Origin of the sequence: Roseimarinus sediminis (assembly GCF_050433125.1) — a bacterium.
Lineage (GTDB): Bacteria > Bacteroidota > Bacteroidia > Bacteroidales > Prolixibacteraceae > Roseimarinus > Roseimarinus sediminis.
The window spans coordinates 173,015-288,357 of the sequence record NZ_JBNPXV010000001.1; the positions used below are offsets into that span (position 1 = coordinate 173,015).

The window sequence follows — 115,343 nt, forward strand, 5'->3', positions numbered from 1 at the left end:
CAAGCTGTACATCAATTGAAGTGCGGCCGTTTACATCGATCTCCTGTGATGTCATGCCCACAAAGGCAAACAACAGGGTCACATCAGACTCCTGCAGTGCAATGGAATAATTACCATCCACGTCGGTAATGGTACCGGTGGTGGTTCCCTTCACTGCGATACTGACTCCCGGTAGCGGGCTACCATCGTCAGCCGATGTTACCGTTCCGGTAACTGTATACTGTTGTGCATAAGCTATGCTGTACAGTACAAAAAACATTAATAAAAGCAGTCCTTTTTTCATCAGTTTTTAAATTTGTTAGATCATTGCCATCGTTTCGAATTGAAAAAATGGCTTTACATTTTAAAATTTGCTAATGCGTTAGAAAAATTCTGAATCAAAAGAAGGGAATCGGCATTACAATGTCAAATTAAGTGCTGCAACAAAAACTCACTCTTTGACATTTATTAACACATCAAAAACACATCACTATTTTTTTACTCTACTGATATAGTGTGCTTTATATTTTGATGAAATAGCTCATGTTAAAATAATGTAATTACTCAAACGAAGTAGTTAAAGCGACCATTGTGTTGTGGCTGCTAAATGGAAAGTATGTAATCGATCAGGTTTTGTGCCCGGTCGAGGTCAAATTTCTTTCTTAAACGGTAACGACTGATTTCCACCCCTCTGGTGGTGATGTTCATCAGTGCCGCAATTTCCTTGCTCGAAATGTTCATGCGAAGATAAGCCGATAATTTGAGTTCTTTGGGGGTAATGTTGGGATGTTTTTCACGCAGGCGCTTCAGGAAGTCTTCGTGAACCTGCTCAAAATTGGTTTCAAAAACCGACCACGATTCATCATTGCTGGTTTCCTTTTCTATTTTCCGTATCATCATTCCAATGCGGCTTTTCACCAACTCCTCCCTGATTTCCGACTGAATTTTTTTCAATTCGGCTTTCATCTTGTTGAGTTGCTTGTTCTTCTGAACCAGGTTCATTGCCGAGTTGGCCAGTTCCTTGTCTTTATGAATCATTTCGGCTCTTAGCTTGTCGTTGCGCAGTCGAATGATTTCCTTTTCGGCTTCGAGGGCATCGCGTTTCAGCTTTTCTTCTCTTTCCTGGTATTTCTTTTTTTGAATGGCCTGTTCTTTCAAGCGACTTTTTTCCACCCTTTTCAGAAAGAGATAAATCCAGAACCAGATAAAAAACAGAAAAAGGATAAAATACCCGATAATGGCGCCGGTTGACTTATACCAGGGCGGAAGAATGGTAAAATGGAAGGCTTCGGCTTCGGAGATCACATCGTACTTATTCCTGCTGCGTACCCTGAAAATGAAATCGCCATCGGGAAGGTTGGTATATTCCTTCAAAGCCGGCGTTTGCCAGTCCGACCAATCCTCATCAAAGCCTTCGAGCTGGTAGGAAAAAAGAGTTTCGCTGTTCCCCTCGTAAAAAAGTGCCGAAAAAGTGAAACGCAGTGAATTTTCGCGATAAGCAATTTGTGGAGTATCATCAACGGGGCCCGTATCCTGCCCGAACAATACGCCGTTATAAAGCACCTCACCGCTTCCCAGCAAGGCCACCGAATGAATGGCTGCATGATAGCCCCGTCGATAATCCATGATCATTTTAGGGTTGTAATGAGCATAGCCTTTTTCAAGTGCAATCAGTACATTGGTATCGTCGATTACGTTAAAATGGAAGAAACTGCCTATAAATCTTCCTTTCAGCTTGTTAAAAGGAAAAGACACATTGGAATAGGTTCCATCTTCGAGCAGCCGTAGTACGCCGCCTTCATTGTTGCGGGTTACGTACCAGATGTTCATGTGCTGGTCTTCCTGAATAAACTGAATGTCCTGTTCCTGAAATAACTTATTGTAGTAGGCCGAACGAAAGAAATTGTCTTTTACCGGGTTGTACTGATAAATTCCGTCGTCGGTGGTGAGCAAGACATCACCACTGGCCATGCGCTTTACCTTGTTCAGATAACTGGCCGGCAGCCCGTCGTCGGCAGTAAATTGTTTCACCAGCACCAGGCTATCGAGCGCTGGCGTTAAACGAAACAGTTTAACCCCGTTAAAAGCATGACTGATCCACACATAACGATCATCGACCACCTCCATTTCCTGGCACGAATAATCGACTCCCGGAACATTGGCCACATGTTTCATCACGCCTTCTTCGAAACGACATAGTTCAACACCATCGTAGGTACCTTCGAGGTACCAGTTGTTGTGTCCTTTTACAGCATGATAAGCCCAACAGCCCGGAATGTCGTTCATTTGGATACCAAAGTCACCATCGATTAGATAACTTCCATTATTGTGCCCGCAAAAAAGCCGGCCTTCGATCACCTGCAGGCTCCAAACCTGCCCCGAGGTATTTTTGACCATCTTAAAATCGGCAGCACTCAGGTTCGGCTTTTTAAAATCGGACAGCTTACAATAAAAAAGCCCCTGGTTGGTACCCAGATAAAGGGTATCGTTAAAAGCGATCGAAGTATAGCCCGTACCAAAATCGTAAAAATCCTGTAACAGCGTAATGGGCGAATTGATTTCAACATAGTCGATACCATTGTCGAGCCCGAGCCATAAATTGCCGTCAATGTCGAGGCACATGCTGAGAATGGTATTGTTTTGCAAGCCTTTTTCCCGGTTAATCATCTGAATCACATCACCCTGCCGGTTACAGATAATCAGTCCATTCTGAATGGTTCCAAAGGCAAAATGTTCGTCATCGATTAGGGAGCTGGAGTAGATCTGGTATTCTTTCAACAGGGGATTAACAGGCGTCTCCCAGGGTTTCAGGCTAAGCCCATCGTACACAAAGAGTCCGTCACGGGCCGTACCAATCAGCAATTCGTCGTTATTAAGCGCTAACATGGTCCACACTTCGAGGTGGATAAAGAAATCGCTTCCGGGAATTTTTCTCAGAAAACCATTTCGATATTCCAGCAGGCCATTTTCACGGTCGTGAACATAAAGTACTCCGTTGACATAATAGGAAAAATGGAAGGTGCTGCGAGGCACTATCACTTCAATTTGCTGTCCATCGTAGATGTACATTCCTTCAAACGACTGAAATACAACACCATGTGCGGTTTCATGAATTTTCCACACATCACCAAACTGGCGATGAATTTCGGGAATCAGCGGTAAGAGTGAGATGTACTCCGGATGTCCAATGGAGTCATTGATATAATAGCCAAACTCGTTGTAAGCACCAACAAACAAGCGTTGTTTCTCTTCGGAAAAAAACACCGAACGGATGTTCGAACCATTGGGAGATGAAAAGCTGTTCCAAAACTGCCCGTCGTAACGGAGCAAGCCACTGTTATTGCCATAATACATCACCCCGTTACTTCCCTGTGCAATTCCCCAATTTTGTGTACCGGCATGATATACCGAACGTTCGAAATTCTGAATTACCGGAACCCCAATTCTTTTAACGGCTGCCTGAAGACTTGAAAAGCCCAGAAACAACAGGATAAAAAATAAAAAACGATGCGATGCGATGCTATTTTTTGCAACAATAACCATAACAAGCTGATTAATTCAATGAATCTCAAAACATGAGGGCATAAGTGTAAAATCCGGGCACTCCGCTTCCTCCTTCATTGTCGGAAAGTGCTTTAAGATAGTTACTTTATTTTCCTCCGAAAAGTTAAACAATTTTTCAGGATAAATTCTAACGCATCGTATTGTCCCTGAAATGTAAAAGTAAAGAAGAAAAACCGAACACAAAAATTGAAATTCAGTGCCGCATTAAAACTGGCTGAGAAAAAGCCCCTTTTAATGCTTCTTATTGATCGCCCACCAGTGCTTTTGTACTTAAGAGGCCACAGGCAGCATAAATGTCCTGACCCCGCGAAGCACGCACCGTGGTGAGAATTCCCTTCTGATTCAGTGCATCTTTGAAATATTGCAGGCGCTGTTCGTCGGTTTTTTGCAAAGGGGTGCCCGGAATGGGGTGAAAGCGAATCAGGTTCACGTGGCTTCTGATGCCATTGAAAAGCCGGGTCATTTCCTTCACGTGTTCGGGTGTATCGTTTAAACCGCCAAACACGATGTACTCGAACGAGAGCTTACGCTGGCGGTCAAAATCGAACGAGCGGATTTCGTCAACAACGTCCTTAATCGGGTAAGCCATTTGCACCGGCATCAGTTGCTGGCGCTCCTGATCAAAAGGCGTGTGAACACTGATGGCCAGATTGCACTTGCTTTCATTCAAAAAACGCCTGAGGGCCGGAACAATACCGATCGACGATACGGTTACCCGGCGCGGACTCATGGCATAAGCCCATTCGGCCGTTAATATTTCGGTACTCTTAAGCACTTCATCGAGGTTATCGAAAGGTTCACCCATGCCCATGTATACAATATTGGTCACCTCGCCAAACTCTTCGATCATCCGAAGCTGATTCACAATTTCGCCAGCTGTGAGCTGACCGTTAAAGCCCTGTTTCCCGGTCATACAAAAAAGGCAACCCATTTTGCAGCCTACCTGCGACGAAACACAAACTGTTTTGCGGTGTTTGTCGGGAATCATGGCTGTTTCGATGTACTTGCCATGGGCTGTCGGGAAAAGATATTTTTTGGTTCCGTCGGAACTCTCCTGCACTTTGATGGGAGCCACCAGGCCCACCTCGTATTTTTCGAGCAACAACTCACGGGCTTTCTTCGAAAGGTTGGTCATTTCTTCAATCGACGAAATCTCCTTTTTATAAAGCCAGTCGGCAATTTGTTTGCCGGTGAATTTAGGCAAGCCGAGTTCCAGAACCAGGGCGGTCAGTTCATCGAGTGTTAAGCCAAAGAGGGCTTGTTTTTTCGATGCTGGTTGCTCGTTGCCCGTTGCTGGTCGGATGCTCGATGCTGGTTGCTCGATGCTGGTTGCTGGTTGCTGGATATCAGACAGACTCCTAATTGAGTTGCTTTGATCTACGCTACTTTGCGACTCTTGTTCATTATTTATTATTTCTTGTTTTGCCATCGTTTTAAAAAAAGATTTCAGAGATGATGTTGCCATACGGAATCCCTTTTGAAATAAGCAAATCCCTGACTTCAACCACCATTAATGCTCTGCCGCAAAGGTAATACTTATTGTTGGTTGGCAATCGATCAACATTTTCGAGAAAGGAAGTTACGCGTCCGAAATAATCGCCCTGCGCATCGGAACCCGTTGAACAGCGGATATAATGTTCGCGAAGTGTCTCTTTGAATTCACGTTCAAAATAGAAATTGCTGAGCGTGCGGGCCCCGTGGAGCAATCGTTCGGGCCGGTAAGCCGAGCGCATCATGGCGTAAAACGGAGCGATGCCCGTGCCCGTTGCAATCCACCACATCGGGTGCTCAGCGTCAGGTAAAAAACTCCCGTAAGGCTTACTTACATACAACGCATCGCCTGCTTTCATTTTTGCCATGAGCGGGGTGAGCCAACCATCCTCTTTCAGGTCGAAAAGAATTTGCAGAAAGGAATCGTTCTCGCCGCTGCATACACTGTAAATCCGCGGGGCATTCGACTCATCGGCAGCAACAGCCACCACCTGGCCGGCCTTCAAATCGAACTGCTTTTCGACACGAAGCAGGAACTTGCCGGGGCACACTTCTTCGATTTCCAGCACTTTATTTTTAAAGAGGTATTGATCACCACGGATGTATTCTGATGGTTTGGGCATTTGTATATGAATAAGATGAAAAAATTTAAACTGAATAAACCTTTTGATTGTGCTTTCTATAAACACATTGTTCGACCAGTGGTTTACTTCTTATCGGTTTTTGTCGTGAAGATTACACAGATAAGGCCATCTGGTGAAAATGGAAAGAATTCAAACTCCACGCTCTTTTATTGAAATTAAACCCTTTATATTTGTCCTGCATTTTTAAAGCATAAACACATGATTCTTTCCGGCAAAGAAATTAAAAAACGTTTGAACAAGGATATTTTCATTGAACCTTACAGCCCTGCTCAACTCAATCCCAACAGCTACAACCTGAAGCTGCACAATCGCCTGATGGTTTACGATAAAAATGAGCTGGACATGAAAAAGGAAAACACAGCTTCCGAACTGTTTATTCCTGAAGAGGGTTTGTTGCTGGAAACCAACAAACTTTACCTGGGCCGCACACTGGAATACACCCGTACCGAAAACCTGGTACCCATGCTCGAAGGGCGTTCGTCCATTGGCCGCCTGGGGATGTTTATTCACGTTACTGCCGGTTTTGGCGATGTAGGTTTTGCAGGCTTCTGGACACTCGAAATCTTTTGTGTTCAACCCATCAGGATTTATGCGGGAGTTGAAATTTGTCAGATCTATTACCACGACCTGCTGGGCGAATACGAAAAATACAAAAGCGGGAAATATCAAAACAACCAGGGCATTCAGCCCAGTTTATTATTTAAAGACTTTGAAAAATAGAAAATTGGAAATAGTCCTTGCTCATTAGCAAAGAGATCAATTTACTAATGACTTAATGGCTAGCGACTTAATGACTAGTGACTTAATAATGGCGTTTTATAAATTCATATTAAAACTAATCAGTTATCCAATTCTTGCATTGGTGTACTTTTATAAATATGCCATATCACCCCTCACTCCCCCCTCATGCAGGCATGTTCCCACCTGTTCAAACTACATGATTGAAGCCATCAAAATCCATGGCCCCTTCAAAGGATTCTGGATGGGACTCCGACGACTGTCGAAATGCCATCCCTGGGGAACACACGGATACGATCCTGTTCCACCACGAAAAATTAAAACGCAAACAGATCAGGCTGAGAAGAAAACTGATCAGGCATGATTGCTTGCAAGACAATCGGCCTGAGAAAGCAAGTTCTTATAAAAACAAAAGAGAAAAATAAAAAACTAAATTTGCAGCACTTTGTTTTTACTTTTTAAAACGTTGATCAATTATGTTTAAACCGATCCTTTTTTTACTTGGAGCCTTGTTGCTTTTGGTGGCCTGTAATAATAAGGCAGCCGACAGTGGCACCAACATTACCGTAAGCATTCCTCCTCAGAAATATTTTATTGAGCAAATAGCCGGCGACTTATTTCAAGTCAATGTGATGCTGGCTCCCGGATCGAGTCCGGCCGATTATGAACCTACTCCACGGCAGGTCGAAGCGTTGAGTCAGGCAAAATATTACTTCTATGTTGGGCATCTGGGCTTCGAAAAATCGTGGATGAAACGCTTCGACAAAGCGGCTCCAGGGGTTGAATTTATTTCGTGCAGCAAAGGCATCGACCTGCTCAGAGGCGATGTGGCCCATCATCATCACGAAGATGATCATGGCCACGATCATGGTGGCACTGATCCACACATCTGGACTTCGCCCGAGAATGTAAAAACCATTTCAAGAAATATAGCCGCTACACTTTCGGCCGACTTTCCCGAACACGCCACAAGCTTTGATGAGAACCTTCGTCTTTTCATTGCCCGCATCGACACCCTCGATAATTACATCCGAAGCTCCATTACCGATACCGTTGCGCATTCCTTCATGATTTTTCATCCTTCGCTGAGTTATTATGCACGCGATTATCACCTGGAGCAACTTTCGATTGAGTTTGAAGGCAAATCACCCAGCACAGCACACATGAAGAAAATGATTGATCAGGCTGAAGAAAAGAACATCAATACCATTTTTGTTCAAACTCAGTTCGAAACGACCAAAGCCAATGCCATTGCCAAAGCCATCGGGGCCAAAGTGGAAACAGTCGATCCGCTTTCGGAAGACTGGCTGAATGAAATGTATGCCATCACACGAAAACTGGAACAATCGTTCAAAGCAGAATGAAGCCATTGATCGAAATAAAAAATTTAACGGTTCAATACGATGATTACGTCGCACTCGAAAATGTCAACATGCGCATCGACGAGAACGACTTCATTGGTGTTATCGGGCCCAATGGCGGGGGAAAAACGACCCTGCTCAAAGCCATTCTGGGACTTGTTGAGCCCAGCAGCGGGTCGCTGCTTTTTTCTGAAGCTTTCAACGACCGGGGCAGTAACATCGGCTACCTTCCACAGGTCAATAAATTTGATCACCGTTTCCCAATTACCGTTTACGAAGTTGTGGTTTCGGGACTTGCACGGCGCAACAACTGGCTAAGAGGCTCGCACAAAGCCGACAAAGCCAGAGCGATGGACATGCTTAACGAAATGGGCATCGAACATCTGGCACACAAGCCCATTGGCGAGCTGTCGGGCGGGCAAATGCAGCGTGTTTTTCTGAGCCGTGCACTGGTCTCATCTCCACGCTTGCTGATTCTCGACGAACCCGACACCTATGTCGACAATAATTTTGAAACCGAATTGTATTCGAAACTGGTAGAAGTCAACCAACGCATGGCCATCGTATTGGTTTCGCACGATGTGGGAACCATCAGTGCGCATGTGAAAAGCATTGCCTGTGTAAATAAGGCGCTGCAATACCACCCGTCGAACATCATATCGCCCGAATTACTGGCATCCTACAATTGTCCGATCCAGATGATCACTCATGGCGAAGTGCCCCACACCGTTTTGGGGCCTCATCAACACTAAGTAAACTGTACCCGATAAAGCATGACAGAACTTTTAAAATACGATTTTTTCACCAATGCACTGCTGGCTTCCTTTTTAACTGCAATTTCATGCGGAATAACAGGAACATACATTGTTTCGCGACGCATGGTCTTTATAGGAGGTGGCATTACCCACGCCTCGTTTGGCGGAATCGGAATTGCTTATTTTCTTGGTTTGAACCCTATTTTAGGAGCGGCTGTTTTTGCCGTTCTTTCTGCTTTTGGGATCAATTATTTCACCCAGCGCGGGAACATCAGACAGGATTCGTCGATTGCCATCTGGTGGTCGCTGGGAATGGCCATTGGTATAATTTTTATTGCCATCACTCCCGGCTATGCACCCAACCTCATGAGTTTTCTTTTCGGAAGCATCCTCACCGTAAATGCCGGTGATTTGATTTTTATGGGGCTGGTATCGCTGATTTTGTTGCTGCTTTTTACTTTCTTTTTCCGACTGATTGTAAGTGTTGCCTTCGATGAAGAATTTGCACAAACCCGCCAGCTTCCGGTTCAGTGGGTCAATTACATTCTGATGGGGATGAGTGCCCTGGCCATTGTTGCCAGTATCCGCATTTCAGGAGTTATTCTTGTGCTTTCGTTGCTAACCTTACCACAGGCGACGATCAACCTCTTCACCAAAAAATTTAAAAATATCATGATTGGTTCTGTAATAACAGGCTTTGTCGGAATGTTCTCCGGGCTGATGCTTTCGTATTACACCAATCTGCCCTCAGGCGCCACCATCATCCTGGTACTCACCTTGTTTTTTGCTCTGGGAAAAACAGGGCTTATTCTGAAACGCCATCGTTCAGCTGCTTTAACTTTGCACTGATCTCCCCAGCAACGATCTTCGACAGTTTTTCTGCTGAAGCTGGATCGAGATGACTGCCGTCGTAAGTCGAAAAGGGCCTTCCCTTTAAATCAATCCAAAAGCCACCGGCCGCAGTAAAGCTGTTGCTAATTAGGGTTTCGTTGTAGCCCCCCAGAGTGTCGGCCAAAGCGGCCATTGAAACCGTCACGGGCGGCCTGAAGCCAAACACCATGATTTCTTTTTGTTTCCATTCTTCAAGCTGAGCAAATAAATCATCCATCAAAACTGAATCAACCTTATACTTCTTATAATCTTTAACATACGAAGGCAATGCTTCGGTAGTGTCGACCGGAAACTTTTCGGAGCGCACATAGCCGTTGGCAAAGTATTCATTTCGATAATAAGAAGCATCGGGGCTTTGATTCTTCATGTCAATAAGCTGTTCGGGAGACGTAGGGGTAAACCAATATTTTACCGGATTCAGGTAAAGCCGCTCAATGATCTCTTCGCGCGGACGGGTCAGTTCCTGCAGGTACTGATCGTTGGCAATGCTGTAGCGCGTAATTGTATTGGCCGAAATACCCATTACGATGATTTTATGCTTTGCCCTGTCGCTGAGTTTTTCTTCAGCAGCCTTAAACATGCGTCGATTTAAACCGCCGTTTGAGTAGCCAAAATTAAGGATGGAAAAACCGGGAAGGACGGTCTGCATGGCGCGCGGTGAAAGACCGCGATAAACCCGTGAATCACCCATCAGTACCACATCGTAGCGCGAAGGGGCAAAGGTTTTTTGCGACCAGAAACGTTCTCCCAGATACTTTTCGGCATCTTTGGGTAACAACAGACCAAGACCCACCGTCAGGATGGCGGCAATGATCACACTTAGTGTTATGTTGGCCTGCTTTTTCATTAAAACTGAAAATAAATAAACTCACTTCCGGGTCCACGGAAAAATATGATAACTACAATTAAAATGGCATAAAATACCATCTCGGCCAATGGAGGTACTTTTCTGAAGTATTTGTCAAGCCTGAGCGCGGCAAACAACTCGCGAACCAGCATCAGCGAAATAAATATACTTCCATTGAGGCCCCAGTTAAAAGCAAAAGTTCCTTGAAACGAGAACATGACTTTCACAATTTCCCAGGCCTGATCGATGGAGTTGGCCCGGAAAAAAACCCAGGCAACCAGCACCTGCACCGTTACGAAAAACCAGCCAAACAAGTTCGTCAGGCGGTTACGACCTATCAGTCGATCCCAGCCTGTGATGCGCTCGAAGCTTGAAAAGAATGCATGAATTCCGCCCCAGGCAACAAAAGTCCAGGCAGCTCCGTGCCATAAGCCCGAAACCAGCATGGTGATCCATAAATTGACATAGCCACGAAACCGGCCTTTTCGGTTTCCGCCCAAAGGAATATAAAGGTAATCGCGAAACCAGGTAGAAAGAGAAATGTGCCAGCGTGACCAGAATTCGCGCATACTCCGCGAAATATAGGGATGATTAAAATTATCGGGGAAATCGTAGCCCATCCATCGGGCCAGGCCACGTGCAATATCGCTGTAACCTGCAAAATCGCAGTAAATCTGTAACGCAAAGGCAATCATCACCCCCCACCAGTACATCGACGACTCATTGATTCCCGGCGCACTAAAGGCACTGACCACCAGCGGGGCCAGGTTGTCGGCAATGACCATCTTTTTAAAATACCCCCTTACAATGAGCTGGAAACCCGCCCAGCGTTCGGCTGCCGACACCTTCGTTTGTTTCAGCATTTGAGGCAGCATAGTACTTGCCCGAACAATGGGGCCGGCAACCAACTGCGGAAACATCGACAGATAAGCGAAAAAATGGATCAGGCTTCGGGTTGGTTTGATTTTTTCACGGTACACGTCAAAGGTGTAACTCATGCTTTGGAAGGTGTAAAAACTAATTCCGACGGGAGTTACCAAAAAGAAATCGGGGGTTGCTCCCAATAAGGAATTTCCACCGCTTAATCCCAGCAGCGAATCGATATTTTGTGCAATGAAGCCCGAATATTTAAAGACTGAAAGTGATCCGATATTGGCAATGATGGAAAGAACAAAAAACAACTTTCTCCTTCGACGATAGTGTTGCATGCCCAATGCCGCCAAAAAATCGATCATTCCACTAAACAGAATAAGGAAAAGAAAACGCCAGTCCCACCATCCATAAAAGAAAAACGAAGCGACAGTTAACCACAAAAGGCGTCCCTTCACGTTTTTGCCTATGACTTTCGAGACCGTGAAAAACAGCAGTGCAAAAAGTACAAATATGAGTGAATTAAAAAGCACACGCTAAAATAGAAATTTATCGTCTACAGCACTTCAATTTACAGGAATAGAACATGCAGGTTCTGAAGAAAAGATTCAGTACATCGGGTGAACTTTGCTATTTTACAAATAACTTTTCTTCTGAAGCCCTCTTCTCTTACCTGCTATTTCTTAAGCTCCCACTCAAAACCATCTTTTGTGTCCTTGATTACGAAGCCAAGTGCTGCCAAATCATCCCTGATTTTATCTGAAAGTGCCCAATTTTTATTGGCTTTCGCTTCTACACGCAGCTGAAGCAACATTTCAACCAGTTCATCAAGCAGGTGCTGCTTGCTGCTTTCAGCAGCTGCTTCGCTTTGTAGCCCGAGTATGTCGAAAACAAAATTGTGAAAAAGCTGCTTCAGTTGCTCCAGGTCTGCTTCATTAATGGTTGCTTTGCCATCGTTGAGGCTATTAATGATGCGCACCCCGTCGAATAGATGTGCGATTACAATTGGTGAATTAAAATCGTCGTTCATGGCTGCATAACAAGCAGCTTGCAAAGGTGCCACATCGACCGATGACTCTTTTCCCGGCTTTATTGAATCGAGCAAACCAACTGCCCTGAGCAGGCGTTGCAAACCTTTTTCGGCTGCCTGCAGGGCCTCATTTGAAAAATCGAGCGTACTGCGGTAATGTGCCTGCAACATGAAAAAGCGAATTACCATGGGCGAGTAAGCCTGCTCAAGCAAGGCATGCTTTCCGTTGAAAAATTCATCCAGAAGAATGAAGTTTCCAAGCGACTTGCCCATTTTCTGCCCGTTAATGGTAATCATATTGTTGTGCATCCAATAGTTAACGCTTTCGTGTCCCAGCGAAGCACAACTCTGCGCCACTTCGGCTTCGTGGTGAGGGAACATTAAATCCATTCCACCTCCGTGAATGTCGAAACGTTCGCCCAGGTATTTGGTACTCATGGCCACACATTCGGTATGCCAGCCCGGGAAACCATCGCTCCACGGTGACGGCCAGCGCATAAGATGTTCCCCGCTTGCTTTCTTCCAAACAGCAAAATCGAGCGATGAATGCTTTTCGTCCTGACCATCGAGCTCACGCGTGTTGGTCAAAAGATCCTCAATTTTCCGTCCCGACAATTTTCCATATTCATAGTCAGCGGCATATTTATTGACATCAAAATAGACCGAACCATTGCTTTCGTAAGCATATCCCTTTTTCAGGAGGGTGCTTACCACTTCAATCTGCTCGATAATGTGCCCGGTTGCTGTTGGCTCGATACTGGGTGGAAGCACATTGAGCTGCAACATGTTCCGCCTGTAACTATTGGTGTAGGTTTGCACTACTTCCATTGGTTCAAGTTGTTCCAACCTGGCTTTCTGCCCGATTTTATCTTCTCCCTCGTCGGCATCGGCCACCAGGTGCCCCACATCAGTTATGTTGCGCACATAGCGTACCTTATATCCCAGGTGAAGAAAATAGCGATGAACCAAATCGAAGGTAATCGCTGGTCGCGAATGTCCCAGGTGGGCATGACCGTATACGGTAGGGCCACAAACATACATTCCCACAAAACCAGGGGTAACGGGTTCGAAGCGTTCTTTTTTACCACTGAGTGTATTGTAAATCAGAATTTGCTGTTCCATAGTGCAAAATATATTGTGTGGCAAAGTTAATAAATCTGAACAATCCATGAGGGCTGCAGCTTTAATCAGACAAAAATATTAAGAAGGAGATCTTTTTTTGAATTATTTAAGTATTTGCTGGTTTAATAACTACATTTTGAAATTTCATCACAACAAAAGCCACATTCATCAAAATAATATTTCAAGTATAACAACAGACCACCTGTCCATCTTCTGATTATCAGTATATTTATTACCAAAAACCAACATCAGCCAACCGTTACAAATGCATGATTTAAAAAGCTATTCTTTTGCTTCTTTTCATAACCCGCTACATGCAAAGAAAACCGGAAAATCCGGCTTCTTTGTAATGCTTGCGATATTGCTGCTATTTGTTGGTCTTCCCAGTTTACATGGCCAGGAAAACAATTTCAGATTAAAATCGATCGACGAAATTCCGCTGACTGAAGTATCGGCCTTAATGGAGCTTTTTTATGCCTGCGATGGAGAACAATGGATCGACAAGCGAAACTGGCTGCAATCTGAAACACCGTCCTCGTGGTATGGCATTACGGTAATGAATGGTCATGTAAGTGCCATCGATCTGTGTTCGAACAACCTGAGTGGCACCCTTCCCGAGTCACTTAATAACCTGACTCATCTAAAAGCCCTTTATTTGTACAATAACAAAATTGAAGGCAGCATTCCTTCATCACTTTTTGAGATCACCACTTTACAAAGAATCAACCTTTCAAACAATAATTTCAGTGCTAACTTACCGCTCAATATGGGTGATGCCATCGCGCTCGAAGAACTTATCATCTGCTTCAATAACATCGAAGGCGAAATTCCTGAATCGATCGGCAATCTGAAACTATTAAGTGGTTTATCGTTATCGCACAACCGCCTTACGGGTAACATTCCGGAGGGTTTATGCCAATTACCCAAACTGACATTGCTATCGCTCTCCAACAACTATCTCGAAGGTAAAATTCCCTGCCAGCTTGAAAATCTGAGCCAACTGCAGCTCATCAACCTGGCGAATAACAACCTTAGCGGAAGCATTCCGGAACAAATAGGAAAGGTAAACTCTCTGGTGATGATCAACCTGAGTCACAACCAGATTGATGGTTCAATCCCTGAATCGATCACGCTGCTCAACAATTTGCGTTATTTGAATCTGGCACACAACAAACTCGACGGAAATTTACCTCACTCAATCAACAACATGAACAGCCTGCGCGCGCTGTTTATCGAAAACAACCGCCTTTCGTATTCCCAATAAAGCTTATTCATATTCATTTTACATTAATCCGCCTTGTTTGAAATCAGCTAAATAGCTGTTACTTTTACCGCCGTTAAACACTTCAAGCGATATAATTATTGAGAAGTGGTTAGAGAACGGGCTCATCGATCCACTGGCAACCTATCGCTGCGATAAGGTGCCAATACCCGGCCGTAAAAACGGAATAATAATTTAGTATGATACAAATCACACGGATACTTTATAGTCTGTTATTGTTGCCAGAGAAATGCTGTTTTAGCATTCAACCCTTGCTGCGCATTACTGTAAAGCAATGGTTAGCAAACATTTTTAGCAGGTAAATTTTCAATTATGAGCGTACAAAAAACATACAGCGAAATCAATCAAAAAATTTTGAATGGCGAAGCGGTAGTACTAACTGCCGAAGAAGTAGCAAAAATGGCACTAACAGCCAGTGCTGAAGAAATTGCCGAAAAGGTGGATGTAGTAACCACTGCCACTTTTGGTGCCATGTGCTCCAGCGGAGCCTTCATCAATTTCGGTCATGCCACGCCACCCATACGCATGGAGAAAATATTGCTGAATGGTGTACCAGCCTACGAAGGGCTTGCTGCTGTTGATACTTATCTGGGAGCAACCGCTGTGAGTGCTGAAAATCCGGCCTATGGCGGCGCCCACGTTATTGAGGATCTCATCAATGGGAAAGACATTGTACTCGAAGCATGGGGCAAGGGTACCGATTGCTATCCGCGCCGACACATCAAAACTTTAATCAACAGGAATACGGTGAATGAAATGTTCTTGTTCAATCCCCGCAATGCTTATCAAAATTACAACGTAGCTGTTAATTCGACCAATAAAACCAAGTTTACCTACATGGGAACTTTGTTGCCCAACCTTCGGAATGCCACCTATTCGACCGCAGGCGAACTAAGTCCCTTGCTCAACGATCCCGAAATGAAAACCATCGGCATTGGAACACGTATCTTTATAGGAGGAACAAGCGGTTTTGTGGCATGGCCCGGAACGCAGTTTCATACAACACGTCCTAAAGATGAAAACGGAGTTCCTGTAACCAATGCCGCCACACTTGCTGTAATTGGCAACCTAAAGGAAATGAGTAGTGAATACCTTCGTGCGGCCTACTACGAAAATTACGGCGTAAGCCTTTTTGTAGGAATTGGCATTCCTATTCCGGTTTTGAATGTCGAGATGGCACGCCGGGTTTCGATCAATAACAGCCAGATCCATACTTCGGTGCTCGACTACGGAATGCCGGGCATGCCCAAAATTGGAGAAGTAAGTTATGAAGAACTGCGCTCGGGACAAATCGAAATCAACGGACAAAGCATAAGAACTGCTCCGGTTGCCAGTCTGGCCAAAGCAAGAAAAATTGCCGACCTGCTTAAGAAAAAGGTTCAAAATGGTGAATTCCTTCTTCAGGAACCTATTCAGCAGTTTCCCGACAATACTACTTTAAAACCGCTCAACGAAGTTGATACCAAGCCAAAAGGAGGTGAATTATGAAAATGGTTAAACGCAGATATGTATTAAAATTCCCGCCCCAAAGCGGTGACAAACCACTGAGTTATGTGCTGGTAAAGGACTACGATATCAGTATCAACATACTAAAGGCGGAAGTGATCCCGGGAAAACGCGGCAACCTCCTGCTCGAACTGGTTGGCAAACGTTCGAACATCGAAAAGGGAATTGCCTACCTTCAATCGCACGATGTTGACTGTTCGCCACTCGACAAAAAAATAACCCTCACACAGGAGCGTTGCATCAATTGTGGAAACTGCACGGCTGTTTGCTTTGCCGGTGCACTTACCATGCATCCCGAAACCTGGGAATTGCAATTCAACAAAGACGAATGCATTGTGTGTGAATTGTGCGTAAAAGCCTGCCCGCTTAATTTATTTGAAATTGACTTTCATAACGGGAACTAGCAACTGAGCTAGCGAAATTTTAAATGATGACAGGAATTGAACCACGCTTCTATCGCAAACAAATGGGAGAAGGCCGTTTTCGTGCTTTCACCGTTGGGTACAAGGATTCCGATCTGTGGATCGGAGTTGATCCCGGCAGCTATAACCCGGCAATGGTAAACGATGCACAACAACACCTGTTTGAATTGCGAAAAACCCTCGAAGCTTACCTGCTCATTCGGCCTGATTTTGCTACGACGTTCATCCCAATCCAACTGAAAGACGATGCCCCGGCTATTGCGCAAAAAATGGCTGAAGCAGCCCGAAAAGCCGGTACAGGGCCAATGGCTGCTGTGGCCGGTGCTTTTGCCGAAGCCATCGCACAGGAGTTAATCAAAAAATTCGAGGTAGAAGAAATTGTCGTTGAAAACGGGGGCGATTTATTTCTGCTTTTAAAAAACAAGCTGATCCTTTCGGTATACGCAGGAAAATCATCGCTTTCGGGCAAGGTTGGAATTGAAGTACCGGCCAGCATTACTCCGGTTGGAATTTGTACTTCGGCCGGAACGGTTGGCCCTTCGGTCAGTTTTGGGAAAGCCGATGCGGTAATGCTTGCTTCCCGAAATTGTGCCCTGGCCGATGCGCTGGCCACAGCCATTGGCAACCAGATAAAAACAGCTGCTGATTTGAACCAGGTATTAGAAAAATATGCCAGTCATCGCGAAATTATCTCTCTTCTGGCAATATGTGAAGGAAGCATGGGCATTAGAGGACAGCTAGCATTGAAAGCCATCCGGTAAAAAATTACAACGAAAGCGCTCCCCACGAGGCGGTCTGACTGTAAAACAATTTTTCGCCCCGGAGCTCCAGTGGTGAAGCCACATTGTTTGAAAAAAGCAAACCGGTACCCAAGCCCTGTGGCAGGCTATTGTTTTTCGTAAAAACCCATTGTGCAATGGCATTCAGTCCAATGTTTGCTTCCAAAGCCGAGGTAGCCCACCAGGCAATGTTTTGATTTTCGGCAAGTTGAATCCATTCATCCGAGGCAACAAATCCGCCCAGCAAACCGGGTTTCAAAATGAGGTACTGCGGTCTGATATGTTCCATCAGTTTTTTCTTTTTGCTGAATGGAAAAACACCGATTAATTCCTCATCCAAAGCAATGGGTAAAGGAGTTTTGGCACAAAGTTCGGCCATTTCGTCCCACAGACCGGCTTGAATGGGTTGCTCAATAGAATGCACCTGTAAGTCGGCCAGTTCTGAAAGCACCCGCCTGGCTTGTGAGGGATGAAAAGCACCATTGGCATCAACCCTGATGGTAAGTTCCCGGGCACTGAACTGCTTACGCATCTGCGAAATCAGGCCCTTTTCCGTCTCCCAGTCAATGGCCCCGATCTTCATCTTAATACATGAAAAACCCAGGTCAAGCTTTTGGGCTATCTGTGTACGCATGTAGCTTTCATCGCCCATCCAAATAAGTCCGTTGGTAACTATTCCTGATTTCCCCGATGTAAACTCCGAAGGATAAAGGATGTGCTTTCCTCCGCCTTGCAAATCGAGCAGGGCAGTTTCAAGTCCAAATTGAATTGCAGGAAAATCATACAATGCTTCCCCAAAATTGAAAGTGCCTGCATTGATTTCGCTACAAAGCTGATGAAGCTTTTCTTCAAAATCAGGGCGGTCGTCAATGCTCAAATCGCGTAATAAGGAGCATTCACCCATCCCGGTGTTTTCTTCATCCGAAAGAAAAATAAACCAGCTTTCTTTGCTTGTGTATACTCCGCGCGAAGTACCGGCAGCCTGAATAAACTGCAACATATGTTTTTTATAGCTTGCCTTTAATTGTTTCATGATGTCTCAAAGCAATAATCCAAGGCCAAATAAAAGTGAAAAGAGAAAGGTAGTTAATGCCAGGTTTTTTAATTCGGCATTGAGTTCTTCTGCAGCCTGGTGATTGTAAACCCTGATGATGTGTCGTACAAAAAGCGGTACGCTTAATGCAAATAACCACTGCCAGGGTGAAAAGTATTCTTTCACGGTATAAACCGTAGTAAAAAGAAACGCAGTAGCAATCAACACCACATGGTAATTTTTGGCAAAAACAGCGCCCTGCTTAACTGCCAGGGTTATCTTGCCTGTAAGCGTGTCGGTCTCGATGTCGCGCAGGTTGTTTACATTCAACACCCCAACACTTAATAGCCCGATTGCAGCAGCCGGATAAAACAAATTAACTTCAAGCCAGTGCGTGTGCAGGTAATAAGTGCCCATCACCCCAACCAGACCGAAGAAAATGAATACAAAAATATCGCCCATGCCTTTGTAGCCATAAGGATTTCGTCCGACAGTATATTTAATCGCAGCAACAATGGCAGCAATGCCCAGTACAAAAAAGAGCAGTATCTCCTTCCACGATAAATTGCTTAAGCCCACCACGATTAACAGACTGCCAGAAACAAACGATAAAAGCACAAAAGCGATGATCATTGACTTAATTTCGCTTTTGCTAACCAGCCCTGATACCGTAACCCTTTGCGGCCCTACCCTTTGGTGATTGTCCTTGCCCGAAACAGCATCGCCATAATCGTTGGCCAGGTTGGACAGGATTTGCAGAAAAGTAATGGTGAAAACAGTAAGCAAAAAAACCGGCCAGCGAAAAAGGCCGTCAGAAAGCGCTAAAAAACTTCCCATAACGGCATTGGCCAGAGCAAGCGGAAGCGTGCGTAAACGAAAAGCCTTGAGCCAGACTTTGATTTTATTTGTTTTCAAGTTATTGTATTTTAAAGTATTCCCTTTTCAGCCAATGTTTGTACATCGGATCCAAAAAAGTAATTTGTTTTTTTTCGATGTCAATTATTTCCTTGTTTATTAGGGATTTACGCGCCTTCAACACATTGGCAGATGTTCCCAGACGATATGCCAGTAGTACGTTTTGCGCGCTTAATTGTTTTTCGCCTTTCAAAATGGCTTCCATCAAATTGATATGTGTTTCGGCCAGTTCATCGGTTTTTGACTGAAAGAGTAAACTTAGTTGGTCGATAATATCTCCGAATGCCTGCTTTACTATTTGATCGTTACACCGCTTTTCGGTCCTCAACCACGATTGCTGGGCCAATTGCTGCACATAATACGGATGACACTCGGCCAGACGGGCAATCTGTGCTGCTTCGTCTTTCAAGATTGTTTTTCCGGTATCGGAAAAACGCCGGATAATAAAGGGAACCCATTCGCTTTCAACAATTTTCTGCAAAAACAGCATGTCGCCAAACTTGTAAAAAGGCATCGACACGTTGGTAAAAACATCCATGAGCATGTGCCTTTTACTTCCATACAAACAATATGAGCTGTGTTGATGCAGTTGCCAATGTGAACGAAGTTTTTGCTGAAAGGCCAGCGGATTTTCAAAATTGCTCATGCTCTGAAACTCATCAATACAAATCACAAATTTCAATTTCATCAGCCTGGCAATTTTCTCTGCAAGATTTAATATTTCATCTGGGCTTTTCTTGACTTCCTTCCAGTCAAAAGCCAATGACAGGCTTTGCTCGTTTGTTGGGTTTATGCTGATTTTTGGAACAAAGTTCCCCATAAATTTCTTCACCAAATCGACCATTGTTTCCAGCCTGCCCGATGCTGCATGTATAACTTTTTCAGCTAATTCCTGATAAAATTGCTCTTCGGAACGAACATTGAAAAGGTCGAGAAAACAAAATCGAAGATTGGGATTTAATGCGCTTGCCTTTTGTGCAGAGTAGGCAACCAACGATGACTTTCCCCAGCGCCGAGGAGAAATTAGTATGGTGTTAATCCCTGTACTGAAGTTGTTCACCAAAAGGTTTACCTCCTTGTTCCTGTCAGTAAAGTTGTTTTCGATTGCAAGCCTTCCATATATAAATGGTGAATCCATCGCTTAAACATTGTTCTACACAAAAGTAGCAATTTATTTAATATTACCAAAAGGTAAGTTACCGGCCAGCAACTTACCTTTTGGTGATATTAATTGGAATAAATGTAGCTCCTATCAAGGAAACTTTGGATACTTCTTAAAATCAGGCTTTCTTTTTTCGAGGAAGGCATGTTTGCCCTCCTGTGCTTCTTCTGTCAGGTAATACAACAAGGTAGCGTTTCCTGCAAATTCCTGTATCCCTATCTGGCCGTCGAGGTCGGCATTCATGCCCAGCTTGAGCATGCGCAGTGCCAGCGGACTGTGTTCCTGCATTTTTTGTGCCCAGGCAACCACCTCGTCTTCGAGATTTTCCAACGGGACCACCTTATTGACCAGTCCCATTTCGAGTGCCTCGGCAGCCGAATATTGGCGACACATGAACCAGATTTCGCGGGCCTTTTTTTGCCCTACAACACTAGCCAGGTACGATGAACCCAGGCCGGCATCGAAACTTCCCACCTTGGGACCTGTTTGACCAAAAATAGCATTTTCGCTGGCTATGCTGATGTCGCACACCACATGCAATACATGGCCACCTCCAATTGCGTAACCATTTACCATGGCAATTACCGGTTTGGGCATGCTGCGAATCTGTTTTTGTACTTCAAGAATATTCAGGCGTGGAATCCCATTTTCATCGATGTAACCGCCTGTTCCTTTCACATTTTGGTCGCCACCCGAACAAAAGGCCTTGTCGCCTGCACCTGTTATTACAACTACATTGATGTTGTTGTCTTCTCTGCAAATGTGAAGTGCATCGCTGATGTTATTTACAGTGGTAGGCCGAAATGCATTTCGTACCTGCTCACGGTTGATGGTGATCTTTCCAATTCCATCGTAATAATCAAAGAAGATGTCTTCGTATTCTTTGATGGTTTCCCAGTTTCTTTTCGCCATAGTGTAATTACTTTCTGATTCTTTGCACCTTCCCAGCCATTCTTGTACTTATAAAAGCCCAAATAATAATGAGGAAGGCCCAAAGATCTCAACGTTAACTATTTGTAAAAGGACATCTCTTAATTCGTCCTTCATAATTTACTTTATCATTTCGATATAACGCTTGTAAACTTCAGCATTCTCAAGTCCCGGCGTCTTAATCTCTAACAACGAAGGACCTGTTTTTGATTGAAAAAAGAACTTCAGTTTCGTGTCAAGTTCGCTTTCATTCCTACAAACAAAGTATTCAACACCAAAAGCACCGACCAGTTTTTCCAAATCAACCGGATGTTTGGTTTCCATGAATTCCTCAAAGGCATCCATTCTTGAAGGTCCGGGAAGCAAACGGAAAATTCCGCCTCCGTCATTGTTAATCACAACAATTTTCAGATTACCTGGCAGTTTCCTGTTCCATAATGCATTGGAATCGTATACAAAGCTCAGATCACCTAAAATTGCAAGATTAAGGGTTGATGTTTGCGAAGCAAAACCAGCTGCTGTCGATAAACAGCCGTCGATACCCGAGACTCCGCGGTTGGAGAACACCTGACTGCTCCCCGATAAATCGAACATTTGTGCGTAGCGCACCGGACTGCTGTTTCCCAGGTGCAGTATTGCACCGGCTGGCAATTGCTGGCTGATGGCATGAAAAACTTTCAGATCGGAATAGGGAAGCTCTTTAAGCACCTGATTGTGTACTTCAGTATTTTGTACATGCAGCGCCCTCCATTTGCTCAGATAATGCTGGTTAACATTACTTTCAGTATTAACAATTGCTGAAAATACCTTTTCGGGATGGCCAATCGACTGCCCCTTTAAGTTCTGATAGGTATCAATGTGGTCAATTTCTTCTGCCATGCGGTAATGTACCAGCGCTTTTTGTTTTTGCAGCCAAATTTTCAGCCGTTTCGAAACCACCGGTCCGCCAAAGCTAATAAGGAGATCAGGGGAAAAATCGGCATCTTCAATCTTTTCTGCCTGAAGCATCAGGCGATCTACTTCATGGATAATATACTTTCCCTTTGTATTTGCGATCGGTTCAGCCAATACTACAGCCTTTTCTGACAGCGCTTGCAAAATGGAATTCAACAACGGTCCCGGGCTGCCTTCACCGCATAGTATCATTGGTTTTTCCGAGCGCTTCCAGGCTGCTATCAGTTCATCAACTTTTTCTTCATTAATTTCGACAGGAGCAGAAGTGGCGATATTTTGACTGGCAACCGGGCTTTCGACATAAAGTGGCTCTGCGATTGGTACATTGATGTGCACAGGTCCCCTGATTCCGCTTAGTGCGGCATTAATTATTTTATTAATTCCATAATGCTGGTTTTGAAGTTCATAAACATCGTGAACCGGCAGGTGCAAATGAATGGAATCCTTTATGTAGTTATGATATACTCCTGCCTGCCTGATGGTTTGATTGTCCTGCTGATCGATGAGATTTTCGGGCCGGTCGGCCGTAATGGCAATCAGTGGAATCCGCTGATAATAGGCTTCAGCCAGTGCCGGAGCATAGTTAAGCACTGCTGTTCCCGAAGTACACAATAAAGCAACTGCCTGCCCGGTAGCCAATGCAATGCCCAGACCGTAAAAGGCAGCTGAGCGCTCATCAACAATACTGTGCAACTGGAAATTCGCCTTATTATAAAACAGGCCGATGAGTGGTGCGTTGCGCGATCCGGGCGAAATCACCACATGGTGAATGCCCTTCAGCTCAAAAATTTTTACCAGATCGGCAATATGTTGTAAGTGATGGATCATTTTAGCGGCAAGATAAATATTATCGATTGAAATTTACAGGAATTAGTCGTTGACCTTCCGTTTAAAAGCTAGCTAAACTTTATGAATAACCGACAATAAGGTATCGGCTTTTATTTCGGTTTCATTCCATTCGTCTTCGGGAACCGAGTCCCAGGTTATTCCTGCGCCAACGTGTAACACCAGCGATTCTTTCAAAACCTGCATGCACCTCAGATTAACAAATAACAGAACCCGCTCGTCGAGGTTGACAGGGCCCAGAAAACCAGAATAGTATCTTCGGTTGTGTTTTTCGATTTCAAGAATAAAATTCATGGCCTCTTTTTTGGGTAAGCCACACACTGCCGATGTAGGATGCAGTTCTTTCAACAGCTGTCCCAACTGACCGTTTACATCGTGATAATTCATTGTAAAATCGGTACGCAAATGCACCAGGTTGCCTGCTTTTTTGGTATAAGGTCCCGACTTGATGTAGTTGTTAATGTCGAACTGTTTCAAGGCCTTTTCGATGTAACGGGTAACCAGTTCCTGTTCCACTTTTTCCTTGGTGCTCCAATTGTGGAGGTTCAGGTTTTCGGCATTGAATTCACGGGTTCCGGCCAGCGACACGGTTTCGAGATCGTTTTTATGAGAACAGAGCAGCGGTTCGGGTGTTGCTCCCATCCACAAATGCCCGTTTACATTGAAAGTGTAAACAAAGGCATTGCTGTACGACGAGATGAGCATCTGAAACAAACTGGCCAGTTTGCATCTGTAGTTTCGCTCTACCACTTTAATGCGCGATATCACCGCCTTTTCGAAGGTGCCTTTTTCAATTTCATCTTTAATGGCCTGCACCTGATTCATGAAAGTATGTTTACCCACAGCCCCATTATCAAAGCGGGTTTCGATCAACCCAAGTGGCGGCAACTTCTGCAGTTCGTCAAAGTGGGTATAATCGGTGCTGATGTAATTCAGATCGGGACGAATAAAAAAGTTGCGGTTTTCCTCATTTTCAATGAAAGGCGCAACTAAAAAGCCTTTCCGGGTAAAGAGTGCTCCGGTGACGGTAGTTTCAGAAACATGGGCATCTTTTTGCACAATCAGTCTTACTGCATCGTTATGCGGTAGTCTGTATGCAGCAAAAACCAGATTGTTATCAATGCAATACTGAAGTGCTTCAATAAAATTCATGCTCCCGTTCCCTGTATTTACTTCTTTACTATTGCATTGGTAACACGCGCCACCGAAATAAGTTTACCATCCTGGTCTCTTATTTCAACATCCCAAACGTGCGAAGTTTTTCCGCGGTGTACAATTGTAGCGGTAGCAATCACTAATCCTTCGCGAATCGAAGCAATGTGATTTCCGCTAATGCTCATCCCGAATGCGATGTACTTTTGGGTGTCGATGCTAAACAACGATCCGGCTGAGCCAACCGTTTCGGCAAGTGCAAGCGAGGCGCCTCCGTGCATAAATCCCAGTGGTTGCATCGTATTAGCATTAACCGGCATGGAGGCCACTACGGTAGTTTCGGTAAACTCCAAAAACTCAATGCCCAGATGGCTGATGAGTGTACCGTTACAAAAGTGATTAATTTCCTGAATATTCATTTTCTTTTTAATCTGAGTCGCATTCAATTGAATGGATATAAATAAATCATTGGGTTTAAGTAAAAGTGTGACTCGCTACTTTTCGCTATAATGAGACCAGGCACTCAACACGTGTACGGTAATTATCTCATTGTGTATTGAGTAAACCATTCGATGCTTCCTATTAATTCTCCGTGAATACAATCCTGCAAGGTCATGTTTTAGCAATTCTGGTTGCCCTGTTCCTGTTTTTGGATGTTCCATCAACTCATTAAGTAGTTTTTCAATTTTCCTTAAAACAGTTTTGTTACCTGATTTTTTATGCTTTTCTATATCGCTTAAAGCAATTTCAGAAAATTCCAAAATATAACTCATAGCCCCAATAAATCACGTATACCTTCGGGCGTTGTAATTCTATTCACTTTTCCTTGTTCAACCTCTTTAATACTTTGCTTAATTTTTTCAATCATTTTTGAATCAAAATAAATATCGTTCTCATTTATAGGAGTTAAGGCATAAGCTCTGTCCTTCCCTCGTTGAACAATTATTTGCTCCCCTTTGTCAGCTTTTTCAAAGTATATCTTTTGATTTTGCCTAAATTCCCTGCTGCTAATTACTAACATATCTTCTAATTTTAGCGTGTACCATTACGGTACAAATGTACTGATTTTTCCAAAATAATAATGACACAAATTTTGACAATGGTCTTTTCGGATTCTATCAATAACTTTCATTTTCAGTTATCCGATCTATTAGCGCATCTGACTTCCTGCTTTTTTAAGTTTACAGCTCCTTAGTATTTTCGGAGGATTGCTTCGTTGCGCTGGCAATGACTGTTAAATCATCGCCTTAATATCTTCAATAATTTTTTGCGCCAAAGCATCCGCCTCCTTACCCGACTTTGCTTCCGAATAAATGCGGATGATGGGCTCGGTATTCGACTTTCGTAAATGCACCCAGCTTGTGGCAAAATCGATTTTTACACCATCGATGTCGTTTACCTTTTCGCTTGCATATTTGTGTTTCATTTTTTCCAAAATGCTATCAACATCGATTTCGGGAGTAAGTTCAATTTTATTTTTCGACATGAAATAGTCGGGATAGGTGGCCCGAAGTTCGGAACACTTCAATTTCTTTTCGGCCAGTAAGCTTAAAAACAACGCAATGCCTACCAGCGAATCGCGTCCATAGTGTGAGGCAGGATAAATAACGCCGCCATTTCCTTCGCCTCCAATGATGGCATTGGTGGCTTTCATTTTCTCCACAACATTGACTTCACCCACTGCTGCAGCCTCATATTTTTGCCCGTATTTTTCGCTTACATCGCGCAAGGCCCTGGTCGATGACAAATTGGAAACAGTATTTCCGGGTGTTTTTGAAAGCACATAATCGGCCACTGCCACCAGCGTATATTCTTCGTTGAACATCGAACCATCTTCGTTGAGAATTACAAGCCGGTCAACATCGGGATCGACCACAAAGCAAAGGTCAACTGTTTCGCTGCGTACCTTTTCGGCCACCTCAACCAGGTTGGGTGCGATGGGCTCGGGGGTGTGTGCAAAATCGCCCGTCGGGCTACAGTTGATTTCAAGAACTTCGGCCACTCCCAGTGCTTTGAGCAATTGTGGAACTACAATGCCGCCCACCGAATTCACCGCATCGACGGCTATTTTGAAGCCGGCTGCTTTAATCTGTTCAACATTCACCAGCTCGAGATCAAGTACCTGCTGAAGGTGTATCTGCGAATAATCTTTCAGTACCACTTTTCCTAAATCGTCGACTCCGGCATAATTAAATTTACCGGTTTCGGCATATTTGAGAATCAGCTCGCCCTCGGCAGCGTTGAGGAATTCGCCTTTTTCGTTGAGCAGCTTCAGGGCATTCCACTGGCGTGGGTTATGACTGGCAGTTAAAATAATGCCCCCATCGGCTAGTTCTTCAGGTACTGCAATTTCGGTGGTGGGTGTCGACGCCAGGCCGATATTCACCACGTCGCAGCCCATGGCCGTTAAGGTGGAAATCACCAGAGATGCCACCATTTCGCCCGAGATTCGGGCATCGCGTCCTACCACAATGAGGGGGCGACTTTTCTTCGACTTCGCGCTGATAAACTGTGCATAGGCCGAACTGAACTTCACCAGGTCGACCGGCGACAAGCCTTCGCCCGGTGCACCACCAATTGTGCCCCTGATTCCTGAAATTGATTTAATGAGTGTCATTGATTCAAATGTTATTGTTTATAGTTGTGGGTATCGATCCCTTTTTTGAATTAGCTCAAAAGTATAATTTTTAAAAATTTTTCTGTGGATAAATATGAACTTACATTCCCTTAACATATCCAAAAAACCGAATAATTACTAATATTGTAGGATTTACAGCGCGATTTTGGAATTTGGCAGCATCAAAGCGAAGATTTATTTTAAATAAGCCGTATTTAATTGCAAAAAATTGCGTCACAAAGCCTTTAGCTTTACATTTGTGGGACAAAAGAAAAAAATATTCAATAGCTTAAATAACAATAAATTAAAAACTTATGAGCAAAGGAAGTTTTTTGAGCGCTTCTATCGGCCGTAAATTCCTGATGAGTATAACCGGATTATTTCTGGTTTCATTCATTGTGATTCACCTTTCGATTAATCTTCTGCTGATTTTCGACGACAGTGGTGAGTTGTTTAATGTTGCGGCCCATTTTATGGCGACAAACGCGTTGATTAAAGTGATGGAACCTGTATTGGCGCTGGGATTTATTATTCACATTATTTGGTCGTTGATGATTTCGGTCCAGAACATGAAAGCAAGACCAATCGGGTACAACAAGAGCTCACAAAGGGCCAACAGCACCTGGGCCTCGCGCAACATGCTGATTTTGGGCGCACTGATTCTGGTCTTCCTGGGCTTGCACATTTACGACTTCTGGTGGAAGATTAAAGTAAGCGGAAGTCCCTTGCTTGAAATGAGCACAGGCCTCGAAGAAGGAGTTCACAACACCTATGCCCTGGTGTCGACCCTGTTTATGGAAAGTACTCTTTACAACCTGATTTACATTGCAGGTGGTATTTTGCTCGGGCTGCACATTACCCACGGATTTTGGTCAGCTTTTCAGACCATTGGCCTTAGTAACGACATCTGGAGAAAGCGACTTTATGTGCTGGCCAACATCATCGGATGGATCTTTGCCATCGGTTTTAGTGTGATTCCAATCTATTTCATGATTAAATTTTAATCGGAGAAAAGCGTATTATGAGTAAAATTGAAAACAAGATACCGGAAGGGCCTTTAGCAGAAAAGTGGTCGAATCACAAGTCTGCAATTAAAGTAGTAAGCCCTGCAAACAAGAGAAAGCTTGATGTGATTGTAGTGGGAACCGGTCTGGCCGGTGCTTCAGCTGCGGCATCACTTTCGGAAATGGGATACAATGTACATGCATTTTGCTATCAGGACAGCCCGCGTCGAGCACACTCCATTGCTGCTCAGGGCGGAATAAATGCAGCAAAAAACTATCAGAATGATAATGACTCGGTTTATCGCCTGTTTTACGATACCATTAAAGGAGGTGACTACCGTGCCCGCGAAGCCAACGTGTACCGTCTGGCCGAAGTTTCACCCAATATCATCGACCAGTGCGTAGCACAAGGTGTGCCTTTTGCGCGCGAGTACGGTGGTACCCTGGCCAACCGCTCATTTGGAGGGGTACTGGTAAGCCGTACTTTTTATGCCCGCGGACAAACCGGCCAGCAATTACTGTTGGGTGCCTACAGTGCACTGAACCGCCAGATTGCCAAGGGGGGTGTTAAAATGTATACCCGTCATGAAATGCTCGACGTAGTGGTTCAGGACGGAAAAGCACGGGGAATCATTGCCCGCGACCTGGTAAGCGGAAAAGTAAAACGCTTTGGCGCTCATGCGGTAGTGGTGGCTACAGGTGGCTATGGAAACGTATTCTTCCTGTCGACCAACGCCATGGGATGTAACGGATCGGCTGCATGGCAGTGCTACAAAAAAGGAGCCTGGTTTGGTAACCCCTGCTTTGTACAAATCCATCCTACCTGTATTCCGGTGCATGGCGACCAGCAGTCGAAACTGACCCTGATGTCGGAATCGCTGCGTAACGATGGTCGTGTGTGGGTTCCAAAGAAAAAAGAAGACGCTGTAAAACTTCAGAAAGGTGAAATTGGTCCCAACGACATCCCCGATGAGGACCGCGATTTCTACCTTGAGCGGCGTTATCCAAGCTACGGAAACCTGGTTCCACGCGACGTGGCATCACGCGCTGCCAAAGAGCGTTGCGATGCAGGATTTGGCGTAAACAATACCGGAAAAGCAGTTTATCTCGACTTCAAATACTCCATCGAGCGCCTGGGTAAGGACGTAATTAAGGCCCGCTATGGCAACCTTTTCCAGATGTACGAGAAAATTACGGCCACCGATCCGTACAACGAACCAATGCAGATTTATCCTGCCATTCACTACTCAATGGGCGGGCTTTGGGTCGATTATAATCTGATGACCAATATTCCCGGTTTGTATGCGATTGGAGAAGCCAACTTCAGCGATCACGGAGCCAACCGCCTGGGTGCTTCAGCACTGATGCAGGGGCTGGCCGACGGTTACTTTGTACTGCCTTATACCATTGGCGATTACCTGGCCAATGAAATTATGACCCCTAAAATCGACACCAATGCACCCGAATTTGAGGAAAGCGAAAAAGAAGTCACCGGACGTCTCGAAAAACTTTTCAACATCAATGGCAGCAAAACCGTCGATCACTTCCACAAACAATTGGGTCATTACATGTGGGACTATGTTGGTATGAGCCGCAATGCCGAAGGACTTAAAAAAGCCATCGAAGGAATTAAAAAGCTGAAGGAGGAATTCTGGAAGGATGTTAAAATCCCCGGTGAAATGAACAACCTGAATCCTGAGCTTGAAAAAGCAGGCCGCGTAGCCGATGCACTCGAAATGGGTATACTGATGGCGCAGGATGCACTCGACCGTAACGAATCGTGTGGAGGACACTTCCGCGAAGAATCGGCCACAGAAGAAGGCGAAGCCAAGCGCGACGACGAAAACTTTACCTATGTTTCCTGCTGGGAGTATAAGGGCGAAGACCAGGATCCGGTACTTAACAAGGAAGATCTGATTTTTGAAAACGTTCAGTTAACGCAACGAAGCTATAAATAAAGGTAGTTAGATAAAAGACAAAGCCTTATCAGTTGTCTTTGGTCTAAAATCTTAAATCAAAAAAAAATGGCAGACAAGATATTAAATAAAATATACCTCAAGGTTTGGAGGCAAAACAGCGCCAAAGAAAAAGGCCGCTTCGAAACTTATGAAATTGAAAATATCTCACAAGGCAGCTCATTTCTTGAAATGCTTGATATTTTGAATGAAAAACTGATCCTCGAAGACAAGGATCCCATTGCTTTCGACCACGACTGCAGGGAAGGTATTTGTGGAATGTGCAGTTTATTCATCAACGGCAGAGCCCATGGCCCCGACCGTGAAATCACCACCTGTCAGTTGCACATGCGTTCGTTCAACGAAGGAGATACCATCACCATCGAACCTTGGCGCGCAGGAGCCTTCCCGGTAATTAAAGACCTCATTGTTGACCGTACTGCTTTTGAAAAAATTCAGCAGGCTGGCGGCTTTGTATCGGTGAACACCGGTGGCATTCCCGACGGAAATGCCATTCCTATTGGTCAGGATGACGCCGAAGAAGCCATGGATGCAGCAGCCTGTATTGGCTGTGGTGCCTGTGTTGCAACCTGTAAAAACTCATCGGCCATGTTATTTGTGGCTGCCAAGGTATCACAACTGGCCAAATTGCCCCAGGGCAAGGTCGAAGCCAAACGTCGTGCCAAAAGCATGGTAGCCAAAATGGATGAGCTGGGTTTTGGAGGTTGTACCAATACCGGTGCCTGTGAGCTCGAATGCCCAAAATCGATCAGCATTGCCCACATTGCCCGCCTCAACCGCGAATACCTGAAAGCCAAGTTGGCAGACTAAACAACAATCAATCTACAATAAAAAACCGCCTTCATTAGTACTGAAGGCGGTTTTCTTTTACCATTACTTCATCTTCCTTCCTGAAGTATATGAATACCAACATTTAATCCAAATAATTATATTGTTTAATAACTTTTTCTACCTTCGCTGTACAAAACCATTCTAAAAAACCAAAATGAAAAATACACAACCCAATCTTCTGGTTGTTGTTTTCGTAATGCTTTTCCATTTGATTGCATGTACCGATGAACCACCAAACTGTACGATTCAGGAACCAGCTGACAACACCGTAATTGAACAGGGCGATACGCTTCTGATTAGCGTCGACGCCAGTGATAGCGATGGCGAAGTAAGCGAAGTTGAAATACGAACCAACAAGCTACAAATCAAAACACTTACAAAAGCACCCTATCAATTCAAATGGTCAACTAAAAATATGCTTCAAGGTGACTATACCATAATAGCAAAAGCAAGCGACGATCATGGTAATACAATGGAAGATGCCGTTCAAATACAAATCATACCTAAAAAAGAAATTCCTATTATAGAGGCGGGTGATATAACTGACTTAAACTCTCAACAAGCGAGATTATCAGGAACAATACAAACAGACAACAACGATGCCATTACAGAACGCGGCTTTTGCTGGTCAACTTCTGAAATCTCTCCCGAAAGCTTTGAAAACTGCATCAGCATTGATAGCGATTCAACCACCTTCAGCACACTTTTGGAGAACCTCACACCCAACACCAGCTATTATTTTGTCGCTTATGCCACCAACAGCATCGGAACAGGCTACAGCCAGGTGCTTCAATTCACCACCCAGCCGCTTCCAAAATCAATCCCCGTGCTTGCCCTACCCGATACAAGCGGGCTAACACCTTACAAGGTCATTGTTCAGGCTGAAATTACGACCAACGGCAACGATTCCATTACAGAATGTGGTTTTTGCTTTTCAACTTCTGAAATCAATCCCGAAAGCTTTGAAAACTGCATCAGCATTGATAGCGATTCAACCACCTTCAGCACACTTCTGGAGAACCTCACACCCAACACCAGCTACTATCTTGTCGCTTACGCTGTCAACAGCATCGGAACAGGCTACAGCCAGGTGCTTCAATTCACCACCCAGCCGCTTCCAAAATCAATCCCCGTGCTTGCCCTACCCGATACAAGCGGGCTAACACCTTACAAGGTCATTGTTCAGGCTGAAATTACGACCAACGGCAACGATTCCATTACAGAACATGGCTTTTGCTGGTCAACTTCTGAAATCAATCCCGAAAGCTTTGAAAGCTGCATCAGCATTGATAGTGATTCAACCACCTTCAGCACACTTCTGGAGAACCTCACACCCAACACCAGCTACTATCTTGTCGCTTACGCTGTCAACAACATCGGAACAGGCTACAGCCAGGTGCTTCAATTCACCACCCAGCCGCTTCCTAAATCCATCCCCGAACTGGCCCTGCGAGATACAAGCGGGCTAACACCTTACAAGGTCATTGTTCAGGCTGAAATTACGACCAACGGCAACGATTCCATTACAGAACGTGGTTTTTGCTTTTCAACTTCTGAAATCTCTCCCGAAAGCTTTGAAAACTGCATCAGCATTGATAGTGATTCAACTACCTTCAGCACGCTTCTGGAGCAACTCACACCCAACACCAGCTATTATGTTGTCGCTTATGCTTCCAACAGTGTCGGAACAGGCTACAGCGAGGTTCAATCATTCTCCACTCCGACAGTTCCCGTTACCTTAGCTCAAATAAAAACACTTCCAGCCACATCAATTACACATAATCAGGCGGTACTTAACGGGGTACTAATTTCTGATGGCAACGCCTCTCCCATTACAGGATTTAGATGGAGCTCTGAACAAACCTTACCTCAAAAACACGAAGACTTTGCAGTCGCAAAGATGGTAAACGACACGATTCGATTCACTGTAAAAGGGTTAGAAAAAAATACAAAATATTATTTTCTCGCCTTTGCATCTAACCTAAAAGGTTCAAATCATGGTGAAATCCTCGAATTCACAACCCCGAGACTCGTAACCGGTGAATTTACCGATAAGCGCGATGGGAAAACCTACAAAACAATCCTCATTGGTGAACAGGAATGGATGTCGGAAAACCTCGCCTGGCTTCCTGAAGTTATGCCCGACAGCATTACCCCTTCGAGTGACGAAGCATACTATCATGTTTACAATTATCATGGGTCTCAGCTTGATGAAGCAAAACAAAACGAAATGTATAAAACACATGGTGTACTATACAACTGGCCGGCGGCACAAAATGCCTGCCCCATTGGCTGGAAACTACCCACTGATGAAGAATGGATGGAACTGGAAATGACAATTGGTATGTCCTCATACGCAGCGAACAGCATTGGATACCGGGGCTATAACCAGGGCACCTTACTTAAAGCCAATCACAGTTGGTTATCGGCTGATAATTATCCTGATACTTATGGTTTTTCAGCATTGGCCAGCGGCCATATCCATAGTATGAGATCAGACCATTTAGGGGTAGATGCCTTCTGGTGGACTGCAACTTTTGAAAAGGGATCAAATTTAATATGGTTTAGAAGGCTTTACAATGACGGCCCAACAATTATAAGGTCTGGAACACATCGCAGCTATGCCTATTCAGTTCGTTGCCTGAAAATAAGATAAGAGCGTTAATGCTTTTTCCGGATTTAATAAGTCAAAAAAACAGCTTTTCTGTTAAGATATGCTAAATCGCATCTTCCCCTCTTTTTAATTCACTACTTTTGTGCCTCTTAAATTTTTTGATTATGAGTACTTACAAAAGCATTATTGGAATAGGAAACGCACTGATGGACGTTGTGGTAAAACTGCCCAACGACGATATACTTCAAAAAAACCGTTTACCCAAAGGCAGCATGACCCTGGTCGATGCCGAAACTTCGAATAACATTAATACACAGACCATTGTTTTCGATCAAATTCTGACACCGGGAGGTTCGGTGGCCAATACGATACATGGCTTAGCCAGCCTGGGTGCTCAAACCGCGTTCATTGGCAAAGTGGGCGACGACCTGCTTGGACAAAAATACCACGATGAGCTGGCCCGTTCCGGAGTTGATCCCCACCTTTTCAAATCGACCAGTTCAACAGGTGTGGCCATGGCCCTGGTTACTCCCGACTCGGAACGTACTTTTGCCACTTACCTGGGGGCAGCCATTGAACTCGAGCCCGAGAATTTCTCCATTGAGCTGTTCAGAGGATACGATATTGCCTACATCGAAGGTTATCTGGTACAAAACCATGCACTGGTTCGTAAATCAGCCGAAATGGCCCGTAAAGCCGGCTTAAGTATTGCACTCGATCTGGCCAGTTATAATGTTGTACAGGAAAATCTCGCTTTTCTAAAGGAAATTATTGAAGAATACGTCGATATTATCTTTGCCAACGAAGAGGAGGCCAAAGCTTATACAGGCCTCGATCCCGATGCTGCACTTGAGTTACTGGCACAAAGCTGTGACATTGCTGTTGTAAAAACAGGAAGTAAAGGTTCGTTAATTAAGCACGGAGATAAAGTAGTACGTGTGGCTGTTGAAGGAACTAACTGCATTGATACCACAGGAGCAGGCGATTTGTATGCAGCGGGCTTTCTTTACGGATTTTCACGCAACCTTTCACTGGAAAAATGCGGAAAACTGGCCTCGTTGCTTGCAGGCAAAGTAATAAGCATATACGGGGCGCGCATGGATGATGAATTATGGACCGAAATCAACACCCGCATAAAAGCAATAATTGCTTAATTCTTTTTGAAAAACAATCGTTCTCTCCTAATAAAACCAAAGTATACAGGACAGAAAAAAGAAAACCCCGCCGGGTTAAGCGGGGTTGGAATAATTAACAAGAGGAACTAAAAAACAGGGTGTTTATTGAATTTGTATTTACTACAACAGATAAACGTCCACTTGGTTTAAAAATTACTTTATTTCTCCAAAAATCTTTCTCCAATCGACAAATAATTGAATCTACCCACAAAGAAAGAAGCCTACCTGACTGTATTTCAATAATTTTATTTCCTGCACAGTTAGTTAAAAACAATTATCTTTGCAGCAAATAAATTTCATCAGAGAAAAGCAAATGACACATCAATCAGGTTTTGTCAACATTATAGGGAATCCCAATGTTGGAAAATCAACCATTATGAATACCCTGGTAGGAGAAAAGATCTCGATCATTACCTCGAAAATGCAAACCACCAGGCACCGGATAAAAGGCATTGTTAGCGGAGAAAATTTCCAAATCGTTTATTCCGACACACCGGGCATCCTAAAACCCAATTACAAACTGCAGGAAAGCATGATGAGATACGTCGACACCGCACTGATCGATGCCGATGTCATTTTGTATGTTACCGATGTGGTTGAAACGCCCGATAAAAACTCAGAATACCTCGACAGGGTGCAAAAATCGGACATCCCTGTCATTCTGCTGATCAACAAAATCGACCTTTCAACGCAGGAAAAGGTAATGCTCCTGGTTGAACAATGGAAGGAATTATTACCCAATGCCCAAATACTTCCTGTATCAGCGACTGAAAAGTTCAACATTGCACCCATCTTTGATTTGATTCTTGAAAAATTGCCCGAAGGTCCGGCTTTTTTCCCAAAAGACGAACTCACCGATCGCAATGAACGCTTTTTTATTCAGGAAATCATAAGAGAAAAAATACTGCTCCACTATCAGAAAGAAATCCCCTATTCGGTGGAAGTGGAAGTAGAAAGTTTTCAGGAAGAAGAAAAACTGCTTCGGGTGGCCAGCGTAATCTACGTGAACCGTGAAACGCAAAAGGGTATTATTATAGGGCACCAGGGAAGAGCATTAAAGCGGGTTGGAACAGAAGCCCGCAAAGACATGGAAGAATTTTTTGACAAGAAAGTATTTCTTGAAGTATTTGTAAAAGTAAGTAAGGGATGGCGCGACGAAGACCGCAAGCTACGTGGTTTTGGATACGACATGCAGTAAAATAGAGAAAAAGAATATGAGCAATATTGTTGCAATTGTAGGCCGGCCCAATGTCGGCAAATCAACGCTGTTTAACCGGATTGTGGAAGCACGCACCGCCATTGTTGATAATGAATCGGGGGTGACCCGCGACCGTATTTATGGTAAAGGCGAATGGAACGGCTTCGAATTCTCACTGATCGACACCGGAGGTTATGTAATGAACTCTGACGATATATTTGAAGAAGAAATAAGACGTCAGGTGCATCTTGCCATCGAAGAAGCCGATGTTATTATTTATGTTGTGGATGTTGAAAGCGGAATTACCGATCTCGACGATTCTATTGCCCTGCTGTTGCGGAAAGTTGAAAAACCGGTTTTCATCGCGGTGAACAAGGTCGATAACCACGCGCGAATAGCCGATTCGTATGAGTTTTACAACCTCGGTCTGGGTGATCTTTTCTGTGTTTCGTCAATCAACGGAAGCGGAACAGGCGATCTGCTTGATAAGGTTGTGGCAGCCTTTCCCAAAGCAACCCGAACACTCGAAGAGGACAATGTTCCTCATTTTTCTATCATCGGCCGGCCCAATGTGGGTAAATCTTCGATGATCAATGCCCTTATTGGAGAAGAAAGACACATTGTAACCGACGTTGCCGGTACTACCCGCGATGCCATTTTTACCCGTTACAACAAGTTTGGACACGATTTCATTCTTACCGATACTGCCGGCTTGCGAAAAAAAGGCAAGGTACACGAGAATCTCGAATTCTATTCGGTAATGCGCTCAATCAGAGCCATCGAATCGTCGGATGTGTGTATGCTGCTGATTGATGCCACCCGCGGAGTTGAAGCCCAGGACATCAATATTTTTAATCTGGTAATTAAAAATAAAAAGGGTGTTGTCATCCTGGTCAATAAATGGGATCTTGTTGAAAAGGATCAAAGCAGCACTAAGGCATTCACCGAAGAAATTAAGCAACGCATCGCTCCTTTTAACGATGTTCCCATTGTTTTTACTTCGGCCCTGACCAAACAGCGCTTGCTGAAAGCCTTTGAAACGGCCATGAAAGTGTACGAAAACCGCACGAAGAAGATCAAAACTTCAGCCTTGAATGAGTACCTGCTCGAGGCCATTGAACAGTTTTCGCCACCTTCGACCAAGGGAAAGTTCATCAAAATAAAATACATTACCCAATTGCCTGCTCCAACACCTGTATTTGCATTTTATGCCAACTTGCCGCAATACATCAAGGATCCGTACAAACGCTACCTTGAAAACAAAATCAGGGAATATTTCGATTTTGAGGGAGTTCCCATTACTCTGGTATTTAGAAAAAAATAAGAAGTAGCGGCTGTTCAAACGATGAACAGCCGCATTTTTTTTAGTAATTATCTCTTACAGTATACGTAGTATGCAACAAGTGATGTGATTTTTCACCCAGCGGCTCTTTCAGATAATCGTGATAAATTTTCATGATCTCCGGATTCTCGTGCGATTTCCTTAGGGGCATGTCGGCATCTTCGGCATAGATGGCCAATGCCCTCTTCTCCCTGATCTCGGGATTGGTAGGAATGGGCTGACCACCACCGCCAAGGCAACCACCGGGGCAGGCCATTACCTCAATAAAATGGTAGTCTGCCTCGTGTTTTTTTACTGCCTCGATCACTTTTTGAGCATTGACCAGTCCATGGGCGACCGCACATTTTAGCTCAACTCCATCGAGAAATTTCCATTCTTCGAGTGGGTTTTCAATTTTGATCGTTGCCTCACGTACACCTTCAAGGCCTCTTACAGGAAAGATTTCGAGGTTCTCAAAAGGAACCTCTCTTCCTGTAACCAACTCATATGCCGTACGAAGCGCTGCTTCCATCACGCCACCTGTTGAACCAAAAATTACACCGGCACCGGTCGATTCACCCATCAGCCGGTCAAACTTTCGCTCTTTTATCTTCGAAAAATCAATACCGGCCTGCTTGATCATGATGGCCAGTTCGCGGGTGGTAAGCACATAATCGACATCACGGTAACCACTGTCGTGCATTTCGGGCCGGTTCGATTCAAATTTCTTGGCAGTGCAAGGCATGATCGAAACCGAAACGATTTTTTCAGGATCGAGTTTGCGAGCTTTGGCATAATAAGTTTTGGCCAGTGCTCCAAACATTTGTTGCGGCGATTTACAGGTCGAAAGGTTGTCGAGGTACTCGGGATATTTGTGTTCAATGTATTTTATCCAGCCTGGTGAGCACGATGTGTACATGGGCAGCCTCACACTTTCGTCATGATCGACCAGCGCACGTTTCAGCCGGGTGAGTAATTCGGTACCTTCTTCCATGATGGTTAAATCGGCCGTAAAATCGGTATCCAGCACCGAGTCGAAACCCAGGTTTTTTAGCGCTGAAACCATTTTACCCGTTACACGGGTTCCGGCTTCAAGTCCCATTTCTTCGCCCAAACCGACCCTTACAGCCGGAGCTGTCTGTACCACCACATGTTTCTCAGGATTTGCAATTGCTTCCCACACTTCCTCAATGTAGTTTTTCTCAATAAGTGCGCCGGTGGGGCAGTGATTGACACACTGACCGCAATTGGTACACACCACATCGTTCATCGACTTTTCGAAAAAGGTCGAAATTTTCATGTGATCACCCTTATAGGCTACCGAAAGCGCGCTCACACCCTGCAGCTCGGCACAGGTACGTACACAACGCTGGCAGCGGATACAACGGCTGTCGTCTTTTATGATTGAGGGCGAGTACATGTCGACGGTATAGTTTTTATACGGACTCAGATCGATCAGATCCTGCGACATGATCTTGTACTCAGCCGCCAGATCCTGAAGCTCACAGTTTCCGTTTTTATAACATTTAGTGCAGTCGGCATTGTGCTCCGATAGCAACATTTCGATAATGTGTTTTCGCGAGTTGCGAACTTTCAGCGTGTTGGTGAGTATTTCCATGTTTTCATGACAGGGCGTTGCACAGGAAGCAGCAAGGCGCTTCTGCCCCACTATCTCGACAACACACACCCTGCAGTTTCCGGCAATGCAAAGGTCCTTGTGATAGCAAAGCGTCGGGATGTTGTATCCTGCTTCACGTGCAGCCTCCAATATGGTTTTACCGGGATCTACTTCGTGTACTACTCCGTTGATGGTTATGTTGATATTTTTACTCATGGTCGTTTAATTAGCTGGTTAATAAATCATTTCTTCCCGAAAATTTTCAACGATCGACGAGAAAGAGTTGGCTACTGACTGACCCAGTCCACACTTGGCGGTATATTGCATGGTTTCGGTTAAGCGCAGCAACTTTTCGAGGTAGCTCGCCGGTTTATCTCCCTGCTTCACGGCTTTAATCCCTATATGAAGCTGTTGACAACCCACCCTGCATGGTGTACATTGACCGCATGATTCTTCGCGGAAAAATTCGAGATAGTTATCGAGCACATTGTACATCGAACGGGTACTGTTAAACAGCATCATCGATCCACCGGTAGGAAGCGATATTCCTACCAATTTGCCCTTATAACCAATGCTGGTTTCAGCAAAACGCTTTCTGGGTACAAGAAAGCCCGAGGCACCACCGACCTGAACTGCTTTGGTATCACCATCACCAAACTCATCGACAAAATCCTGAAGGCTCATACCCAACTCCAGTTCATAAATACCTGGTTTGGGTGTATCGCCTGAAACCGAAAAAAGCTTGGTGCCCCTGGAGAATTGAACGCCCAGATCGTAAAATTTCTTGGCGCCGTGTTTGAAAATGGTAAAGGCATGTGCCAGGGTTTCAACATTGTTGATCACCGTTGGATAGCCCTGATAACCAACATTGGTTGGAAAGGGCGGTTTGTTGCGTGGTTCTCCGCGCTTTCCTTCCATCGATTCCATCAAAGCAGTTTCTTCGCCACAAATGTAAGCCCCGCTTCCCATGAAAATTTTAATCGAAAAATCAAATTTGATCTCCTTGCAGTAGTATTCAAACTCTTCGATGGCCTTTTCAAGCTCGGGTTTCAGGTATTTGTATTCACCCCGAAGATAAATGTAGCCCTGCTTAGCACCGGTAATATAGGCACAGATCCCCATCGCTGTCAGCACCGTAAAAGGTACCTTGGTTAAAATTTCACGGTCCTTAAAGGTACCCGGCTCGCCTTCATCGGCATTGCATATTACATACTTCTTTTCAGCTTTGGCCTCGCTGGTAAGTTTCCATTTTAAGCCGGTAGGGAAACCAGCTCCACCCCGGCCTTTCAGTTCTGAACTTATCAGTTCATTAATTAGATCCTGACGGTCTTTCTCCAGGGTGCGACTAAGAATTTTTTCCCAGTCGTTTTCATTTTTGAAAATAAAATCGGCCCTCTTCAGGTTGTATTGTAGCGTCATAACTATTTCTTTAAATATTCGGATAAAATTTCACGTACCTTTTCAGGAGTTAATTCCGTATAAATCTCATCGTTGATGAGCATCGCAGGTGCCTTGTGGCACCAGCCCAGGCAGTTGGTTTGCAGTAGTGAAAACTTTTTGTCGGCCGTGGTTTCCCCCAATCCGATTTTTAACATGTCTTCAATGGTCAGCAGGATTTGGTTTTTACCTTTCATGGCACAGGTAATTGTTTTGCAAATCCTGATTACAAATCTTCCCATCTTTCTGTATTCCAGAAAGGAATAAAAGGTAGCAGTGCCATAAACCTCAGCAGCAGAAAGCTGAAGTTCGCGGGCAATGTCGACCATAACAGTGTCCGAAAGATAGTTCTCACGGGCAACTACCTCCTGCAAAATTGGAAGCAGATTTTCTCGTTTGCGCCCGTACTTGTCGGCCAGTTCGGTAATCAGTTCTGTAGTTCGATTCATAAAACAAAATGTGAAGAATTAAACAGTTGGTTTTCGCAGTTAATAAAAGAGATACGCCAATATAAGGCAGGAGCAATTACATACAGATACCAATAGTTTTTACTACTACCGGATCGCTTATGATCAATAAGCATGCATGTAATTTAGTTAAGTAAAGCATTAAATACCAGTGGTAAGTGTCAGTTTTAGGAAATAGCCGATTGAAACCAAAACGGACTGTTGTTCAAAAGCAGAATGCTATTAAAATAGTGGGATTTTGTGAAACAGTAAAGACAGTGTATATCATGGTATGAAACTATCTACATTCAAGCATGATTAATGGCAATACCTATGATAAATCATATTCAATTTAGAATGAATTTAAGCTGAATTGAGCTGAATATAAAGCCTTTTAAAGACAAAAGTGGCATGCAAGTAAAGTGATTTTAATAAAAAAACCCCGCCGAAAGCGGGGTTTTAATATATTTTTGATAATGTTTACAGTAATGCGTCAATTTTTTGAGCCAATACGGTTTTTGGTACTGCACCTACCTGTTTGTCGGCTACTTCGCCTCCTTTAAAAAACAGGATGGTTGGAATATTGCGGATTCCAAATTTTGCAGGAATGCCTGGATTGCTGTCAACATCCATTTTCGCTACTACTGCTTTTCCTTCGTACTCACCTGCTAATTCTTCAACCAGGGGACCTACCATCCGGCAGGGACCACACCACTCGGCCCAAAAGTCGACCAAAACAGGCTTGTCCGATTGAAGGACTACCTCTTCAAAATTTGCATCATTTACTTCTATTGCCATAACTATAAAGTTTTTAATATTTTATATCGCTTTCTAAAAGAAATTTACTTTATCACAGTACAACCACTTCGACCTTCAAATTGTTCTCGAAAAAAAGGATCAATAGGAATTTACCCGACTCCTGATAGTATTCCTGGCTTTTTTCCTACCCTGTTCAAAAAAATGAAGTGTACAAAAAGCACAAAAACGAGCCCGCAAATTTAATTGATTTTAAACAAAATTCCCTCTTTACTTCTTAAATAATCTAAAAATTCATCATTGGGCTCTACCCTCACATTTCTGGAAAACAATTGAATACTGGTCTTTGTAAGCGAATCGACAATATTAAATTCAAGTTGTGTGTTGCCTTTATGGTGTTCACACTGGTTGCTCAGTTCAGCCACCAGCTGTTCATCAATCGCGTTCAGATCAACCGATACCGCAATTGATTTGACACGTGTATTGCGCACTTCTGACAACAACTCGATGTGTGAAGCCTTGAATTCGAACGATTCAGGTCCGTTATCCTGCCGGCGAAACCGTGCCTGAACTTTACCCTTCACCATCAAAAACAATCCTTTTTTACAGAATTTTCCAAAGTTGATGTAGTCCGGTCCAAAAAAGAACATTTTGTACGAACCGTCATAATCAGTGATGGTCATCGTCGAAAACATTTTTCCGCTCTTGTTCATTCCTTCATAGGCTTCGGTCACCATTCCGGCCAGGTTCAGATCGCGGCCTTTGAATTGGCTGATATCTTCGTCGAGCATTGAAAAGCTTACATTCCTGGTACAGAAAGCATCAATTTCAAGTCTGAAATCGTCAAGCGGATGAGCAGTAAGGTACATCCCGATCAGGTTTTTTTCGTGCTCCAGCTTTACCACACTGGGCCACTCGTCGCCCATAACCGCTTTGGGTTTTTGAACTGCCACTTCCTGCCCGGCACCAAATAACGACTGCTGAGCCATGTTTCGCTCATTTTGAATAAGATTACCGTATCTGATCAGGTTTTCGATGTAATTCAGTTCGTTTTTATCGGGGATGAAAAATTCAGCACGATTGCAATCGGCAATAGAGTCAAACCCTCCGGAATAGGCCAGTGCTTCCCAGTTTTTCTTGCTCACCGATTGCAGGTTGACCCGCTCGGCGAAATCGTACATATCGCTAAAGAGACCATTTTCATCACGTTCCTTTATGATGTCGTTTACTGCTCCGTCGCCTACACCTTTCACACCCGACATTCCGAAGCGGATTTCACCTTTTTTGTTCACGGTAAACTTGCGGTACGACTCGTTCACATCGGGGCCAAGCACCTTGATGCCGAGGTGATGGCATTCGTCCATAAACAAAGAAATCCGATCGATGTTGGAGAGATTTCGGCTAAGTACAGCGGCCATAAATTCGGCCGGATAATGTGCCTTGAGATAGCCCGTTTGATAAGCAATGTATGCATAGCAAACCGAGTGCGACTTATTGAAGGCATACTGGGCAAAGGCTTCCCAGTCCTTCCATATTTTATCAATCAGTTTTTCAGGCGTTTCCTTTCTTTCTTTGGCCCCCTCCATGAACTGCTCATTATTCAAACAGCCTTCCATAAACTGCACCTTCAGCTTATCCATGAGCTTCCGGTTTTTCTTTCCCATGGCTTTACGCAGGGTATCCGACTGTCCCCGTGTAAATCCACCCAATGCTCTCGACTGAAGCATCACCTGCTCCTGGAATACCGTGATTCCGTAGGTGTCGTTGAGATATTCTTCCATCATAGGATGGTCGTAAGCTATTTCTTCCTTCCCGTGTTTACGGTTAACGTAGTTGGGAATGTATTCCATGGGACCCGGACGATAAAGGGCATTCATGGCTACAAGATCCTCAAAACGGTTGGGCTGTAGCAAACGAAGCCACTTTTTCATTCCGGGTGATTCGAACTGAAAGATGGCCGTTGTATCGCCCCGCGAAAAAAGCTGATATGTTTCCTCATCGTCAATGGGAATTTCATCGATGTTGATATCAATTCCTTTTGAAAGTTTGATGTTATCGAGGCATTCCTTAATGATTGAAAGTGTTTTCAGCCCAAGAAAGTCCATTTTCAGCAAACCAATTTCCTCAACAAAGCGGCCGTCGTATTGCGTAGTATACAGGTTTTCTTCCTTGGTAGGCATTATTGGAATATGCTCAGGCAGCGGATCACGACCAATCAGAATTCCACAGGCATGTACCCCGGTTTGTCTTACCGATCCTTCGAGGGTTTCAGCAAAGCGAATGGTATCAGAAACCAGCCTGTTGGGCGACTGTTTTTCAGATTCGAGCTGAGGATTTTCCTTGTAGGCCTTTTTCAACGTCATTTTAGGCGCTTCGGGAATCATTTTAGCCAGGCGGTCGGCCTCTGGAAGCGGAAGTTGTAAAACCCTGGCCACATCCCGAATCGCCAGTTTGGCGGCCATGGTTCCAAAGGTACAAATATGTGCCACCTTGTCCTGTCCATATTTCTCTGTCACCCAGTCGAGAACAAGCTGTCTGCCATCGTCATCGAAGTCGATATCGATATCGGGCATTGAAATACGATCGGGATTAAGAAAACGCTCGAACAGCAAATCAAATTTTATCGGATCGACATTGGTAATTTTAATACAGTAAGCAACTACCGAGCCAGCAGCCGAACCACGTCCCGGTCCTACAATGACCCCCATGTCGCGGGCTGCCTGTATAAAGTCGGCCACAATGAGGAAGTAACCAGGAAAACCCATCTGCTTGATGGTGTCGAGCTCAAAATCGATGCGCTCACGGCATTCATCCAGGTTGTCGGGATAACGCTCCTGAGCTCCTTTATAAACCAGGTGGGCCAGATAATCGGCTTCGTATTTGATGCGAAGTACCTTTTCGTAGCCTCCCATTTTGTCGTAACGTTCGAATTCTTCCTTCAGCGCTTCTTCCGAATATTTTTCAAGATAATCTGCCCAGCTTGCAAATTCGGCTGGTATGGGAAATTCGGGCATGATGGGATCAGAATCGAGCTCGTAGTATTCCACCTTGTCGGCAATTTCCTGGGTGTTTTCCAGCGCTTCGGGAACATCGGCAAACAATTCGTTCATTTCCTTCACCGATTTAAACCACTCGTGTTTAGTGTAACGCATCCGGTTATCATCCTCGTAATTTTTCCCGGTATTCAGGCAAATTAGAATGTCGTGGGCATCGGCATCTACTTCGTTGGTAAAATGAACATCGTTGGCGGCAATAAGCTTCACACCAGTCTGTTTCGAAAGTTCAATGAGTACCTGGTTCACTTTCACCTGATTTTCGTAAACATCTTGTCGCTCGCGTTGCTGCAGCGTCGGATGCCTCTGCAGTTCGAGATAATAGTCGCTGCCAAAAATGCTTTTGAACCATTGGATGGTCTCTATGGCCCCTTCGATATCTCCAGCCATTATTTTTTGGGGTACTTCTCCCCCAAGGCAGGCCGAAGTTACGATGATGCCCTCGTGGTATTTTTCCAGAATTGATTTGTCGATGCGCGGTTTGTAATAAAAACCTTCCGTACTGGCGATCGAAATCATTTTAAGCAGGTTTTTATATCCGGTATGATTTTTAGCCAGAACAATCAGGTGATAACCCGAGCGGTCTTCCTTGCTTGTTTTGTTTTCGATGCCCCTTGCAGCCACATAGGTTTCGCAGCCCAGAATGGGTTTTACCTTGTACCATTGCTCAACCGGTACATCGGGATCGCCAAATTTTTCCGATTTACAGGTATTCCAAAATTCCTTGATTCCAAACATGGTGCCATGATCGGTCAGTGCAAGCGCCTTCATCCCATCCGTCTGCGCCTTATCGACCAGCGATTTAATGCTGGCCTGACCGTCGAGTATCGAATATTGTGAATGTACATGTAAGTGATTAAATGGCCTCATGCTATGTGTTTGTTTTTCTGTGTTTTATGTTATTACTCAAGCTAATTTAAGAGAATTTAAAATTAACCAATTAATTATTGAAAACAGACTCATGTTGAAAAGTTGAATGCCTGAAAGGCAAAAAAAATCCTGCTGTTTTTTCAAATAACAACAGGATATGCTGATGCTGGTTCTAAAAAGTTACCAACAAGCCCCTTCATCTAAATATTATGTTTAACAAAATTGGGAACAATACTTCAGAACGCTTTTTAATTGTCGTCAACCGTCCATTCAAAAGTGTTTTCATCGTTCACTGCAATGCACTGTACATCAAACGACGAAGCGATGGGCTCGAAAAGGTAAGCATTTACCGCAAGTTTGTAGCTAGCATTGACTTCGGCTTGCTTATTACTATACCAGCCATAGGAATAGCGATTAATGTCAATTTCGGTAATGTTGCGATTGAGTAAGTCGGTTTCAAACACAATTTGCTGTTCCTCGTCAAACAAAAGAACTTTAAAATAGTCGGCGTTTGCAGGCACAGACCACTCCACCGATAATTCCTCATCTTCTTCGTCCCAAACAAGTGTTTCTATATCGACCGGGTTAACAGTGCTGGAATCGAGATAATCGTCAACAATTAGCTCCTCTCCGCTTGCAAACAATACATTGAAGTAATATTCCTGTTCTTCAGGTTTTTCCGAAGAATAAGTCGAACGCTCGGGCAGATGGGCGTAGGTATACTTGAAATTAATTGAATCGAGGAAAATGGTAACAGTAGAATCGAGCGACGAATGAACACTTACCTCATTCATGGCATACCACGAATAAGTATAAAGCTGAACATTGTAAACAAGTGAATCGCCCTGCTTAATGACCCTGATCAATGCATCGCCATAGGCCTGAGCTTCGGCAGGGCTGTCATCGATACACGAAGTAAATAAGCTGGTTGAAAGCGCAGCAATCAACAACATCATCCAAAAGGTTAATTTAATATTCATAACAAAAAGGTTAAAAATGCATGTTTCATTATTCAATAAAATTGCAAAGAGCACCATTCAGCCCTGTTGCGCGTTTAATGATCGTTTTCCATTCAAATTGGTTGCGCAGAGAATAAAACATCAAATTTAATCATGTAATTGTCCGAAAAACAAGAAGTAAAATAGTACTGACTATTTGATTACGAAAATTTTGTTGTATTTTTGCGCTCGCAAAATTAAGTTCAAATCAATTAAAATTAATTATTATGCCAGTTAAAATTCGATTGGCCCGACACGGCCGAAAGAGATTTGCTTACTACCACATTGTAGTGGCAGATAGCAGGGCGCCACGAGATGGTAAATTTATCGAAAGGATTGGGCAGTATAACCCAAACACAAATCCTGCTACCATCGAACTGGACTTTGACAAAGCTTTATCATGGTTAGGTAAAGGAGCACAACCTACCGACACAGCAAGAGCTATTTTATCGTACGAAGGCGTTATGATGAAGAAGCACCTGCTCGAAGGGGTTAAAAAAGGAGCTTTTGACGAAGCTGAAGCAGATCGCCGCTTTGCTGCCTGGAAACAGGAAAAAGTTGCGAAAATTCAGGCGAAAAAAGATCAGTTGGCTGCAACAAGCGATGCCGATCTGGCCAAACGCCTTGAAGCTGAAGCAAAAGTGAAAGAAGCCCGTGCTGCTGAACTTGCCAAGAAAAATGCAGAACTACGCGCTGAAGTTGAAGCAACCAGCGGTGAAAACACCGAAGCTGCCGAAGCAACTGAAGAGGTTGCTGAAGAAGCACCAGCTGCTGAAGAAGCTGCCGAAGCTGATGAGGAAAAGAAAGCTGATGCCTAATCGGCCGCTGTTTTTTAGAAAAAACCTCATAAAAACAGATAAGAAAACACTTCCGGAGTCCGGAAGTGTTTTTTTTATACCTCCTTTCCAGCAACAAGCATGCGGGGCTTGCCATTGATGTCGCTAAGCACCTCGGCTTTCATTCCGTAAGCAGCCAGAAGCGCCAACATTTCACGAGCATAATTTTCATTGATTTCGAAATAAAGACTACCCCCGTCAACAAGTGCGTTTTGTGCATGTTGCACAATGGCCCGGTAAAAAAGCAGCGGATCATCATCGGGAACAAAAAGTGCAAGATGCGGCTCATGATCCAAAACATTGGGTTCCATTTGCTGCATTTCCCTTCTTGTAACATAGGGCGGATTGCTAACAATAATATCGTATTGCCCGGGCAAAGGCTTGTCCGATAATACATCGAAGTTAAAGAAATCAATATCAACCTGAAGAACATGCGCATTCTCACGGGCAATAATCAGCGCATCCTCCGAAACATCACATGCCAATAAGCGAAAATCTTTCAGGTGCTTCTTCAGGCTAATGGCAATACAACCACTTCCGGTTCCAATATCCAGTATTTTTCCCTTGCTTCCAGTATGCCTCTTTATAATCAAATCGACAAGCTCCTCGGTTTCATTTCGTGGAATTAATACCCCGGGCTTCACATGAAAAAGCTCATCATAAAACCAGCCTTCACCTAAAATATACTGAATTGGCTCATGATCTTCCAATCGGTTCACAATCTGCTCTATCTTTTTTACACCTTCCTCGTCGAGTGTCAAATCATTATTTACGATTAATTCATACTTAGAATAATTATAAATATGCTTAAAAATTATTCCAATGAACGACTCAATTTCCTGAGCCGAATATTTGTTTTTCAGCGAATTACGAATAAAGGACAGTGTTGGCTTCATGAATTTAAAGATTATTTAACATAAAACAAGGGTAACCTTTTGCCAAAAAACGAAATATATATATAGAAAGTCGAAACTCAAAACAGAAAATTCGAACGATGTTACAAAATTCATTCAGTCGGCAAAAAACTAAATTCAATAAAACCACTTAAAATTCATTTCCTATGACACTCGACCTTTTAAGCACCCAAACAGCAAAATCAGTGAATTATCATCCTGATTTCGACCCGAATGTTTTAGCCAACATTTCGGTGAGTGCTCCTTATTTTGCACTTAAAAATCTAGGCAACCATGGTAAGGACATCTACTGTGAGTTCAGTCCCGAACTATGCAACATTGCCGAGCACGGACCGGTGAGCGGTGCCGAAATTGGCCGGCACATGGCCATATTGGGCTCTGTTGTTTTATCAAAAGAAAATCCCCGAAAAGAAAAGCACTATTATCTGGCAACCGACGCAATTATTAGTCGCCGAAATTTTCGCGAAATTAAAGCGGAAAAACTGATTGCAAGAGCCAGAATGCTTGAAATCAATCGTAAAAACGGAAGCATAGGCGGTCTTGTTACACTCGTCGATGGAACCATACTTTACGAAGTTGAAGTAAGTTATACCATTATGTCTCAAACACTTTTCGAACGGATGTTTATGTCACAACGCATGATTACCGAATCCCTTCAACTTTCAAACCCATATACAAACGATACAGTATTCGAATCGTTGGAGCTAGGTTCTGAAAGCTGCTTTGCTAATTTAGGTACGGTAAAGCCGGACGACTGTCCGGGACACTTCGAAAACTATCCGGCCCTGCCTGTTGCGCGCATGGGTACTTCGATGGGAAAACTCGGTGGACTCCATTTCATGCATTTAAATCCATCCGAACGAAGGAAATTCTTCATTGGGCACGCTGAACTCCATGCACGCCAACTCATATTTGCAGGTGAAACTGTGCGATTCAGAACCGAGGTGCTTGAACCAAAACCGGTAAACGGTCTCACAATCAGAACCATTGCTTACACCGATCAAACTGATTTCATTGCTGAAACCATTTGCAATTATCATTACTAAATGTAGGTTCAACAGGTGCGCAGACCAGCTAAACTGATCTGCGCACCTGTTTTATTAACAAGTTGGCCGGCTGCATTGGCTCATTTCATTATTTTTGTAGCAAATCAAAGAAAGCAATCATGGTTCTCGATCGCGAAACGATAATGCAACGATGCATCGACCTGGCGAAACTGGGTGAACGAAGGGTAGCCCCTAACCCCATGGTGGGCAGTGTGATTGTTCATCAAAACAAAATCATTGGTGAGGGCTATCACCAGCAATATGGTGGTCCGCACGCCGAGGTAAATGCCATTCAAAAGGTAAAAGATCAGAGCTTACTCGCTGAATCCACACTGTTTGTAAATCTTGAACCCTGTGCTCATCATGGCAAAACACCTCCATGTTCCGACCTTATAATCCAAAAGAAAATTCCCAGCGTGGTGATTGGCACCGTTGATCCCTTTGCTGAAGTAGCCGGCAAAGGAATTGAAAAGATGAAAAAAGCAGGCATTAAGGTTGAAGTAGGCATTTTGCAGCATGAATGCCTTGAACTCAACAGGCGCTTTTTCACTTTCCACGAAAAACACCGACCCTATATTATTTTAAAGTGGGCACAAACGGCCGACGGCTTTGTAGATGTTGATCAGGCTAATCAGCAATTGGGCCAGCCCACCTGGATTACCAACGAGATGGCCCGCATTGCGGTGCATAAACAACGATCGACAGAATCAGCCATTTTCATAGGTACCGACACCGCCGACAAGGATAATCCATCGCTCACCCTGCGTGACTGGTACGGCGAACAAGCATACCGCATCATCCCCGACCGTAAACAGCGATTAGCTCGACAATTGAACATCTTTGACCAGAAAGCGCCCACCATCGTCATTAGCACCGGTGCATATTCCGATCAACGACCTGTTGAAATCATACAAACAACAAGCGATGGCGATGTGATCGACAGTTTACTCAAAAGCCTTTACGAGCGCGGTATTCTTTCGGTAATTGTGGAGGGAGGACCTAAAATGTTACAGAGCTTTATCGACCGGTCCTTGTGGGACGAAGCACATGTATATACAGGACAACTCTCATTCACTTCGGGAATCAGAGCACCTGAATTCAAAGCTTCACCTCTGCATTTTGATCGTTTTTACAACAGCGAATTAAAAATATATCGCAATAAATAACAATAAGCCGACAGCTTGATTTGGTGCAAGTGTGCTTTTTATCTATTTTTGCAGCCGTATTTCAAAGGGCCTCATAGTTCAACGGATAGAATAGCAGTTTCCTAAACTGTAGATCCAGGTTCGATTCCTGGTGGGGCTACGAAAGGGAATGTTGCGGCATTCCCTTTTTTTAATTGATTTCAATGAACGAATTTTTGCACATCGACTTTGAACAGCCACATCATCAACTAATAAGGTGGCTTGAAAAAGCCAAAGATGAATCGTTGCCCGAATGGCAACGCCATGTCTTTGACTTCATCGCTCAATGGTTCGATGCAAATACTACCATTGTACAACAGAGTTCAGGTAGCACAGGCACTCCTAAAAACATCATATTGAAAAAAAGTGCCATGCTTGCTTCGGCACAGCGTACGCTACAATTCTTCCATCTGCAAAAAGGTGCAAGTGTCTGGCTTTGTCTTCCCATGAATTACATCGCCGGAAAAATGATGCTTGTTCGGGCAATTGCGGGTCAACTCAAACTGATTGTAAGTGAACCTGCCGGTACTCCTCTGGTACCTTCTATCCCGATCGATTTTACAGCCATGGTTCCACTTCAGGTATTGGGCCTAACACAAAATGTGCGTAATTTTTCGCATATCAAACAGTTGATTATCGGAGGAGCAGGCATTGATTTCACACTTCAAAAAGCAATTCAACAACTCCCCACTGCAGTTTATGCCACTTATGGTATGAGCGAAACCTGCTCACACATTGCTTTGCAGCGCCTTAACGGTAAAAATCCGGATAAGGCATTTAATGTTTTGCCAGGCATTGCCATCGGAACAAACAACAAGGGCTGTTTAAGCATCGACGCTCCCGATTTGCTTGATTCTAAGCTCGAAACAAACGACTTGATCAACATCCTGTCACCAGGTCACTTTCAATGGCTGGGACGTTCAGATTTCATCATCAACAGCGGAGGAATCAAAATTTCGCCCGAACAACTCGAAAAAGAAATATCGGCCATCATTCAACAGGAGTGTTTCATTGTGCCCCAATCGGACCCCATTCTTGGTCAACGCCTTGTATTGGTGCTTGAGCAGAAAGCCAACATAACTGCCGAAAACAGTATGCTACAACAAATTAAAAAGGTGCTTGGAAAACATCGAACCCCAAAAGCTGTTTATTATATGAATGAATTTCCGCGGAATGCTTCGATGAAGATCGATCGCGCAAAACTCATTCAAAACATTAAACAACAGTACGGCAACAGCACTGATTCTTAAGCCTGAGCACGTTCTGTTTTCAACTTAAAAACTCGAATATGAAATCATTAATTGTATTGTTGGCACTGCTATTGGCGGTCACAACAGCCAAGGCACAACAACTTGAAAAAATTTGGGCAACTCCGGTCAGTTTGAAAACGCCCGAATCGGTTTTATACAGCCCTGAGCATCAACTGGCTTTTGTTACATGTATGGGCGAAGAATTGAATACGAAAACCGGCGACGGTTATCTCGCACAAATCAGCCTCAAGGGCGAAATTGTAAACCCTTCGTGGCTTACCGGCCTCAACGATCCAAAAGGCATGGCCATTCATAAAGGAAAAATTTATGTAGCCGACATGAATGAACTCGTTATCATCGATCTTGAAACGGCTTCCATCGACAAGAAATTTCTGATTCCCGAAGCTAAGTTTCTCAACGATGTTGCCGTTTGTAAAAACGGCCGGGTCTTTGTTTCCGACTCGCGCGATCAGCGCATTTATAGTTATCAGAATGATACTTTCAGCTCGTGGCTGCACGATCCTAAGCTCGAAAATGTGAACGGATTGTGGACCGAAGGAGGCAAATTGTATGCTGGCAACCAGTCGGTTTGGGAAATCAACATCGAAAACAAGGAACTAAAGCAGCTTTTTGACGGAGCAGGAGGAGTTGACGGACTGGAAATTGTTGAACCCGATCGTTTTGTTTTTTCAAACTGGGGAGGTAAAATTTACGTGTCCGACAAGGGCAAGGTCATTCAACTGCTCGATACCACGGCCGAAGAAATCAACACGGCCGACATCGATTATGTTCCATCGGGTAAGCTGGTATTGGTGCCTACTTTCTTTAAAAACAATGTTGTAGCCTATCAACTCAACTGGTAGCAACATCGATACACTATAGACTGTAGCAGAAGACAACTGTTGCTGTTCCTTCCTGCGATGAAAATGATTTCGGACCTTTCCGGGATCATTTTTTTATCTTTACCCTAAAAGCAGAATGCGTATGATTAACTGGCAGGCAGTTCAAATAGGTGTACGAACCAATATTCTACTCAAAGACATTCACCTTCATCTAAAAAAGGGAAGTTCATTAGGGATTGCAGGCCGCAACGGAAGTGGTAAAACCATCCTGGCCAAGGCACTTGCCGGCCATATACCAATCAGTGGTAACTACACTCCTCCCCTTATCAACACCCATTTCCTGTCGTTTCACTCGGAAATTCAACTCAGACATAGAGCACAGGCCTACCGCCAGCAACGATGGAATCCTGCCGACAGCGATTTAATTCCAACGGTAGCCGACGTTTTTTCTTCAATTAATAAGCAGAAAGAACTGCAAGCTCTGGTTTCAAAATTTCAATTTGAAAACCAGCTCGATAAAATGCTGATCAGCCTCTCGAACGGGGAGCAACGAAAATTTGAATTAATCAGGGCACTGGCACAAGAACCCGGGCTGTTGGTAATTGATAATGCTTTCAACGGGCTTGATCATGATTCGCGCATCATCCTGCATGCGATGCTCAGACAGATGATTCTTAATGGTCACCCCATTGTTTTAACCGGGATCAAGGCCAGCGACTTTCCCGAAGGCATCGAACAATTTGTTCTTCTCGAAAAGCAAACAGCAGTTCATTTCAAACGCAGTACCTTCCCCTCAATTACTGCAAAAAAAGATAAGCCCTTACCTCAAATTCCGGCATGGACCAATTCATCTTTCGATGAATTAATTGTACTGAACAAGGTCAGCCTGATCATAAACGGAAAGGTCCTTCTCGAAGATATCAGCTGGACCGTTAAACCCGGTGAATGTTGGGTATTATCAGGCAAAAACGGATCGGGTAAAACCAGTTTACTGAACATGATTTTTGCCGATAATCCAAAAGCTTATCTCTACGACATCAGACTATTCGGAAAACCCAGGGGCAGCGGAGAAACAATTTGGGATATCAAAAACAAAATCGGTTTTGTATCGCCCGAAATGCATCAATACCTTCCGGGTAGACAAACGGTGAACGATGTGGTCTGCTCAGGTTTCTTTGGAAGTGAAGGTTTGTACAAACAGGCCAGTTCGTATCAGCGCAATTTGGCCGACCAGTGGCTTCGGCAAATTGGTTTAAAACACTTATCCGCCAAGCCCTTCAGTACATTGTCATCATCGGCTCAGCGCATGGTACTCATTATTCGCTCAATGCTCAAACATCCGCCACTGCTTCTGCTCGATGAACCTTTTCAGGGACTTGATCCCGAAAACATTGTTCTCATGCAGGATTTGCTCAACGAACTGGCCCGGCAAACCAATTGTGCCATGATTTTTGTATCTCATTTCAGGGAAGAAATTCCGGAACAGTTCACACTGGAATTAATGCTTGAAAAAGGAAAAACGGCCTATATTGGAACACGAAAAAAATAGCGAAGTATGAAACGAATGAAACAACTGATCCTTTCCCTGCTTTTCATTTTCATCGGCTGTTATACGTTTGCAGCTCCCGGTGAAAAAAAACATGCAGTAGTAATTTATGCCGGCGAAATGCATGATTACTCAAAAAGCTATCGGGCCAAGCTAAAAAGAGGCGACCTTAACTACCTTCGCAATCATCTAAGGCAGGCGTCAACACAGGCGTCGTCGGGCAATGTACGTTCCGAAGAACAAATGCTTAACGACCAGGTAAAGCGCATAACGAACAATAAAAAAGAACATCAAGGCAAAGCGCCTCAACTGTCGGAAAAATACCGGATTAACGAAAAAAAACTTAAAAAGGGAAGCAAAAGTCAACAACGAAAATACCTGAAGCAAAAGCAGAAATTGGCAAAAAAGAAGAAGAAACGAGAAAAAAAGGAAGATATTCAGGAAGAAAAAAAGATGCGGCAGTTCAATCGTGAGCAAGTGCAAAAGGACAGCTATCTTTCTAAAAATTTTAAATTCAGCAGCAACAGACTTCGAAAAGGAGAAAAAATGAAATTTTCCGAAGGAAAAATCTCGCTCATTATTCAGTACAAAATTTATGAAGATGGTCTTGTGAAGTCTTATGTTGATGTGCTCGACGACTATGTTAAGGCCGGCTCGAAATACCTCTTGAAATACAGTGGCAGCAATGCACGCAGGGAATACTATCTCGAATACCTGGGAGAATAAAAAATGCCAGGCTGCTTTTTGGCAACCCGGCATTTAAACAAAGGTTCCTATTCAACCTTCAACTTAAAAAGAGACACAATTTTTTAAGATCTCAGGCAATCAGGAGCCTGTGTTTTGTTCTATTTCGACTGAAGCAAATCTTTGATACCACCAATCGATGACAGTACGCCGGTTGCTTCGTAAGGCATGTAAACCGTTTTGGTATCTTCACCCTGTACCATCATCTCGAGCGTATCGATGTACTTAATGGCCACCATGTACTGAATGGGGTCGCCGGCTGATGCCACAGCATCCTTGATGCGGTTAATGGCTTCGGCTTCGGCAACTGCCACCTTGATACGGGCTTCGGCTTCACCTTCGGCTTTCAGAATGGCAGAACGCTTTTCACCTTCGGCCTTGTTAATCTGCGATTCCTTGTAACCTTCGGCTTCCAGAATCTGTGCTTTTTTCAAACCTTCAGCTTCGAGTATCTTGGCTCTCCGGTCACGCTCAGCCCGCATTTGTTTTTCCATGGCATCGCGAATATCCCGCGGAGGGTTGATGTCCTGCAACTCAACCCGGTTTACTTTTACACCCCACTTGTTGGTTGCTTCGTCGAGAATCACCCTCAATTTGCTGTTGATGGTATCGCGTGAAGTAAGCGTATCGTCGAGGTCCATTTCGCCAATCACATTCCTCAGGGTGGTTTGTGTCAGTTTCTCAATGGCATCGGGCAAGTTTTCAATTTCATAAATGGCCTTTACGGCGTCCATAATCTGAAAATAAAGCAAGGCATTGATTTCGGTTCCCACATTGTCGCGGGTAATCACATTTTGCCGGGGAAAATCATACACTGTTTCACGCAAATCGACACGGTCTCTCGATTTAAAAGTGACTACTTTGCGACCATCATAGTCTTCGCGTGAGTAGCGCCAAATGATCTGGCGGGGGCGGTCAAAAATCGGAATAATGATGTTGAAACCAGAAGTAAGCGTACGATGATACTTTCCAAGGCGTTCAACAATCATTGTTTGCGATTGCTGAATAATGCGTACGCCTGCAGCAGTAAATACAATAATGAATACTGCAAAACAAATTACAATAAATACAATTGGGTCCATAGCTGAAATTTTAATGGTTATTAATGTGTGGTTTATTTATAAGCTCGTTTAGTTGCCAATGCCGGCTTCTTCAACAATTAGTACAATGCTGTCGATTGCTGTAACCCTAACTGCCTTGCCTCGATCAATGATCTGCTGAGCATTGGTCCGGGCCTGCCAAATGTCGCCATCGATTTTAACCAGGCCTGAATTTCGGCTTTCATCAATCATTTCGGTAACGACTCCACGGCGGCCAATCATTGCATATACATTGGTTTGCTTTTGGTCGGAACGCTTATAAGCCCATCGTTTCAGCAAAGGCCTGATCAAAAAGAAACTAAGCAGGGTAAACAAACTAAAGACTAAGATCTGCCACTCAAGGCCGGCCCCCAGGGCTGAAATCCCGGTTGCAAAAATGGCCCCCACGCCCAGGTTAAAAACCACAAACGAGGGTATAAATATCTCCAGAAGAAAGAAGATAATGGAAGCAATTAACCAGATATGCCAAATTTCGAATTCCATGATGATGAATTTTAGTTGATAATGTTGAAGCAAAACTAGGTCAGGAATCCGATCGACGGTAACAAATTTCATTGGCATTTACCGAAATGCACTAAAAACCCTGACGAATTCAACTCAGTTGCTAAGTTGTTTACCAATCCATTTCCGAAATGCATGTGCTTTTAAACGGCTTACCGAAATGCATTCGGGCAAATTCGGGATTGATTTCAAAATTACATCCACTTTCCCGTCGTGAAGTGTTTTGTATTCCTTTACAAGCTCGGGTACAATAATGTACTGTCGGTTGGCTCTGAAAAAGCGGTGGTTTCCCAGCAGTTCTTCAAGTCGTTCAAGCGATTCATCGACCACCAACTGCTTACCATGAATAGTTACCAGGTAAGTAATTTTCTGGCTTGAATAAATACAGCCGATTTCGTTATGTTGAACAATTTCTTTTCGATTCCCAATTGATACAATGACTCCACGGGTACCTGAAAGTTGTTCTTTACCCGACGGTGCAGCTTCCGTTTTAACTTCGACTTTTCTTTTGAGCGAACGCACGGTAACCACAATGCTTTCCAAAGCTATAATTTCGACCAGTGTACCTTTTTCGATTACTTCTTCTTCCAGCGCGATGGCTTTCCAGTCGTCTCCATCAACATGAACCCAACCCGTACCAGATTCGGAACCGATGGTTTCGATTACTTTTCCTGTTTTCCCGATTAATCCGTCGGCATTTGTTTTGACATTCGATGATTTTTCCATGCGTTTCAGCAAAGGTTTCAGCATGGTAATTCCAATATAAAAGCCAACAACAAAAAGAATAATGTTAAACCACAGAGGCAAACCCAGTAAGGCTCCGGCAGTTCCCAACAGGCAACCCACCCCGATACTTCCAAGAATAAAACCAGGGATAAAAACTTCAAGAAGAAAAAACAAAAAGGCTGCGATGATCCAGTAGTGCCATGAGTCAAAGTTCATTTTCAGGGATTTAGTTAGTTCGTTCGTCCTTCATTTTTTTCTGAAAAACAATTTATCAATTATGTTGTATATGCTGAATCCTTGCATTCATTCCTTTCAACACCATACAATTAGATAGAAATTGATGCTGAAAATTACGAATTATTCCATAAAAACAATTACCGAAAGGCCATCGATTTTATTGCCAGCAATTTATTTGGTAAAATTTGCTGTCCGTTTTTAATAAATGAAAAGAAAAGTTAACGTTAATAATTATTGACGAAGCATTTCAGCTGTTTGAACCAGCTGAACAACCCTTTCCTGATCCGGTTCATTTTCCCACTTTCCATTTCGCTTAATAGAAGAGCCAACAATAAAAACATCGGCGTGGGGCCAGTACTGCCCCAGGTTTTCTGAATTGATTCCGGAGCCAATAATAAGCGGCAGTGTAGTTGCCCGGCGCGCAGCCTTTACCTCATCAATCAGAGCGGCTTCACCTGTCGATGATCCGGTGATGATCACTCCATCGCTCAAAAAATATTCAGCTGTTTTAACGGTTTCGGCCAGCGAAACATCGGCTGTCAGGGCATGTGAGCTGTGTTTCTTCTTAACATCGGTATAAATGGCGATGTGTTCGGCTCCAATTTGCTTTCGGTAGCGCAGCAATTCACCGGCACAGGCATCGATGTAACCTTCGTCGGCCAGGTGTCCAAACACAAAACCTTCGGCCCTGATAAAGCTGAAGCCAGCACCAAGAGCAACAGCCAGCGCTTCCTTATTGGCAGCGGCCAAAACCTGCAGTCCCAATGGTTTGTCGGTCATCCTGCTTAACTCAAGTGCAACGGCCGTCATTGCAGCCACTATTTCGGGACCAGCCTGCGCTTTCAAGTAAGGAACATCGTGCATGTTCTCAATCATAATTCCATCCATGCCGGCATCGAGATAGCACCGGGCTTCACTGCACGCCTTTTCAACAAGCTCATTAACAGACATTGTATTTCGCGGAGTTCCGGGCAAAGCACCAAGGTGAACCATGCCAATAAGTACTTTTCGGATTCTGTCAGGTTGATACATTGTAAAAGTTTTATTACGAATTTACCTATTTTTATTTCGTCTGAGCATGGCTTTCATATTAAATGCTCTTTGCGATGAAGCCAAGTGTATAATTTTTTAGCTTTACAGCATGAAGCCCGAATCGATCAGTAACATAAAAAAAGAATTGCTTCACATACCGCCCGATCAGCTGCTTGCTATTTGCCTGCGCCTTGCAAAATACAAAGCTGAGAACAAGGCGCTGTTGAGTTACCTCTTATTTAAAGCCTACGATCAGGATGCCTTTATTGAAGAGGTGAAGAAAGAAATCGACACCCAATTCAAACAACTGAATAAAACGCAAACCTACCTGGCCAAGAAAACAGTGAGAAAGGTAATGCGAACTACTCAGATGTATATTAAATTCTCAGGCGAAAAAACCACCGAAATTGAACTGCTGATTTATTTTTGTCGCAAGATGAAAGGATCGGGCCTTACGCTACGCTATGGTTCGGTTCTGGGAAATTTGTACATGCGGCAACTCGAACGCATTCGCAAGGTTTTGGCCACACTGCACGAGGACCTTCAAATGGATTATCACGATCGGGTGGACGTGCTTAGTTAAAACAGCAATGAGTGTTAAGCACCGGGCTTACTGTCGAGTTTTTGGATTACCGGGTTAAACGCTTTGGCAATGATCGCCACCTTATCGCCCGGCTCATAGTGTTCCTCTTCGTTATCGCATACCGCCACCTTCACCACATTGTTGCCGCTCAAAAGGGTCAGCACTTTTACGAGATCTTCCGTTTCAACCTTTAAAACCTCGGCAATGAACTGCACTTTTCCACTGGTAAGCCTGCTTCCCAATACATCGAAGGGATTGCCATCGCGTACAATTTTTCCCGAGTCGAGCATCATTACCCGCTTACTCAGCTTAAACACTTCGGGTAAATCGTGACTGACCAGCAGGGTAGTGATGTTGTAACGACGATGGATTTCAAGTATTTCGTCCTGTAGTTTGCGTCTCAATTCAGGGTCGATGGCCGACAAGGGTTCATCGAGCATCATCAGTTTAGGCTGACGGGCCAATGCCCTGGCCAGTGCCACTCTTTGCTGCTGTCCGCCCGAAAGCATCGACGGTTTTCGGTGCCGCAACTCATCAAGAGCAAAAAGCTGCAGCAGTATTTCGATGTGTTGCGAATCATTACGAGGCTGGGCAAATTTCAGATTCTCCTCTATACTCATGTTTGGAAAAAGGGCATAATCCTGAAACATATAACCCACCGGACGTTTTCGAGCCGGCAGACTGAAATTGGCAGCCGAATCGAACCACCTTTGCCCTTCGACTTCAATCCATCCCTCGTCGGGATCAGTGAGGCCGGCCAGGATGCGCAAAACCGTCGTTTTCCCTACACCCGAAGGACCATACAACGAAAGCATTTCTCCCTTCTTAATTTCAAACGAAAGGTCAAGCATCATTTCACCATGTGAAGTAAAAAGCTTTTTTCTGAAATCGGCCTTAATTAAAATGGTTTCCATGTATTGCTTTTTCGGTTAAAGGCAAAAATCAACATTAGCAGAACAAAAGTAACTGTGAATAATACCAGGGCATATTGATTGGCTTTGTCGAAATTAAGCGCCTGTACTTCATCGTAAATGGCAATGGCAGCCACACGTGTTTTACCCGGAATGTTCCCCCCAATCATCAAAACCACGCCAAATTCACCAATGGTGTGGGCAAAGGTAAGCACCGTAGCCGTAATCAGCGAAGGTTTGATATTGGGCAATAGTACTTTTATTAAAGTTTTGAATCGTGATTTTCCCAGGGTGTAAGCGGCCTCCGATAAGGATGCGGGCAGGTTTTGCAGTCCCGATTGGATGGGGGAAACCATAAATGGCAGACTAAATAAAACCGATCCCACCACCAAACCGGCAAAAGAAAAAGCCAGCCGGACATTAAAAACCGACTCAAGGAAACTTCCAAAAAAATGATCAGGACTGTAAGCAACCAACAGATAATAACCCAAAACCGAAGGAGGTAAAACCATGGGCATGGTAATGAGTGCTTCCCAAAGCGCTTTGATTCTTTTTTTCGAAAAGGCCAGGTAACAGGCTATAGGAATACCAATTACCAACAGGATAACTGTGGTAAAAAGTGCCAGTTTAAAGGTCAATAACAAGGTATGAATAAAGTCACTGCTCATCGCCATCCATAATGATTACTTCGTTTGCCTTGATCATGCCGGTAATGCGATCACCAGCCTTCAGCTCCAGTCGTTCGGCCGATCCACGTGTTATGAGTGAAACAATTTCGTTGGAATGAAAGACAAAAACCACCTTCGAAAATACTTCTCCATTTTCAATATTTCTAATTGTCCCTTCCAGTTGATTTCGCAAACTGATTTGTCCTTTAAAATCTTTTGCAAGCGAAACTTCCGATTCTTTAAACAAGAGGTAAATTTTCCTGCCTTCCTTCATGTAGGCCGTGTTGTCTGGTTTCCCAATAACGATGGCTGCCATAATGATATCTTCTACTTTCGCTTCTACCAGCGAGATATTCCCTGAAGATGTTATTTTGTGTATTTCGCCTGCTATTTTATTCACGTGCTCAATTTTTTCTCACCGTTTCGTAGCCATAGGCTGAAATTATTTCGAGTATTTCGGGCCGACGGGTAAAACCGACAAACTTTTCCACCACTTCCTTATTCCCGTCACGTTTAATTGCCACATAAGCCTGTTCAATGGGCTTATAGCTAGCCCGATCCAATTCATGATAAAAACCTTTTCCAGCAATGGACTGATGAGACAATTGAGATTTCGCCAAAATACCACAGTCGGCATTTCCGCTAATGACAAATTGTGCGGTCTGACCGATATTTTCAGCTATAATCAGTCTTTTCTTCAACGCTGCATATAAGTGATGGTATTTAAGAAAGGCGACTGCACTTTTCCCGTATGGTGCTAAATCGGGATTGGCGATGGCCATTCGTAAGTTGGCATGCTGACTAAGTACACTTATCCCCGGCCGAACATCAATCTTTCTGCTCCAAAGCACCAAATGTCCCTCAGCATAAATCTGAGGTGTTTCATAAGTTCTTCCGGCTTCAAACAGCTTTTGAGGAAATTCTGAATCGGCGGAGTAAAAAAGATCGTAGGGGGCAGCACGCATAATTTGATGAAATAAAGTGCCCGATGAAGCAAAAACCGGAACAACTTCAACTTCGGGGTAGGCAGCTTCGAAATGTTCTATGATCCTGCTCATGGGTTCTCTGAAATTAGCAGCAGTTGCTATGGTAAGTTTCTGTGCACCAGCAACTCCCTGGAGCCAAAGCAGCAGCAGCAATATTCTGAAAACAGGCAGGATGAATTTCATCGTTTTTTGTTACTTGTAAAACCACTTCAAAAATAAGCAATTATATCTGGAAGGAAATAAATATAAATCACAGAACAAAATGCTAGCTTTATCACTTAATTCTAAAACAGCGTCTGAATATGAGTTTTTTGGTCGATTATCACATGCACACTACTTTTTCGGATGGCAAAGATCACTATCCAGCGTTCCTTGAACAGGCACGTAAAAAAGATCTGGCCGAAATCGGGTTCACCGACCACATCACCCTCCAGCCTGTCGACTGGGCCATGAAAGAAATGGATTACCCGGTGATGAAAGAAAACCTGAAAAGCCTGTGTAATAATTTTTCGGAAGATGTGCAGGTTCGCTTTGGCATCGAAGTCGATTACTTTCCCGACAAAGAAGAAGAATTAAGAGCACTGATTGCCTACTTTCCGGCCGACTTTGTCATCGGATCGGTACATTTTATCGATCAATGGAATTTTGATTCAGATAAAACGCTTTACGGAAAATGGTCAAACGATGAATTGTACCGGAAATACTTTCAACTGGTTCAGCAAGCCGCCCGATCGGGTCTTTTTGATGTAATCGCACATCTCGACCTGATAAAAAAATTTGCCTGCTGGCCCGAAAACGATCAAAGCCATCTCTTTGAAGAAACACTCAAAGTGATCAAAGAAGCCGACGTCGTAATGGAACTAAATACCAGCGGTTTTGATTTTCCCTGTCGTGAATTTTATCCTTCGAAGAAAATTATTGAAATGGCCGCCCGCATTGGCGTTCCGGTAACTCTGGGTTCCGATGCACACGAACCCTCACAACTTGCACGACACTTCGATCAGGCCATACAGTGGCTAAAGGAAGCAGGTTATACCAAAATTACCCGTTTCAGAAACCGGCAAAGAGGAACAATTTCAATATGATTTTTACTTTTCAATAAGCATTTTCCCAGGCTTGCAAGAAAAAAATGATCTTTTTTTCCATAGTACTTTTGTCAATATCATCCATTAGTCGTTTAATATCTGCACCTTAAAGTTATTAACAGCTGTTGATAACTCACTCTTGACTTTTTGTAAACATACAGGTTAAGCCCGATACAAGCATGGTTGTTTTGTTGAAAGCCCGGTGAATAAGCATTTAATACAAAAAAGCCACTTTGTTTTGGATAATTCATTGACGGTCTTATATTTGATCTATCAGGTGAGCGATAAAAACCGCACCTAAAACGAGGAGAAGGAAAAGCTAACTTAGCTGATAGCCGATCCTGATCATCCGGATGCAAATCTGCTCGTTGGAAGTGCCGGAGTCAGTCCTGAAAGAATTCGTTCTTTTACTTACTGTCAATCCGAAATGTTTCTAAAGACAATTCGTTCTTCATTCAGGCATTGAGACATGCAACAGTGATCAAAATGTATTTTGAACGGGCAACCGGGAAAGAACCATCGTCTGAACCTCAAAAGTTCGATAAATGGTACTGAATGAAAACCAGGTGTTGTTTTCTTCGGAAAGCAACAAGGTGATTTAGTTCACCAGCCAGGTAGTTTTTTGGGGGAACTCATTTAAAACAACGAAAAGTCGTTCCCGGATGAGAAGCGTGAAAACTTCCGGCCCAATGCTTGTGATGTCTAACATTACATTTATCAGGCCTGCCTCTCAATGATGAAAATCAAAGAGAAAGCAATACGGGAAAACGGGATCGAAAAAATCATCGCATGGGTTCAGGCCGGTGTAATGAGATGGAAAGAGGTCAAAGTCTGACCATCATGTTTTACTGAACTTCGAAAGAAAAGCAGTACAACATTTTGAACGATCATGCAGACACAAAACTTTGAAAAAAGGGACGTATCTTATGTTTCTCAGGAAACAAAAGTACTGCATTTTCAGCAGTGAAAACGTTCGAAGCAAATCGATTGAGTTGGAGGCAGCAGTTATTAAAAATCGTAAGACTTGCGATAACTGTCATCGTGAAGATTCGAAAGAATTGAAAACGATATTCATTCGCGCTACGAAAGTAAAGCCAATGAAGGCCAACAGCACTTCGTCCTGTAAGTTGATTGGTAGTGAAAGCCCGCGCTGAAGCTACAAATACTGTTCTGCAGTATTCAACAACAACGAAAGGACAACCTGAAAGCATTGTTGTAAAAGGCAGTGCCCGAAGGTAAGGGCCAAAGGTACACCGCAAGGATACCGAGGCCGGTTCAATAACCGTAGCCTGACACTTTGAGAAGCTAAAATCCCAAAGCGAAATGGGAATCAGTCGAACAGATTGGTTCCCATTTGTGTTTTGTACAAAATCCTTAATTTTACAGGGTAAAAACAACTACACCAAGACCAATGATCAGCATAGACTGGCAACAGCTGCTTTCTAATCTAAGCATTACGCTCAGCGTAGCTTATGCCATTACCATCCTATTCATCGCACTTTTAATAATTCTTGAAAACAGAAGCCCGTTAAAATCAATTAGCTGGATACTCGTAATTACCTTGTTACCGGTTGGCGGTATAATATTTTACATTTTCTTTGGCCAGAAATACACCATAAAAAGAAAATACAGCCGAAAAGAAGCTCGCTACCAACAAAAAATCAACAGGCTATCGGAGGCACAATTGCGACAGTTGACGAATGTGAATGTAGCAGAAATCAATCCACGCCTGCGCGAAAAGAAGGATATTATGACGCTCTTACTCCGAAGCGACCGGGCCTTCCTTAGCCGAAACCATTCGGTTCAGCTGCTCAAAAACGGATCGGAAACCTTTTACGAGCTAAAACAAGCCTTACTAGATGCCAAACACCACATTCATCTTGAATTCTATATTTTCCGCTTCGATCACGTTGGCAACGAACTGTTTGAAATATTGAAGCAAAAGGCAGCCGAAGGTGTAATTATCCGCATTATTTACGATAGTGTAGGAAGCTATAAAATGTCGCGTAAAAAAAAGAAAGAGGCCATACAACACGGTATCGAGTTAAAAAGCTTTCAGAAAGTATATTTCCCGCTGCTTTCATCAAAAGTAAATTACCGCAACCATCGAAAAATTGTAATTATTGATGGAAAAACCGGCTTTACAGGTGGACTTAATATTTCTGAAAAATACGATGAACGTCGTTCGGAAGGCCTTTACTGGCGCGATACTTTTGTAAAAATTGAAGGAAAATCAGTTGCTGCCCTTCAGTCGATTTTTATTAACGATTGGTTTTATGTTACCCGAAAAAACATATTCAGTGAGGAATACTTTGTTGAATTGCCCGAGGCAGAACAATACATTGGTCAGATCATTTCGAGCGGACCAGACGCTCGCTGGCAAGCCATCTCACAGTTTTATTTTAGCGCCATTACCACCGCCAAAGAAAGTGTATACCTTGGAAGTCCTTATTTCATTCCCAACGATGAGCTTTCGTTTGCCCTTAAAGCTGCAGCCTTAAGAGGGGTTGATGTAAGAATTCTGATTCCTGAAAAACCCGATTCGATCGTCTCTCGATGGACCACCGAATCGTACATTGGAGAAATGCTTAAGGCCGGGGTGAAAATTTACCGTTACCAGAAAGGATTTTATCACAGCAAGGTTTTAATTGCCGACGAAACACTGTGTTCGATAGGTTCGGCCAACCTCGACTACCGGAGTCTGGAAACCAACTTTGAAGTGTGTGCTGTTTTTTACGACGAAAACATCAGCGCCCGTTTAAGCGGCCAGTACCTCGATGACCTGAAAGATTCAACCCTCTTAAGTCTGCATGATTGGCAAAAACGAAAATGGTACCTGAAACTTGTTTCATCGTTTGCCCGCCTGTTTGCTCCTTTGATGTAACAGAACAAACCAACAGCACCCAAAACAATATCTCCTGCTCAATGTCCGTCGATGCCGTACAACATCAACCAGGCATGATCGAGTAGCTTAAAAATTTCATCACAATATTCCTTAATGGCTTTCGGACTGCCCGGCAGGGTGAATACAAGCATTTTTCCAATCACCCCTGCAACTCCCCGGCTAAGTAAAGCATTGGGTATTTTTTCACCGTATTTGGTACGTATGTGTTCCATAATGCCCGGTATTTCTTTGTCGAGATGCATTCGCACCACATCGGGAGTAATATCGCGGGGTCCGATTCCGGTTCCTCCGGTAGTAATCAGCAGATCGAATTGCTGCTCTTCAGCCTTCTTGATGAGCGCTGCCAACGCTTCTTCCGAATCGGGAATAATTTCGGTGCTTACCGACAGTTGACGCTTGTTCTCGGTAAAATGCCGGTCAACAAGCTTACTCAACAAAGGGCCGCTTTGATCTTCATATTCACCTTTACTGGCCCGGTCACTTAAAGTAACAATCATCGCCTTCCATTGCCGTGGTACATATTCCAGCTGGTCGCCTGCTTTGATATTTCCACCGCGAATCACCCTTGCAAATATTCCTTCCTTCGGCATTACGCAGTTTCCAACTTCACGAAAAATAACACAATTATCACCATGACATTTTTTCCCAATTTGAGTTACCTCAAGCTCGAGCTGGTCACCAATTAAACGGTCGAAAGGACGCATGTTGTATAAAAGAAAGCCCTCGGTTGCAATGTTTTCGGCAAACTCGCCAAAAGCGATATCACGTCCGGCTTCCTGTGAAAACTTCATGATGCTTTCCACTCCAAGCAGACTCACTTGCCGGTGCCAGCTGCCGGCATGTGCATCTCCCCTTACACCCATTGGGTCGAGTGTAATCGTTTCCTGCGGAGTCTTTATTGTTCCTTTCTTCTCCGACAAACTTGTAGCAAGTACTTTAATCTTCATGATGCAGCAAGCATTAAATTAAACCTTGGTTTTACTGATTAGTTTGATCTCTCTCATTTCCATTTCGTTATCAACGGCCTTACACATGTCGTAAATGGTAAGAAGCGCAACATTCACCGCTGTAAGTGCTTCCATTTCGACTCCGGTTTGCCCCATGCATTTTACTTCCGAAGTAACAAATACCCCATAATCGGTCAGCAAAGCATTGACGCGAACCTTTGTCAGCAGCAAGTGATGACAAAGAGGAATCAACTCGGGTGTTCGTTTTGCAGCCTGAATTCCCGCTATTTCAGCAACGGTCAGTACTTCGCCTTTTTTCATTTGATTGTCTCTGATCAGCTGAACGGTTTCCATTTTTAAACGAATAAAACCTTCGGCCATCGCACTACGATGCTGCATTGGTTTTTCACCAACATCAACCATCCTGGCTTTTCCTTCGTTGTCGGTATGAGATAAATTTTTGCTGCTCATTTGTCTGTTTTTAAGTAGATGATAAAGTCGGAGAAAACATCTGTTCAGTTATCCCCCAATATTATAGAACTTCCCTGACTGATTTTTGGTACCCGATCGGGGCTTGCACGCAATGGCCTTTTCCAGCGCCCCTTCAATTCCATGTGCCTTTACATTAAAACAGGAATCGTTGAAAAGGCAGGGTTTAAATCCACCGTTTGCTGTAAGCCTTATGCGGTTACAGCTTTTGCAGTCGCCACCTTCACCACCTTCCACTTTGGAAAAATGACCGGTTTCGAGATCCATTTGATGAATGAAGCGCACACTCAGTCCTTGCTCTTTGGCAAATTGTTTGACGGCTTGTGCGTCGGGTTCATCCGAACTGTCCATCACCACACAGTTGATTTTAATCGGATCGAATCCCAGGGTTTTGGCTTTGGTAATTCCCCGAAAAACCTTGTTTAGGTCGCCTCCCCTGGTAATTTCGGCATACCGTTTGGCATCGACGGTATCAAGGCTGATGTTTAATCTTTTCAGGCCTGCCATTTTTAGTTCTTCGGCCATTTCTTCGAGTAGACTTCCATTGGTCGTCATGGCAAGATCTTCGATTCCTTTGATACCGGCAATCATGCCAACAAGCTTTGTTATGCCCTTGCGAACCAGGGGTTCTCCTCCGGTAAGGCGTACTTTTGTAATCCCCTGTTTAACTGCAGTTTCTACAATCTCAACAATTTCTTCAAACGAAAGCAGATCATCGTGCTTCATTAAATCGATGCCATCGGCAGGCATACAATAGGTGCAGCGCAAGTTACAGCGGTCGGTAACCGATATCCGCAGGTAATTAATGCTTCTGTTATAGCGGTCGTACATAAACCTGGTCTCCCTGTTCAATAAAATTTACTCCAATAGGTATCTCCATTAGCGCATTGGCTTTCGACAGGGCATGAATGTGTGCCGAACCATTGTAAGGAAGTAGTTCCACCTTACCACTTTTATTCATATAAACGGGTAAGAATTCAAGCCGGTCGGCTTTTTTACGTTGGTACGACTCAAGAATCACACTCTTAAATCCTACTGTTTCATAAGAATGACCCATCAGGCCGTAAAGAAGTACCTTTCCGATTAATTCAAGCTGAATAAAAGAGGAAACCGGATTTCCCGGGAATCCCAGAACATACTTATCGTCTTTTCTGGCAAACAGGGTGTGTTTGCCGGGCTTGGTCTCTATTGAAGTGATCAGAATATCAAAACCAAGTTCCTGCAGAACCTGAGGTACAAAGTCGTAATCGCCCACCGAAACACCACCCGAAATAAACAGAACATCGGTTAACTGAAGTGCCGATTGAATTTTTCCGGTGATTTCTTCCTGCACATCAGACACAATGCCCAGGTATTCGGCGATAAGTCCCATCCGGCTTAGTTGGGCCATCATCTGATGTCCGTTGCTGTTTCTGATTTGTCCGGCATGAGGAAACTCAACAGGTTCAACCAGCTCGTTTCCGGTTGAGAGCACTCCAACCTTGGGCCGCCTATAAACATCAACACTCGCTTTTCCGGCACTGGCAAGTATTGCAATTTCGCCCGGCCCTATTAAGGTACCCGACGAAAGAACAAGATCTCCTTCCTTTACATCTTCACCTTTCAAGCAGATATTTTTCCCGGTAGAAGCGCGTGTAAAAATCACTGTTCCATCGGGTTGAATTTCATGGTATTCAATCATAAAAACCACATCGGCACCCAAAGGAACAGGAGCACCTGTCATGATTCGTGCACATTCCCCTTCGCTGATTTTATGTTCGGGAAATTTTCCGGCCGGAATTTCCTCAATTATTTTTAAAGGGCCGGGTAAATCAGCACGACGGCATGCAAAACCGTCCATTGCAGCTTTATCGAAGGGAGGAAGGTTGACATCTGAAAGCACATCTTCAGCCAAAATACGGTTTAGACTATCGTTTAACAGAACGGTTTCACTTCGGGGAAGTGCAACCGACTTTTTTATAATTTCCAGTGCATCTTTTAATTCACTCATCGCTCAACACATTTACTTCAACTTAGCTAATAAATATTCAACCGAAGGAAAAAAAACATTTCCATCGAAATTTGTTTTTTCAAATTCAAATGTCCAGCGGGTCTGCTTCCAGTGCTTTTCATTCCCCACAAAAACAGCCAGATGGGGTTGAAGGTATTCTGCCAGTATTCCTGATTCAATCACAAGCCACCCTTCAATGTTCTGATTGATCCAATTTGCCAAATCAGGAAGCCCATCGTCTGACGACTGAACAAACAATGATTGGCTGGCTCCGGCTCTCAAAAAGCGCGAACTGTCCTTATCGGAATCTGCATCCTTTTCTTCAGCAATAAGCAATGACTCCTTCTGCAAAATAATTTTCTGCAAACGCGTAAGCTCATGCCGGTGCGAAGCCAGCTTAAGCGCAGTAAGTTGATGCATTGGAGAAAGCTGTTTAATTAATTCACAACAAAGTGTTGTTTTCCCCACGTTTTGTCCGGCACCAGCCACCATGATTATTTTCTCCGCCACAAGCCCTTATTTTACTTTTCAATTCAACAACAACATTTAATATGCGAAAGTGTTCTTTAATAAAAGAAAGCCTTCAGTTCATCCACGAGGAAAGGAACTGAAGGCTTTATACCTTTGTTACCAGCACATGTTGCATTGTGCCGGCTTACTCCTTTCCAAATTGCCGGCTCCGAAGCCGACCGGGAGGCCAGCCGGTTTCCCTGCTGACCCATCGGCCCTGTGAGCATACTTTGTTTCAGCTAACAGGGCTCGGAGATGTAAATTATCTTATAACTAGCAACCGCCAGCGACCTTCTTTTTCTTAGGCCGTGCCTGGATTGGAGGCGGTGGTGGTGCCGAAGCACTTTCTTCCGATTCCTGCAGATCGCCACCTCCCAGCGCTTTGCCGGCTCCTTTACGAAAATCGTAGCGGGCAAATTCATCATTGGGACTTAGTTGGGCGGGCTTATCCGGGCTCATAATTGTTTCAGCCCAATAGTTCATTCCGCCCATCATCACATAATTATTAATGTATCCCAACTGACGGGTAATCATCCAGGCCTCGTTTGCCAGTGTATTACCATTCGAATAAAAAACATTCATCTTCACATCCTGGTTCAGATAAGGCTCCCAGTCCTCACTCAATAAGCTTGAAATTGGAATGTTGATGGCTCCCGGAAGATGGAATTTTTCGAACTCATCACTGTTTCGTACATCAATTAATTGCAGTGAAGGATCCTGCTGTACCAGCATGTCTGCAATCTGATCGGTTGAAACAAACTGCCTGTTTTCTTTTACTTCTTCGAGTAATTGACTGGCAGAAAGTTTATATTGTTTGGTTGTATTTTCGGGAACTGCAGCAATTATCAAACCCAGAGGGATGATAAACATGGCCATTTTTAATCTCATATTCATGGTTCAAAATTTTATAGAATGAATAATTGACGATTCAATTTAACAATGAATGTTGATTTTCGTTATTCAACTTCCTAGTATTCCTCTCTGGGAAATTTCTTTTCGGCCCATTCACCAACCCAGAACATTCCAAAAGCAACCACTATCAGGCCCAGGGCAAACACACCCCGCGAAACATTCAATACCTCGTTCATCGTTGGTGTACCCAGATTCTTTGCTTTATAAAGCGCTTCCCAAAGCGGATATCCTTCGGTAAAGATAAGAATTCCGATTACCAGTCCGCCAATAAAGGCCAGGGCATCGAGTTTACCGATCGAAAGGGCACAAAATGCAGTGCCGGGGCAAAAACCACCAATAATGAATCCAGCTCCCATTACAATACCGCCAACAATGGCAGACCAGAGAAAGGTCGGATTAATGTAAATCCAGCTCAAATCGATCCATCCAAACAAGCTTAGAAACAACAAACCAAGCATGGCTACGATGGCTGCAGTAAAAAATACCTTAAGCACGGTGGTGTCGTAACCATAAAACATTCCGGCCAATTTACGCGAAGACGAAAAGCCGCTACTTTCAAGTACAAAACCAAAACCGATACCAACAATGAAAGCCAGCAGCAGGTTGGTAAACGGAGAAATATGTTCGAATACAATTAAAGGTCCCATAATACACAATTTTTTAAATCCACAATTTTCTGAAAAAATAAGCTAAGGCAAAGGCAGTTCCAAAAATGAACGCCATGGTAATGAAGCCTCCTACCGACATAACTGCCATGCCGGTTAAAGCCGATCCGCTGGTACAGCCACGCCCCAGCTGAGAACCAAAACCAAACAAAATTCCACCGATAACGGCAAAAATAATACGGGTTTTACTGGTAATTTTCGGACTGTGTTCCACTTTAAGTTTCAGGCGTCCGGCAAGAGCTCCCGAAAGGAAACCACCAACTACAACCCCCATCATCTGAATCACAAGCCAGTTATTCAATGGCCCTCCCTTTCGTGCCTCTTTTGATTCCTGGTAGTAAAGTGCATCTTCGGTGTAGCCGGGTGCGATGGTTTCTACTCCTGCCATTGTTACACTTTTAATGGCTCCACTGGCTCCAAGGCCTCTGCCGGAAAAGAAAAAAGCAGCAACAAGCACCAAACCAAGAAATACACCTCCCACATAGGGATTCAGGTATTTTTTACTTCTCTCAGTATTCATATTGCGATATTTTTAAGTTTTATTTTCAATTAATAGAGCCAACGACTGATTTGTCCTGCATGAACCATTACAAAGCGAAAAACCAATCCCCCCGCAAGAACAAGGATGGGCGCAAGCATGTACGGTACTTTTTTGTGCCGGAGTTCGAAAATTTCAAGCACGGCCGGTATCACCAGTCCAAGCCCCATCACAAATATCCAGAAGATGGCAGTAAACTCGCCTCCCAGGAATAATTGTGAAGCTTCGATCTGTACCTGGGTACTTGCCCTGAAACCCATAAACATGTGTATGATCAGAAAGATTTCAATGGCAATCAGCAAAAGATCAATTTTTGCAAAAGTGAGCCTTTCGACATGCGATTTCGACATTAAAATAATGGCTGCTGCCCCCGTTGACAAACCTGAAGTAAGGAAAAGCGGGCCTAAAATTGAGGTGTTCCATAACGGACGTGCATTAAATGCCGACAACAGGATTCCGGTATAAATACCCAAAATCACCGAAGAGACAACCATGATCCATGCCAGCTGCATTTTGTATTTTCTAAAAAAAGCTTCAATCTCAATAAGTACATCATATTTCCAGTCCCAGTGGGGAAAAATATTCTTTATGTGGAGGGCACTCCAGATGATGGCAACGGGTGTAATGATCATGAGCACCCAGGCGCCCCAGCTCATAGGTGATTCAAGATTAATGGTGGTGTACAATTGCCAGAAATAGAGCTTGTGTTTCAGATCGAGAAACAGAAAAAAGAGGCCCAGTACCAGCAAAAACGGTGTGATGAGCGGAGCAATGCCCACAGCAGTTTTGTATTCCTTATCCTTTTTCATGATGGTATACAATCCGGCAAAGAACAAGATTCCGGCTGCCAGTCCACCCAGAAACAGATAAGATGGAATCTGCCATTCCCAAATTTCGAGGTGGGGATCGATCAGGTGATTATTTCTTCCGCTTACAATGATTTCTTCGCGCATAATATTCTGTTTTAAATAAGGAAATAAAGATGAGGAATGGTACCTGCTTCAGGAATGAGTGTTTTGGATTTCCTTTCCTTTAACACTTTACTTACATCGGAATTGGGATCTTCGAGATCGCCAAAATACATGCATTTTGTCGGGCATACTGCCACGCAGGCCGGATCCAGACCATCCTTTACCCGGTGATCACAAAAGGTGCATTTATCAACATAACCCTTGGGATGCACAAAACGGGCATCGTACGGGCATGAGGTAATGCAGGCACCACAGCCAATGCATTTATGGTTTTCAACTTTCACAATGCCACCTTCATCAACATAGCTTGCACCTGTAGGGCAGCAACGTACACAGGGTGCATTTTCACAATGATTACATCTTTCGGAACGCAACTCCAACTCAAGCTGCGGATATGTTCCATCGGTCACTTCAACCACCCAGTCGCGACAATAGCCAATTGGTACGTCGTTTTCTGTCTGGCAGGCAACTACACAGTCGCTGCACCCAACGCACTTTTTGGTGTCAACAGCCATAGCATATCTCATGATTGTTCTTTTTTACCGTTATCAAACCTAAATGTTACAAAATTTCCTCTCATGCCTGTACCGCCCATAATGGGATCGATGTGCACCCTGGTGATGAGCTGTGAATCGCTGGCACCACGTCCATAGGTACGACTCAGCTTCTTGTTCGAATGCCCAAATCCGTGTATCATGTAAATTGAATCGAAGCGTATGCGCTCAGTAACCCGAACTTTAATCGGAAATTCTGAAATAATTCCATCCTGATTTTCGAGCCAGATGGGCTGGCCATTTTGTATTCCCCATTCTTTTGCAACCTTGGGATTGATCCAACAGGTATTTTCATCCATCAGATCAACCAAATTTGGATTATTGGCCGTACGGCTGAAAGTATGCATTGGAGCACGACCATAAATAAGCCGATAAAATCCAGGTGCCGGCTCTTCATGCTTTGTAAATTTGGGAACAGGATCAAATCCATTGTTAGCAAAAGTTGTAGAATAAAGCTCAATTTTGCCTGTGTTGGTGAAAAACTCCACTTCTTCGTTTTGTGCAAAATAGAGGTCGTTGTACTTGCGGTCGAAAAGCTTGACTCCGATACGTTGCATCTCTTCGAGTGAAGTACCCAGCTGTTTGAATTCCCAATCCAGCTCTTCTTCCTGCGTGTCGAAAGGGAAATAGGCACCCAGCCCCATTTTTCCAGCCAGCTCTTTGGCCATCCACCAGGCTGGCTTGCTGTTGTATTTTGGCTCGACGGCTGGCATGCGCAGGGCAATACTCCCCTGACGGCCCTGAAGCGAACGTATCGAATCGTAGCGTTCGAGATAAGTACATTCAGGCAGAATTACATCGGCAAATCCGGTAATTTCCATGGGCATGGTATCGATCACCACCATCAGATCGAGATTCTGGATGGCTTCGATGGTTTTGCGCCTGTCGGGTAAGGTTTTTAACAGGTTGGTTCCGTTTACTATCCAGGCCCTGATATGACAGTCCATGGTAGCCGACGGAATGGTTGCATCGCAAACTCCATTGGCCAGGGCCAAATCGGCCAATTCAAATTTTCCTCCCATGGCATCGCGCCAGGTGCGCGAAGGCTTTGGAAATTCAGGCACCGGAAAATGCTTAACGCTTGTTTTTTCGGTCCGGTAAAAACCTCCCCGTCGTCCCCAACTGCCCAGCAGTGCATTCAGAATAGCCACCGCACGCAAGCGCTGGGTATCATCACCATACCAGGTTACATGCCGGCCAGGATGAATGATTACCGATGGTGCTGCATCGTGCATTTCTTTTGCTGTCTGCCTAATCACATCGGGCTTAATGGTTGTTATTCCGTAAGCCCACTCGGGCGTATATTTTTTGACTTCAGCCTTTAACTGCTCAAATCCATAAGTATATTTTTCAACATAAGCCTTATCGTACCATTCATTTTCGATAATAACATTGATCCAGGTGAGCAAAAGCGCCAGATCGGTCGATGGTTTTATGGGTAACCAGAATTTCGACTTACTGGCTGCGGTTGAGAAACGTGGATCGACGGTGATAATGCTGGCTCCACGGTCGATGGCATCGCTCATCTCCTGCACCTGACTGTTGTGCATGTTTTCACCCAAGTGGGAACCAATTAAAACCAAACAACGGGTATCTCTGATATCGAGATTCTCGGGAGAATTGAGTCCTTCGCCGTAGGTTGTAATGAAAGCCACTTCGCGTGGTCCGCGACACTGGGCATACGATGGTGCCGCAATATTATTCGATCCAAAAGCTTTTAGCAGGTTGCCAAAATAGCTTCCTCCCGAGCCATGGGTTAGTAAAGCCGTACATTCGGGTCCGTGTTCTGCTTTTATTTTATTGAGTTTTTCAGCAACAAAATCGAGCGCTTCATCCCAGCTTACTTCTTTGAAAGTTTGTTTTCCCGACGAGTCGCTTACTCTGATCATCGGATTTTTCAGACGGTCTTCATCATGGTACATACCAACACCACCCGTTCCACGTGGACACAAACGTCCGTTGGATGCAGGATCATCATCGTTTCCAATAATTTTCTTTATCTCTCCGTGCTCATTCTTGTAAACCCATCCTGCACATTTCCAAAAACAAACCTCACAGTACGTTGGTGTACGCCGTAACTCAGAAGGCTTCTTGAACGGAGTCAACCCTTCGCGGGCATAAGCCTTACGGGCATAGGCTCCAGCCAACAATACCCCTCCGGTTGTTAATGCCGATACTTTAATGAACTCTCTTCGGTTGGCCATAATATTCAGGCTTTATTAAATTAAAAGGCATCACTGTTTTACCATGAAAACCGATCAGCCTTTACTACTTTTTTAAATTTTGCAAGCAAACTTTCGTATTTAATGGTCTCAAAAGTAAGCCATCAGCCATTTTTCAGGCTTTCGGCGCTTGTGATAAATATCACAAGGTGATATATATCATCACCCGATGATGAACTTTGTCAATTTTGTGACGATTTTGATTTTATACCGTTAAATTGTCGGGCAGTTAAACGTGTATATCTCTAATATTATGACACTTATAAAATTTTGCTATGGATCGATTTTATCTTATTTTTAAGGCAAAGTGTGAAAAAAATGACGGTTGAAAACAACTATAAATGCAGTTGCATTGAATGCAAGCTAAAAACGCTCTTTTTCGATAAGGTCGATAGTTCAGAACTTGAGCTGGTGTGCTCATCAAAAATTGAAAATGCATTCAGAAAAGGCGACCATATTATTCGTGAAGGGGATCCAATTCATGATTTCATTTATCTGAAAAGTGGTTTGGTTAAGCTTACAAAACATACAAGCGATGGACGGGAACAAATTCTAAGCTTTGCAAAACCTTTCGATTTTGTTAGTTTATTAAGTGTCTTTTCTTCTAAGCGTTACAACTATTCGGTAATCGCCATTGAAGATACCAGCATTTGCTTGCTCGACCTGGAAGATGTTAAACAAACCATCTTACACAACGGACTGTTTTCAATGAATTTGATGCAAAAATTAAGCGATGTTACCGACATGATCATCCTTGATAATCTAGAGATCAAAAGAAAGCACTTAAGAGGAAGGGTTGCTCATGTGTTGATCTACTTCTCTGAATACATTTACAATGCGCAAAGCATTGCCCTGCCGGTATCTCGACGGGAAATTGCCGAATACATCGGAATGACCACCGAAAACGTGATACGTACTTTGTCTGAATTTAAAAAGGACGGCATCATAAGAACCTATGGAAAGGACATCGAAATAATTGACCCCGAACGCCTTCGGTCAATATCACAACATGGTTAAACACATGGCTTTCTATGCTAACGACGAGCATTGAGTTCTCCGGGATGGTTAATATTAAAAAACGGACCAGCATCCTTAAAATCGACATAGTTGCTTGCGCTGCTTTTAATCAGCTCAGTCATCTTGTAACAGGAACGCAACATTTGTTTTTCAATTTTATTCAAAAGCCTTACTGAATAAATGGCACACAAGGGTTCAATTTTTCCATCGGTTAAACGTGGAACCACAATTTCATCATCATTCAAACTTGCAAGCAGTTTTTCTACAACAGGCACTGTCATCAACGGCATATCACAACTTAAAATAAAAACATACGGCGTTTCAACCTGTTGCATCACGGCATGCAGTCCGCATATAGGCCCGCAATTTTTATGAAAATCGGGTACCAGCGGCAGATTAAACATTTCATAATTACGATCATTCGAACTAATAATCAGTGTTTTAAAATATGCTGATAACAAGTCGATTGCATATTTGACCATTGGTTTGCCTTCAAAGTCAAGCAGTCCTTTATCGCTTCCCATCCGGCTGCTTTTGCCACCAGCCATCACCACTCCTGTAATATTTTCGTTCAATTGCTTCACGTTCAGTAAGTAGATTATGCTATTTTTGACCAAAATTAATAATTCAATGTCATTACTCGAGGGATTAGTCATAAAATCGACAGGTAGCAGGTATTATGTCGTGTTGGATGAAAAAGTATATGAATGCCGGATCAAGGGAAAACTGCGCATTAAGGGTATCAGGACTACCAATCCGCTTTCGGTAGGCGATGTGGTTTATTTTCAGCTGCAGGATGAAATTTCGGAAAGTGGAAAACCAATGGGCGTCATCTCGAAGGTAAAGACGCGCAAAAACTACATCATTCGCAAATCGGTCAACCTTTCGAAAGAATCACACATTCTTGCGGCCAACATCGACCAGGTATTTATCATTGTGACTGTAAAACACCCTGTTACCCATCTCAATTTTATCGATCGTTTTCTGGTAAGCGCTGAAGCTTACAATATTCCGGCTGTTGTGGTTTTCAATAAGATTGATTTATACAACGATGCCGAAATGGAAAAGGTAAACGAATGGTATGGAATCTATCACGAAATCGGATACCAATGCATTGGCAGTTCAGTTAAAACCGGACAAGGATTGGATGAAATTAAAGCACTGATGAAGGATCGTATTTCAGTTTTTGCAGGTCATTCAGGGGTTGGAAAATCGTCGTTAATCAACTACATCGACAATGACCTTCAACTTAAAACAAACAACATTTCCGACTATCACAAAAGCGGTAAACACACCACTACTTTTTCTGAAATGTTTCAGTTAAAAATGGGTGGCTATATTATTGATACCCCAGGAATCAGATCATTTGGAATGATTGATATGAAGAATGATGATGTTAGCCATTTCTTTCCCGAAATATTTAAAATATCCTCACAATGTAAATTCAACAACTGCAGTCACACCCACGAACCCTCGTGTGCTGTACGAAATGCAGTTGAAGAAGGAGCAATTGCCCTGAGTCGATATGAAAGTTATCTGAGTATTTTAAACGAAGACGAAGACGAAAAGTATCGACCCGCTTTTTAGTAAGAAAAGTTCAGCACCTTAACTTGTTTTGCTAAAATGCTTCATTAAAATGGCTGCCTTACTTTTTCCAAGTACATTTACAAGCTCATCGACCCCAGCATCTTTTATTCCCTGTACCGACTTAAACTTTTGAAGTAAAAGTTCCTTTGATTTAGCTCCGATTCCCCTAATTTTATCGAGTTCGGAAACAGTCATTTCCTTGTCCCGCTTACTCCGGTGATGTGTAATTCCAAAGCGATGCGCCTCATCACGGAGTTGCTGAATCAGTTTAAGCGTTTCCGAATTTTTATCGATGTACAAAGGAACCGGATCTCCGGGATAATAAATTTCCTCAAGCCTTTTTGCAATTCCAATAATTGGCAATTTACCTCTGATACCCAACTTTTCAAGCGCTTTTAAAGCTGAACCCAATTGTCCTTTTCCACCGTCGACGATTACCAGATTGGGCAGTTTTTGCTCTTCTTCGAGCAAACGACGGTAGCGACGAAAAACAATTTCTTCCATCGAGGCAAAGTCATTGGGGCCTTCAACGGTTTTAATATTGAAATGTCTGTAATCGCGTTTTGAAGGTCTTGCATTCTTAAAAACGACACAGGCCGCCACCGGATTTGATCCCTGCAGATTACTGTTATCAAAGCATTCGATATGAAAAGGGAGCTCCTTTAACCTTAGGTCTTTTTGCGCCGTTTTAAGAATTCGTTCCGAAGAGCTTTCGTGCTTTTGCAATGCACTGTTTTTCTTTTTTTCAAGAATAAAATACTTAACATTTTTCTCCGATAACTCAAGTAATTTGCGCTTATCCCCGCGCTGTGGCACTACATATTTTATCCCTTCAAGCTCAAATCCTGGCATAAAGGGCACGATTAGCTCGCTGCCATTACTGAAAATTTTTTGTCTTATCTCAGTAATTCCACTTAATAGCAAATCTTCATCCGATTCATCTAACTTCGATTTCATTTCAAGTGTATAGGAATGGATTACTCCCCCATTCACTACTTTCAGGAAATTAACATACGAAACATCCTCTTCCTTTTTAAAGGAATACACATCAATATTTCTGATAGACGGACTAACCACCGTAGATTTTGCCTGATAGTTTTGTAATACAGCAAGTCGCTCTTTAATAGCATGTGCATCCTCAAAATTAAGCGTTTCTGCGTATTTATTCATTTGATTCTTTAAGTCACTTACCACCGAACCAATATTCCCCCTCAATATGTGTTTAATCTCTTCAATACCCTTCTGATATTCATCCTCACGCTGATGCCCCTCGCAGGGACCCAAACAGTTACCTATATGATATTGAAGACAAACTTTAAACTTTCCACGTGAAACATTCTCATGATGCAGCTTGTAATTACACGTTCGAAGCTTGTATGTTTTCTTAAAGAGTTCAATTAAGGTCCTCACCAACAACATAGAAGTAAAAGGTCCGAAGTACAGTGAACCATCCTTAACAACACGGCGGGTATAAAACACTCTGGGGAAAGGCTCGTTTTTTATACAAATCCATGGAAAAGTTTTATCGTCTTTCAACTGGATATTGTAGCGCGGCTGATATTTTTTTATGAGGTTGTTTTCAAGAATCAGTGCATCCTGTTCGCTCTCTACAACTATGAATTTAATCTCACTAATATTACGAACCAACAATTGGGTTTTACGACTATCGTGGTTTTTTGTAAAATAAGACGCCACCCGCCGCTTCAACCGCTTTGCCTTGCCTATGTAGATAATGCTGCCGGTTTTATCAAAGAATTGATAAATTCCAGGCTCATCGGGCAATGAAGCAACACTGTTTTTTAAATGATCTTTTACTGGCATCACTGTATCTGAAGATCGACAAAGGCAAAGCGATTGACATCAAATAAGCCTCTGTCTCCTATTTTTAATTCAGGAATTACAAGTAAGGACATAAAAGCCATTGTCATAAAAGGTGCATGCATAGTACAACCCAAATCATTGGCTGCCTTCGATAAAATCTTGTACTTTTCTGCTACAATCCCGGCTGCCTGATCAGACATCAAACCAGCAATCGGCAGTGCCAGGCTTTCGTGCTTAACACCATCATATACAAGGAGTCCGCCTCGCATTTTCTGAATCTGTTCAATAGCCATTAACAAATCGATATCAGAAACTCCAACAGCAACTATATTATGAGAATCGTGAGCAATAGTACCTGCAATTGCACCCTTTTTCAATTGAAAACCCCTAATAAAACCAACAACTGGCTTTGCCTTGCTATAACGATTTAAAACAACTATTTTAAGAATGTCATTTTTAGTATCACTTTCAATAAACTCACCTGTGCGATCGATTTGCCAGTGCAAGGCTTTTGTTAACAAACTATCGGGAATGACCTCAATAACCCGTAAACAACCTCCTTTAACTCGAACTTTTAAATCATCTATACTCAAGGTATTTTGAAAGAAATTATTAATTGGCTCTCCTTCCTGTACAGAAATATTGACAGTGTTTCCGTCAAAAACAAGCGAGCCATCTATTACAGAAGACAAAATATCAAAATCATCCAAGTTATTCACTACAATAAAATCGGCTGAATCGCCTTCCTGAAGTAAACCAAGACCCAACTTGTAATGACGAACTGCATTAACTGTTGCACCTTTTAATACCGACCACAAATGAAAATTAGCATGCAAGGCTGTTTTTACAAGTTCATTAATATAGCCATTTAACAACTCATCGGGATGACAATCATCGGTACAAAACATGATGTCTCCCGGATTACTTTCTATTAGCGGCATCAATTTTTCAAAGTCGCGGGAAGCACTCGATTGCCTCAACATAATTTTCATGCCCAGTGCTATTTTTTCTATTGCTTCTTCAACCGTTGTACACTCATGATCGGTTGATATTCCTGCACTTACATAGCGCTTTAAATCAGAACCTGAAAGCATAGGGGCATGTCCGTCGACTGGAAGTCTATATTTGTGAGCAGTGTTAAGCTTTCTAATAATTTCTGCATCCTTCTGAATAACTCCTGGAAAGTTCATCATCTCAGACAAGTGCGTACATTTCCCTTTTTTAAATAATTCGTCAATTTCCTTTGCTCCAATCTCGGCTCCAGAGGTTTCAAAACGAGTAGCAGGAACACAGGAAGGTGCACCGGTTGCAATTTTCATTGGGCTTAAAGCAGCATTTTGTAACATAAAATCGACTCCATCAACACCACATACATTGGCTATTTCATGTGGGTCGCTTATAGCTGCCAGTACGCCATGCCTTATGGCTACTTTTGAATATTCGAGTGGTGAAAGCATTGAACTTTCAATATGCACATGCGCATCGACCAATCCCGGAAGAATGTATTGCGAAGATATTACTTTGTCATCTTCTTCTATTTTTACAATCCGATCGTTGTAGAAGATGCGACCTTTAAATATCCGCTCTGCTACAACATCAATTATATTTCCTTCTATTCTTTCCATGTTTCACGTGGAACTATCTACCCATTAAAACTAATAATACGCTAATATCTGATGGCGAGACGCCGGGAATACGACTGGCCTGTCCAAGGGTTTTCGGTTGAATATTGGCCAATTTTTGCCTTGCCTCGGTTGATAAGGTATGAATGGCTTCATAATCAAACTTGTTTTCGATAACGATATCATTCAATCTCTTGAATTTATCAGCCAATAATTTTTCCCTTTCAACATAACCTGCATACTTGATCAGAATTTCTGTCGAATCGATAATTTCTTCTGCCCTCTCGCCCAAATTGATGATCATTTCTTTTAAATCGGGTTCCAGATTAATAATATCTTTCAACTTAATTTGCGGCCGACCAATTAAATCGATTAGTTTAACACCTTGCTTTAAGGGTGCCGAACCAACACTTTCAAGAAAGTTATTGTATTGTTCGGGCTTAATACTTTTACCATTAACAAAGCTGTAGAGTTCATTACGTGCTGCTAATTTCTGCTCGAGCAAATCTACCCGTCGTTTTGATGCCAAACCTAAGGCATACCCCTTATGACTTAGGCGTTCATCAGCATTATCCTGTCTAAGCAGAATTCTGTATTCTGCCCTTGATGTAAACATTCGGTAAGGTTCATCCACACCTTTTGTTACCAGATCATCAATTAAAACACCAATATATGCTTCGTCGCGACCCAGAATAAAGTCCTCTTTTCCTTGACAACGATTATGCGCATTGATGCCTGCAATGATTCCCTGTGCCCCCGCTTCTTCATATCCAGTGGTACCATTAATTTGTCCCGCAAAATAAAGGTTTTTAATTTTCTTAGTTTCCAGCGTATGATAGAGCTGTGTGGGATCGAAAAAATCATATTCAATGGCGTATCCAGGTCTGAATATTTTAACCTTTTCAAAACCCTTTACTTTTCTTAAAGCTTCCAACTGAACATCCCAAGGCAAGGAAGAAGAATAGCCATTCAAATAATATTCGATGGTATCTTCCCCTTCAGGCTCCAGAAATAAATGATGCTGATCCTTGTCAGAAAAAGTAATCAACTTTGTTTCTATACTTGGGCAGTACCTGGGTCCTAAACTTTGTATTGTACCATCAAACAATGGTGACGATTCAAACCCTGTTTGCAAAATATTATGCGTCTCAGGATTTGTGTATGCCATATAACATGAAAGCTGCTTAAGTTTTGAGCGATTCTCAGGAAGATAAGAAAATTTATAGAAATCATCATCTCCTTTTTGCTCTGTAAGAACACTGTAATCTACTGATCTACCGTCTATTCTAACAGGCGTTCCCGTTTTCATTCTACCAACGTTAAAGCCAGCGTCGAGCAATTGTTCGCTAATGTGCTTCGATTCGGGCTCAGCAATACGACCACCTTTTTGCTTGGTCTGACCAATATGAATTAAACCATTGAGGAACGTCCCATTAGTTAGTATTACACACTTAGCATTAAATTCTATGTCTAAATCTGTTTTAACACCATACACCTTGGTATCATCCATTAATAATTGTACAACCATTCCCTGCCAAAAATCGATATTCTCATTTTTTTCGAGGTATCTTCTCCAGGTAGCAGAAAAATGCATTCTGTCGCACTGAGCTCTTGGACTCCACATCGCTGCTCCCTTCGATCGGTTCAACATCCTGAATTGAATACTTGACTCATCGGTTACAATACCTGCATAGCCACCAAGCGCATCAATTTCCCGTACGATTTGTCCCTTTGCAATTCCACCAACTGCCGGGTTACAACTCATTTGAGCAATTTTGTTCATATCCATGGTAATGAGCAATACTTTCGAACCCATATTGCCCGCAGCCATGGCCGCCTCACATCCGGCATGGCCGGCTCCTACAACAATTACATCGTATTGAAATTTCATAATGAAACTAAAGTTTTATTCAAACTGCGACAAAAGTATCAATTTATAAGCAATTATGAATCAAACATGTTCATCGCTTCTTCTTCTTTCTGACGCATTATTTGCTTTTGTTCCTTAGTTTTGTCGTCGAAGCCCACCAAATGAAGTATTCCATGAATGATTACCCTGCGCAGTTCATCGCTAAAACTTACTTTGTATTCCTTGGCATTTTCACGAACCGTATCAAGACTAATAAATATATCACCAGATAACTCATTATCAGTGTTATAATTAAAAGTTATAATGTCAGTAAAATAATCGTGATTAAGATATTCTTTGTTAATTTGAAGTAAATATGGGTCGGAACAAAAAATAAACGAAACTTCCCCGGTACGCTTTCCATGAAAATGAATGATCCGTTCAATCCAGTCAATATACTTTGTTGTATCGATTACTGGTAAATCAATGTCTTCGTTATAAAAATAAATCACTGCTTGTTGAAGCTTAAAATAACCGTAGAACCACCATTTAAAAAACTTACAGCTGATGCATACTGCTTCATAATAAAGATACCTCTACCCGATTCTTTGATCAAATTTGCAGGATCACATGGGTCGGGAACCTGGTCGTATTCAAAACCATCTCCTTCATCGCTAATAACTAGCTGGTAAATTTGTTCCAATTCCTGAAAAGTAATTTTAACACGCTTGGTGATATTCTCTTTATTACCATGTAAGATAGCATTGTTGACTGCTTCGGTACCTGCCAGATAAATTTTTCCATAAATTTTACGCGAAAAATTTAATTTTTTAAAAATGGCTGTAAAAAACAACTCAACATTTTTAATTTTATTAATATCCGATTCTATTTCAATTGTTTGAACCATTTATACTATCTAATTGATTAACATAGTTTTGATACTTTAGCTGGTAATAACGTTTTAAAATTAGCTTTTCTCTTAACAATCGCTCATCAAATTTATCATTTGAAATAGTATTATCAAAGTATTTTGCTGTTTCACTTATACGATTCTGCTGTGCTGTGGATGATTTTCTTTTTTCATCAAGTTCTCTTTCATTCTCAGCATTCTCGGCTTCAAGCAATCGTGTTAATATTTCCCTTTGCCGGTCAACTGTCTGATCTGACAAATTATCCCTAATAATATCTTCTTTTACTTTATCAAGCAATTGTTCAGCCTGTTTCAACGTTTCAAAGGCATTACTTCCAACATTGCCATTTTGCATCATTTTCTGAAGCATGTCTTTCATTTTTTCCTGCTGCGCCAATGCTTTTCCCATTTCCTGGCTCATCGATTGCCCGCTACTGCCCTCCTTCATCATTTGCATCATTTTTTCAAGTTGTTCCTGCATGCTCTTTTGCATTTGCTTTAATGAGTTGCCCATGCTGTTTGGATTCGGATTATTGCCGGGTTTCTGGCAGTTTTGATTGCCAGGCATCGAATTTGCCTGTTGTTCCTGCATATTTTTGATCACTTCAGATAAAAACAATGCCAGATTATTTGCAGAGGTAAGCACCACCTGTTGACCAACTTTTGACTGAGCCACTCTGTCTTCCGACAAATTCTTATCTATGGTAACAAATGAATTTTCAATCGTTACAATTTCCTTATTAACAACTGAATTAATTGAAGGCTCCCGTCTGGCAAGGGCATAAATAGAATCTTTAATTACTCCAAAGTCTGTATAAAGTTTCTTTTGCTCAGCCAAAATATTGCCATCGAACTGTTGATTGACCGGCTTTACAATCACTTCTTCCTGCGAAACACTAAATAAAACAAGGTTATCAAGTATCTGCAACAAATCTTCTATACTCTCCTGATTTTGCTGAGCAAAGGCAGCATCCATCATTTGTTGCATCATAGAAGCCAGCGCTTCCATTTTTTGTTTGTTGTTCTCCAGCGACTGACGAGAACTTTTTTCTTTATTCTTATTCAACTGATCGATCGATTGATCAAATTCTTCCTGAATTGCACCAAATTCATCCTCAAAATCGTAAAGTTGAACTGGTTCTTCCAGCTCATCATTTAATTGTTGTATTTTTTCATATTGCTCTTCTAAATCCGACATTTCCTTCTTCGATTGTTCCTGCTTTTCGCTTAAACTTTCAGGTTGAACCCCATTATTAATTGAATCCTGCAATTTATTTTGTTCATCCGCTTTTTGCTTTAACTGTTCAATGGCCGAGGACAACTGCTGCTCAATTTTCATCCGTTTTAACAGCGATATATTTCTGTCGAGCTGTTCTGATAGATCATCGAGCGATATGTCAAGCTGCTCTGATAAGTTATTTACTTTTTCCTGATCAAACTGCTCCATCATTTTGTTGAATTCATCCATCAGCTTTTTTAATTCGTCTGACATTATTTCTTCCAACATCTCTTCAATCCTATTCTGCTTTTCTATTAACTCCTCATTCTGTTCAGTATACGATTCCAAATAACTATTTAATTCCTTGTTCCTTTCCTTTATTTCATCCAAAGCCTTTTCAAGCTGCATTTTATTTGAAAAAATATTTTTGACAGCTTCCTTCTTTTCCCAATCACTGAGCTCAGAATTAATCATTTTTTGCTTTAAATCTGCTAAATCTTCTTTAATCTGATTCGTAAGATTCATGCTTTCGCTTACAACTTCTTCAATGTTGTCAAATTGTTCTTCCTGGTAATTATTAATGTCTTTTTGATCGGGAAAACGAAATAAGTATACCTCGCTGGTCGATTTTTTACTGCCGTTAATAGCATCATTATCTCCTACTTCAAAGTAATATTCTACCTCTGGTGTCACTCCTTTATAAAAATTAAAATTGTAAGCATAAAAGAAATCCTGTTGCATTAAGTTTGGGATAAACTGTACCGGACGAATCGAATCAATTTTTCCATCCACTTTGGAAATGAAGTTTAAGTTGGAAATACCATAATCATCGGCGATTATACCCTTGAAATAACTTCTTGTAAACTCCATACTATCGATTAGCATATCCACATCGATGGCAGGATAATCGTCGGGTATTAGTTCCACATTGACCGACAGTAAATTAGCGCTTTCAAAATACTTATTTTGAACTCCTATCGAATACAAGGCATTATTGTAAACAGTTAACTCATGATTAAACGGTTGCACTACACTGCTACTTTGATCAGCAGCAGACAGAAACAAGGTATCGGTGTAAAACGTTTGGAATGAGAAAGCAAGCTTAGATCCATGCGGAACAATAATTTCTGTTACATTATTAAAAACTTCATTTTTCAACCCTGTATAAGCAGGTTTTTTTACTTCTATATCGAATCCTGCCAAAACAGGTTTCGGTAATACTTCCAGCGTATATTTTTTTGAATGAAATTCGCCAACACTAAAATTAAAATGGACATCATTATTTACTGAAGTAAGCTCGTAGGAATAAATATTTAATGAATCCTTCTTCATCATAAACTGGTTGTCTCCATAGCCAAGCAAAACTTCAGTAAACTCTTTATCGCTGTCTACTTTTACCCTGATATTGTAATTATCACCCTTTCCTGCAGTTAACGCTTCATTTAGCAAAATGAACTGATAAGGAGATGGCTTTTCGAATTCAACATTATATGCCAATAATCTCGAAGCAGACGACTTCAAATTTGAAGGCATGAACATGACCAAAAGTATGCTTGAAGCAATAAAACCAAAAAGTACCCATAAAAATCGACGATGTTCCTTTAAACTTATCGCTTCATTAAAATCAAAATGCTTAATTGAACTTATTTTTTGATCAATACTGGCAATAATTAATTCGTTTGAATAATTATTTTCATTCGCCTGATTATTTAATTCAATAATATTCAGTAACTGATCTTTTATATCAGGAAAATGTTCTACAATCAATTCATTAATTTTCTCTGTTTTAATCGTATTCCCAATACCAAAAAAACCTAGTAAAGGCCATAATACACCATAAACTATTGTAAAAGAAATCCCGGTGAGATAAAGTGTTAAGATTATTTTCTTTTCGTAACTACTGAAGTAAAAAAACAATTCTGTAAATACAGCCAATAAAGTCAAAATAATTGCTATAATTATACTAAATAACAATCCTTTAACAACTTTATTGAGATAATATTTCTTTACAAATTTTAAAATTCGCTTTTCTATAATTAAATAATTATCTCTCATCACTTAAAATTTGTTTTATTACAAAGATAAACGCTAATGGCACAATTAGATACTATATTTCAGACAATCGGCATTAAATTGCCATCAAGAGTGCTTTTTAATATTATGTTCCTTTATGGTTGATAAACTGTTAAAACAAGCGTACAATTTTTTAAAAGAAAACTTGATAAAACCGATTACAATATTAGCTATAGAAACTTTTTAAAAATGCAGCTAAAGCTATCAATTTTTAACACGCTTCTTTATTCACAGTATCAACAATACAAAAGTGCACAAAAGCAGGCTAAAGTCTTATTAACAATTGTTAAAAAAAATACTTACAAAATTAGTATCCAGACTTTTAAATTTTCAAAAGATATTCAAAACCTATTGAAATATTTTTAAATTCGTGTAGATAAAAACTCGTTCTAAGTTATCAACAGAATTAACAGGCTAATATCATTAATAAGACTTTTAAATATTTTAAGAAATAAAAATATATATTTGCAGGGCAATATTGTTAATTAGTGAGAGGAAGAAAGTTAGGCTATGAAAGAAAATTTATCGATTTTATTGGTTGAGGATAACATTCTTAACCAGCGTATTACAACCTTTAGCTTGAAAAAGTTTAACCACGAAGTTGATATTGCAAACAATGGTTTAGAGGCTGTAAATAAATACCGTGAAAAGACATACGATGTTATTTTGATGGATATTATGATGCCGGTAATGGATGGGCTGGAAGCTACTTTTCAAATCAGAAAATTTGAAAAGGAAAACGACAACAAACATCATACACCCGTTATTGCCATAACTGCCAATACGCTGGATAACGACAGGGATAAATGTCTGGCTACCGGCATGGATGAATATATGGCTAAACCATTCGATATGAATAGGTTAAACGAAATATTCAAAGAATTGAATATTATAGGATAAAGTTAATATCTTTGGCCATTGTTAAGTAAAATGAATGGCCGATTCACTGGATATACGAGGAAATTTAAATTCGGAAACGGATAGCGACTTTGATAAAAAGCTGCGTCCGTTAAGTTTTGATGATTTTAGCGGACAGCGTAAAATCATCGATAATCTTCTTGTATTTGTACAAGCTGCAAAACAGCGCGACGAAGCGTTGGATCATGTACTTCTTCACGGGCCTCCAGGTCTTGGAAAAACCACACTTTCGAATATTATCGCACATGAGCTGAATGTGAGCATGAAGACAACATCGGGTCCTGTATTGGATAAACCGGCTGATTTAGCTGGTTTGTTAACCAATCTCGAAGCGCACGATGTATTGTTTATCGACGAAATTCACCGTTTAAGTCCCATTGTGGAAGAATACCTGTATTCGGCCATGGAAGATTACAAAATCGACATTATGCTCGATAAGGGACCCAGTGCAAGATCTATTCAGATTGAGCTCAATCCGTTTACACTGGTTGGAGCTACTACCCGCTCAGGATTATTAACGAGTCCATTAAGGGCCCGATTTGGAATCAATGCGCACCTTGAATACTACGATACCGAAGTTCTTCACAAAATTATAAAACGTTCAGCTGGCATTTTAAATGTTGAAATACACAATGATGCTGCCATGGAAATTGCCGGACGAAGTAGGGGTACGCCACGTATACTCAACGCTCTGCTGCGAAGAGTACGCGATTTTGCCCAGGTTAAGGGCAATGGTATCATCGACATGGATATAACCAAATATGCGCTTAAATCGCTTAATATCGATCAGTATGGCCTCGATGAAATGGATAATAAAATCTTACTCACGATTATTGAAAAATTTAAGGGAGGTCCGGTAGGTTTAAGTACCATTTCAACAGCTGTGGGTGAAGATGCAGGTACCATAGAAGAAGTTTATGAGCCATTTCTCATAAAAGAAGGTTTTATAAAACGAACTCCACGGGGAAGAGAAGTGACAGAAAAGGCTTATCATCATCTTGGCAGGACCAATTTGAATTCTGATAATTTCACCCTTTTTTAATTCACTCAAAACGTACTTTAAATGTTCGTGGCCACCATTTCCCGGTAATGTAAAAAAGTTCTTCTTCAGGATGGTAAGCAATGCCGTTCAATACATCAATACGCGAATTATTGTAATTTTGAAGCAGGCCGCTCATATTGATAAAAGCCAGCACAATGCCTGTATTTGCATCTATTTTTGCAATGGTTTCCGATGTCCAAATGTTGGCATAAATTATCCCGTCGACATATTCCAGTTCATTCAGATTTTTAACAAAACCGTCGGGATAAGTGGCTTCAATTACTTTTTCAACTTTGAAATTTTCAGGGTTAAGGAAGAATAGTTTTGAACTACCATCACTCATAATGAGCGATTGGCCATCGTTGGTTAATCCCCAGCCCTCTTTGGAAGAAAAACTAAATTCGTCAATTTTTTCAAAAGTATTTAAGTCATAAACCATTCCTTTTCGCGACTTGTAGGTGAGTTGGTAAATTTTACCGTTCAAAATGGTGATGCCTTCTCCAAAATACTGAGCTTCGAGTTTTATTGATTTATCAATGGTTTGATGATCAGGTAAATATTTGTGAATATAGCTTTCATCATAATTTCCTGTGCCTTCGAAAAGTATTCCCTTGTGAAATTCAAAACCCTGTGTGTAATTTTCAGTAGGATGCGAAATACTTTCGATCAGTTGATAACCCATTTTTGCAGCTGGGGTATCCGAAACAACTTTTATGATTACATAATTGCTTCCTGTTTTGCCGGCTGTGTTGGTGGCTACTGCTTTTACAATATGTTGTCCAGGTAAAATCGTTTCATTAACAGTGAATTGCAAAGCTTTATCATTAACAGTTTTTAGTAAACGATCGTCAATATATAGTTTTAATTCGCTAATTTCGGGTTCATCAAAGCGAGAACTTAGTTCAATAGAAAAATGATCTCCGTAACTTATTGTTTTGTTTGATGGCGTAATCTGTATATTTGTGACAGGTTTACGGCCTTTGTTCGATTTGGAACTGCAAGCTGAAAAACCTATGAGTAGGACTAAAAACGAGGCCACGATTATTTTCATATTGGCAATGATTATTTAGCACAGTAAAATGTAAGTGACAAAATTAACAAACAAAATACGAATTCATTCACCCAATCCAATAACATTTAGCAATTGAAAGCTTTAAGAAAACTATCGGGCGAAACTGCCATTTACGGTATTCCAAGCATTGTTGGACGGTTTTTAAACTGGTGGCTAAATCCATACTGGACTTACATGTTTGTGCAACAGGAAGAACTGGGGCGAATCAGTAACATTTATGCCTATGTAGCCTTCCTTTTTGTGATACTTACCTATGGAATGGAAACCGGGTATTTCAGGTTTGCATCCAGGGATAAGTCGCCCGATAAAGTTTTTTCCACCTCGTTTTTATCGATTACTTTTTCGACTCTACTTTTTGTTGCGGGAATAATTTTATGGCGCGATGACCTGGCAGCAGCTGTGAGCATGCCGGGCTATTCAAATTTCATTGTAATTATGGGAATTACCGTTGCATTTGATGTTTTGGGAACCCTGCCATTTGCAAAATTACGGCTGCAACACAGACCCATGCGCTTTGCTGTTATTAAGTTTGTTAATATTGGAATTAATATTGGTTTCAATTTATTTTTTCTCTCTCTTTGCCCATGGCTTGAAAGCCGTTTTCCAGGTTCTGTTATCGACCAACTGTATGACCGTAGTTTTAGTATTGGATATGTTTTTGTATCGAATCTGATCGCTTCCTTCGTAACGCTGCTCATGTTATTTCCGGTGATCCGCTTAAAATTGGACTTTGATTTTAAGTTGTTAAAAAGGATGATCGCTTATTCTTTTCCAATTTTAGTGGTAGGAATAACAGGAATGATCAATTTAAATATTGATAAAATACTGCTGCCAAAACTCTTGCCCGAATCGGAAGAGCCCATGACACAGCTGGGAATTTATGCGGCATCGTTTAAAATGGCCGTGATTTTGAATATGTTTATTCAGGCCTTCCGCTTTGCTTTTGAACCCTTTTTCTTTAGCAGAAAAAACGATGACAGCGATCGATCGATGTATGTTATTGTAATGAAATACTTTAGCATTATTGGTTTGATTATATTTCTGGGACTGACTACCTTTATTGATGTGTTTAAACTCATCATTTCCAGTGAGTACAGGGGGGGAATTGGTGTTGTTCCTATTGTTATGATGGCCAATTTGTTCATGGGAATCTATTTTACCTTGTCGTTGTGGTACAAACTAAGTGAAAAAACAAGGTACGGAGCATACATGGGAATCATGGGTTCGGCAATCACCCTTTTTATTAATTTTGCCTTTATTCCACTCATTGGATATTATGCTTCTGCCTGGGCAATATTGGCTTGTTTTGTTGTCATGTCGGTTGTTTCGTATCTATTGGGACAGAAATTTTATCCAATAGCTTATCAGGTGAAAAACTTCTTCTTTTACTTAATTGTTTCACTGTTATTGTTTGGAATTTATTGGATGGTGCGAACAGAAACAAATTCGTATTTTTGGCTGGCTGTATTAGTTAACCTTATCTTTTGGGCAATCATCCTACTGAAAGAAAGAAAGGAAATTTTTTCGTTGATCAGGAATGAATAATACAATAAAGATGAAAAATAAGAAAATTGCACTTGCGTCAGATCATGCAGGTTTTGAACGCAAACAGGTAGTGATTGATTATCTGAAAGATAAAGGAATTATTTTTAAGGACTTTGGAGCATACAGCAGCGAAAGCAGCGATTATGCCGATTGGGCGCATCCAATGGCATCGGCGGTAGAAAGTGGTGAATACGATTTGGGAATATCCTTATGTGGCAGCGGAAATGGAATTAACATGACTGTAAACAAACATCAGGGTATTCGTTCTGCTTTGTGCTGGACTGAAGAAATAGCACGTCTTGCACGCTTGCATAACGATGCAAACATATTGGCCCTGCCAGCTCGATTTATCAGTGATGATGAAGCAAAAAACATGCTTGAAATATTTCTAACTACCGAATTTGAAGGGGGTCGTCATATTCAGCGCATAAAAAAAATACCCTGTACTCCTGAATAGAGTTTTGAAATTATTTTTAATTTCGCAACAAAACATTACACTATGCTTTCAAATACCTGTAAATATGCAATAAGAGCCCTGATCTATCTTGCTAATTATGCAAAGGACAACCAAAAAATTGGAATCAAGAAAATTTCCGAAGATCTGAAAATTCCTTCTCCATTTTTAGGTAAAATTTTGCAGAGCCTGGCCAGGGAAAAAATTCTGACATCCATCAAAGGACCCAATGGTGGCTTTGCACTGGGACGTGAACCTGAAGATATTTCCTTGTTCGACATCGTGGTTCATATCGATGGTGAAAAGTATTTCAATCATTGTATAATCAGGCTTGAACCTTGCTCTTGTTATACCGAAGAAATTTCAACCTGTCCGGTGCACCGGCGTTTTAGTAAACTGCGTGGAGATCTGATTGGATTTTACCAGGAGACTTCCCTGGCGGATATCATCGAAGATTTCGAAATTTCGGGTGAAGCTATTCAATTCTAAAAATAATTTTTTCCAGTTTTTTATCTCTGATAAGCAACTGATAACTTACTATTCCAAGTAAACAACCGAAAAAATTCGCAAGGGCATCGGCAAACGAAGCACTCCGAACGCTTGTGATCAACAACTGCATCAATTCGAAAAAGATGCCTGTGATAACAGCAGCAATTCCCGAAATCAAATAAGTTCTGTTGTAGTTCTTATGTTTTAGAAATAAAGGAATTAATACAATTACAAGCACATAGTAAATTCCAAAATGAACTACTTTATCGAAATGTGGAATTGCAGGAAATTTGGGAATTCCTTTTGGTGGCGTCAGTGATGCATAACTGATTAAAGCGAACCAAATCACCGGATAAAGATGTTTTCGTGTAATGGGCATCATAGGCGTTTTTTTGTTGCGTTTAGACAATACTACAAAAGAAAAATCAGATTGTTTCTGCACCGGATCGTTTTAATAAAAATACCTGAACTTATTTAATAAAAAGCAAGCATCATAGCATTTGAATTTTTAAATTACCGGCAAAAACAAACGCAGAACATAAATTATTTCCTAAACACAATTGAAATGGCTGGAATTTATTTTCATATTCCTTTTTGTAAAGTAAAGTGCAGTTATTGTGATTTTTACAAAACTACCGACACTTCGCGAATCGAAGAGCTGCTTAGTGCTTTGAAACATGAGCTCTGGTTACAACGCAATTATTTGAGCGATACTTCCATTGAAACCATCTATTTTGGGGGAGGAACTCCTTCCTTATTAAACAGTCAGCAAATCACTATGCTGATCGATTGCTGCAAAGGCTTGTTCGATGTAAGCAACGATGCTGAAATTACCCTTGAAGCCAATCCCGACGATCTGAGTGAAAAATACCTGAATGACCTGTATCGAAGCCCGGTAAACCGTTTAAGCATAGGCATACAGTCATTTTTTCAATCCGATCTGAAACTGATGAAACGCAGACACAATCCTACACAGGCACTAAATGCTGTAAAAAATGCCCATAAGGCTGGATTTACCAACATCAGTGTTGACCTGATTTATGGTGTGCCGGGCATGTCTTTCGAGCAGTGGCGTGAAAACCTTCAGCAGGTATTTCAGCTTGGTGTAAAACATTTATCGGCCTATCATTTGACCTATCACAAAGGAACTCAACTATACGACGATTTGCACCGTGGTAAATTAAACGAAGTAGACGAACAGGAGAGTGTAATTCAGTTTGAAGAGCTGGTTAATCAGGCCGAAAAAAATGACTTCATACATTACGAAATTTCAAATTTTGCGCAGGAAGGCTGCTATGCCAAACATAATTCGTCGTATTGGAATCAAACCGAATACCTGGGCATCGGACCTTCTGCTCATTCGTACAATAAAACGACGCGCCAGTGGAATGTGGCCAGCCTGAATCATTATATGCTGGCTATAAAACATGGTAAGGTACCATTCGAAAGTGAAGCACTTGGCATCAACGAGCGTTTTAACGACTATATTATAACGGCTTTACGAACCATGTGGGGAATCGATCTCGATTTCGTAACACAGGAATTTGGGGAAAAGCTTGCTGCCCAATTGCAAAAAACGGCTGCAAAATACAGTGATACCGGAAAACTGCTTATTGACAAAAAACATATCAAACTGGCATATTCCGGCAAACTTATTTCCGACAGCATCATGTCGGACCTAATGCAATAAATCATGAATATTGAAAATTTACGCGACCATTGTTTGACTTTGCCCGGTACAAGCGAAAGTTTTCCTTTCGATGAAAGTACCCTGGTATTTAAGGTGATGAATAAGATTTATGCCCTGGTTAATCTGGATGGTGACCTGAGTATCAATCTTAAATGTGATCCCGAAAAAGCAATCGACTTGCGCGAATTGTATGCCTTTATTGTACCTGGTTATCATATGAATAAAAAGCACTGGAATACAGTACATATCGACGAAACCGTACCCGGAATACTCATTAAGGAATTAATCAATCATTCTTACCAGCTGGTGGTGAAAGGTTTGAGTCGAAAGGACAAGGAAAACTTACAAGAGATAGCACAAAATGGAAAAAATTAAATTCGAACTGAGCGGTGAATACATCGAACTCATCAAATTACTGAAATTACTCAGCATTGCCGAAAGCGGAGCCATGGCTAAAACCATGGTTGATAATGGCGAAGTGATGCTTAACAATCAAAAGGAAAACCGCAAAAGAGCAAAACTCAGAAAGGGCGACGTGATCAGGATTTTCGATCTGGAAATAAGTATAGAGTAGGTAGAAAAAGAAAGCCGGAAATTGGGGATTTCCGGCTGAAGTTAAGCTTGTGCGCTTGGGGTGTGTGGTTGGAAAAGAGAAAATTAAACTGGTTTTGATTAAGCACTTCAAAAGTATGAATTTTAAGCTGTCTGTCAATACCTTTTTGCCTACTCTTTTCATTATGAACCCCTTCTTTTTATGAATGCCCGTTTCGGGGTGTTAAATGCATTGTTTGCTTTGATTAAAAATCAGACCATTCTTTCTTCAAAAGACTATAAACTTCCAGATCGCGAAATCCGACAGCACATTTCTCTCCGTTACGTTCAATTCCTTCGAATAAAAAGCCCAGTTTTTTGGGAATATTACTGCTCCGTATGTTTCCAACACCGCATTTAATTTGTATCCGGTTGAACGATAATTCAGCAAAGCAAAATTCGATGATCCGCTCTACCGAATGAATCATGATTCCTTTACCCGTCATTTTTTCGATCATCCAGTATCCTAGTTCCACCTTTTTGTTGAGATAGTCGATGTCCTTCAGTCCAATTAAACCGGCAAACTGATCCTGATAATAAATGGTGAATATTTCCTGACGTCGTTCAACATCATCAACAATCGATTTGACAAATGAATAGGTCTGCCCCACTTGTTTGGTACTGTCAACAAAGGGCAGCCATGTTCTTAAAAAGGAGCGATTGCTGTCGATGGCTTCAAAAATGATCTGTGCATCATCGATGCTCAGATGTCGTAGCTGGGTTTGCCGATCAACCTGAATATCTGATAAAATCATAGCTGGTATTACTAAGAGTTGTTTTTATATTTACCACAAATTTTTAGAATTTATTTTAAAGCATCGCTCATCGAACGATGTCTTATATTTGTAGTGAACAATTTACATATTAAATGTTAACTAAGCTCATATGAATCAACAAAAAGGATGGATGTACTTACTGCTTGCATTGGTGTTGGTGGCTTGTTCCGGAAAGTCGACCACTGCAGGGGAAGAAGAACAAAAGGTACGTATCAAAACAATTTATGGTGACATGGTGATCAAACTTTACAACGAAACGCCACGGCACCGCGATAATTTTATTCAACTGGTGAAAGAAGATTTTTACGATGGCTTGTTGTTTCACCGGGTCATCGATAGTTTTATGATCCAGGGGGGTGATCCTGAATCGAAAAATGCAGCCGCAAAACAACATCTTGGAAGCGGTGGACCCGCTTACACCATTCCTGCCGAAATAGTCGAAGGCTTATATCATAAAAAAGGAGCACTTGCAGCTGCCCGACAGGGCGACAATGTGAACCCTGAAAGAGCATCATCGGGTTCGCAGTTTTATATTGTTCATGGTAAAAAATGGAATGAGAAGGCCTTAAATGATTTTGAAGATCAGCAAAAATTCAAGGCTTCAAGAATGGAGTTCATGAAGCTGTACCGCGAAGCCCTGCCTACCATTCAGCGCCTGCAAAGCGAGGGGAAAATCGACAGTATCGACGATTTGAAAATCATGTTGCAGGAAAAAGCAGAAAGCTCGGTCGAAAGCAGTGGAGACCCTCTGGATGAAAAGCGCAGAGAAATTTATTCAAGCATCGGAGGAACACCGCATCTCGACGGTGCCTACACCGTTTTTGGTCAGGTGATTGAAGGTTTTGATGTGCTTGACTCACTTGCAGCCGTCCCAACCGGACCGGCCGACCGACCACTCGATGACCTGGTAATGGAAATCGAACTGATTGATTAGGAATCTCTAATTGAAAGACATTATCGAATGAAGTACATTGCGATCTTTCTATTTTTAATTAGCATTGCTTTTACCGGGCTAAAGGCACAAAGCCATCAGGTACTGATAGCCACCAACCTGGGAGACATGCGCTTTGTATTGTACGACGATACCCCCTTGCACCGCGATGCTTTTCTTGAACTGGCGCGCAAGGGACATTTTAATCAAACACTTTTTTATCGTGTCATCAAAGACTACATCATTCAGGGCGGATCGAAAGATTCAAGAAATGCTCCGCCGGGAAAATTTATTGGTTATGGTGATCCCGATAAAACAGTGAACGACGAAATTCTGGAACATCACCTTTGTAAAAGGGGAGCCCTTTGTGCACCCCGTCAGCCCGACGAAGTGAATTTCTTTAAACAAAGCGATATTTCACAGTTTTTTATCGTTCAGGGGCGAACCTATCGGCCAGGGCAGCTCGACACCATGGAGATGGCTGTAAACCGCCCCATAAGGAAGCGAATTTATAACAGTGTATATACCCCGGAAAAAAGAGAGCTGCTGAACCGGCTTAAAGAAGAAGACCTTCCTGCCGCACGAAAACTGGCTGATGAGATCAAGGATGAAATAGACGTCAGGTATGCTTTGGATGAAGGGAAACTGGAATTTACGCCCGAACAGCGCAAAGCCTATACCACCATTGGAGGCGCTCCTGAAATCGAAAATGAATACACAGTATTTGGGGAGCTGATCGGTGGCAACGAAGTAATTGATAAAATTGCTGCTTTAAAAGTTGATGAAAACAACCGGCCTTACACCGATGTGGTAATGACGGTGAGAATTGTTGAATAATCAGTATTTTTAAAGCACTTTGAAAACAGGAATATAAACTATTGATTGTGCGAAACTTTACTTATTTGCTACTTACTTTATTTATAATGTCCGCTTGTTCCGGATCATCGGAGAAAAAGGAGTCAAGCGATCATGACAGCCCTGTTAAAGAGAATGAAGCAGTCGAAAATCCTTTGACCCGGGCAGCCAGATCCGTGTATACTTTTCAAACCTATGATGGTGAGCGCCTGCTCGAAAAAGGGAGATGTTTTTTGCTTACCAATACGACATTGGTGGCACCCTTTTCGAAGTTCAATGGTGCCACGCGGGCTGAAATTACTCCCTTAAATGGAGGCACGATGATTCCTGTTAGTAACTTTTACAATTTCGATCGTATCAATAACCTGATTTTGCTGGCCGTTGATACGCTTGAAGCTGAACCGCTGAAACTCTATGGGGCTGCTGAAATTAAAGGAGTTAAAACCTACATTGTAGGTCCAAAAAAGAACAATACCCAAGCCCTGTATACCGGTTCTTGTTTACAGGAAAAAATATTACAGGGGCGTAAGCTCTACAGCATTTCAAATGTGCTTGGAAAAACACAGCTGGGAACTCCGGTTTTAGTTTCGAATGGAAGTGTACTCGGAATGGGGATTGCTGAAGAAGTAATGTATGAAAATCAGTATTTTGCTGTTCCTGCATCCGAAATTATTCAGTTAGTAAACAAACGCTCAGCACCCAAGCCCTTAGCATCCATCAATGCGCCCAATGCAAAGCGGAATGCCGCCATAAAACGCATTATTCTTGAAACCGATTATGGAAATATTGCCATTCAACTTTACAATGAAACACCCGCCTACCGCGATAATTTTGTACAATTGAGCGAAGAAGGCTTTTACGACAGTTTGTTGATACATCGGGTAATTCGTGATTTTGGTATTCAGATGGGAGCTGCCGATACCCGCCATGCAAAAGCCGACGATATTGTGGGGTGGAAGGGACCTGGCTACACGATTCCGGCACACATACTCCCCGATCGCTACCACAAGCGGGGTGCTATCGGGTCGCCACGAAAGCCCGATGATAAAAATAAACAAAAGCGTTCCGACGGATCACAGTTTTATATTGTTACAGGACGAAAATACCTGCCCGACGAATTGGATGAATTGGAAAAGGAAAAGGGCATCACATTTTCATCGGAGCAGCGTGAAATTTATTCGACTGTTGGTGGAGCGCCTCATCTCGACGGTGAGTATACCGTTTTTGGGGAAGTAATTTCGGGACTCGAGGTCGCCGACCGTATTTCTCTTTTTCCGGTAAAAGGCGATTTCAGACCCATTAGCGATATCCGCTTAAACAAAGTAAGCATCATCTATTGATTGATTAATTGATCAGCATGAACAGACAGGAAAAAGCAGTGGCGTATTTCGATTCCATGAATTGCAATCAGGCCGTGTTTTCAGTTTTTGGGAGTGAATTCGGACTGAGTGAAAAACAGTGTTTTGATTTGGGCCTTGGCTTTGGTGGCGGTATGGCCCGCCAGGGAAAAACCTGTGGAACCGTTACGGCGGCTTATATGATTATTGGACTCTGGAGTGCCCGTCAAAGCGATGATAAAGCGGAACAAAAAGCCCTGGCAGTTGAAAAAATTACTGAATTCAATCGTCGCTTTACTGCATTGAATGCGGGAACCAATTGCAGGGAACTATTGAAGTACGACCTGAGCATTCCGGCGGAAGCCGAAAAAATCAGGTCGGAAAATCTTTTTAACACTGTTTGTCCCGGGCTGGTGAAGCATGCGGTTTCCATTCTTGAATCGATGCTGAAGTTAGAGAAAAACTAATACCAGTCGAGCAATACCACTTCGCTTTGATCATTTGTTGCTTCTACCAGCCTTTTAAACAAATCGACATCGGCAAAACCATCACGCTGACGGTAATGATAGGGATAAACTTTTGCCGGTTTAAATTCGTTCACTGCCGATGCAGCCTGTTCGGGTGTCATGGTGTAGGGAAGGTTCATGCAAACAAAGGCATGATCGATGTTTACAAGTGACCTCATTTCAGGAATGTCTTCGGTATCGCCCGAAATATAAATTCTTTGACCGGCCAGTTCAATAAGGTAGCCGTTTCCTTCGCCCTGAGGGTGATAACGCAGCCTGTCGGGACTCGTATTGTAGGCTGCAACGGCTTCTATTGTCAAATGATCGATCGTTAACTGTGCTCCGTTTTTCATTACTTCTCCATAGCCGAGTTGGTCGGCTGCTGCCTGGTTCACAACAATGCGTGTTGTTGGCATAAGTAGTTTTTCAAGCAAGGCTTTGTCGAGATGATCTCCATGGGTGTGGGTAATCAGCACCAGATCGGGTGCATTGAACTGATGGTAATCGAGGGTATCACCCACCGGATCGACATAAATGGTGTGCTCTCCGGCTGTGATGACCAGCGAGGCATGTTCAACAGGAAAAAACTGTATTTGATCCTCAGTACTTTTACAAGCTCCGGCAAAAAGCAAAGGAAGCAGAGAAAAAATGATTGCTTTCATAAAAATGATGCTTTTGGTTCAATAATCAGAAAGTAAAAATTCGATACAAAATGCTGTTATTATAAAGTGCAAAGTAAGCAAATTGTTTAGCCCGATGGAATAAGCACCGCAATCACTCAGCATTTTAACATTTTCTGTTAATTTTGCAGCTTTACTGAAAACAAGCCGAGTGATGTTAAATAAAATACAAGCATTAAAAGAAGAAATTGCAGCAGTAAAGGCTGATAATAAGGATGAAGCAGAAGCTTTGCGAATCAAATACCTTAGTAAGAAAGGTTTGATTGGTCAACTGTTTGAAGAATTCAAGCAGGTGCCTGGTGATCAGAAAAAAGAGCTGGGAGCTGCCATCAATGAACTGAAAAATTTTGCCCAGGATAAAATCAACAGTCTGAAAGATACTTTTACTGCCACACGCAAAGGCGCACAGGGAATCGATCTGACCCTGCCGGGCGAAGCAATGAAGCTGGGAACCCGTCATCCGCTGGCTGTTGTGCGAAACGAAATCATCGACATTTTTGCCCGTTTGGGTTTCGTGGTAGCCGAAGGGCCTGAAATTGAAGATGACTGGCACGTGTTTTCTGCTTTGAATTTTCCACCGGAGCACCCGGCAAGAGACATGCAGGATACCTTTTTTATTGAGAAAGATCCTGATGTGCTGTTGCGCACACACACTTCAAGTGTTCAGGTTCGTATGATGGAAAAAACAAATCCGCCCATCAGGGCCATCTTCCCGGGTCGTGTTTTTCGTAATGAAGCAATTTCGGCCAGGGCACATTGCATTTTCCATCAAATTGAAGGATTATACGTCGATGAAAATGTGTCGTTTGCCGACCTGAAACAAACCCTCTTGTATTTTGCCCGCGAACTCTTTGGAGAAAAAACGCAGATCAGACTCCGGCCTTCGTATTTCCCCTTTACCGAACCATCGGCCGAAATGGACGTGAGTTGTTCAATTTGTGGAGGCAAAGGTTGCAATGTGTGTAAATACACCGGATGGCTCGAGATTATGGGTTGCGGAATGGTTGACCCCAATGTGCTCGAACTTTGTGGCATCGATTCGAAAAAATATACCGGATTTGCATTCGGAATGGGCATCGAACGCATTACCATGTTGAAATATGGCGTGAAAGATTTACGACTGTTTTTTGAAAATGATGTGCGTTTTCTGAATCAATTCCAGTCGGCCTTATAAAAGGAAAAAGTCAGTAAGTCATTGGTCATAGGGTTTTGCCCCTTATTTTTCCTTAATGACTTACTGACTTTTTCCTTACTGACTTATTGACCAATGACTTTTTCCTTACTGACTTCTTTTAGAGCACCTTTATTTCGTAAGTGAGCTCAATGGCTTTTTTGTACAGGGCCGATACGCCGCAATATTTATCCTGCGAAAGTTCAACGGCCCGCTTTAATTTGTCCAGGGGAAGATCTTTTCCTTTGAACTCATAAATCAGATGCATTTTTTCGTATTGTTTGGGATGCTCTTCGGTGAGGGTTCCATCCACCCGCACATTGAATGCTTCGGGTTCAATTTTCATCTTTTTCAGAATGGAAATAACATCCATGCCGGTGCAGCCTGCCAGCGAGGTAAGCATTAATACCTTGGGGCGTACGCCTTTATTATGCCCGCCAACCTCAGGTCCTGCATCAATTGTAAGTTTGTGTCCAAAGAGTTCTGTTTCAAACTCCATATCACCTTTCCAGCTTAATAATGTTTCTTGTACCATTTTTTCTGTTTTTGTTTGCAAAGAACTTAAATTAAGAAATTCTATTTTGTAATCAAGGTCACGCTCAAAAAAAAAAATCAACTTAAAGTTTTAATTTTTAAGCCAGCGTGCTGCCTTTTCTTAAATAGTATCAGCGAATCGTTCATTTGGTTTTTAGATTGATTGTTGCTGATTAAATGTTTTAATATTGTTGTTGTTCAAAGCTAAGTATTGTTATATTTACCTCTGAAATACGCAAGAAAAGGTTCTTTTTTAACAAAACATGTTATGAGAAGTTCACATTATAATCCAACTCCTGAAGATACCGATTTGTCGGAATTTAAATTCTTTAAGCATTTAACCGATACCGAAATCGGAAAGCTTAATTATGACAAAACCTGTCAGGTATACAAAAAAGGAAGTGTTGTTTATCGGGAAGGAAGTCGTTTAACCGGTTTTTACTGCATTACGAAAGGAATCCTCAAGATATACAAAACTGGTATCGACGGGAAGGAACAAATCATCAGGTTTGTAAAAGCAGGCGACATCGTGGCATTTCGTTCCCTTTTAAGTCAGGAACTGGCATGCACAACAGCCAAAGTGATCGACGATGCAGTGCTGTGTCACATACCTTATCAAACGCTTTTATTTCTGCTTCAAAACAACTGGAAGTTTTCCCATTGGATGATTCAGATTCTTTGTCGCGAATTGCGTGAAGCCAACGACTACATTACCGATATTGCCCAGAAAACGGTTAGGGAACGACTGGCCGAAGTACTGCTTTTGTTGAAGGACAGTTTTGATGTTGACGAAAGCAATACCCTTCAGATTGCCTTAACCCGCGAAGAACTGGCCAATATGGTCGGTACAGCCACCGAATCGGTCATCCGATTGTTGTCGGAGTTTAAACAGGATGGTTTGATCGAATTGAAAGGAAGAAAAATTCGTTTCCTCGATATGGCCACCTTGCGCCGTATGGCAAGTATTTAAGCAAACGATGCTATTGAAGTGGTGTTTCTTTTTGAACACAGGCTATTTCTACACTTATAAATTGAGTACCGTGCTTTTATTTTCCGGAAAATGAAGGCAGTAAGTGTTTTGGCCAATAGTAAATGCTTATCTGGCTATCCAGTCTTCGGGATTTAGTTTTACATTCTCTCTCCAGATCTGAAATTTGAGAATAGTTTTGTCGTCATCGCTGTCATCGACGTAAATTAAGCCCAATTCATGTTCAAGCGCTACCTGTTCGCCCTGTTTGACGTAAACTTCTTTTAAATTGGAATAAACGGTAATGTATTCGCCATGGCGAACAATCACCGCCGTGTTTCCACCCGGAATGGCAAAAACCCTGCTGACGGTTCCGTTAAATATGGCACGCGCTTTTTCTCCCGGCCGGGTGGTGATGTCGATGCCATTGTTCTGAATAATGATGTTTTTCATCACCGGATGGGCATGTTCTCCAAAGCGGTCGGTAATGATTCCGTGTTGGGTTGGCCACGGAAGACTTCCTTTATTCCTGGCAAAATCGGCCGAAAGAAGCTTGTATTCGGGCGTAGGGGCCATTTCTTTTGCCTTGCGGGCTTCCTCTTCAATGATGCGTTGTATTTCATTCTCGAGCCGCTTTTCGATCCGTTGTTGCGATCGAAGATGCGCTTTCAATTCCCGTTGCCGTTTCTGAAGTTGCTGGTAGTAATCAGATTGTTTGTTTTTTTCGTTTTTCAGTTTCGAAAAATCTTCCATCTGCTGCATGAGCACGGCTTGCTTTTCTTTTTGCAAGGCATTTAAATCGCTGATCTTTGCTTCAAGCACCGTCCTGATGGTTTCAATCTGTTGCGACTGTTTTTGCCTGAAACGCGCCATTTGCCGGGTATAGAGCAATCGTTTGTAGGCCTGATTAAAAGTCTCGCTCGATAAGAGAAAAATCAGTTTATTATAGTCGCCACGCTTACGGTAAGCCTGTTTAATGAGGTCGGAGTATTGTTGTTTGATCTTCTGAAGATCGTTGTTCATCATGTCGATGGCCAGTTGGTTTTCTTCGATCGATTGTTGAATGAGCGCCAGTTGCTGGTTGTAATCGCTGATGAGCTGGTTACGCAGGGTAATTTGCTCATTGATCAGATTGAGTCTGTTGAGCGATGCTTTGCTGTTTTCGCCGGTTTTATTCAAAAGCCAGTTGGTATATTCAATTTCCTTCCGGGTTTTTTCCTTCTTTTCCTTTAAGTCATTGAGATTTTGTGCTCCGGCATGAAATACGGCGGGAACAGTTATTAAAATAAACAATATGCATCGTAGGAGCCTGCTCATTGTTGTTTCAACAGCTTTAGCTGATCGTATTTTTCGGGTATGGTGAATGTAAAGTTTTTTTCTTTATTAAGTACCGGTTTTGTTAGTTTTAACTTAAGACCTGCATGCTGGAGTGTTGAACTGAAGTCAACGGCAATTAATTGTGGAAACATGCTTCGTCCGCTTTGTTCAAAATCATCGTAGGCAATGTTGATGCTTTCGTGGTTCTTGATGTTGCGGAAAGTAATTCTTCTGATCACAAACAGGCGGGGATCAATCCAAACATTGTAGGAAATGAATTCATGATCATCCATTCGGCGCATGTAGCGGCTCAGGCGTTTTTCGTTGCCATCGCTCAGGGCCTTGCCGATCTTGCTTTTGAACTGACTGTCGATGCGGTACATGTTGCTGTCGATGTACGAAGTAAGTTCTTTCTCAAAAAACGATTCGTCGACCAGCTTGCTGATATCGGCAGTGAGCAGGGCCTCCATCATTTGATAATCGATGTCGAAACCCAATACTTCCTGAAGTGATGAAATGCCTTCGTCGATGAAATATTTCTCGAAATAATTAACCACTTTCAAACTATCGGGCGAAAGCATGGCACGGCCAACGGGCATGTTCAGTTTACGAAGTGTAAGCAAAATATAATCGTCGCGATCGATGCTGAACTGGCCCGAGAAGGAGGCACGGTCGTCGTTGTTGTAATACGACAGCACCATTTTTCGGGCTTCATAGCTTTTATAATCGGGTGATTCTTTATTGACCTTTCTCATTATTTTGCCTGCCGGCATAGGCTTTACCGGGTAATCAACCAGCATACGGCGGGTACTGCACGATGTAAAAATCAGGATGCCGGCCAGGACGATTAAAGTATGGAATTTGCGTTTGTTCTTCAGCATTATCTTTCTTCTTCAATATACCGCTTCTCGCTGATTTTATTTTTCAGTAATTCCGATTCGTTTCCCATATCCAACGACTTTTGCCAGTACTTAATTGCCTCGTCAACATCATTTAACATGAAAAGGATATCGCCATAGTGTTCAACTATGACTTCACTTTCGTCGCCTCCGTTTTTCATGGCCGTATCCATGTAAAATTTTGCAAGCCGGTATTCCTTTTTCTGAAAAAGCACCCAGGCGTGGGTGTCGAGGTAGGTGGGGTTGTTTGGATTGGCCTGAACCACCCGGCCGCTTAACACTTCTGCTTTTTCGAGTTGTTCTCCGTGCAACGACAGGTAATAGGCATAATTGTTCATGGCCATGAAATTTTCGGGTTCCATTTCTATTACCTTTTCAAAGGCCTGAAACGCTTCCTCGCTTTGTTCCATGTTATAATATGCTTCGGCACGGTACAGTTCGAACTGGGCTTCCAGTCGCTTGTTGTCGGCTACATAAATTTGTCCGTTTTCGAGTACCGAAAGTGCCTTGTCGTAATTTTTAAGCTGAATTTGTGCAACGGCATTGAGCACGTAGAGCAGGGGCTGGGTTGGAAATAACAGCATGGCACGTTCGGTATGCAGGGCCATGTTTTCAAAATCGAGCATCCGGTTTTCGGTAAGAATCAGTTGCTCCCAAAGTGGATAAGTGTCGGGATTGATTTCAAGTGCCTTCACCATGAAGTCGCGTGCTTCGGCTTCGCGACCCTGCTGTATCAAATAATCGGCTTTGATGCTGTAACTTCTGGCATCGTCGGGATGGGCCTTAAGCAGCATCCCGATCAGTGCTTCCATTTGTGTGCTGTCGAGCTTCATTTTCTCAGGTGCACCCACCATCATCAGATAGAGCTGTATTTTGGTTTCGATTTCGATTTCGGGATTTGAAAAGGCAATGCTCGCATGTTCAAATCCTTTTTGAGTTTCTTTCTTCTGGAGATAAAACGAAGCCAGTGAAAAATGTACAAAACTGTTGGAGGGATCGATCTCGATTACTTTGTTATAGTATTCAAGGGCTTTGTCCATGTTTCCGTCTTCCTTGTACATATCGGCCATTACGCCGTAGTATTCGGGCACCCCGGGATAGCGGCCAATGAGCTTTTCTATTTCGTTGTAGGCTTCCTTGTTTTTGCCTGCCTGGCGGTACAAATGCTGGCGCGAAAGCGCAATTTGTTCGTTGTATCCGCCTGCTTGCTCGAGTTCATTATAGGCCTTGATGGCTGCATCGTAATTTTCGGCCGAAGTGAGCAACAGGGCATTCATGTAGTAATAATCGATGTTGTCGGGATACTTTTCAATCAGGCGGCTGTAAATCTCACTGGCTTTTTCATACTGGTTGTTGTTCTGATGAATTTGTGCCAGTAAAAGCTGATACCACTTGTTTTCAGGATTGATTTGAATGGCCTTTTCAAGCAGCAGTGCGGCGCTGATTAATTCCCCCTTGCCAACATAAATATTGGCCAGTTCATACAGTGATGCTGCCGAAGTGGGGTCGATTTCAAGACAGTTGTTGAAATACTGAATGGCAGCATCGCTGTTGCCCAGCATTTTTTGTTTCAAGCCTTCGATATACAGGTATTCAAATTCGATGGACTTCTCTTCCGACAAATTTGAAGCATTGACTTGCTGGTTGCTTACGGTATTTTGCGTTGTTTCCTGTTGGCTTATCTGCTGGTTGGTTTTGCATCCAAATGCCAAAACCAGTGTGATAAGTCCAATAAATTGGTATTGTTTCATTTTAATTCGGCCTTTTAATGTTTGCCGGTGTGTCCAAATCCACCTGCTCCTCTTTCTGTCTCCTCTAATTGCTCTGCTTCATTCCACTCAACCGTTTCGTGTTGCGCGATGACCATCTGACAAATTCGCTCTCCGTTCTGAATGGTAAATGTTGTGTTGGACAGGTTTACTAAAATGATGCCAATTTCTCCGCGGTAGTCTGCATCGATGGTACCGGGCGAATTCAGGACGGTAATTCCGTGTTTCAGGGCAAGGCCACTGCGTGGTCTTATTTGTGCCTCATAATTTTTGGGAAGTTCAATGAACAGCCCGGTTGGAATTAATGCCCGCTCCAATGGCTTCAGCTCAACGGGTTCTTTTAACGATGCACGCAGATCCATACCTGCCGACATGATTGTACTGTAGGCTGGTAGCGGATTATTGGATTGATTAACAATTTTTACGATCATTTGATATCGAATGTTTTCCCTTGTACCTGTGAGTGGTTTTTATACCCCAAAATTTTTCAAGTCGCTAAGATATACATTCTTAGGTACAATATCGAACCCCAAAGGCTTTTTAAAACATTTTAAGATTTTTTGGTTTCATATTCGATCGTATTTTCCGTTCTTTATCCGGCCGATATTTTGTTAAGCATGAATAAAACTCCAGACTGGTCCGATAAAACCATCTTAGTGGTTGAAGATGAACCGGTAAACCAATACTTTTTTAAAACGGTTCTTGAAACAAGCAGGATCTCAATACTGTTTACCGCTAGCGGACAAGAGAGCATCGAGCTGGTGCTCGAACATCCCGAAATCGATTGTGTTTTGATGGATATCAGGTTGCCGGGAATTGATGGTTTTGAAGCGACCCGCCAGATTAAGAAAATCAGACCTGAGCTGGTGGTAATTGTTCAGACTGCCTATGCCTTAAGCAACGACCGGCTGAAAGCATTCGAAGCAGGTTGTGATGTATACTTAACAAAGCCGCTTCAGGTAGCGCAGCTTTTTGAAGTCCTGCAAAACTATCTTCATTAATATACTGGCGGGGTAAAAGCGTCCTCAATGTGTTCGATTTCGTATTTTTCATCGCCGAACCATTTGATGCTTACCACATCGAAGCGGGCTTCCAGGTCGATTTCTTTCTCCAGCAGATAGGCCTCGGCAGCATGAACCAACAGGCGGATTTTTTGCTCCGATATACTATCGCGGGGTTCTTCATAAATCACGGCACTGCGGGTTTTTACTTCAACAAAAACGATTTGCTGCCTGTGAACTGCAATCAGATCAATTTCAGCCCGGTCGTAGCGCCAGTTGCGTTCCTTTATCCGAAAACCTTTTTCGGTAAGAAATTTTAGTGCAAGGTCTTCACCTTTTTGTCCCAGATCGGTATGATGAGCCATCTTCGTTTTTATTGTACAAGTTCAACATGATCGCTTTGAATAGTAAGCTTGCAGTTAGCTCCCAGCAGCAACGGATAATTCTCCGGCTGATGACCGGCGGGGAAGTTGAACAGAACAGGAAAACCGTATTCGGCAACGGCATCCAGAATGATCTCCTGCCAGGTCTTTCCAAAGGGGCTCTCGTGGTCTTTCATGCCGGTAAAACTGCCCACAACAAGAGCCGCAAGTCCCGCAAGTTTTCCTCCGGCTTTCAGATTCATCATCATCCGGTCGAGGTGATAGAGGTATTCCGACAGGTCTTCGATAAAAAGTATTTTTCCCTTAGTATCTATATCGTATGGGGTTCCTCTGAGGCTGTATAAAATGGAAAGATTTCCGCCAACAAGCATTCCTTCGGCCTTGCCGCCAATATTGTGCTCCGATGCCTGAAGCTCATAGCGAACTTGTTTTCCTTCGAGGGTATTCATCAGGATTTCAAACCCGGGTGTTGGCTTGTCATTCTCCAGAAAATAGCGGGGCATTGCAGCGTGTACCGAGGCAATATTCATTTGCTGCAGGGCCGAATGGATGACGGTCACATCGCTGAAACCAACAATCCATTTGGGATGATCGATGAAATGCGACCAGTTAATTCCTTTCAGGGTGCGCAGGCTGCCATAACCACCGCGCGAACAAATGATGGCTTTAATGGAAGGATCGTCAATCATGGCCTGGAAGTCGGAACGCCGGTCTTCATCCTTCCCTGCAAACTGATGGTCGACTGCATAAAGATGCTTTCCGCGTACAATAGGGTATCCCCTTGCTTGTAAAAGTGCGATGGCCGGCTCTACCGTTTCACGATCGGTTTTAGATGCCGGAGAAATAAGGGCCAGCTGATCGCCGGGCTGCAGGTAGGGTGGAATCTTCATGACGGGTACCTGTTTTTCTTGTAAAGATACATTATTCACTAAGAAAAAAGGCCACGCCTGAGCGCAGCCTTTATTCTGAGAAAGTAATAAATTATTTAACGTGTGCTGACCCAAACCTTCGAACCTGTATGTTTCGAACGGTAAGCGTTCATTGCCTTGATGGCCTCATTTTTTTCAAAAAACGAATCGATGATCACCCGGTAATAGCTGTTTTCCATTTTAATAATTTCGGCCTGGTGACCATTGTTCAACAAAGTACCCTGTAATTGCTTTGCGTTATCAAGGTGCTGAAAACTTCCCCCTACCAAAATGTAGGGTGCAATTTTTTCAAGCTGACCGGGTGCTGTTTGGGCAAGCTGTCCTGTTTCGTCCACCTCGCCTGCCTTTGGCTGAAATGAGTTGAGCAGCTGAATGGGGTTCAGATTCGACGACTGTAAGATCAAATCGTTCTTCAAGGGGAAAAGTGACAGGCTGAGCACCAAAGCAATACTTGCTGCTACCTTGATGAGGTCGCGCTTGCGGTGAACGACACGAACGGCCGGCCGCGGCTGATAAGGCCTGATTTCGTGCTTCGGCTTCAGCGCTTCGTAGCTGAATGGCTGAAGGCCATAGGCTGCAGCCAGATCAATTTGATTCACCGACTGATAAATGATGGCTCCCGAACGGTCGAAAACCATTGAGCCCAGTGAACCCAGTTCTACCTTTTCTCCATTGTTGAGGCGCAGACTCAGCTGGTCGACAAAGTTCATCACTGCCGATTGTGCCTGAGCATAGCTTATCTGTTCCTTTTCAACCATATAACTGACCAGCAGGCCATCGTTACGACTGATTTTACTGTTGAAAATCACCGCTTTGCCGGGTGGTGTAAAACTGTGCTCTTCACGGTTGTACTGCGCGGGCTGATAATTCGAAATAAAGGCTCCGAAATCGGGAACGACCACGCATTCGTGAAACTGCATCAAATAGGCTATGTGTTTTGTAATGTCCATATTTTCTATTCAGGACTTCAAAAATAAGCAAAAACAGGGCGCGGACAAAACATAGTTTTCAACAGTGTTAATAAAATGTTGAAAAAGGGCCATTGCGCCGATGAAAGTAGCTGCAAGTGTATTATTTGTTATTTTTGTGTTGGCTAAAACAAAAAATCAAATGACTAAGAAAATCCTTGTAACGGGCGGAACCGGCTACATTGGTTCCCACACCGTAGTTGAACTGATGGAAGAAGGCTATGAAACCATTATTGTTGACGATCTTTCCAATTCATCGGCCGATGTGCTCGACAGTATTGAAAAAATTGCGGGTAAGCGGCCGGCTTTTGAGCAATTTGATCTTACCGACAAAACAAAACTGGATCAATTTTTTGAGAAACACCGTGGCCTGGATGCAATCATCCATTTTGCAGCCAGTAAGGCAGTGGGCGAGTCGGTTGAAAAACCCCTGCATTATTACCGCAACAACCTGCTTTCGTTGATCAATTTAATCGAATGTCAATTGGAATTTAATGTCCCCAACATTGTATTTTCCTCGTCGTGTACGGTTTATGGGCAACCCGAAAAATTACCGGTGACCGAGCAGACTCCCCGAAAAGATGCCGAATCGCCCTACGGGAATACCAAAAAAGTAAACGAAGATATTCTGAACGACAGCATTCGTGCCTTTCCTCAGCTAAAAGGAATTGCACTGCGTTATTTTAACCCCATTGGTGCCCATCCTTCGGCAATGATTGGTGAGCTGCCTTTGGGGGTTCCGCAAAACCTGGTTCCTTTTATCACACAAACAGCAGCCGGTTTGCGCGATGAGCTGAAAGTGTTTGGCGACAACTACGATACCCCCGACGGGTCGGCTGTTCGTGACTACATCAACGTGGTTGATCTGGCAAAAGCCCATGTGATTGCAATCGACCGCTTATTGGCTGGTAAAAACAAGAAAAGTTACGAGGTGTTCAACCTGGGAACCGGAAACGGTTTTTCGGTGCTCGAAATTGTGAAAGGCTTTGAAAAGGCCACCGGGGTAAAATTGAATTACAAGATAGTCGACCGCAGGGAAGGCGACATTGAAAAAATATGGGCCGACACCACTTATGCCAACAGTGAATTGGGATGGAAGGCTGAAACCAGCCTTGAAGCAACCTTGCTTTCGGCCTGGAACTGGGAAAAGAAGATCAGGGGAATTCATTAATGGATCAAATAGAGACAAAGGAACAGGCCTTGACCTGCTTCTGAAACAATAGTTTTAAGATACAGGAACACCTTTTTGCATTGGGCAGGGAGGTGTTTTTTTCTTTTTTGGAAACAGTATATCAAATACATTGATTAATAAGTTGCATAAGTTAACAAAACGCCATATCTTGTTGACGATAAATTTCTTATGAATACATAAGAAGAATGTTTTACCCAACTTAAACGTTTGTTATGGTTAATTTAAATGATGCAGGCAAGCGTGATTTCATCAATCAGATTAAAAAGATTCTTGAAGAAAACGCTGAGCCAATTTCTCAGGCAGGTTTCGACCCCCTTCCAAAAATCGAAGCATTAAGCAGCAAAGCGGCAGCGGTTGAGGCTGCCGAGGTTAAACAGCAACAGGCGCAAGCTGCGGCCAAAGATGCCACAAAGCTGGCGCGAAACACCTTAAGTGAAGCTTACAAGGAAGCTTCAGAGACGGTGAGTTTGTTGGAGGGCTTATTAGGGAAGGACCACAATTTGATCAAAGAGATCAAAAAGATGAGAACTTAATCGGATTTCAAAAGGCAGGCCAACAACCTGCCTTTTGAATGAATCAATACGACGGGTTGACAAGCTGCTCCCCGAGGCTGTCAGGGCAAAAAAGTGGGGGAGCATGATAAAAAACAAGGATTTCGGCCTGCTCCCCGAGGCTGTTAAGGCAAAATCCAAGGGTAGCAAGTTGCTCCCCGAGGCTGTCAGGGCAAAAAAGTGGGGGAGCATGATAAAAAACAAGGATTTCGGCTTGCTCCCCGAGGCTGTTAAGGCAAAATCCAAGGGTAGCAAGCTGCTCCCCGAGGCTGTCAAGGCAAAAAAGCGGGGGAGCAAGTTTCCATCCAAGACTTGATGGCTGAAATTGTTGACTCAATAATTACCTGACTGACGATTATTACCATTTTGGTAACTTTGTTGTATATTGTCGATATTAACTATGAAAGACAATGGGTTTTTATTCGCTTTATAGGCACCCACAGTGATTATGATCAGGTAGATGCAGATAAAATTTAACAATTATGCAAATCAAAGCGATAAAAACAGAAGAAGATTACAACAAAGCCTTAAGAAGGCTTGAAGAAATATTTCATGCTCCTATTGATTCGCCCGATGGTGATGAAGCAGAAGTACTTTCAATTTTAATAGAAAAATTTGAAGATGAAAATTATCCTGTTGATGCTCCCGATCCGATTGAAGCAATTCTTTTTAGGATGGAACAAATGAAAATGGATAAAAAAGATCTTGCTAAAATTATAGGATATAAAAGCAGGGTATCGGAGATATTAAGCAAAAAGCGAAAATTGAATATTAACATGATTCGCCAATTGCATAAAAAGATGAATATTCCTTATGAGTCATTACTCAACGATTATTAGCAGCCCCTTTTAATTTCCTTTTTAAACTTCTATTTTTGACAGATTAAACAAACTATTAATTTTTGGACTTGTGTTAACTGAAACCCATTCAAATACCTCATTTATGAAAACGATTCTGATCACCGGAGGAGCCGGTTTTATTGGCTCGCATGTAGTACGACTGTTTGTGAACAAGTACCCCGACTACAACATTGTGAACCTCGATAAACTGACCTATGCCGGCAACCTGGCCAACCTCACCGATATAGAAAGCAAGCCCAATTATGAATTCATCAAAGGCGACATTGTTGACGACGAATTCATGATGAAACTTTTCGAAGAAAAGCAGTTCGACGGCGTGATTCACCTGGCTGCCGAAAGTCATGTCGACCGGTCGATCAGTAATCCCACCGAGTTTGTATTTACCAATGTGATTGGTACCGTTAACCTGTTGAATGCCGCCCGTGCCATCTGGAAAGATAACAACAAGGGAAAACTGTTTTACCACATTTCGACCGATGAAGTATATGGTTCACTGGGCAGTGAGGGCATGTTTACCGAAACAACAGCCTACGATCCGCACAGTCCGTACTCGGCATCCAAAGCCAGCTCCGACCATTTTGTGCGTGCCTATCACGACACCTTTGGTATTCCTGCACTGGTTTCGAACTGTTCAAACAACTATGGATCTTTTCAATTTCCCGAGAAGCTGATTCCGCTTTTTATCAACAACATTAAAAACAATAAGCCGCTGCCTGTGTATGGTAAGGGGGAAAATATCCGCGACTGGTTATGGGTTGAAGACCATGCCCGGGCCATCGATTTGATTTTCCACAAGGGAAAGCCGGGCGAAACTTACAACATTGGCGGGCATAACGAATGGAAGAATATCGACCTGATCAGGGAAATGTGTGCCATTATGGATCGCAAGCTGAAGCGCGAAAAAGGAACTTCCGAAAAGCTCATCAGCTATGTAAGCGACCGTGCAGGCCATGATTTGCGTTATGCGATTGATTCAACAAAGCTGCAAAATGAACTGGGCTGGGTTCCAAGTCTTCAGTTTGAAGAGGGGCTGGAACTGACCATCGACTGGTACCTCGAGAATGAAGAATGGCTCAACAATGTGACCAGCGGCGATTACCAGAAGTACTACGAGCAGATGTACAAAAACCGATAATTTTTTGCTTTGGAAAACCTGTTAATTATTACGCCTGTAAAAGATGCGCTTGAAACGGCACAACAGGCCATTGCCCTTGTGTGCCAATCGAAACACGCTGCTGAATACAGGGTGTACAACGATTTGAGCCGTCCCGAAAATACAATCAAACTGGACGAAGGGCAGGAGCAGGGGTACACCCTGATCAATATTGCAGAAAAAGTCGATACACCTTCGCCCAATTATCGCTTTACACTCAGGGATGCGCAGAGAGGTGCACTTGAAATGAATGCTGCTTTGCTGATTGTTGAATCGGACGTGTACGTGCAGCCCGATACCATCGAAAGGCTGCAACAATTTGCGGCAACACACAGCGAGTGTGGCATGGTGGCCGCTGTAACCGTCGATGAGAACAATGCAATCAATTTTCCTTATTTGCACATTCAGCCAAAATCAAACGAGCCGATTGACACTTCGCACCGCTTAAGCTTTTGCTGTACGCTGCTTACTTTGCCCTTGTTAAAGCAACTCGATTTCGATCAGTTGTCGGATAAAAAGGACTGGTTTGATGTTCAGATCTCGCGCGATTCGCGCAGGCTGGGTTTTGTGAATTATGTATTGCCCGATGTGCGCGTCAGGCATTTGCCACACAGCAGCCGACCCTGGAAGCAGCTCAAATACACCCATCCGGTGAAGTATTATCTGAAAAAGTGGTTCCTCGGGAAAGACCGGATTTAAGGGGCTAACCTTTTCAGCCACCAGCCATCGATGCTTTTTTTGTAGGCAATGCGGTCGTGCAACCTGAAGGGTCGTCCCTGCCAGAACTCCATCCGGCTGGGCTTAATCACGTATCCGCCCCAGTTCCCGGGACGTTCGATGGTTTTTCCTTCCCATTTTTGTGAAGCCTCCTTCCAAAGCTTTTCAAGCGACTGGCGGTCTTCAATTTCGCTGCTTTGCTTTGAAACAACGGCGCTGAGCCGGCTTTCGTGGGGCCGCGATTGAAAGTAGAAGTCTGAAATTTCGGCAGGCGCTTTGATGGCTGTTCCTTCTATTTTTACCTGTCGTTCGAGTTCGGGCCAAAAAAAGTGAGCCGCTATTTTTTTGTTGAATTCCAGATCTTTTCCTTTCCGGCTTTCATAGTTGGTGAAGAAATACAGCCCGTCGTCTTTAAGGTACTTGAGCAGGACCACCCTGATTGAAGGCTGCATGTTCTCGCCTGTTGTGGCGATGGTCATGGCCGTATACTCACTGCATTGTGCCGCTTTGGCCTCGTTGAGCCAGATTTCAAGCTGTCTTAAGGGATTGGTGTCGACCGACTTTTTTTCAAGCGTTTTTTGCTGGTATTCGCTGCGTATTTCCGATAGATCCATCGTTTTTCATTTTTTATTGGAACAAAACACGGTGTTAAAGGTTTTCTCCATACCCGAATTAAATGGCCGGAGTTGATTAGCAGGCTTAAAACATTTTTTACGAGAAAAAATAATCCTACTTTTGTGGCAGTGTAAACCTTTTGAAGAGAAAAATGACCGATCAGCCAATTCCGGAGAAGACCAATCGCTACGATAAGAAAAATATGCTTGTAATTGCCCTTTCGGTAGTATTGCTTGCAGTAATGGTGATGTT

The 115,343-nt window shown here is 42.7% G+C and carries 114 protein-coding genes, 1 tRNA gene and 2 riboswitches (2 of these 117 running past the window's edge); of the genes, 52 read left to right on the forward strand and 63 right to left on the reverse strand.

The annotated features are described in order from the left end of the window. The 4 genes from FHS86_RS00655 to FHS86_RS00670 form a co-directional block, all read right to left on the reverse strand. Positions 1-283, reverse strand: the start of a protein-coding gene (locus FHS86_RS00655) for a SusC/RagA family TonB-linked outer membrane protein (RefSeq protein ID WP_429410053.1). 2,909 nt of this gene lie to the left of the window's left edge; the window shows 283 of its 3,192 coding nt (coding positions 1-283); its start codon is at positions 281-283; the stop codon falls past the left edge of the window. 299 nt (positions 284-582) lie between these two features. After that, entirely contained in the window at positions 583-3,522 is a 2,940-nt protein-coding gene (locus FHS86_RS00660) for a triple tyrosine motif-containing protein (protein WP_429410055.1), read from the reverse strand. Between the two features lie 262 nt (positions 3,523-3,784). Then, positions 3,785-4,972, reverse strand: a complete 1,188-nt coding sequence (rlmN, locus tag FHS86_RS00665) for a dual-specificity RNA methyltransferase RlmN (protein ID WP_429410057.1) — start codon at positions 4,970-4,972, stop codon at positions 3,785-3,787. Between the two features lie 4 nt (positions 4,973-4,976). Further along, a complete protein-coding gene (locus tag FHS86_RS00670) occupies positions 4,977-5,657 on the reverse strand; it encodes an FAD-binding oxidoreductase (protein WP_429410059.1) in 681 nt (226 codons plus the stop codon). Positions 5,658-5,876: 219 nt separating this feature from the next. Here FHS86_RS00670 and dcd point away from each other — a divergent pair, with 219 nt between their 5' ends. From dcd to FHS86_RS00695, 5 genes are all read left to right on the forward strand, one after another. After that, positions 5,877-6,398, forward strand: a complete 522-nt coding sequence (gene dcd / locus FHS86_RS00675; protein ID WP_429410061.1) for a dCTP deaminase — start codon at positions 5,877-5,879, stop codon at positions 6,396-6,398. A gap of 88 nt (positions 6,399-6,486) precedes the next feature. Next, complete coding sequence (gene yidD / locus FHS86_RS00680; protein ID WP_429410063.1) at positions 6,487-6,780, forward strand: membrane protein insertion efficiency factor YidD; 294 nt, start codon at positions 6,487-6,489, stop codon at positions 6,778-6,780. A 112-nt stretch (positions 6,781-6,892) separates the two neighbouring features. Beyond that, positions 6,893-7,780 carry a metal ABC transporter solute-binding protein, Zn/Mn family gene (locus FHS86_RS00685; protein ID WP_429410065.1) on the forward strand — a complete coding sequence of 296 codons (888 nt, stop codon included), beginning with the start codon at positions 6,893-6,895 and terminating at the stop codon, positions 7,778-7,780. Next, positions 7,777-8,529 carry a metal ABC transporter ATP-binding protein gene (locus FHS86_RS00690; protein ID WP_429410067.1) on the forward strand — a complete coding sequence of 251 codons (753 nt, stop codon included), beginning with the start codon at positions 7,777-7,779 and terminating at the stop codon, positions 8,527-8,529. Before FHS86_RS00685 ends, FHS86_RS00690 begins: the two co-directional genes overlap by 4 nt. Before the next feature lie 21 nt (positions 8,530-8,550). Beyond that, positions 8,551-9,381 carry a metal ABC transporter permease gene (locus FHS86_RS00695; protein WP_429410069.1) on the forward strand — a complete coding sequence of 277 codons (831 nt, stop codon included), beginning with the start codon at positions 8,551-8,553 and terminating at the stop codon, positions 9,379-9,381. On the opposite strand, the gene FHS86_RS00700 is transcribed toward FHS86_RS00695, so the two are convergent. From FHS86_RS00700 to cysS, 3 genes are all read right to left on the reverse strand, one after another. Beyond that, positions 9,338-10,270, reverse strand: coding sequence for a hypothetical protein (locus FHS86_RS00700; RefSeq protein WP_429410071.1), 933 nt, complete (start codon positions 10,268-10,270; stop codon positions 9,338-9,340). The two genes, FHS86_RS00695 and FHS86_RS00700, sit on opposite strands and share 44 nt — an antisense overlap. Next, entirely contained in the window at positions 10,270-11,598 is a 1,329-nt protein-coding gene (locus tag FHS86_RS00705) for an MBOAT family O-acyltransferase (RefSeq protein ID WP_429410073.1), read from the reverse strand. The genes FHS86_RS00700 and FHS86_RS00705 overlap by 1 nt, the downstream gene beginning before the upstream one ends. A 218-nt stretch (positions 11,599-11,816) precedes the next feature. After that, the gene (gene cysS / locus FHS86_RS00710; RefSeq protein WP_429410075.1) at positions 11,817-13,292 is read right to left on the reverse strand and encodes a cysteine--tRNA ligase; all 1,476 of its coding nucleotides are present in this window, start codon (positions 13,290-13,292) and stop codon (positions 11,817-11,819) included. Between the two features lie 265 nt (positions 13,293-13,557). On the opposite strand from cysS, the gene FHS86_RS00715 reads away from it, so the two are divergent. The 4 genes from FHS86_RS00715 to FHS86_RS00730 all read left to right on the forward strand — a co-directional run bounded on the left by FHS86_RS00715 (position 13,558) and on the right by FHS86_RS00730 (position 17,263). Further along, on the forward strand, positions 13,558-14,556 hold the full coding sequence (locus tag FHS86_RS00715; protein ID WP_429410077.1) for a leucine-rich repeat domain-containing protein: 999 nt from the start codon (positions 13,558-13,560) through the stop codon (positions 14,554-14,556). Positions 14,557-14,648: 92 nt separating this feature from the next. Further along, positions 14,649-14,750: riboswitch (SAM riboswitch) on the forward strand. A gap of 136 nt (positions 14,751-14,886) precedes the next feature. Then, positions 14,887-16,062, forward strand: coding sequence for a homocysteine biosynthesis protein (locus FHS86_RS00720; protein ID WP_429410079.1), 1,176 nt, complete (start codon positions 14,887-14,889; stop codon positions 16,060-16,062). Then, entirely contained in the window at positions 16,059-16,484 is a 426-nt protein-coding gene (locus FHS86_RS00725; RefSeq protein WP_429410081.1) for an NIL domain-containing protein, read from the forward strand. Before FHS86_RS00720 ends, FHS86_RS00725 begins: the two co-directional genes overlap by 4 nt. 26 nt (positions 16,485-16,510) lie before the next feature. Further along, positions 16,511-17,263 carry a UPF0280 family protein gene (locus FHS86_RS00730; protein WP_429410083.1) on the forward strand — a complete coding sequence of 251 codons (753 nt, stop codon included), beginning with the start codon at positions 16,511-16,513 and terminating at the stop codon, positions 17,261-17,263. Positions 17,264-17,267: 4 nt separating this feature from the next. Here FHS86_RS00730 and FHS86_RS00735 read toward each other — a convergent pair whose 3' ends face one another. The 10 genes from FHS86_RS00735 to glmM all read right to left on the reverse strand — a co-directional run bounded on the left by FHS86_RS00735 (position 17,268) and on the right by glmM (position 26,890). Next, positions 17,268-18,281, reverse strand: coding sequence for an o-succinylbenzoate synthase (locus FHS86_RS00735; protein ID WP_429410085.1), 1,014 nt, complete (start codon positions 18,279-18,281; stop codon positions 17,268-17,270). Between the two features lie 39 nt (positions 18,282-18,320). Further along, the gene (locus FHS86_RS00740) at positions 18,321-19,229 is read right to left on the reverse strand and encodes a 1,4-dihydroxy-2-naphthoate polyprenyltransferase (RefSeq protein ID WP_429410087.1); all 909 of its coding nucleotides are present in this window, start codon (positions 19,227-19,229) and stop codon (positions 18,321-18,323) included. A 1-nt stretch (position 19,230) separates the two neighbouring features. Then, positions 19,231-20,367, reverse strand: a complete 1,137-nt coding sequence (locus tag FHS86_RS00745; RefSeq protein WP_429410089.1) for an AAA family ATPase — start codon at positions 20,365-20,367, stop codon at positions 19,231-19,233. A 114-nt stretch (positions 20,368-20,481) separates the two neighbouring features. Beyond that, positions 20,482-21,303, reverse strand: a complete 822-nt coding sequence (gene menB, locus FHS86_RS00750; protein WP_429410091.1) for a 1,4-dihydroxy-2-naphthoyl-CoA synthase — start codon at positions 21,301-21,303, stop codon at positions 20,482-20,484. A gap of 138 nt (positions 21,304-21,441) precedes the next feature. After that, positions 21,442-23,103, reverse strand: a complete 1,662-nt coding sequence (menD, locus tag FHS86_RS00755; RefSeq protein ID WP_429410093.1) for a 2-succinyl-5-enolpyruvyl-6-hydroxy-3-cyclohexene-1-carboxylic-acid synthase — start codon at positions 23,101-23,103, stop codon at positions 21,442-21,444. A gap of 72 nt (positions 23,104-23,175) precedes the next feature. Then, entirely contained in the window at positions 23,176-24,273 is a 1,098-nt protein-coding gene (locus tag FHS86_RS00760; protein WP_429410095.1) for a chorismate-binding protein, read from the reverse strand. Positions 24,274-24,290: 17 nt separating this feature from the next. Next, positions 24,291-24,692: a PaaI family thioesterase gene (locus FHS86_RS00765; RefSeq protein WP_429410097.1), complete on the reverse strand. Its 402-nt coding sequence runs from the start codon at positions 24,690-24,692 to the stop codon at positions 24,291-24,293. A gap of 75 nt (positions 24,693-24,767) precedes the next feature. Then, complete coding sequence (locus FHS86_RS00770; protein WP_429410099.1) at positions 24,768-25,046, reverse strand: Txe/YoeB family addiction module toxin; 279 nt, start codon at positions 25,044-25,046, stop codon at positions 24,768-24,770. After that, positions 25,043-25,294: a prevent-host-death protein gene (locus FHS86_RS00775; protein ID WP_429410101.1), complete on the reverse strand. Its 252-nt coding sequence runs from the start codon at positions 25,292-25,294 to the stop codon at positions 25,043-25,045. Before FHS86_RS00775 ends, FHS86_RS00770 begins: the two co-directional genes overlap by 4 nt. 213 nt (positions 25,295-25,507) lie before the next feature. Then, a complete protein-coding gene (glmM, locus tag FHS86_RS00780) occupies positions 25,508-26,890 on the reverse strand; it encodes a phosphoglucosamine mutase (protein ID WP_429410103.1) in 1,383 nt (460 codons plus the stop codon). 314 nt (positions 26,891-27,204) lie between these two features. On the opposite strand from glmM, the gene FHS86_RS00785 reads away from it, so the two are divergent. The 7 genes from FHS86_RS00785 to der all read left to right on the forward strand — a co-directional run bounded on the left by FHS86_RS00785 (position 27,205) and on the right by der (position 37,012). Then, the gene (locus FHS86_RS00785; protein ID WP_429410105.1) at positions 27,205-27,894 is read left to right on the forward strand and encodes a succinate dehydrogenase cytochrome b subunit; all 690 of its coding nucleotides are present in this window, start codon (positions 27,205-27,207) and stop codon (positions 27,892-27,894) included. A gap of 17 nt (positions 27,895-27,911) precedes the next feature. Continuing rightward, positions 27,912-29,852 (forward strand): fumarate reductase/succinate dehydrogenase flavoprotein subunit, encoded by a 1,941-nt coding sequence (locus FHS86_RS00790; RefSeq protein ID WP_429410107.1) that lies wholly within the window; start codon positions 27,912-27,914, stop codon positions 29,850-29,852. 66 nt (positions 29,853-29,918) lie between these two features. After that, complete coding sequence (locus tag FHS86_RS00795; protein ID WP_429410109.1) at positions 29,919-30,680, forward strand: succinate dehydrogenase/fumarate reductase iron-sulfur subunit; 762 nt, start codon at positions 29,919-29,921, stop codon at positions 30,678-30,680. Positions 30,681-30,855: 175 nt separating this feature from the next. Next, positions 30,856-33,357, forward strand: a complete 2,502-nt coding sequence (locus FHS86_RS00800) for an FISUMP domain-containing protein (RefSeq protein WP_429410111.1) — start codon at positions 30,856-30,858, stop codon at positions 33,355-33,357. Positions 33,358-33,479: 122 nt separating this feature from the next. Beyond that, a complete protein-coding gene (locus FHS86_RS00805) occupies positions 33,480-34,469 on the forward strand; it encodes an adenosine kinase (RefSeq protein ID WP_429410113.1) in 990 nt (329 codons plus the stop codon). 334 nt (positions 34,470-34,803) lie between these two features. Continuing rightward, a complete protein-coding gene (gene era / locus FHS86_RS00810; protein WP_429410115.1) occupies positions 34,804-35,688 on the forward strand; it encodes a GTPase Era in 885 nt (294 codons plus the stop codon). A gap of 16 nt (positions 35,689-35,704) precedes the next feature. After that, positions 35,705-37,012, forward strand: a complete 1,308-nt coding sequence (gene der, locus FHS86_RS00815) for a ribosome biogenesis GTPase Der (protein WP_429410118.1) — start codon at positions 35,705-35,707, stop codon at positions 37,010-37,012. A 40-nt stretch (positions 37,013-37,052) separates the two neighbouring features. Here the strand turns inward: der and FHS86_RS00820 are convergent, their stop codons facing one another. From FHS86_RS00820 to FHS86_RS00845, 6 genes are all read right to left on the reverse strand, one after another. Further along, positions 37,053-38,843 (reverse strand): NADH-dependent [FeFe] hydrogenase, group A6, encoded by a 1,791-nt coding sequence (locus FHS86_RS00820; protein WP_429410120.1) that lies wholly within the window; start codon positions 38,841-38,843, stop codon positions 37,053-37,055. 18 nt (positions 38,844-38,861) lie between these two features. Further along, on the reverse strand, positions 38,862-40,046 hold the full coding sequence (locus FHS86_RS00825; RefSeq protein WP_429410122.1) for an NADH-ubiquinone oxidoreductase-F iron-sulfur binding region domain-containing protein: 1,185 nt from the start codon (positions 40,044-40,046) through the stop codon (positions 38,862-38,864). 2 nt (positions 40,047-40,048) lie between these two features. Further along, positions 40,049-40,513, reverse strand: coding sequence for an NADH-quinone oxidoreductase subunit NuoE (gene nuoE / locus FHS86_RS00830; protein WP_429410125.1), 465 nt, complete (start codon positions 40,511-40,513; stop codon positions 40,049-40,051). Positions 40,514-40,990: 477 nt separating this feature from the next. Continuing rightward, on the reverse strand, positions 40,991-41,308 hold the full coding sequence (gene trxA, locus FHS86_RS00835) for a thioredoxin (protein ID WP_429410127.1): 318 nt from the start codon (positions 41,306-41,308) through the stop codon (positions 40,991-40,993). 200 nt (positions 41,309-41,508) lie between these two features. Next, positions 41,509-45,189: a DNA polymerase III subunit alpha gene (gene dnaE / locus FHS86_RS00840; RefSeq protein ID WP_429410129.1), complete on the reverse strand. Its 3,681-nt coding sequence runs from the start codon at positions 45,187-45,189 to the stop codon at positions 41,509-41,511. 248 nt (positions 45,190-45,437) lie between these two features. Next, positions 45,438-46,169 (reverse strand): hypothetical protein, encoded by a 732-nt coding sequence (locus tag FHS86_RS00845; protein WP_429410132.1) that lies wholly within the window; start codon positions 46,167-46,169, stop codon positions 45,438-45,440. 245 nt (positions 46,170-46,414) lie between these two features. Between FHS86_RS00845 and FHS86_RS00850 the strand changes: the two genes are divergently transcribed. Next, entirely contained in the window at positions 46,415-47,005 is a 591-nt protein-coding gene (locus tag FHS86_RS00850) for a 30S ribosomal protein S16 (protein WP_429410134.1), read from the forward strand. A gap of 74 nt (positions 47,006-47,079) precedes the next feature. Here FHS86_RS00850 and prmC read toward each other — a convergent pair whose 3' ends face one another. Further along, positions 47,080-47,919, reverse strand: coding sequence for a peptide chain release factor N(5)-glutamine methyltransferase (gene prmC, locus FHS86_RS00855; protein WP_429410137.1), 840 nt, complete (start codon positions 47,917-47,919; stop codon positions 47,080-47,082). 164 nt (positions 47,920-48,083) lie between these two features. Here prmC and FHS86_RS00860 point away from each other — a divergent pair, with 164 nt between their 5' ends. The 7 genes from FHS86_RS00860 (at position 48,084) to FHS86_RS00890 (ending at position 54,531) form a co-directional block, all read left to right on the forward strand. Next, complete coding sequence (locus FHS86_RS00860) at positions 48,084-48,983, forward strand: hypothetical protein (protein WP_429410140.1); 900 nt, start codon at positions 48,084-48,086, stop codon at positions 48,981-48,983. A 119-nt stretch (positions 48,984-49,102) separates the two neighbouring features. Beyond that, positions 49,103-50,149 carry a bifunctional diaminohydroxyphosphoribosylaminopyrimidine deaminase/5-amino-6-(5-phosphoribosylamino)uracil reductase RibD gene (ribD, locus tag FHS86_RS00865; RefSeq protein WP_429410142.1) on the forward strand — a complete coding sequence of 349 codons (1,047 nt, stop codon included), beginning with the start codon at positions 49,103-49,105 and terminating at the stop codon, positions 50,147-50,149. A 67-nt stretch (positions 50,150-50,216) separates the two neighbouring features. Continuing rightward, positions 50,217-50,288 (forward strand) — tRNA-Arg (locus FHS86_RS00870). 43 nt (positions 50,289-50,331) lie between these two features. Next, positions 50,332-51,417, forward strand: a complete 1,086-nt coding sequence (locus FHS86_RS00875; RefSeq protein WP_429410144.1) for an AMP-binding protein — start codon at positions 50,332-50,334, stop codon at positions 51,415-51,417. A 38-nt stretch (positions 51,418-51,455) separates the two neighbouring features. Further along, positions 51,456-52,280 carry an NHL repeat-containing protein gene (locus tag FHS86_RS00880; RefSeq protein ID WP_429410146.1) on the forward strand — a complete coding sequence of 275 codons (825 nt, stop codon included), beginning with the start codon at positions 51,456-51,458 and terminating at the stop codon, positions 52,278-52,280. A 121-nt stretch (positions 52,281-52,401) separates the two neighbouring features. After that, a complete protein-coding gene (locus tag FHS86_RS00885) occupies positions 52,402-53,808 on the forward strand; it encodes an ATP-binding cassette domain-containing protein (protein WP_429410148.1) in 1,407 nt (468 codons plus the stop codon). Positions 53,809-53,814: 6 nt separating this feature from the next. Continuing rightward, entirely contained in the window at positions 53,815-54,531 is a 717-nt protein-coding gene (locus FHS86_RS00890; RefSeq protein ID WP_429410150.1) for a hypothetical protein, read from the forward strand. Positions 54,532-54,650: 119 nt separating this feature from the next. Here FHS86_RS00890 and FHS86_RS00895 read toward each other — a convergent pair whose 3' ends face one another. The 4 genes from FHS86_RS00895 to FHS86_RS00910 form a co-directional block, all read right to left on the reverse strand. Then, on the reverse strand, positions 54,651-55,631 hold the full coding sequence (locus FHS86_RS00895; protein ID WP_429410152.1) for an SPFH domain-containing protein: 981 nt from the start codon (positions 55,629-55,631) through the stop codon (positions 54,651-54,653). Between the two features lie 48 nt (positions 55,632-55,679). Beyond that, positions 55,680-56,132 carry an NfeD family protein gene (locus tag FHS86_RS00900; protein WP_429410154.1) on the reverse strand — a complete coding sequence of 151 codons (453 nt, stop codon included), beginning with the start codon at positions 56,130-56,132 and terminating at the stop codon, positions 55,680-55,682. A gap of 114 nt (positions 56,133-56,246) precedes the next feature. Further along, the gene (locus FHS86_RS00905; protein ID WP_429410156.1) at positions 56,247-57,092 is read right to left on the reverse strand and encodes a LytTR family transcriptional regulator DNA-binding domain-containing protein; all 846 of its coding nucleotides are present in this window, start codon (positions 57,090-57,092) and stop codon (positions 56,247-56,249) included. 252 nt (positions 57,093-57,344) lie between these two features. Continuing rightward, a complete protein-coding gene (locus tag FHS86_RS00910) occupies positions 57,345-58,145 on the reverse strand; it encodes a BtpA/SgcQ family protein (protein ID WP_429410158.1) in 801 nt (266 codons plus the stop codon). Positions 58,146-58,254: 109 nt separating this feature from the next. Here FHS86_RS00910 and FHS86_RS00915 point away from each other — a divergent pair, with 109 nt between their 5' ends. After that, the gene (locus FHS86_RS00915) at positions 58,255-58,728 is read left to right on the forward strand and encodes a hypothetical protein (protein ID WP_429410161.1); all 474 of its coding nucleotides are present in this window, start codon (positions 58,255-58,257) and stop codon (positions 58,726-58,728) included. Between the two features lie 14 nt (positions 58,729-58,742). On the opposite strand, the gene FHS86_RS00920 is transcribed toward FHS86_RS00915, so the two are convergent. From FHS86_RS00920 to modA, 4 genes are read right to left on the reverse strand one after another with little or no spacing between them, the layout of a single operon-like run. Beyond that, the gene (locus tag FHS86_RS00920; protein ID WP_429410163.1) at positions 58,743-59,642 is read right to left on the reverse strand and encodes an ABC transporter ATP-binding protein; all 900 of its coding nucleotides are present in this window, start codon (positions 59,640-59,642) and stop codon (positions 58,743-58,745) included. After that, positions 59,627-60,307: a molybdate ABC transporter permease subunit gene (gene modB / locus FHS86_RS00925; protein WP_429410166.1), complete on the reverse strand. Its 681-nt coding sequence runs from the start codon at positions 60,305-60,307 to the stop codon at positions 59,627-59,629. The genes FHS86_RS00920 and modB overlap by 16 nt, the downstream gene beginning before the upstream one ends. After that, positions 60,297-60,707 (reverse strand): TOBE domain-containing protein, encoded by a 411-nt coding sequence (locus FHS86_RS00930; RefSeq protein ID WP_429410169.1) that lies wholly within the window; start codon positions 60,705-60,707, stop codon positions 60,297-60,299. The genes modB and FHS86_RS00930 overlap by 11 nt, the downstream gene beginning before the upstream one ends. 4 nt (positions 60,708-60,711) lie before the next feature. After that, on the reverse strand, positions 60,712-61,476 hold the full coding sequence (gene modA, locus FHS86_RS00935; protein WP_429410171.1) for a molybdate ABC transporter substrate-binding protein: 765 nt from the start codon (positions 61,474-61,476) through the stop codon (positions 60,712-60,714). 119 nt (positions 61,477-61,595) lie between these two features. Here modA and FHS86_RS00940 point away from each other — a divergent pair, with 119 nt between their 5' ends. After that, positions 61,596-62,378 carry a histidinol-phosphatase HisJ family protein gene (locus FHS86_RS00940; RefSeq protein ID WP_429410173.1) on the forward strand — a complete coding sequence of 261 codons (783 nt, stop codon included), beginning with the start codon at positions 61,596-61,598 and terminating at the stop codon, positions 62,376-62,378. A 1,411-nt stretch (positions 62,379-63,789) separates the two neighbouring features. Continuing rightward, positions 63,790-65,262 carry a cardiolipin synthase gene (gene cls, locus FHS86_RS00945; protein ID WP_429410175.1) on the forward strand — a complete coding sequence of 491 codons (1,473 nt, stop codon included), beginning with the start codon at positions 63,790-63,792 and terminating at the stop codon, positions 65,260-65,262. Between the two features lie 38 nt (positions 65,263-65,300). Here cls and FHS86_RS00950 read toward each other — a convergent pair whose 3' ends face one another. The 11 genes from FHS86_RS00950 to FHS86_RS01000 all read right to left on the reverse strand — a co-directional run bounded on the left by FHS86_RS00950 (position 65,301) and on the right by FHS86_RS01000 (position 75,063). Further along, complete coding sequence (locus tag FHS86_RS00950; RefSeq protein WP_429410177.1) at positions 65,301-66,230, reverse strand: MOSC domain-containing protein; 930 nt, start codon at positions 66,228-66,230, stop codon at positions 65,301-65,303. A gap of 18 nt (positions 66,231-66,248) precedes the next feature. Next, on the reverse strand, positions 66,249-66,701 hold the full coding sequence (moaC, locus tag FHS86_RS00955) for a cyclic pyranopterin monophosphate synthase MoaC (protein ID WP_429410179.1): 453 nt from the start codon (positions 66,699-66,701) through the stop codon (positions 66,249-66,251). 48 nt (positions 66,702-66,749) lie between these two features. Beyond that, entirely contained in the window at positions 66,750-67,550 is an 801-nt protein-coding gene (locus FHS86_RS00960) for a GTP 3',8-cyclase MoaA (protein ID WP_429410181.1), read from the reverse strand. After that, on the reverse strand, positions 67,534-68,709 hold the full coding sequence (locus FHS86_RS00965) for a molybdopterin molybdotransferase MoeA (protein WP_429410183.1): 1,176 nt from the start codon (positions 68,707-68,709) through the stop codon (positions 67,534-67,536). Before FHS86_RS00965 ends, FHS86_RS00960 begins: the two co-directional genes overlap by 17 nt. Before the next feature lie 12 nt (positions 68,710-68,721). After that, the gene (locus tag FHS86_RS00970) at positions 68,722-69,219 is read right to left on the reverse strand and encodes a hypothetical protein (protein ID WP_429410184.1); all 498 of its coding nucleotides are present in this window, start codon (positions 69,217-69,219) and stop codon (positions 68,722-68,724) included. A gap of 132 nt (positions 69,220-69,351) precedes the next feature. Next, positions 69,352-69,486: riboswitch (molybdenum cofactor riboswitch) on the reverse strand. Between the two features lie 6 nt (positions 69,487-69,492). Then, entirely contained in the window at positions 69,493-70,113 is a 621-nt protein-coding gene (locus FHS86_RS00975; protein WP_429410186.1) for a rhodanese-like domain-containing protein, read from the reverse strand. Between the two features lie 74 nt (positions 70,114-70,187). After that, positions 70,188-70,778: a YeeE/YedE thiosulfate transporter family protein gene (locus FHS86_RS00980; RefSeq protein ID WP_429410188.1), complete on the reverse strand. Its 591-nt coding sequence runs from the start codon at positions 70,776-70,778 to the stop codon at positions 70,188-70,190. 13 nt (positions 70,779-70,791) lie between these two features. Next, the gene (locus tag FHS86_RS00985) at positions 70,792-71,316 is read right to left on the reverse strand and encodes a YeeE/YedE thiosulfate transporter family protein (protein WP_429410190.1); all 525 of its coding nucleotides are present in this window, start codon (positions 71,314-71,316) and stop codon (positions 70,792-70,794) included. Positions 71,317-71,345: 29 nt separating this feature from the next. Then, positions 71,346-72,287: an NrfD/PsrC family molybdoenzyme membrane anchor subunit gene (gene nrfD, locus FHS86_RS00990; protein ID WP_429410191.1), complete on the reverse strand. Its 942-nt coding sequence runs from the start codon at positions 72,285-72,287 to the stop codon at positions 71,346-71,348. Positions 72,288-72,298: 11 nt separating this feature from the next. Further along, the gene (locus FHS86_RS00995) at positions 72,299-72,832 is read right to left on the reverse strand and encodes a 4Fe-4S dicluster domain-containing protein (protein ID WP_429410193.1); all 534 of its coding nucleotides are present in this window, start codon (positions 72,830-72,832) and stop codon (positions 72,299-72,301) included. Further along, the gene (locus FHS86_RS01000) at positions 72,829-75,063 is read right to left on the reverse strand and encodes a molybdopterin-containing oxidoreductase family protein (protein ID WP_429410195.1); all 2,235 of its coding nucleotides are present in this window, start codon (positions 75,061-75,063) and stop codon (positions 72,829-72,831) included. Before FHS86_RS01000 ends, FHS86_RS00995 begins: the two co-directional genes overlap by 4 nt. Positions 75,064-75,399: 336 nt before the next feature. Here FHS86_RS01000 and FHS86_RS01005 point away from each other — a divergent pair, with 336 nt between their 5' ends. After that, positions 75,400-76,098 carry a Crp/Fnr family transcriptional regulator gene (locus FHS86_RS01005; RefSeq protein ID WP_429410198.1) on the forward strand — a complete coding sequence of 233 codons (699 nt, stop codon included), beginning with the start codon at positions 75,400-75,402 and terminating at the stop codon, positions 76,096-76,098. 17 nt (positions 76,099-76,115) lie between these two features. On the opposite strand, the gene mobA is transcribed toward FHS86_RS01005, so the two are convergent. Continuing rightward, complete coding sequence (gene mobA / locus FHS86_RS01010) at positions 76,116-76,673, reverse strand: molybdenum cofactor guanylyltransferase (RefSeq protein WP_429410200.1); 558 nt, start codon at positions 76,671-76,673, stop codon at positions 76,116-76,118. Between the two features lie 55 nt (positions 76,674-76,728). Here mobA and rsgA point away from each other — a divergent pair, with 55 nt between their 5' ends. Next, positions 76,729-77,685, forward strand: a complete 957-nt coding sequence (rsgA, locus tag FHS86_RS01015; protein WP_429410202.1) for a ribosome small subunit-dependent GTPase A — start codon at positions 76,729-76,731, stop codon at positions 77,683-77,685. Between the two features lie 18 nt (positions 77,686-77,703). Here rsgA and uvrC read toward each other — a convergent pair whose 3' ends face one another. Genes uvrC through FHS86_RS01045 form a run of 6 tightly spaced genes read right to left on the reverse strand, consistent with a single transcriptional unit; the run spans position 77,704 to position 87,161 of the window. Next, entirely contained in the window at positions 77,704-79,506 is a 1,803-nt protein-coding gene (gene uvrC, locus FHS86_RS01020) for an excinuclease ABC subunit UvrC (protein ID WP_429410204.1), read from the reverse strand. Continuing rightward, complete coding sequence (gene ade, locus FHS86_RS01025; protein WP_429410206.1) at positions 79,506-81,131, reverse strand: adenine deaminase; 1,626 nt, start codon at positions 81,129-81,131, stop codon at positions 79,506-79,508. Before ade ends, uvrC begins: the two co-directional genes overlap by 1 nt. 13 nt (positions 81,132-81,144) lie before the next feature. Then, the gene (mnmG, locus tag FHS86_RS01030) at positions 81,145-83,019 is read right to left on the reverse strand and encodes a tRNA uridine-5-carboxymethylaminomethyl(34) synthesis enzyme MnmG (RefSeq protein WP_429410207.1); all 1,875 of its coding nucleotides are present in this window, start codon (positions 83,017-83,019) and stop codon (positions 81,145-81,147) included. A gap of 53 nt (positions 83,020-83,072) precedes the next feature. Then, on the reverse strand, positions 83,073-83,489 hold the full coding sequence (gene ybeY, locus FHS86_RS01035) for an rRNA maturation RNase YbeY (RefSeq protein WP_429410209.1): 417 nt from the start codon (positions 83,487-83,489) through the stop codon (positions 83,073-83,075). After that, complete coding sequence (locus FHS86_RS01040) at positions 83,486-83,884, reverse strand: ATP-binding protein (RefSeq protein ID WP_429410211.1); 399 nt, start codon at positions 83,882-83,884, stop codon at positions 83,486-83,488. Before FHS86_RS01040 ends, ybeY begins: the two co-directional genes overlap by 4 nt. Beyond that, the gene (locus FHS86_RS01045; RefSeq protein ID WP_429410213.1) at positions 83,868-87,161 is read right to left on the reverse strand and encodes a coiled-coil domain-containing protein; all 3,294 of its coding nucleotides are present in this window, start codon (positions 87,159-87,161) and stop codon (positions 83,868-83,870) included. Before FHS86_RS01045 ends, FHS86_RS01040 begins: the two co-directional genes overlap by 17 nt. Positions 87,162-87,689: 528 nt before the next feature. On the opposite strand from FHS86_RS01045, the gene FHS86_RS01050 reads away from it, so the two are divergent. Both FHS86_RS01050 and ruvB read left to right on the forward strand, forming a co-directional pair. Beyond that, positions 87,690-88,079, forward strand: a complete 390-nt coding sequence (locus tag FHS86_RS01050; RefSeq protein WP_429410215.1) for a response regulator — start codon at positions 87,690-87,692, stop codon at positions 88,077-88,079. Between the two features lie 34 nt (positions 88,080-88,113). Then, positions 88,114-89,139: a Holliday junction branch migration DNA helicase RuvB gene (gene ruvB / locus FHS86_RS01055; protein ID WP_429410217.1), complete on the forward strand. Its 1,026-nt coding sequence runs from the start codon at positions 88,114-88,116 to the stop codon at positions 89,137-89,139. 1 nt (position 89,140) lies between these two features. On the opposite strand, the gene FHS86_RS01060 is transcribed toward ruvB, so the two are convergent. Next, the gene (locus tag FHS86_RS01060) at positions 89,141-90,190 is read right to left on the reverse strand and encodes a glutaminyl-peptide cyclotransferase (protein WP_429410219.1); all 1,050 of its coding nucleotides are present in this window, start codon (positions 90,188-90,190) and stop codon (positions 89,141-89,143) included. Between the two features lie 93 nt (positions 90,191-90,283). Here FHS86_RS01060 and FHS86_RS01065 point away from each other — a divergent pair, with 93 nt between their 5' ends. Genes FHS86_RS01065 through FHS86_RS01075 form a run of 3 tightly spaced genes read left to right on the forward strand, consistent with a single transcriptional unit; the run spans position 90,284 to position 92,699 of the window. Then, on the forward strand, positions 90,284-91,756 hold the full coding sequence (locus FHS86_RS01065; RefSeq protein WP_429410221.1) for a lipopolysaccharide biosynthesis protein: 1,473 nt from the start codon (positions 90,284-90,286) through the stop codon (positions 91,754-91,756). A 10-nt stretch (positions 91,757-91,766) separates the two neighbouring features. Continuing rightward, positions 91,767-92,213 carry a ribose 5-phosphate isomerase B gene (rpiB, locus tag FHS86_RS01070; RefSeq protein WP_429410223.1) on the forward strand — a complete coding sequence of 149 codons (447 nt, stop codon included), beginning with the start codon at positions 91,767-91,769 and terminating at the stop codon, positions 92,211-92,213. Positions 92,214-92,255: 42 nt separating this feature from the next. Beyond that, on the forward strand, positions 92,256-92,699 hold the full coding sequence (locus FHS86_RS01075) for an RrF2 family transcriptional regulator (RefSeq protein ID WP_429410225.1): 444 nt from the start codon (positions 92,256-92,258) through the stop codon (positions 92,697-92,699). On the opposite strand, the gene FHS86_RS01080 is transcribed toward FHS86_RS01075, so the two are convergent. Next, positions 92,686-93,081 (reverse strand): VanZ family protein, encoded by a 396-nt coding sequence (locus FHS86_RS01080; RefSeq protein ID WP_429410227.1) that lies wholly within the window; start codon positions 93,079-93,081, stop codon positions 92,686-92,688. The genes FHS86_RS01075 and FHS86_RS01080 overlap by 14 nt on opposite strands. 183 nt (positions 93,082-93,264) lie before the next feature. On the opposite strand from FHS86_RS01080, the gene hemW reads away from it, so the two are divergent. The 3 genes from hemW to FHS86_RS01095 are packed head-to-tail and all read left to right on the forward strand — an operon-like array spanning position 93,265 to position 94,963. Then, positions 93,265-94,389: a radical SAM family heme chaperone HemW gene (gene hemW / locus FHS86_RS01085; protein ID WP_429410229.1), complete on the forward strand. Its 1,125-nt coding sequence runs from the start codon at positions 93,265-93,267 to the stop codon at positions 94,387-94,389. 3 nt (positions 94,390-94,392) lie between these two features. Next, positions 94,393-94,764, forward strand: a complete 372-nt coding sequence (locus FHS86_RS01090; protein WP_429410231.1) for an MmcQ/YjbR family DNA-binding protein — start codon at positions 94,393-94,395, stop codon at positions 94,762-94,764. Then, positions 94,751-94,963, forward strand: coding sequence for an RNA-binding S4 domain-containing protein (locus FHS86_RS01095; RefSeq protein WP_429410233.1), 213 nt, complete (start codon positions 94,751-94,753; stop codon positions 94,961-94,963). Before FHS86_RS01090 ends, FHS86_RS01095 begins: the two co-directional genes overlap by 14 nt. Positions 94,964-95,186: 223 nt before the next feature. On the opposite strand, the gene FHS86_RS01100 is transcribed toward FHS86_RS01095, so the two are convergent. After that, positions 95,187-95,735 carry a GNAT family N-acetyltransferase gene (locus FHS86_RS01100; protein ID WP_429410235.1) on the reverse strand — a complete coding sequence of 183 codons (549 nt, stop codon included), beginning with the start codon at positions 95,733-95,735 and terminating at the stop codon, positions 95,187-95,189. Positions 95,736-95,865: 130 nt separating this feature from the next. Between FHS86_RS01100 and FHS86_RS01105 the strand changes: the two genes are divergently transcribed. The 4 genes from FHS86_RS01105 to FHS86_RS01120 all read left to right on the forward strand — a co-directional run bounded on the left by FHS86_RS01105 (position 95,866) and on the right by FHS86_RS01120 (position 99,346). Then, a complete protein-coding gene (locus tag FHS86_RS01105) occupies positions 95,866-96,690 on the forward strand; it encodes a peptidylprolyl isomerase (protein WP_429410237.1) in 825 nt (274 codons plus the stop codon). A 27-nt stretch (positions 96,691-96,717) separates the two neighbouring features. Further along, entirely contained in the window at positions 96,718-97,524 is an 807-nt protein-coding gene (locus FHS86_RS01110; RefSeq protein ID WP_429410239.1) for a peptidylprolyl isomerase, read from the forward strand. A gap of 86 nt (positions 97,525-97,610) precedes the next feature. After that, entirely contained in the window at positions 97,611-98,882 is a 1,272-nt protein-coding gene (locus tag FHS86_RS01115) for a peptidylprolyl isomerase (protein ID WP_429410241.1), read from the forward strand. Between the two features lie 17 nt (positions 98,883-98,899). Beyond that, positions 98,900-99,346 (forward strand): C-GCAxxG-C-C family protein, encoded by a 447-nt coding sequence (locus FHS86_RS01120; RefSeq protein WP_429410243.1) that lies wholly within the window; start codon positions 98,900-98,902, stop codon positions 99,344-99,346. Here the strand turns inward: FHS86_RS01120 and FHS86_RS01125 are convergent. Continuing rightward, a complete protein-coding gene (locus FHS86_RS01125; protein WP_429410245.1) occupies positions 99,343-100,047 on the reverse strand; it encodes an MBL fold metallo-hydrolase in 705 nt (234 codons plus the stop codon). The two genes, FHS86_RS01120 and FHS86_RS01125, sit on opposite strands and share 4 nt — an antisense overlap. A 172-nt stretch (positions 100,048-100,219) precedes the next feature. Between FHS86_RS01125 and pheS the strand changes: the two genes are divergently transcribed. Continuing rightward, on the forward strand, positions 100,220-101,239 hold the full coding sequence (gene pheS, locus FHS86_RS01130; protein WP_429410247.1) for a phenylalanine--tRNA ligase subunit alpha: 1,020 nt from the start codon (positions 100,220-100,222) through the stop codon (positions 101,237-101,239). A 118-nt stretch (positions 101,240-101,357) separates the two neighbouring features. On the opposite strand, the gene FHS86_RS01135 is transcribed toward pheS, so the two are convergent. Then, on the reverse strand, positions 101,358-101,771 hold the full coding sequence (locus tag FHS86_RS01135) for an OsmC family protein (protein WP_429410249.1): 414 nt from the start codon (positions 101,769-101,771) through the stop codon (positions 101,358-101,360). Between the two features lie 267 nt (positions 101,772-102,038). On the opposite strand from FHS86_RS01135, the gene FHS86_RS01140 reads away from it, so the two are divergent. After that, on the forward strand, positions 102,039-102,740 hold the full coding sequence (locus FHS86_RS01140; protein ID WP_429410251.1) for a Crp/Fnr family transcriptional regulator: 702 nt from the start codon (positions 102,039-102,041) through the stop codon (positions 102,738-102,740). Positions 102,741-102,866: 126 nt separating this feature from the next. Here the strand turns inward: FHS86_RS01140 and FHS86_RS01145 are convergent, their stop codons facing one another. The 4 genes from FHS86_RS01145 to dut are packed head-to-tail and all read right to left on the reverse strand — an operon-like array spanning position 102,867 to position 107,153. Then, the gene (locus FHS86_RS01145) at positions 102,867-104,054 is read right to left on the reverse strand and encodes a murein hydrolase activator EnvC family protein (RefSeq protein ID WP_429410253.1); all 1,188 of its coding nucleotides are present in this window, start codon (positions 104,052-104,054) and stop codon (positions 102,867-102,869) included. After that, positions 104,051-104,935 carry a DUF4292 domain-containing protein gene (locus FHS86_RS01150; protein ID WP_429410255.1) on the reverse strand — a complete coding sequence of 295 codons (885 nt, stop codon included), beginning with the start codon at positions 104,933-104,935 and terminating at the stop codon, positions 104,051-104,053. Before FHS86_RS01150 ends, FHS86_RS01145 begins: the two co-directional genes overlap by 4 nt. After that, positions 104,935-106,704 (reverse strand): tetratricopeptide repeat protein, encoded by a 1,770-nt coding sequence (locus tag FHS86_RS01155; protein ID WP_429410257.1) that lies wholly within the window; start codon positions 106,702-106,704, stop codon positions 104,935-104,937. Before FHS86_RS01155 ends, FHS86_RS01150 begins: the two co-directional genes overlap by 1 nt. A gap of 14 nt (positions 106,705-106,718) precedes the next feature. Next, entirely contained in the window at positions 106,719-107,153 is a 435-nt protein-coding gene (dut, locus tag FHS86_RS01160) for a dUTP diphosphatase (RefSeq protein WP_429410259.1), read from the reverse strand. Between the two features lie 186 nt (positions 107,154-107,339). On the opposite strand from dut, the gene FHS86_RS01165 reads away from it, so the two are divergent. After that, entirely contained in the window at positions 107,340-107,723 is a 384-nt protein-coding gene (locus FHS86_RS01165; protein ID WP_429410261.1) for a response regulator, read from the forward strand. On the opposite strand, the gene FHS86_RS01170 is transcribed toward FHS86_RS01165, so the two are convergent. The 3 genes from FHS86_RS01170 to FHS86_RS01180 form a co-directional block, all read right to left on the reverse strand. Further along, a complete protein-coding gene (locus tag FHS86_RS01170; RefSeq protein WP_429410263.1) occupies positions 107,720-108,088 on the reverse strand; it encodes a YraN family protein in 369 nt (122 codons plus the stop codon). The two genes, FHS86_RS01165 and FHS86_RS01170, sit on opposite strands and share 4 nt — an antisense overlap. An 8-nt stretch (positions 108,089-108,096) precedes the next feature. Next, entirely contained in the window at positions 108,097-108,996 is a 900-nt protein-coding gene (locus FHS86_RS01175; RefSeq protein ID WP_429410265.1) for a S66 peptidase family protein, read from the reverse strand. Between the two features lie 95 nt (positions 108,997-109,091). Next, a complete protein-coding gene (locus tag FHS86_RS01180) occupies positions 109,092-109,985 on the reverse strand; it encodes an HU domain-containing protein (protein ID WP_429410267.1) in 894 nt (297 codons plus the stop codon). Between the two features lie 160 nt (positions 109,986-110,145). Here FHS86_RS01180 and galE point away from each other — a divergent pair, with 160 nt between their 5' ends. The 7 genes from galE to FHS86_RS01215 all read left to right on the forward strand — a co-directional run bounded on the left by galE (position 110,146) and on the right by FHS86_RS01215 (position 114,458). Further along, entirely contained in the window at positions 110,146-111,174 is a 1,029-nt protein-coding gene (gene galE / locus FHS86_RS01185) for a UDP-glucose 4-epimerase GalE (protein WP_429410269.1), read from the forward strand. A gap of 233 nt (positions 111,175-111,407) precedes the next feature. Continuing rightward, positions 111,408-111,728, forward strand: coding sequence for a hypothetical protein (locus tag FHS86_RS01190; RefSeq protein ID WP_429410271.1), 321 nt, complete (start codon positions 111,408-111,410; stop codon positions 111,726-111,728). Positions 111,729-111,762: 34 nt separating this feature from the next. Then, entirely contained in the window at positions 111,763-112,062 is a 300-nt protein-coding gene (locus FHS86_RS01195; protein WP_429410273.1) for a hypothetical protein, read from the forward strand. Between the two features lie 62 nt (positions 112,063-112,124). Then, complete coding sequence (locus FHS86_RS01200) at positions 112,125-112,223, forward strand: type II toxin-antitoxin system HigB family toxin (RefSeq protein WP_429410991.1); 99 nt, start codon at positions 112,125-112,127, stop codon at positions 112,221-112,223. A 5-nt stretch (positions 112,224-112,228) separates the two neighbouring features. Further along, entirely contained in the window at positions 112,229-112,585 is a 357-nt protein-coding gene (locus FHS86_RS01205; protein WP_429410275.1) for a helix-turn-helix domain-containing protein, read from the forward strand. Positions 112,586-112,688: 103 nt separating this feature from the next. Then, positions 112,689-113,741 (forward strand): dTDP-glucose 4,6-dehydratase, encoded by a 1,053-nt coding sequence (rfbB, locus tag FHS86_RS01210; protein ID WP_429410277.1) that lies wholly within the window; start codon positions 112,689-112,691, stop codon positions 113,739-113,741. A gap of 9 nt (positions 113,742-113,750) precedes the next feature. After that, positions 113,751-114,458 carry a hypothetical protein gene (locus tag FHS86_RS01215; RefSeq protein WP_429410279.1) on the forward strand — a complete coding sequence of 236 codons (708 nt, stop codon included), beginning with the start codon at positions 113,751-113,753 and terminating at the stop codon, positions 114,456-114,458. On the opposite strand, the gene pdxH is transcribed toward FHS86_RS01215, so the two are convergent. Further along, positions 114,455-115,090 (reverse strand): pyridoxamine 5'-phosphate oxidase, encoded by a 636-nt coding sequence (gene pdxH, locus FHS86_RS01220; RefSeq protein WP_429410281.1) that lies wholly within the window; start codon positions 115,088-115,090, stop codon positions 114,455-114,457. The genes FHS86_RS01215 and pdxH overlap by 4 nt on opposite strands. A gap of 140 nt (positions 115,091-115,230) precedes the next feature. Between pdxH and FHS86_RS01225 the strand changes: the two genes are divergently transcribed. Further along, a protein-coding gene (locus tag FHS86_RS01225) for a coiled-coil domain-containing protein (RefSeq protein WP_429410283.1) crosses the window boundary here: on the forward strand, positions 115,231-115,343 show its 5' portion. Its footprint extends 802 nt past the window's final position; the window shows 113 of its 915 coding nt (coding positions 1-113); its start codon is at positions 115,231-115,233; the stop codon falls past the right edge of the window.

Excerpts from the sequence above, each read along its gene's own strand:
- FHS86_RS00660 (WP_429410055.1), bottom strand. The coding sequence starts at position 3,522 with ATGGTTATTGTTGCAAAAAATAGCATCGCATCGCATCGTTTTTTATTT.
- rlmN (WP_429410057.1), bottom strand. The coding sequence starts at position 4,972 with ATGGCAAAACAAGAAATAATAAATAATGAACAAGAGTCGCAAAGTAGC.
- FHS86_RS00670 (WP_429410059.1), bottom strand. The coding sequence starts at position 5,657 with ATGCCCAAACCATCAGAATACATCCGTGGTGATCAATACCTCTTTAAA.
- dcd (WP_429410061.1), top strand. The coding sequence starts at position 5,877 with ATGATTCTTTCCGGCAAAGAAATTAAAAAACGTTTGAACAAGGATATT.
- yidD (WP_429410063.1), top strand. The coding sequence starts at position 6,487 with ATGGCGTTTTATAAATTCATATTAAAACTAATCAGTTATCCAATTCTT.
- FHS86_RS00685 (WP_429410065.1), top strand. The coding sequence starts at position 6,893 with ATGTTTAAACCGATCCTTTTTTTACTTGGAGCCTTGTTGCTTTTGGTG.
- FHS86_RS00690 (WP_429410067.1), top strand. The coding sequence starts at position 7,777 with ATGAAGCCATTGATCGAAATAAAAAATTTAACGGTTCAATACGATGAT.
- FHS86_RS00695 (WP_429410069.1), top strand. The coding sequence starts at position 8,551 with ATGACAGAACTTTTAAAATACGATTTTTTCACCAATGCACTGCTGGCT.
- FHS86_RS00700 (WP_429410071.1), bottom strand. The coding sequence starts at position 10,270 with ATGAAAAAGCAGGCCAACATAACACTAAGTGTGATCATTGCCGCCATC.
- cysS (WP_429410075.1), bottom strand. The coding sequence starts at position 13,292 with ATGGAACAGCAAATTCTGATTTACAATACACTCAGTGGTAAAAAAGAA.
- FHS86_RS00715 (WP_429410077.1), top strand. The coding sequence starts at position 13,558 with ATGCATGATTTAAAAAGCTATTCTTTTGCTTCTTTTCATAACCCGCTA.
- FHS86_RS00720 (WP_429410079.1), top strand. The coding sequence starts at position 14,887 with ATGAGCGTACAAAAAACATACAGCGAAATCAATCAAAAAATTTTGAAT.
- FHS86_RS00725 (WP_429410081.1), top strand. The coding sequence starts at position 16,059 with ATGAAAATGGTTAAACGCAGATATGTATTAAAATTCCCGCCCCAAAGC.
- FHS86_RS00730 (WP_429410083.1), top strand. The coding sequence starts at position 16,511 with ATGACAGGAATTGAACCACGCTTCTATCGCAAACAAATGGGAGAAGGC.
- FHS86_RS00735 (WP_429410085.1), bottom strand. The coding sequence starts at position 18,281 with ATGTTGCAGTTTATTCAGGCTGCCGGTACTTCGCGCGGAGTATACACA.
- FHS86_RS00745 (WP_429410089.1), bottom strand. The coding sequence starts at position 20,367 with ATGGATTCACCATTTATATATGGAAGGCTTGCAATCGAAAACAACTTT.
- menB (WP_429410091.1), bottom strand. The coding sequence starts at position 21,303 with ATGGCGAAAAGAAACTGGGAAACCATCAAAGAATACGAAGACATCTTC.
- menD (WP_429410093.1), bottom strand. The coding sequence starts at position 23,103 with ATGATCCATCACTTACAACATATTGCCGATCTGGTAAAAATTTTTGAG.
- FHS86_RS00760 (WP_429410095.1), bottom strand. The coding sequence starts at position 24,273 with ATGAATTTTATTGAAGCACTTCAGTATTGCATTGATAACAATCTGGTT.
- FHS86_RS00765 (WP_429410097.1), bottom strand. The coding sequence starts at position 24,692 with ATGAATATTCAGGAAATTAATCACTTTTGTAACGGTACACTCATCAGC.
- FHS86_RS00770 (WP_429410099.1), bottom strand. The coding sequence starts at position 25,046 with ATGAGTTATATTTTGGAATTTTCTGAAATTGCTTTAAGCGATATAGAA.
- FHS86_RS00775 (WP_429410101.1), bottom strand. The coding sequence starts at position 25,294 with ATGTTAGTAATTAGCAGCAGGGAATTTAGGCAAAATCAAAAGATATAC.
- glmM (WP_429410103.1), bottom strand. The coding sequence starts at position 26,890 with ATGACACTCATTAAATCAATTTCAGGAATCAGGGGCACAATTGGTGGT.
- FHS86_RS00785 (WP_429410105.1), top strand. The coding sequence starts at position 27,205 with ATGAGCAAAGGAAGTTTTTTGAGCGCTTCTATCGGCCGTAAATTCCTG.
- FHS86_RS00790 (WP_429410107.1), top strand. The coding sequence starts at position 27,912 with ATGAGTAAAATTGAAAACAAGATACCGGAAGGGCCTTTAGCAGAAAAG.
- FHS86_RS00795 (WP_429410109.1), top strand. The coding sequence starts at position 29,919 with ATGGCAGACAAGATATTAAATAAAATATACCTCAAGGTTTGGAGGCAA.
- FHS86_RS00800 (WP_429410111.1), top strand. The coding sequence starts at position 30,856 with ATGAAAAATACACAACCCAATCTTCTGGTTGTTGTTTTCGTAATGCTT.
- FHS86_RS00805 (WP_429410113.1), top strand. The coding sequence starts at position 33,480 with ATGAGTACTTACAAAAGCATTATTGGAATAGGAAACGCACTGATGGAC.
- era (WP_429410115.1), top strand. The coding sequence starts at position 34,804 with ATGACACATCAATCAGGTTTTGTCAACATTATAGGGAATCCCAATGTT.
- der (WP_429410118.1), top strand. The coding sequence starts at position 35,705 with ATGAGCAATATTGTTGCAATTGTAGGCCGGCCCAATGTCGGCAAATCA.
- FHS86_RS00820 (WP_429410120.1), bottom strand. The coding sequence starts at position 38,843 with ATGAGTAAAAATATCAACATAACCATCAACGGAGTAGTACACGAAGTA.
- FHS86_RS00825 (WP_429410122.1), bottom strand. The coding sequence starts at position 40,046 with ATGACGCTACAATACAACCTGAAGAGGGCCGATTTTATTTTCAAAAAT.
- nuoE (WP_429410125.1), bottom strand. The coding sequence starts at position 40,513 with ATGAATCGAACTACAGAACTGATTACCGAACTGGCCGACAAGTACGGG.
- trxA (WP_429410127.1), bottom strand. The coding sequence starts at position 41,308 with ATGGCAATAGAAGTAAATGATGCAAATTTTGAAGAGGTAGTCCTTCAA.
- dnaE (WP_429410129.1), bottom strand. The coding sequence starts at position 45,189 with ATGAGGCCATTTAATCACTTACATGTACATTCACAATATTCGATACTC.
- FHS86_RS00845 (WP_429410132.1), bottom strand. The coding sequence starts at position 46,169 with ATGAATATTAAATTAACCTTTTGGATGATGTTGTTGATTGCTGCGCTT.
- FHS86_RS00850 (WP_429410134.1), top strand. The coding sequence starts at position 46,415 with ATGCCAGTTAAAATTCGATTGGCCCGACACGGCCGAAAGAGATTTGCT.
- prmC (WP_429410137.1), bottom strand. The coding sequence starts at position 47,919 with ATGAAGCCAACACTGTCCTTTATTCGTAATTCGCTGAAAAACAAATAT.
- FHS86_RS00860 (WP_429410140.1), top strand. The coding sequence starts at position 48,084 with ATGACACTCGACCTTTTAAGCACCCAAACAGCAAAATCAGTGAATTAT.
- ribD (WP_429410142.1), top strand. The coding sequence starts at position 49,103 with ATGGTTCTCGATCGCGAAACGATAATGCAACGATGCATCGACCTGGCG.
- FHS86_RS00875 (WP_429410144.1), top strand. The coding sequence starts at position 50,332 with ATGAACGAATTTTTGCACATCGACTTTGAACAGCCACATCATCAACTA.
- FHS86_RS00880 (WP_429410146.1), top strand. The coding sequence starts at position 51,456 with ATGAAATCATTAATTGTATTGTTGGCACTGCTATTGGCGGTCACAACA.
- FHS86_RS00885 (WP_429410148.1), top strand. The coding sequence starts at position 52,402 with ATGATTAACTGGCAGGCAGTTCAAATAGGTGTACGAACCAATATTCTA.
- FHS86_RS00890 (WP_429410150.1), top strand. The coding sequence starts at position 53,815 with ATGAAACGAATGAAACAACTGATCCTTTCCCTGCTTTTCATTTTCATC.
- FHS86_RS00895 (WP_429410152.1), bottom strand. The coding sequence starts at position 55,631 with ATGGACCCAATTGTATTTATTGTAATTTGTTTTGCAGTATTCATTATT.
- FHS86_RS00900 (WP_429410154.1), bottom strand. The coding sequence starts at position 56,132 with ATGGAATTCGAAATTTGGCATATCTGGTTAATTGCTTCCATTATCTTC.
- FHS86_RS00905 (WP_429410156.1), bottom strand. The coding sequence starts at position 57,092 with ATGAACTTTGACTCATGGCACTACTGGATCATCGCAGCCTTTTTGTTT.
- FHS86_RS00910 (WP_429410158.1), bottom strand. The coding sequence starts at position 58,145 with ATGTATCAACCTGACAGAATCCGAAAAGTACTTATTGGCATGGTTCAC.
- FHS86_RS00915 (WP_429410161.1), top strand. The coding sequence starts at position 58,255 with ATGAAGCCCGAATCGATCAGTAACATAAAAAAAGAATTGCTTCACATA.
- FHS86_RS00920 (WP_429410163.1), bottom strand. The coding sequence starts at position 59,642 with ATGGAAACCATTTTAATTAAGGCCGATTTCAGAAAAAAGCTTTTTACT.
- modB (WP_429410166.1), bottom strand. The coding sequence starts at position 60,307 with ATGAGCAGTGACTTTATTCATACCTTGTTATTGACCTTTAAACTGGCA.
- modA (WP_429410171.1), bottom strand. The coding sequence starts at position 61,476 with ATGAAATTCATCCTGCCTGTTTTCAGAATATTGCTGCTGCTGCTTTGG.
- FHS86_RS00940 (WP_429410173.1), top strand. The coding sequence starts at position 61,596 with ATGAGTTTTTTGGTCGATTATCACATGCACACTACTTTTTCGGATGGC.
- cls (WP_429410175.1), top strand. The coding sequence starts at position 63,790 with ATGATCAGCATAGACTGGCAACAGCTGCTTTCTAATCTAAGCATTACG.
- FHS86_RS00950 (WP_429410177.1), bottom strand. The coding sequence starts at position 66,230 with ATGAAGATTAAAGTACTTGCTACAAGTTTGTCGGAGAAGAAAGGAACA.
- moaC (WP_429410179.1), bottom strand. The coding sequence starts at position 66,701 with ATGAGCAGCAAAAATTTATCTCATACCGACAACGAAGGAAAAGCCAGG.
- FHS86_RS00960 (WP_429410181.1), bottom strand. The coding sequence starts at position 67,550 with ATGTACGACCGCTATAACAGAAGCATTAATTACCTGCGGATATCGGTT.
- FHS86_RS00965 (WP_429410183.1), bottom strand. The coding sequence starts at position 68,709 with ATGAGTGAATTAAAAGATGCACTGGAAATTATAAAAAAGTCGGTTGCA.
- FHS86_RS00975 (WP_429410186.1), bottom strand. The coding sequence starts at position 70,113 with ATGAATATGAGATTAAAAATGGCCATGTTTATCATCCCTCTGGGTTTG.
- FHS86_RS00980 (WP_429410188.1), bottom strand. The coding sequence starts at position 70,778 with ATGGGACCTTTAATTGTATTCGAACATATTTCTCCGTTTACCAACCTG.
- FHS86_RS00985 (WP_429410190.1), bottom strand. The coding sequence starts at position 71,316 with ATGAATACTGAGAGAAGTAAAAAATACCTGAATCCCTATGTGGGAGGT.
- nrfD (WP_429410191.1), bottom strand. The coding sequence starts at position 72,287 with ATGCGCGAAGAAATCATTGTAAGCGGAAGAAATAATCACCTGATCGAT.
- FHS86_RS00995 (WP_429410193.1), bottom strand. The coding sequence starts at position 72,832 with ATGAGATATGCTATGGCTGTTGACACCAAAAAGTGCGTTGGGTGCAGC.
- FHS86_RS01000 (WP_429410195.1), bottom strand. The coding sequence starts at position 75,063 with ATGGCCAACCGAAGAGAGTTCATTAAAGTATCGGCATTAACAACCGGA.
- FHS86_RS01005 (WP_429410198.1), top strand. The coding sequence starts at position 75,400 with ATGACGGTTGAAAACAACTATAAATGCAGTTGCATTGAATGCAAGCTA.
- rsgA (WP_429410202.1), top strand. The coding sequence starts at position 76,729 with ATGTCATTACTCGAGGGATTAGTCATAAAATCGACAGGTAGCAGGTAT.
- uvrC (WP_429410204.1), bottom strand. The coding sequence starts at position 79,506 with ATGCCAGTAAAAGATCATTTAAAAAACAGTGTTGCTTCATTGCCCGAT.
- ade (WP_429410206.1), bottom strand. The coding sequence starts at position 81,131 with ATGGAAAGAATAGAAGGAAATATAATTGATGTTGTAGCAGAGCGGATA.
- mnmG (WP_429410207.1), bottom strand. The coding sequence starts at position 83,019 with ATGAAATTTCAATACGATGTAATTGTTGTAGGAGCCGGCCATGCCGGA.
- FHS86_RS01040 (WP_429410211.1), bottom strand. The coding sequence starts at position 83,884 with ATGGTTCAAACAATTGAAATAGAATCGGATATTAATAAAATTAAAAAT.
- FHS86_RS01045 (WP_429410213.1), bottom strand. The coding sequence starts at position 87,161 with ATGAGAGATAATTATTTAATTATAGAAAAGCGAATTTTAAAATTTGTA.
- FHS86_RS01050 (WP_429410215.1), top strand. The coding sequence starts at position 87,690 with ATGAAAGAAAATTTATCGATTTTATTGGTTGAGGATAACATTCTTAAC.
- ruvB (WP_429410217.1), top strand. The coding sequence starts at position 88,114 with ATGGCCGATTCACTGGATATACGAGGAAATTTAAATTCGGAAACGGAT.
- FHS86_RS01060 (WP_429410219.1), bottom strand. The coding sequence starts at position 90,190 with ATGAAAATAATCGTGGCCTCGTTTTTAGTCCTACTCATAGGTTTTTCA.
- rpiB (WP_429410223.1), top strand. The coding sequence starts at position 91,767 with ATGAAAAATAAGAAAATTGCACTTGCGTCAGATCATGCAGGTTTTGAA.
- FHS86_RS01075 (WP_429410225.1), top strand. The coding sequence starts at position 92,256 with ATGCTTTCAAATACCTGTAAATATGCAATAAGAGCCCTGATCTATCTT.
- FHS86_RS01080 (WP_429410227.1), bottom strand. The coding sequence starts at position 93,081 with ATGATGCCCATTACACGAAAACATCTTTATCCGGTGATTTGGTTCGCT.
- hemW (WP_429410229.1), top strand. The coding sequence starts at position 93,265 with ATGGCTGGAATTTATTTTCATATTCCTTTTTGTAAAGTAAAGTGCAGT.
- FHS86_RS01090 (WP_429410231.1), top strand. The coding sequence starts at position 94,393 with ATGAATATTGAAAATTTACGCGACCATTGTTTGACTTTGCCCGGTACA.
- FHS86_RS01095 (WP_429410233.1), top strand. The coding sequence starts at position 94,751 with ATGGAAAAAATTAAATTCGAACTGAGCGGTGAATACATCGAACTCATC.
- FHS86_RS01100 (WP_429410235.1), bottom strand. The coding sequence starts at position 95,735 with ATGATTTTATCAGATATTCAGGTTGATCGGCAAACCCAGCTACGACAT.
- FHS86_RS01105 (WP_429410237.1), top strand. The coding sequence starts at position 95,866 with ATGAATCAACAAAAAGGATGGATGTACTTACTGCTTGCATTGGTGTTG.
- FHS86_RS01110 (WP_429410239.1), top strand. The coding sequence starts at position 96,718 with ATGAAGTACATTGCGATCTTTCTATTTTTAATTAGCATTGCTTTTACC.
- FHS86_RS01115 (WP_429410241.1), top strand. The coding sequence starts at position 97,611 with ATGTCCGCTTGTTCCGGATCATCGGAGAAAAAGGAGTCAAGCGATCAT.
- FHS86_RS01120 (WP_429410243.1), top strand. The coding sequence starts at position 98,900 with ATGAACAGACAGGAAAAAGCAGTGGCGTATTTCGATTCCATGAATTGC.
- FHS86_RS01125 (WP_429410245.1), bottom strand. The coding sequence starts at position 100,047 with ATGAAAGCAATCATTTTTTCTCTGCTTCCTTTGCTTTTTGCCGGAGCT.
- pheS (WP_429410247.1), top strand. The coding sequence starts at position 100,220 with ATGTTAAATAAAATACAAGCATTAAAAGAAGAAATTGCAGCAGTAAAG.
- FHS86_RS01135 (WP_429410249.1), bottom strand. The coding sequence starts at position 101,771 with ATGGTACAAGAAACATTATTAAGCTGGAAAGGTGATATGGAGTTTGAA.
- FHS86_RS01140 (WP_429410251.1), top strand. The coding sequence starts at position 102,039 with ATGAGAAGTTCACATTATAATCCAACTCCTGAAGATACCGATTTGTCG.
- FHS86_RS01145 (WP_429410253.1), bottom strand. The coding sequence starts at position 104,054 with ATGAGCAGGCTCCTACGATGCATATTGTTTATTTTAATAACTGTTCCC.
- FHS86_RS01150 (WP_429410255.1), bottom strand. The coding sequence starts at position 104,935 with ATGCTGAAGAACAAACGCAAATTCCATACTTTAATCGTCCTGGCCGGC.
- FHS86_RS01155 (WP_429410257.1), bottom strand. The coding sequence starts at position 106,704 with ATGAAACAATACCAATTTATTGGACTTATCACACTGGTTTTGGCATTT.
- dut (WP_429410259.1), bottom strand. The coding sequence starts at position 107,153 with ATGATCGTAAAAATTGTTAATCAATCCAATAATCCGCTACCAGCCTAC.
- FHS86_RS01165 (WP_429410261.1), top strand. The coding sequence starts at position 107,340 with ATGAATAAAACTCCAGACTGGTCCGATAAAACCATCTTAGTGGTTGAA.
- FHS86_RS01170 (WP_429410263.1), bottom strand. The coding sequence starts at position 108,088 with ATGGCTCATCATACCGATCTGGGACAAAAAGGTGAAGACCTTGCACTA.
- FHS86_RS01175 (WP_429410265.1), bottom strand. The coding sequence starts at position 108,996 with ATGAAGATTCCACCCTACCTGCAGCCCGGCGATCAGCTGGCCCTTATT.
- FHS86_RS01180 (WP_429410267.1), bottom strand. The coding sequence starts at position 109,985 with ATGGACATTACAAAACACATAGCCTATTTGATGCAGTTTCACGAATGC.
- galE (WP_429410269.1), top strand. The coding sequence starts at position 110,146 with ATGACTAAGAAAATCCTTGTAACGGGCGGAACCGGCTACATTGGTTCC.
- FHS86_RS01190 (WP_429410271.1), top strand. The coding sequence starts at position 111,408 with ATGGTTAATTTAAATGATGCAGGCAAGCGTGATTTCATCAATCAGATT.
- FHS86_RS01205 (WP_429410275.1), top strand. The coding sequence starts at position 112,229 with ATGCAAATCAAAGCGATAAAAACAGAAGAAGATTACAACAAAGCCTTA.
- rfbB (WP_429410277.1), top strand. The coding sequence starts at position 112,689 with ATGAAAACGATTCTGATCACCGGAGGAGCCGGTTTTATTGGCTCGCAT.
- pdxH (WP_429410281.1), bottom strand. The coding sequence starts at position 115,090 with ATGGATCTATCGGAAATACGCAGCGAATACCAGCAAAAAACGCTTGAA.